At 38.8% G+C, this 99,167-nt stretch carries 90 protein-coding genes, 2 pseudogenes and 1 other annotated feature (1 of these 93 cut by a window edge); of the genes and pseudogenes, 68 read left to right on the top strand and 24 right to left on the bottom strand.

Annotation, left to right across the window (positions count from 1 at the left end):
- The 14 genes from ABH902_RS05855 to lepB form a co-directional block, all read left to right on the top strand.
- Positions 1-297, top strand: a 297-nt coding sequence (locus ABH902_RS05855; protein ID WP_404589613.1) for a KDGP aldolase, incomplete at its 5' end; no start/stop codon positions are given.
- A gap of 11 nt (positions 298-308) precedes the next feature.
- Positions 309-1,316, top strand: a complete 1,008-nt coding sequence (locus tag ABH902_RS05850; protein WP_404589612.1) for a sugar kinase — start codon at positions 309-311, stop codon at positions 1,314-1,316.
- A gap of 156 nt (positions 1,317-1,472) precedes the next feature.
- A complete protein-coding gene (locus ABH902_RS05845) occupies positions 1,473-2,483 on the top strand; it encodes a hypothetical protein (RefSeq protein WP_404589611.1) in 1,011 nt (336 codons plus the stop codon).
- 26 nt (positions 2,484-2,509) lie between these two features.
- Complete coding sequence (locus ABH902_RS05840; protein ID WP_404589610.1) at positions 2,510-2,962, top strand: YaiI/YqxD family protein; 453 nt, start codon at positions 2,510-2,512, stop codon at positions 2,960-2,962.
- 185 nt (positions 2,963-3,147) lie between these two features.
- Positions 3,148-4,224, top strand: a complete 1,077-nt coding sequence (locus tag ABH902_RS05835) for a D-alanine--D-alanine ligase (protein WP_404589609.1) — start codon at positions 3,148-3,150, stop codon at positions 4,222-4,224.
- Positions 4,225-4,338: 114 nt separating this feature from the next.
- Positions 4,339-5,703 carry a UDP-N-acetylmuramoyl-tripeptide--D-alanyl-D-alanine ligase gene (gene murF / locus ABH902_RS05830; protein WP_404589608.1) on the top strand — a complete coding sequence of 455 codons (1,365 nt, stop codon included), beginning with the start codon at positions 4,339-4,341 and terminating at the stop codon, positions 5,701-5,703.
- A gap of 336 nt (positions 5,704-6,039) precedes the next feature.
- Positions 6,040-7,548, top strand: a complete 1,509-nt coding sequence (cshA, locus tag ABH902_RS05825; RefSeq protein ID WP_404589607.1) for a degradosome RNA helicase CshA — start codon at positions 6,040-6,042, stop codon at positions 7,546-7,548.
- Between the two features lie 208 nt (positions 7,549-7,756).
- A complete protein-coding gene (gene acpS, locus ABH902_RS05820) occupies positions 7,757-8,110 on the top strand; it encodes a holo-ACP synthase (protein WP_404589606.1) in 354 nt (117 codons plus the stop codon).
- 146 nt (positions 8,111-8,256) lie between these two features.
- Positions 8,257-9,375, top strand: coding sequence for an alanine racemase (alr, locus tag ABH902_RS05815; protein WP_404589605.1), 1,119 nt, complete (start codon positions 8,257-8,259; stop codon positions 9,373-9,375).
- A 15-nt stretch (positions 9,376-9,390) separates the two neighbouring features.
- Positions 9,391-9,768, top strand: coding sequence for a type II toxin-antitoxin system PemK/MazF family toxin (locus ABH902_RS05810; protein ID WP_404589604.1), 378 nt, complete (start codon positions 9,391-9,393; stop codon positions 9,766-9,768).
- Between the two features lie 353 nt (positions 9,769-10,121).
- Entirely contained in the window at positions 10,122-10,823 is a 702-nt protein-coding gene (locus ABH902_RS05805) for a hypothetical protein (protein ID WP_404589603.1), read from the top strand.
- 27 nt (positions 10,824-10,850) lie between these two features.
- Positions 10,851-12,185 (top strand): hypothetical protein, encoded by a 1,335-nt coding sequence (locus ABH902_RS05800; protein ID WP_404589602.1) that lies wholly within the window; start codon positions 10,851-10,853, stop codon positions 12,183-12,185.
- 43 nt (positions 12,186-12,228) lie between these two features.
- A complete protein-coding gene (locus ABH902_RS05795) occupies positions 12,229-12,582 on the top strand; it encodes a LysM peptidoglycan-binding domain-containing protein (protein WP_404589601.1) in 354 nt (117 codons plus the stop codon).
- A gap of 209 nt (positions 12,583-12,791) precedes the next feature.
- The gene (gene lepB / locus ABH902_RS05790; protein ID WP_404589600.1) at positions 12,792-13,619 is read left to right on the top strand and encodes a signal peptidase I; all 828 of its coding nucleotides are present in this window, start codon (positions 12,792-12,794) and stop codon (positions 13,617-13,619) included.
- A 214-nt stretch (positions 13,620-13,833) separates the two neighbouring features.
- Here the strand turns inward: lepB and ABH902_RS05785 are convergent, their stop codons facing one another.
- On the bottom strand, positions 13,834-15,312 hold the full coding sequence (locus ABH902_RS05785; RefSeq protein WP_404589599.1) for a helix-turn-helix domain-containing protein: 1,479 nt from the start codon (positions 15,310-15,312) through the stop codon (positions 13,834-13,836).
- Positions 15,313-15,500: 188 nt separating this feature from the next.
- Between ABH902_RS05785 and ABH902_RS05780 the strand changes: the two genes are divergently transcribed.
- From ABH902_RS05780 to ABH902_RS05755, 6 genes are all read left to right on the top strand, one after another.
- Positions 15,501-16,844: an FAD-dependent oxidoreductase gene (locus ABH902_RS05780; protein WP_404589598.1), complete on the top strand. Its 1,344-nt coding sequence runs from the start codon at positions 15,501-15,503 to the stop codon at positions 16,842-16,844.
- A gap of 110 nt (positions 16,845-16,954) precedes the next feature.
- Complete coding sequence (locus tag ABH902_RS05775) at positions 16,955-17,182, top strand: hypothetical protein (RefSeq protein ID WP_404589597.1); 228 nt, start codon at positions 16,955-16,957, stop codon at positions 17,180-17,182.
- Positions 17,183-17,362: 180 nt separating this feature from the next.
- Positions 17,363-20,062 (top strand): YhgE/Pip family protein, encoded by a 2,700-nt coding sequence (locus ABH902_RS05770; protein ID WP_404589596.1) that lies wholly within the window; start codon positions 17,363-17,365, stop codon positions 20,060-20,062.
- Positions 20,063-20,269: 207 nt separating this feature from the next.
- Positions 20,270-21,436 carry a cation diffusion facilitator family transporter gene (locus ABH902_RS05765; protein WP_404589595.1) on the top strand — a complete coding sequence of 389 codons (1,167 nt, stop codon included), beginning with the start codon at positions 20,270-20,272 and terminating at the stop codon, positions 21,434-21,436.
- 118 nt (positions 21,437-21,554) lie between these two features.
- Positions 21,555-23,219, top strand: coding sequence for a DNA mismatch repair protein MutS (locus ABH902_RS05760; protein ID WP_404589594.1), 1,665 nt, complete (start codon positions 21,555-21,557; stop codon positions 23,217-23,219).
- Positions 23,220-23,527: 308 nt separating this feature from the next.
- Positions 23,528-25,351 carry an APC family permease gene (locus tag ABH902_RS05755; protein WP_404589593.1) on the top strand — a complete coding sequence of 608 codons (1,824 nt, stop codon included), beginning with the start codon at positions 23,528-23,530 and terminating at the stop codon, positions 25,349-25,351.
- Between the two features lie 120 nt (positions 25,352-25,471).
- Here ABH902_RS05755 and ABH902_RS05750 read toward each other — a convergent pair whose 3' ends face one another.
- From ABH902_RS05750 to ABH902_RS05735, 4 genes are read right to left on the bottom strand one after another with little or no spacing between them, the layout of a single operon-like run.
- Positions 25,472-26,143, bottom strand: coding sequence for an ABC transporter permease (locus ABH902_RS05750; RefSeq protein WP_404589592.1), 672 nt, complete (start codon positions 26,141-26,143; stop codon positions 25,472-25,474).
- On the bottom strand, positions 26,143-27,075 hold the full coding sequence (locus tag ABH902_RS05745; RefSeq protein WP_404589591.1) for an osmoprotectant ABC transporter substrate-binding protein: 933 nt from the start codon (positions 27,073-27,075) through the stop codon (positions 26,143-26,145). Before ABH902_RS05745 ends, ABH902_RS05750 begins: the two co-directional genes overlap by 1 nt.
- Positions 27,075-27,710, bottom strand: coding sequence for an ABC transporter permease (locus tag ABH902_RS05740; protein WP_404589590.1), 636 nt, complete (start codon positions 27,708-27,710; stop codon positions 27,075-27,077). The genes ABH902_RS05745 and ABH902_RS05740 overlap by 1 nt, the downstream gene beginning before the upstream one ends.
- Before the next feature lie 3 nt (positions 27,711-27,713).
- Positions 27,714-28,892 (bottom strand): betaine/proline/choline family ABC transporter ATP-binding protein, encoded by a 1,179-nt coding sequence (locus ABH902_RS05735; protein WP_404589589.1) that lies wholly within the window; start codon positions 28,890-28,892, stop codon positions 27,714-27,716.
- A 297-nt stretch (positions 28,893-29,189) separates the two neighbouring features.
- Here ABH902_RS05735 and queA point away from each other — a divergent pair, with 297 nt between their 5' ends.
- The 3 genes from queA to ABH902_RS05720 all read left to right on the top strand — a co-directional run bounded on the left by queA (position 29,190) and on the right by ABH902_RS05720 (position 31,113).
- Positions 29,190-30,221 carry a tRNA preQ1(34) S-adenosylmethionine ribosyltransferase-isomerase QueA gene (gene queA, locus ABH902_RS05730; RefSeq protein WP_404589588.1) on the top strand — a complete coding sequence of 344 codons (1,032 nt, stop codon included), beginning with the start codon at positions 29,190-29,192 and terminating at the stop codon, positions 30,219-30,221.
- 289 nt (positions 30,222-30,510) lie between these two features.
- Entirely contained in the window at positions 30,511-30,813 is a 303-nt protein-coding gene (locus tag ABH902_RS05725) for a hypothetical protein (protein WP_404589587.1), read from the top strand.
- A gap of 3 nt (positions 30,814-30,816) precedes the next feature.
- On the top strand, positions 30,817-31,113 hold the full coding sequence (locus ABH902_RS05720; RefSeq protein WP_404589586.1) for a lytic exoenzyme target recognition domain-containing protein: 297 nt from the start codon (positions 30,817-30,819) through the stop codon (positions 31,111-31,113).
- Positions 31,114-31,368: 255 nt separating this feature from the next.
- Here ABH902_RS05720 and ABH902_RS05715 read toward each other — a convergent pair whose 3' ends face one another.
- From ABH902_RS05715 to spxA, 3 genes are all read right to left on the bottom strand, one after another.
- On the bottom strand, positions 31,369-31,641 hold the full coding sequence (locus ABH902_RS05715; RefSeq protein ID WP_404589585.1) for a hypothetical protein: 273 nt from the start codon (positions 31,639-31,641) through the stop codon (positions 31,369-31,371).
- A 12-nt stretch (positions 31,642-31,653) separates the two neighbouring features.
- Complete coding sequence (locus tag ABH902_RS05710; RefSeq protein WP_404589584.1) at positions 31,654-32,493, bottom strand: hypothetical protein; 840 nt, start codon at positions 32,491-32,493, stop codon at positions 31,654-31,656.
- Between the two features lie 355 nt (positions 32,494-32,848).
- The gene (spxA, locus tag ABH902_RS05705) at positions 32,849-33,247 is read right to left on the bottom strand and encodes a transcriptional regulator SpxA (protein ID WP_404589583.1); all 399 of its coding nucleotides are present in this window, start codon (positions 33,245-33,247) and stop codon (positions 32,849-32,851) included.
- Positions 33,248-33,733: 486 nt separating this feature from the next.
- Between spxA and lanM the strand changes: the two genes are divergently transcribed.
- Entirely contained in the window at positions 33,734-36,616 is a 2,883-nt protein-coding gene (lanM, locus tag ABH902_RS05700; RefSeq protein ID WP_404589582.1) for a type 2 lanthipeptide synthetase LanM, read from the top strand.
- A gap of 81 nt (positions 36,617-36,697) precedes the next feature.
- Positions 36,698-36,871 (top strand): hypothetical protein, encoded by a 174-nt coding sequence (locus ABH902_RS05695; protein ID WP_404589581.1) that lies wholly within the window; start codon positions 36,698-36,700, stop codon positions 36,869-36,871.
- 58 nt (positions 36,872-36,929) lie between these two features.
- Here ABH902_RS05695 and ABH902_RS05690 read toward each other — a convergent pair whose 3' ends face one another.
- Together ABH902_RS05690 and ABH902_RS05685 are read right to left on the bottom strand one after the other, a co-directional pair.
- Positions 36,930-37,262, bottom strand: coding sequence for a hypothetical protein (locus ABH902_RS05690; protein WP_404589580.1), 333 nt, complete (start codon positions 37,260-37,262; stop codon positions 36,930-36,932).
- 19 nt (positions 37,263-37,281) lie between these two features.
- Positions 37,282-37,536: a helix-turn-helix transcriptional regulator gene (locus ABH902_RS05685; RefSeq protein ID WP_404589579.1), complete on the bottom strand. Its 255-nt coding sequence runs from the start codon at positions 37,534-37,536 to the stop codon at positions 37,282-37,284.
- A gap of 670 nt (positions 37,537-38,206) precedes the next feature.
- Here ABH902_RS05685 and ABH902_RS05680 point away from each other — a divergent pair.
- The 14 genes and pseudogenes from ABH902_RS05680 to ABH902_RS05615 all read left to right on the top strand — a co-directional run bounded on the left by ABH902_RS05680 (position 38,207) and on the right by ABH902_RS05615 (position 56,160).
- Positions 38,207-40,837 carry a cation-translocating P-type ATPase gene (locus ABH902_RS05680; RefSeq protein ID WP_404589578.1) on the top strand — a complete coding sequence of 877 codons (2,631 nt, stop codon included), beginning with the start codon at positions 38,207-38,209 and terminating at the stop codon, positions 40,835-40,837.
- Between the two features lie 1,299 nt (positions 40,838-42,136).
- Positions 42,137-44,086, top strand: a complete 1,950-nt coding sequence (locus tag ABH902_RS05675; RefSeq protein ID WP_404589623.1) for a KUP/HAK/KT family potassium transporter — start codon at positions 42,137-42,139, stop codon at positions 44,084-44,086.
- Between the two features lie 127 nt (positions 44,087-44,213).
- Positions 44,214-45,515, top strand: a complete 1,302-nt coding sequence (locus ABH902_RS05670; RefSeq protein ID WP_404589622.1) for a hemolysin family protein — start codon at positions 44,214-44,216, stop codon at positions 45,513-45,515.
- A gap of 111 nt (positions 45,516-45,626) precedes the next feature.
- On the top strand, positions 45,627-46,544 hold the full coding sequence (locus tag ABH902_RS05665) for an L-lactate dehydrogenase (RefSeq protein ID WP_404589577.1): 918 nt from the start codon (positions 45,627-45,629) through the stop codon (positions 46,542-46,544).
- A gap of 38 nt (positions 46,545-46,582) precedes the next feature.
- On the top strand, positions 46,583-47,314 hold the full coding sequence (locus tag ABH902_RS05660) for an epoxyqueuosine reductase QueH (RefSeq protein WP_404589576.1): 732 nt from the start codon (positions 46,583-46,585) through the stop codon (positions 47,312-47,314).
- 185 nt (positions 47,315-47,499) lie between these two features.
- Positions 47,500-47,746 (top strand): annotated as a pseudogene (locus ABH902_RS05655) (IS110 family transposase); the annotation flags it as partial.
- Between the two features lie 736 nt (positions 47,747-48,482).
- Positions 48,483-49,349, top strand: a complete 867-nt coding sequence (locus ABH902_RS05650) for a signal peptidase I (RefSeq protein WP_404589575.1) — start codon at positions 48,483-48,485, stop codon at positions 49,347-49,349.
- Between the two features lie 63 nt (positions 49,350-49,412).
- A complete protein-coding gene (locus ABH902_RS05645; RefSeq protein WP_404589574.1) occupies positions 49,413-50,657 on the top strand; it encodes a hypothetical protein in 1,245 nt (414 codons plus the stop codon).
- Positions 50,658-50,686: 29 nt separating this feature from the next.
- Positions 50,687-51,415, top strand: a complete 729-nt coding sequence (locus tag ABH902_RS05640; protein ID WP_404589573.1) for an LPXTG cell wall anchor domain-containing protein — start codon at positions 50,687-50,689, stop codon at positions 51,413-51,415.
- Between the two features lie 16 nt (positions 51,416-51,431).
- On the top strand, positions 51,432-52,274 hold the full coding sequence (locus tag ABH902_RS05635; protein ID WP_404589572.1) for a hypothetical protein: 843 nt from the start codon (positions 51,432-51,434) through the stop codon (positions 52,272-52,274).
- A 13-nt stretch (positions 52,275-52,287) separates the two neighbouring features.
- Entirely contained in the window at positions 52,288-52,911 is a 624-nt protein-coding gene (locus ABH902_RS05630; RefSeq protein ID WP_404589571.1) for a hypothetical protein, read from the top strand.
- A gap of 69 nt (positions 52,912-52,980) precedes the next feature.
- A complete protein-coding gene (locus ABH902_RS05625) occupies positions 52,981-55,176 on the top strand; it encodes a hypothetical protein (protein ID WP_404589570.1) in 2,196 nt (731 codons plus the stop codon).
- Between the two features lie 79 nt (positions 55,177-55,255).
- Positions 55,256-55,468 carry a hypothetical protein gene (locus ABH902_RS05620; RefSeq protein WP_404589569.1) on the top strand — a complete coding sequence of 71 codons (213 nt, stop codon included), beginning with the start codon at positions 55,256-55,258 and terminating at the stop codon, positions 55,466-55,468.
- Positions 55,465-56,160 (top strand): recombinase family protein, encoded by a 696-nt coding sequence (locus ABH902_RS05615; RefSeq protein ID WP_404589568.1) that lies wholly within the window; start codon positions 55,465-55,467, stop codon positions 56,158-56,160. Before ABH902_RS05620 ends, ABH902_RS05615 begins: the two co-directional genes overlap by 4 nt.
- A 72-nt stretch (positions 56,161-56,232) precedes the next feature.
- On the opposite strand, the gene ABH902_RS05610 is transcribed toward ABH902_RS05615, so the two are convergent.
- The 3 genes from ABH902_RS05610 to ABH902_RS05600 all read right to left on the bottom strand — a co-directional run bounded on the left by ABH902_RS05610 (position 56,233) and on the right by ABH902_RS05600 (position 59,701).
- Positions 56,233-57,384 (bottom strand): pyridoxal phosphate-dependent aminotransferase, encoded by a 1,152-nt coding sequence (locus ABH902_RS05610; RefSeq protein WP_404589567.1) that lies wholly within the window; start codon positions 57,382-57,384, stop codon positions 56,233-56,235.
- 138 nt (positions 57,385-57,522) lie between these two features.
- Positions 57,523-58,245 (bottom strand): amino acid ABC transporter ATP-binding protein, encoded by a 723-nt coding sequence (locus tag ABH902_RS05605; RefSeq protein ID WP_404589566.1) that lies wholly within the window; start codon positions 58,243-58,245, stop codon positions 57,523-57,525.
- A complete protein-coding gene (locus ABH902_RS05600; RefSeq protein ID WP_404589565.1) occupies positions 58,238-59,701 on the bottom strand; it encodes an ABC transporter substrate-binding protein/permease in 1,464 nt (487 codons plus the stop codon). The genes ABH902_RS05605 and ABH902_RS05600 overlap by 8 nt, the downstream gene beginning before the upstream one ends.
- A gap of 191 nt (positions 59,702-59,892) precedes the next feature.
- Here ABH902_RS05600 and ABH902_RS05595 point away from each other — a divergent pair, with 191 nt between their 5' ends.
- From ABH902_RS05595 to ABH902_RS05565, 7 genes are all read left to right on the top strand, one after another.
- Positions 59,893-60,978 carry an iron-containing alcohol dehydrogenase family protein gene (locus tag ABH902_RS05595; protein ID WP_404589564.1) on the top strand — a complete coding sequence of 362 codons (1,086 nt, stop codon included), beginning with the start codon at positions 59,893-59,895 and terminating at the stop codon, positions 60,976-60,978.
- 198 nt (positions 60,979-61,176) lie between these two features.
- Entirely contained in the window at positions 61,177-62,322 is a 1,146-nt protein-coding gene (tgt, locus tag ABH902_RS05590) for a tRNA guanosine(34) transglycosylase Tgt (RefSeq protein ID WP_404589563.1), read from the top strand.
- Between the two features lie 81 nt (positions 62,323-62,403).
- Positions 62,404-62,754 (top strand): preprotein translocase subunit YajC, encoded by a 351-nt coding sequence (gene yajC, locus ABH902_RS05585; protein WP_404589562.1) that lies wholly within the window; start codon positions 62,404-62,406, stop codon positions 62,752-62,754.
- Between the two features lie 102 nt (positions 62,755-62,856).
- A complete protein-coding gene (locus tag ABH902_RS05580; RefSeq protein WP_404589621.1) occupies positions 62,857-63,141 on the top strand; it encodes a post-transcriptional regulator in 285 nt (94 codons plus the stop codon).
- 149 nt (positions 63,142-63,290) lie between these two features.
- Positions 63,291-65,888, top strand: coding sequence for a bifunctional acetaldehyde-CoA/alcohol dehydrogenase (adhE, locus tag ABH902_RS05575; RefSeq protein ID WP_404589561.1), 2,598 nt, complete (start codon positions 63,291-63,293; stop codon positions 65,886-65,888).
- Between the two features lie 237 nt (positions 65,889-66,125).
- The gene (locus tag ABH902_RS05570) at positions 66,126-66,560 is read left to right on the top strand and encodes a GNAT family N-acetyltransferase (protein ID WP_404589560.1); all 435 of its coding nucleotides are present in this window, start codon (positions 66,126-66,128) and stop codon (positions 66,558-66,560) included.
- A 104-nt stretch (positions 66,561-66,664) separates the two neighbouring features.
- Entirely contained in the window at positions 66,665-67,534 is an 870-nt protein-coding gene (locus ABH902_RS05565) for a VOC family protein (protein WP_404589559.1), read from the top strand.
- A 49-nt stretch (positions 67,535-67,583) separates the two neighbouring features.
- On the opposite strand, the gene ABH902_RS05560 is transcribed toward ABH902_RS05565, so the two are convergent.
- Positions 67,584-68,144: a flavin reductase family protein gene (locus ABH902_RS05560; protein WP_404589558.1), complete on the bottom strand. Its 561-nt coding sequence runs from the start codon at positions 68,142-68,144 to the stop codon at positions 67,584-67,586.
- A 234-nt stretch (positions 68,145-68,378) separates the two neighbouring features.
- Here ABH902_RS05560 and ABH902_RS05555 point away from each other — a divergent pair, with 234 nt between their 5' ends.
- Genes ABH902_RS05555 through fucO form a run of 8 tightly spaced genes read left to right on the top strand, consistent with a single transcriptional unit; the run spans position 68,379 to position 76,385 of the window.
- The gene (locus ABH902_RS05555) at positions 68,379-68,870 is read left to right on the top strand and encodes a PTS sugar transporter subunit IIA (RefSeq protein WP_404589557.1); all 492 of its coding nucleotides are present in this window, start codon (positions 68,379-68,381) and stop codon (positions 68,868-68,870) included.
- Positions 68,867-69,703, top strand: a complete 837-nt coding sequence (gene rhaD / locus ABH902_RS05550; RefSeq protein WP_404589556.1) for a rhamnulose-1-phosphate aldolase — start codon at positions 68,867-68,869, stop codon at positions 69,701-69,703. The genes ABH902_RS05555 and rhaD overlap by 4 nt, the downstream gene beginning before the upstream one ends.
- 18 nt (positions 69,704-69,721) lie before the next feature.
- Complete coding sequence (locus tag ABH902_RS05545; protein WP_404589555.1) at positions 69,722-70,021, top strand: PTS sugar transporter subunit IIB; 300 nt, start codon at positions 69,722-69,724, stop codon at positions 70,019-70,021.
- A gap of 30 nt (positions 70,022-70,051) precedes the next feature.
- Positions 70,052-71,479, top strand: a complete 1,428-nt coding sequence (locus ABH902_RS05540) for a PTS galactitol transporter subunit IIC (protein WP_404589554.1) — start codon at positions 70,052-70,054, stop codon at positions 71,477-71,479.
- Entirely contained in the window at positions 71,472-72,518 is a 1,047-nt protein-coding gene (locus tag ABH902_RS05535; RefSeq protein WP_404589553.1) for a 2-hydroxyacid dehydrogenase, read from the top strand. Before ABH902_RS05540 ends, ABH902_RS05535 begins: the two co-directional genes overlap by 8 nt.
- 35 nt (positions 72,519-72,553) lie before the next feature.
- Positions 72,554-74,632 carry a BglG family transcription antiterminator gene (locus ABH902_RS05530; RefSeq protein WP_404589552.1) on the top strand — a complete coding sequence of 693 codons (2,079 nt, stop codon included), beginning with the start codon at positions 72,554-72,556 and terminating at the stop codon, positions 74,630-74,632.
- Position 74,633: 1 nt separating this feature from the next.
- The gene (locus tag ABH902_RS05525; protein ID WP_404589551.1) at positions 74,634-75,203 is read left to right on the top strand and encodes a hypothetical protein; all 570 of its coding nucleotides are present in this window, start codon (positions 74,634-74,636) and stop codon (positions 75,201-75,203) included.
- Between the two features lie 27 nt (positions 75,204-75,230).
- Entirely contained in the window at positions 75,231-76,385 is a 1,155-nt protein-coding gene (gene fucO / locus ABH902_RS05520; RefSeq protein ID WP_404589550.1) for a lactaldehyde reductase, read from the top strand.
- 139 nt (positions 76,386-76,524) lie between these two features.
- Here the strand turns inward: fucO and fni are convergent, their stop codons facing one another.
- The 8 genes from fni to ABH902_RS05480 all read right to left on the bottom strand — a co-directional run bounded on the left by fni (position 76,525) and on the right by ABH902_RS05480 (position 84,217).
- Entirely contained in the window at positions 76,525-77,574 is a 1,050-nt protein-coding gene (gene fni / locus ABH902_RS05515; protein ID WP_404589549.1) for a type 2 isopentenyl-diphosphate Delta-isomerase, read from the bottom strand.
- Positions 77,558-78,655: a phosphomevalonate kinase gene (locus ABH902_RS05510; protein WP_404589548.1), complete on the bottom strand. Its 1,098-nt coding sequence runs from the start codon at positions 78,653-78,655 to the stop codon at positions 77,558-77,560. Before ABH902_RS05510 ends, fni begins: the two co-directional genes overlap by 17 nt.
- Positions 78,652-79,650 carry a diphosphomevalonate decarboxylase gene (gene mvaD, locus ABH902_RS05505; protein WP_404589547.1) on the bottom strand — a complete coding sequence of 333 codons (999 nt, stop codon included), beginning with the start codon at positions 79,648-79,650 and terminating at the stop codon, positions 78,652-78,654. The genes ABH902_RS05510 and mvaD overlap by 4 nt, the downstream gene beginning before the upstream one ends.
- On the bottom strand, positions 79,650-80,594 hold the full coding sequence (mvk, locus tag ABH902_RS05500; RefSeq protein WP_404589546.1) for a mevalonate kinase: 945 nt from the start codon (positions 80,592-80,594) through the stop codon (positions 79,650-79,652). The genes mvaD and mvk overlap by 1 nt, the downstream gene beginning before the upstream one ends.
- 17 nt (positions 80,595-80,611) lie before the next feature.
- Complete coding sequence (locus tag ABH902_RS05495; protein WP_404589545.1) at positions 80,612-81,970, bottom strand: tripartite tricarboxylate transporter permease; 1,359 nt, start codon at positions 81,968-81,970, stop codon at positions 80,612-80,614.
- Positions 81,970-82,197 (bottom strand): hypothetical protein, encoded by a 228-nt coding sequence (locus ABH902_RS05490; RefSeq protein ID WP_404589544.1) that lies wholly within the window; start codon positions 82,195-82,197, stop codon positions 81,970-81,972. The genes ABH902_RS05495 and ABH902_RS05490 overlap by 1 nt, the downstream gene beginning before the upstream one ends.
- Before the next feature lie 284 nt (positions 82,198-82,481).
- Complete coding sequence (locus ABH902_RS05485; protein WP_404589543.1) at positions 82,482-83,114, bottom strand: pentapeptide repeat-containing protein; 633 nt, start codon at positions 83,112-83,114, stop codon at positions 82,482-82,484.
- A 38-nt stretch (positions 83,115-83,152) separates the two neighbouring features.
- A complete protein-coding gene (locus ABH902_RS05480; RefSeq protein ID WP_404589542.1) occupies positions 83,153-84,217 on the bottom strand; it encodes an FUSC family protein in 1,065 nt (354 codons plus the stop codon).
- A 332-nt stretch (positions 84,218-84,549) separates the two neighbouring features.
- Between ABH902_RS05480 and ABH902_RS05475 the strand changes: the two genes are divergently transcribed.
- Positions 84,550-86,223, top strand: a complete 1,674-nt coding sequence (locus ABH902_RS05475) for a peptide ABC transporter substrate-binding protein (RefSeq protein ID WP_404589541.1) — start codon at positions 84,550-84,552, stop codon at positions 86,221-86,223.
- Between the two features lie 288 nt (positions 86,224-86,511).
- Here ABH902_RS05475 and ABH902_RS05470 read toward each other — a convergent pair whose 3' ends face one another.
- A complete protein-coding gene (locus ABH902_RS05470; protein ID WP_404589540.1) occupies positions 86,512-86,859 on the bottom strand; it encodes a DUF3899 domain-containing protein in 348 nt (115 codons plus the stop codon).
- 83 nt (positions 86,860-86,942) lie between these two features.
- Here ABH902_RS05470 and opp1B point away from each other — a divergent pair, with 83 nt between their 5' ends.
- The 10 genes from opp1B to rplT all read left to right on the top strand — a co-directional run bounded on the left by opp1B (position 86,943) and on the right by rplT (position 96,320).
- Complete coding sequence (gene opp1B / locus ABH902_RS05465) at positions 86,943-87,884, top strand: oligopeptide ABC transporter permease Opp1B (RefSeq protein ID WP_404589539.1); 942 nt, start codon at positions 86,943-86,945, stop codon at positions 87,882-87,884.
- On the top strand, positions 87,884-88,936 hold the full coding sequence (opp3C, locus tag ABH902_RS05460) for an oligopeptide ABC transporter permease (protein WP_404589538.1): 1,053 nt from the start codon (positions 87,884-87,886) through the stop codon (positions 88,934-88,936). Before opp1B ends, opp3C begins: the two co-directional genes overlap by 1 nt.
- Positions 88,937-88,941: 5 nt before the next feature.
- Positions 88,942-90,009: an oligopeptide ABC transporter ATP-binding protein Opp1D gene (opp1D, locus tag ABH902_RS05455; protein WP_404589537.1), complete on the top strand. Its 1,068-nt coding sequence runs from the start codon at positions 88,942-88,944 to the stop codon at positions 90,007-90,009.
- Complete coding sequence (locus tag ABH902_RS05450; protein ID WP_404589536.1) at positions 90,006-90,959, top strand: ABC transporter ATP-binding protein; 954 nt, start codon at positions 90,006-90,008, stop codon at positions 90,957-90,959. Before opp1D ends, ABH902_RS05450 begins: the two co-directional genes overlap by 4 nt.
- 628 nt (positions 90,960-91,587) lie before the next feature.
- Positions 91,588-92,712, top strand: coding sequence for an RNA-guided endonuclease TnpB family protein (locus ABH902_RS05445; RefSeq protein ID WP_404589535.1), 1,125 nt, complete (start codon positions 91,588-91,590; stop codon positions 92,710-92,712).
- A gap of 265 nt (positions 92,713-92,977) precedes the next feature.
- The gene (locus ABH902_RS05440) at positions 92,978-93,787 is read left to right on the top strand and encodes a Cof-type HAD-IIB family hydrolase (RefSeq protein WP_404589534.1); all 810 of its coding nucleotides are present in this window, start codon (positions 92,978-92,980) and stop codon (positions 93,785-93,787) included.
- Positions 93,777-94,574, top strand: a complete 798-nt coding sequence (locus tag ABH902_RS05435; RefSeq protein WP_404589533.1) for a Cof-type HAD-IIB family hydrolase — start codon at positions 93,777-93,779, stop codon at positions 94,572-94,574. The genes ABH902_RS05440 and ABH902_RS05435 overlap by 11 nt, the downstream gene beginning before the upstream one ends.
- A gap of 123 nt (positions 94,575-94,697) precedes the next feature.
- Positions 94,698-94,825: a sequence feature (ribosomal protein L20 leader region), on the top strand.
- Positions 94,826-94,893: 68 nt separating this feature from the next.
- Positions 94,894-95,415, top strand: coding sequence for a translation initiation factor IF-3 (gene infC, locus ABH902_RS05430; RefSeq protein WP_154774318.1), 522 nt, complete (start codon positions 94,894-94,896; stop codon positions 95,413-95,415).
- 110 nt (positions 95,416-95,525) lie between these two features.
- The gene (rpmI, locus tag ABH902_RS05425) at positions 95,526-95,726 is read left to right on the top strand and encodes a 50S ribosomal protein L35 (RefSeq protein WP_154774319.1); all 201 of its coding nucleotides are present in this window, start codon (positions 95,526-95,528) and stop codon (positions 95,724-95,726) included.
- A 234-nt stretch (positions 95,727-95,960) separates the two neighbouring features.
- On the top strand, positions 95,961-96,320 hold the full coding sequence (gene rplT, locus ABH902_RS05420; protein ID WP_404589532.1) for a 50S ribosomal protein L20: 360 nt from the start codon (positions 95,961-95,963) through the stop codon (positions 96,318-96,320).
- A gap of 32 nt (positions 96,321-96,352) precedes the next feature.
- On the opposite strand, the pseudogene ABH902_RS05415 reads toward rplT, so the two are convergent.
- Positions 96,353-96,556, bottom strand: a pseudogene (locus ABH902_RS05415) (integrase); the annotation flags it as partial.
- Positions 96,557-96,579: 23 nt separating this feature from the next.
- Between ABH902_RS05415 and ABH902_RS05410 the strand changes: the two are divergent.
- The 3 genes from ABH902_RS05410 to ABH902_RS05400 form a co-directional block, all read left to right on the top strand.
- Positions 96,580-96,963 carry a hypothetical protein gene (locus ABH902_RS05410; RefSeq protein WP_404589531.1) on the top strand — a complete coding sequence of 128 codons (384 nt, stop codon included), beginning with the start codon at positions 96,580-96,582 and terminating at the stop codon, positions 96,961-96,963.
- 222 nt (positions 96,964-97,185) lie between these two features.
- Positions 97,186-98,028: an HAD-IIB family hydrolase gene (locus tag ABH902_RS05405; RefSeq protein WP_404589530.1), complete on the top strand. Its 843-nt coding sequence runs from the start codon at positions 97,186-97,188 to the stop codon at positions 98,026-98,028.
- On the top strand, positions 98,025-99,167 hold the 5' portion of the coding sequence (locus tag ABH902_RS05400) for a lanthionine synthetase LanC family protein (RefSeq protein ID WP_404589529.1). 72 nt of this gene lie beyond the right edge of the window; the window shows 1,143 of its 1,215 coding nt (coding positions 1-1,143); it begins with the start codon at positions 98,025-98,027; its stop codon lies off the right edge, out of view. Before ABH902_RS05405 ends, ABH902_RS05400 begins: the two co-directional genes overlap by 4 nt.

Below are 99,167 nucleotides of genomic sequence, written 5' to 3'. Positions count from 1 at the left end.
AAATTATTACAAGACATGGGCGGCAGCTCCATCAAGTATTTCCCAATGAAGGGCTTAGCTCACATTGAAGAATACAAGGCAGTAGCCGAAGCCTGCGCCAAGTATGATTTCTATTTGGAACCAACGGGCGGGATTGATTTAGACAATTTTGAAGAAATCGTGCAAATCGCAGTAGATGCCGGCGTGAAGAAAATTATTCCCCATGTCTACAGCTCAATCATCGACAAAGAAACTGGCGATACCAAACCAGAAGCAGTGAAAGCATTGCTTGAAATGATGAAAAATACGTTGAAATAGGCGGGATGATCATGAAAATTGCAGCATTTGGTGAGGTAATGATGCGTCTAACACCGCCAGAGTATTTACTACTGGAGCAAACGAAGGAATTACGCTTCACATTTACAGGCACTGGAGTCAATATTTTAAGCAATCTTGCACATTTCGGCTGTCAGACAAGCTTAATTACCAATTTGCCGGAAAATCGTTTAGGCGAAGCGGCCAAAGCCAACATTCGGCAGCTGGGTATTCAGGATCAATGGATAGGCACATTCGGCGGCCATATTGGCTCTTATTTTGCTGAAATGGGCTTTGGACCACGACCTACGCAGGTAACTTATCAAAATCGGCGCAATAGCTCCTTTGGTATGAGTGATGCTTCCTGCTACGACTTTGAGCGTTTGGTGGATGAGCTGGATTTAGTGCATATTTGTGGCATTTCTTTAAGCCTAACGGAGCAAACACGTGAGGCGGCGTTGACTTTGGCGAAATTAGCACATGAAAAAGGCAAAAAGGTCTGCTTTGATTTTAATTTTCGCCCAAGCTTAAATGAAACGAACGGCGTTGCGTTTATGCGAGAGCAATACGAAAAAATATTGCCGTATTGTGATTTAGTGTTTGGCAGTCAACGCGATTTAACAGAGCTTTTGGGTCTATCTCTTAATGAAACAAAAGAAGAGTCGCAATTTGAAGAGCTAGTTCGGCGTTTCATGCAAACTTATAGCATTTCCCATTTTGCTGGTACTTTTCGACAAGGCGAAGGAACCAAGCATTATCTTGCCGGCTTCTTATTTGATACAAAGAACTACGTTCAAGCGGCACCTAGAGAAATTGTGAACCTTGACCGCATTGGTGCAGGGGATGGGTTTGCTGCGGGAATTCTATTAGGAATCAGTGAAGCCTGGCCGTTAATAGATACAGTTGAATTTGCCACGGCGAACGGTGTATTAGCACATACAATTCAAGGCGACGTTCCGCTGACGACCAGAAAACAGGTCAAGCACGTCATGGAACAACCGACAGTGGATTTGATTCGTTAAAGAAAAGATTAGAATGAAATAGTGTAAATCCGTTTATACTACTTTCGTTCTGATCTTTTTTTCTTTATAATGAAGAAGAGAGTAAAACAGTTTAATGGATATTCAGCTGTTCAAGTAGGATTGAACAACAAGAATCTATTGCAGGAGGAGGTCAAGATGACCGTCGAAAATATTTGGAAAGCGCTAGATGATGATAGCTTAAAAGATAGTATTCGCAAACGACCAGGTATGTATATTGGCGGGATCGGTCCGACTGGTTTAGAGAGTATGGTCTTACAGGTTTTGGATAGTTTAATCAGCTTAGCGGTGGATTTAAAGCAAACAGAGCTTTCTATAGAGCTTTCAGACAACCAGCTGATTTTTTCTTTTTTCAGTGAAAAGGGCTTGTATTTAGATAAAGAGCCAAAAGATCAATATACATCACCGTATTTGTTTCTTTCTGTGGTGAATGCACTGTCCGAGCAATTAGGCTTCGGTGTTGAAAAAGCGGGCAGGAGAACGATTCAAATTTATCAAAATGGACAATTAAATAAAAAAGCATTGATTCCTTCCGATGATGAAGGGCAGCGGATTGAACTGGCATTTACACCTAATCAGCAATTATTTGGCGCGAAGCCGTTATCTTATTTTATTTTATTTAATCGTTGTCAGGAATTGGCTATGCTGAATAGTGGGTTGACTATTTCTTTAACAGACGGCAAGCAGCAAAAAAATCACTTGTGCTACCAACAGGGCTTAATTGAATATATTTTTCAAAAAGATGACAGCATCACTCGGGGCAGTCAGCCGTTAGTGATTAATACGGTGAATGAAGGTGTATTAATTCAGGCAGTGATTTCTAAAAATGGTTCAACAAGTATTAAAGACAGCTTTGTCAACGGACATTTGCCGGCTGATGGCGGTACTCATTTGGACGGCTTTGTTCAAGGTACCGTAGATGCGATCAATCAGTATTTAGAAGAAACCAATCGTTTGAAGTATTTAACGGTTGATAATTTTTCAGAACGCTTTGACTTTGTTTTGTCTATTAAGGTTAAACGGCCGCGCTATACAGGGGCAGTAAAAAAGAAAATCCGCAATCCTGAATTGCATAAGATTGTCAAGGAAGCTGTATCCGCAGAGGTTACCAGCTTTTTAAAAAGACATCCATCATGGTATGCCAACTAAATTCTAAACAAACAGGGGAAATGCGAATGAAGATTTTTATTGATGGTGACGGTTCGCCGGTAAAGGAGTCTGCGATGGACATTGCGGTAAACTTTGGCATTGCTGTTGTGATTGTCACGAGTATTGATCATTATTCCTTGAAAGAATATCCTGCCAATGTTTCTTTTGTCTATGTGGATAAAGGAGCGGATGCAGCAGATTATAAAATCGTCCAGCTAATAAAAAAAGAAGATATTCTTATCACTCAAGATTACGGACTGGCTTCGCTGGTTTTGCCAAAAGGAGTGACGGTTTTGCATCAACTTGGGTATCAATATACAGCCGAAAATATCGATAATCTTTTGGAACAGCGACATTTTGGGGCGAAGGTCAGAAAAAGCGGCGGGCGTACGAAAGGACCGAAAGCTTTTACTCAAGCTGATCGGGAAGCCTTCAAAGCGGCATTAACGACACTTCTTCAGAACGACAAAAGTCAATAGCCGCTCAATTCTAAGGAATAATGACGAACGTTTAAAAGGGATGGAAATGAAAAAGTGAATGAGTCATAAATTTTTTATTGGATTGTCACTTGTTTCTATTCTGACCAACGCTTTTATGCTAAAATATGAAAGAACTATTTCGTACTGAATCATGTCAGTAGAAGAAAATTTAGGGGGAAAAGCATTTGAAGATAACTTTGCTATATGGTGGGAGAAGTGAAGAACACGACGTTTCTATACTGTCTGCTTATTCCGTTTTAAATGCGATCTATTATAATTATTATCAAGTACAGCTAGTCTATATCAGCAAAGATGGCGAATGGGTAAAAGGTCCGCTTTTAACGGAAAAACCCGAAAGTAAAGATGTGCTTAAATTAAATTGGTCTGAAGACGGAACGATTGATAAATGGGGCGAATTTACCGGAAAAGTGATTATGCCGTGTGAAATTAAAGAAGAAGACACCATTGTATTTCCTGTGCTGCATGGGCCAAATGGAGAAGATGGTACGATCCAAGGCTTCTTAGAAACCATTGGGCTGCCTTATGTAGGTGCAGGCGTTTTAGCAAGTGCCAATGCAATGGACAAAATTATGACAAAATATTTGCTTCAAACAGCAGGGATTCCTCAAGTGCCTTATGTTCCTGTATTAAAAAGTAATTGGAAAGAAAATCCGAAAAAGGTTTTTGAGCAATGTGAAGGCTCTTTGATTTACCCAGTATTTGTTAAACCGGCAAATATGGGTTCAAGTGTCGGCATTAGTAAAGCGGAAAATCGCGCAGAGCTGCAAAACGCCTTGGAAGAAGCTTACCGCTACGATTCCAGAGCGATTGTCGAGCAAGGCATTGAAGCGCGTGAGATCGAAGTAGCTATTTTAGGAAATGAAGATGTGCGGACCACCTTGCCGGGTGAAATAGTGAAGGATGTCGATTTCTATGACTATAATTCAAAATATATCGATAACCAGATCACGATGCAGATCCCTGCCGAAGTACCGGAGGAAGTGTATCAAAAAGCACGTGAATATGCTAAAAAAGCCTACACGATCTTAGACGGCAGCGGCTTGAGCCGATGTGATTTCTTTTTAACCAGTAAAAATGAACTATTCTTAAATGAATTAAATACGATGCCGGGCTTCACTCAATTCAGCATGTATCCCCTATTATGGGAAAATATGGGCTTGAAGTATAGCGATTTAATTGAAGAATTGATTCAATTGGCGTTAAATCGTTTTAATCAGCGACAAAGCTTTTTTGAACGTTAAGCCGGTGTGTAAGTCTTGTTGACACAAAGGGAGGGGAGAAAAATCATGATTTTTCTTTCAGCCCTTTTCTTATGAATGGAGCTATTTTTATTTTGACACGAAGGAGTGAAATCGATGAAGTTAACATTTTGGGAAGCGGCTCAAGCGCTTCAAGCAGAGAATGATTGGCGAGCATGGCCGGATTTTGAGCTGACAGGAGTAGAATTTGATAGTCGTAAAATTGTGGAAGGCAACCTGTTCGTGCCTTTAAAGGGAGAAAATGACGGACATTCATTTATCCAAAGCGCGCTAAAAAATGGCGCCAAAGCTGCTTTGTGGAGTTCAGAAACGGAACTGACTGATTTTCCTACGCTGCAGGTTCCAGATACATTAAAAGCGCTGCAGACTTTAGCTAAATATTATTTACAGAAAATCCAGCCGTCGGTTATCGCAATTACAGGCAGCAACGGGAAAACGACGACTAAAGACATGACTGAAGCTGTGCTGGCACAGCAGTTCAAGACATACAAAACACAGGGGAATTACAATAACGATATCGGACTGCCATATACTATTTTACATATGCCTGCTGCAACAGAAAAATTGATTCTGGAAATGGGCATGGATCATGCAGGCGAAATTGAGCTGCTTAGTACCTTGGCTGAACCGGAAGTTGCAGCAATTACGATGATTGGCGAAGCGCATATTGAAAATCTTGGTTCAAGAGCAGGAATTGCCAAAGCGAAAATGGAAATTGCGACTGGACTTCGTAAAGACGGACTGCTTTTGATTCCCACAGCAGAGCCGCTGCTTACTCCTTTAGTGCAGAATCTGACGCAAACCTTCAAAACCTTTGGCTTCCAGTCGGCAGATTATTCCGCTGACATTCAAGAAGAGCAAAAGGAAAAGACGACCTTCACTGTAAATACGGACGGAACGCTACTGTCAATTCCAGTTCCCGGCAAATACAATGTTGGCAATGCCTTAATTGCCTTTGCCGTTGGTCAGTGGTTTGGACTTTCTGTAGAACAAATTCAACAAGGTTTGGCGGATTTTCAATTGACCAAAAACCGTACTGAATGGTTAAAAACTAAATCCGGGATTGAACTTTTAAGTGACGTTTACAATGCAAATCCGACTGCGATGAACTTAGTGCTGGACAGCTTCAGCCAAATGCCGACGCAAGGCAAACGTGTTGCTGTTTTGGGGGATATGCTGGAGTTAGGTCCTGATTCACCAACGATGCATCGTTCTGTCAGCCAGCATTTAAATGTTTCTGAAATTGCGGAGGTCTATCTTTACGGTAGTGAAATGGCTTCCTTATATGAAGAACTGCAGAAAAGCTATCCGCAAAGCCAAGTACAGCTTTTTGCTAAAAATGAAAAGAGCGCCCTAATCAACACTTTAAAAGAAACACTTCAGTCAGCAGATATGGTGGTTTTAAAAGCCAGTAATGGCATGGGCTTAAACGAAGTAGTTCAGGCGCTTATGGAAATTTAGCAAGCTTTCATAAAACTTGCTGAAAATTGAAAAATATGTTAGAATAACCTATTGCCGGAAGATCGAAATAGATATATCGAGAGTACCAAGTATAAGTTACTTTTCTATCATATAAAGATTAAAAAGCTGAACGACGTCGTTTGGCTTTTCTAGTGCCTGTAGGCTTTATAAGGTGGATTTTTCGGTAGCACTGACTAGAAAATAAAATAAACCTACGTAGAAGGTTTTTAACAATCGTTGAACATTTTCGACCTCAGTGAAAGTCAAATCACCTGTACCACAAGGTAAGAAGAAATTTCATTCTTCTGCAACAAACATTATTTAGGAGGATATCATTTGAAATTTAGAGAACTAGGCTTAGCAACAGAATTATTAACTGCAATTGAACGTTCAGGATTTGAGGAAGCAACCCCGATTCAAGAGGAAACGATTCCCTTGGCATTACAAGGAAAAGACGTTATCGGACAAGCACAGACCGGTACTGGTAAAACAGCTGCGTTTGGGCTACCGATGCTGCAAAAAATTGATACAGCCAATCGCGTATTACAAGGCTTGGTTATTGCACCAACGCGTGAATTAGCGATTCAAACACAAGAAGAATTATTCCGTTTAGGCCGTGACAAAAAGATTCGCGTACAAGCGGTTTACGGTGGAGCTGATATTGGTCGCCAAATTCGTGGCTTAAAGGAAAATCCACATATTGTTGTCGGAACTCCTGGACGTTTATTGGATCACATCAATCGTCGTACTTTAAAATTAGACACTGTAGAAACATTAGTGCTGGATGAAGCAGACGAAATGTTGAACATGGGCTTTTTAGAAGACATCGAAAAAATCATCTCGAAAGTACCAGACGTCCGTCAAACACTATTGTTCTCAGCAACCATGCCGACTGCAATTAAAAATATCGGTGTGAAGTTTATGAAAGAACCTGAACATGTAAAAATCAAAGCCAAAGAAATGACAGCTGATTTGATCGACCAATATTACGTTCGTTCAAAAGACTTTGAAAAATTTGATATTATGACGCGTCTATTAGATGTGCAAACACCAGATTTAACCATTGTCTTCGGTCGGACCAAACGTCGCGTAGATGAATTGGCACGTGGCTTAGAAGCACGCGGCTACAAAGCTGAAGGCATCCACGGTGACTTATCTCAACAAAAACGTATGAGCGTACTGCGTTCATTTAAAAACGGCAGCTTGGATATTTTAGTAGCGACAGACGTTGCGGCACGCGGTTTGGATATTTCCGGTGTCACTCACGTTTATAACTACGATATCCCACAAGATCCAGAAAGCTATGTTCACCGTATTGGTAGAACCGGCCGCGCTGGAAAAGGCGGGATGTCAGTTACCTTTGTTACGCCAAACGAAATGGGTTATTTGCACGTTATCGAAGAATTAACGAAAAAACGCATGACACCGCTACGTCCACCAAGTGAAAAAGAAGCTTTCAAAGGCCAGCTAGGAGCTGCAATTGAAACGGTTGAAGAAAAATTGGCAGAAAACGGTCTTGAAAAATACTTACCGTCTGCTGAAAACTTATTAGAAAAATATTCTGCGGAAGATTTAGCGGCATTACTACTAAAAACAATTTCCAAAGACCCGGCAGATGCCGTACCGGTTAAAATTACACCGGAACGCCCATTACCTTCTAATAAAAAAGGCTTTAACAAAAACCGCGGCGGCAGTAACAACCGCAACCGCAATAAAAATAACGGTGGCTATCGTGGCAATAAAAACAACAAAGGTGGCGGCTACAACAAGAGTAAAGAAAACCGCTCTGCCAAACGTCACAACGATAAAAAACGCAGCTTTGTAATCAGAGATAACTCAAAATAATTACTAAATATTAATTAAAAAGATCAATAAAATATAGAAATAGTAGTTGATATTTCTACTTATTTATTCTATTTTTAAAAGGTGTAATAAAGCTTTCAGCTTTGCTACACCTTCTTTTATTAATTTTTTGCATTATTTAAGTGGAAAATTTGGTAAAATTTGTTAGAATAAGAGTAATTTATAAAATAAAAAAAGAGGATTTACAAGGATGATAAAAGGAATTGGTATAGATATTGTGGATCTTTCAAGAATCGAAAAAATTATTGCGAGCAAGCCCTCTTTTGTTACCAGAGTATTAACGAAAGCTGAACATACGATCTTTCAAGCGCTGCCTCATAAACGGCAAGTAGAGTTTTTAGCAGGGCGTTTTGCCTGTAAAGAAGCTTTCTCAAAAGCTTGGGGCACGGGGATCGGTAGTGTAGGACTTCAGGACATAGAAGTGCTGAAAGAAGCAAACGGCGCTCCTAAGATAACAAAATCACCGTATGATGGTCATGTGTTTGTATCTATCTCACATACCGATACAATGGCTGTTGCTCAAATTGTTTTATCGACGGATTGATGGAATTCATACTTAATTAAAACCAGCCGTAGAGAAGAAGCGTAAGGAGACATATTCATGTCCTGATTCGTTAAACATGACTTTTTTTCGATCGTTATGGGTAACTATAGGACAGACGTGCTGTTTTAAAAGAAAGAAGGATACATATGACTGTAGGCTGGCATCGTCCCACCAAGCTGATAATTGACACACAGGCAATCACTGAAAATGTTTTAAATGAAGTAAAACGACTTCCCGAAGAAACGGAGCTTTTCGCTGTTGTGAAGGCAAACGGATATGGTCATGGGGCTGTACCCACGGCTAAAGCAGCCATTAAAGGCGGAGCTACTGGTTTTTGCGTCGCCCTATTGGATGAAGCGATTGAATTGCGAGAAGCAGGGATTAAAGGTCCAATCTTAATTCTAGGTGTTGTAGATGTTTCTTACATAGACCTTTTAGTAAAATATGATTTATCTGTAACAGTGACTAGTCAGGAGTGGCTGGAGCAAGCAGTGAATCAATTAGAACAGTTAGAAAACGTTCAACCGTTAAAAATACATATAAAAGTTGATACAGGCATGGGCAGAATTGGTTTTAAAACTGTTCATGAAACAAAAAAAGCTGTTGAATTGGTACAATTGTCAGAACAAATGATTTGGGAAGGAATTTTTACACATTTTTCGACAGCGGATAAAAAAGACCAGGCATACTTTAACAAACAAAATCAACGCTTTCAGAACGTGTTGACTGAATTGGCTGAGCTGCCGCGCTATGTTCATGTCAGCAACAGTGCGACTGCTTTGTGGCATCCGGAAAATGCCGGAAATATGATTCGTTTTGGGATTGCGATGTATGGCTTGAACCCATCAGGTCACGAATTAGAAGCAAGCTATCCTTTGAAACCGGCACTAAGCCTCGTTTCTGAATTAATTCACGTAAAAGAACTTTCTGCCAATGAAGGAATCGGCTATGGAAAAACCTATACAACTTCTAAAAATGAATGGATCGGTACCATACCAATCGGGTATGCGGATGGCTGGCTGCGACATTTACAAGGCTTTTCAGTACTGGTGGATGGAAAAGAATGTGAAATTGTCGGAAGAATTTGTATGGATCAATGTATGATCCGGCTGCCAGAGCAAAAAACAGCGGGCACGAAAGTAACCTTAATCGGGAAAAATGGCGATAAAGAAATCACTATGCAAGATGTAGCAGATAAGCTGGACACTATTCATTATGAAGTGGCTTGTACTTTTTCTGAACGGATACCAAGAGAATACAGATAGAATAGGAGGTTTCAAATGGTCAAAAGGGGTGACATATATTTTGCTGACTTATCCCCTGTTGTAGGCTCTGAACAAGGGGGAGTACGTCCAGTACTTGTCATACAAAATAATTTAGGTAATCATTTTAGTCCAACCATCATCGTAGCTGCGATTACTGCAAAGATGGCGAAACCAAAACTACCAACACATATTGGCATTAATTCCGAAGAAACTGGGATTGAAAGAGATTCGGTCATTTTATTGGAACAAATTAGAACAATCGATAAAGTCCGTTTAAAGGAGAAAGTCTGCCATTTGAGTGTCGAAATCATGGATTCTGTTGATCGAGCATTAGGAGTGAGTGTAGGAATTCATGAAGTAGAAGTAGAAGAAAATCTTGGTACATATCACTAAGAAGATAAAAATGAATGAGAAAATAGCTGATTTTTTGATAAATAAAACAAAATAAATTTTCGGTTGAAAAGACGGATAAAGCGGGGATTCCCGCTTTTTTTTTGTTTTCTCAAAGGTGAATTAACTTTTTTTCTATATTTTTAATAAAATAGAAATTTGTTTTGTCTTTTAAAAAAGATATTTTATATAAAGAGTTGTTTTTATTTATTTATGTCTGATTTTTCAAAAAAAAGTTGGCAATATTATTACGTAATGTTACAATAAAATGTGAATAATTGGGTGCGGAACGGAATAACTTTCGAAAAAAATCGAATCTTGGTTTTTTTATTAATAAATAAAGGAGTTTATATTTAATGATGCTTTTCATGTTTCTATTACTAGCTTTACTGTTTCTGTTTTTGAGCTATCAGCTGTACATCCGCTTTCAATTAGAGAGCTTAGATTCTGATAGTCCTAAAATGAAACGTAAAATCAATTTTTATAAATATCAGGAAAACAATCGTTCCTTGCTGTTTTTGATGATTGCAGCCATTATTTTTTGTTTGATTTTATTGGGAATGTTGTATGCACAGGATACATTGAGAAAAAACAATAAGGAGTTAGAAATAAGAATAAATGAATTAACTGAAAAAAGAGACAGTACTGCCGCTCTTAAAATAGAAAGCTATAAAGCGAATGCTTTAAAGCTTTCTGATTTTCCTTGGGAAAAGGTTGTAAAGAGCAGAGATGCGCAAGCCTTGGACAATTTTGAACTACAGCTTATAAGAGATTGGCAGCCTTTTTTTGGAGAATCCAATATAGCGATTGCAGTAGGACAAAAAAGCCAAACAATTACACTATCGGTTTTTCCCACAACATTAGCGTTTAAGGATTATCAAACAGCAGAAAAAAACGTTGAGAAATTTATTGAGGAACTGCAATCCGTAAAAGAGCTGACAATGATTGATTTTAATTTTACATATCGAACGAAAGCAAACAAGCTGTCCAAGCAATCGATTGTTTATTCGAAAAATTCTAAAGAAGAAGACCTAACCAAAGTAGCATTAGAAAACTAAGAAACAGACAGAATGAGGTGTAGACATATGGCAAAAAGACGATTGATTAAAAAAATTAATGAAGTTTCTGAAGAGGACTTACTTCAAGAGCTTGATCTTGCTCCTGACCATCCGCAAAATATCACTACAAATAACAGCAGATTGGTTGCTGAACAGGAACAGGAAATTAAACGACTAAGAGAATTACTTGAAGAATATCGAATGCAGGAAGCCGATTTTAAACAGCAGAAAGAAGAAAACTTCCGCTTAACGCAGCAAAATAAGCAGCTGCAGCTGAAAATAGAGAATTTTCAAGAAGAGCTTGCCGATTTTAAGGAAGAAAATAATCATCTATCCACTCAATTAACGCAGAAAGAAACAGAAATCCTTGCGTTGGAAACAACGACTGTTGACCGTGATGAAGTGGAACGATTAAAACAAGAAGTTGATAGTCTGAAAAATGCACAGGTGCTGTCAAATGAGCAAATAACGCATTTAGAAACAGCACTTAGAGAAAAAGAGCAAGCACTAGCAACAAAAATTGCAGACAAAGAAGCGGAAATTCAACAGTTACAGGAGCAATTAGTGGTTCAAGGAACAATCGGAGAAAAACAAGAAGCATTGGAGACGGTAAAAATGGAATTAAGATCATTAAATGAGGAACTTCAAAATACAGATAAAGAAAATCAAGAATTAACGGACAAACTTGCAGAACTACAAGCACAAATTCAACAGCTGCAGCAAGAAAACCAAGCATTAAAGGAAAAAGAATTAAATCTTACAGCGACTACAAATGCTTCTGTTGATAACAGTCGTGTAGATGAACTGAAGCAAGAGCTGCAAAATGTTTTAAAAGAAAAAAGTGAATTAGAAACAACTTTAGGACGGATTCAAGGCTTAAACGATAGATATTCCGTTCAAAAAGATGTCTTCGAATCTGAATTAGCCGCTTTAAGAGAAAGCTATAAAGAAAAAGAAGACGAATTAGCCAGCTTGAATGCGGAAATGGAAACGATGCGTAACATGTCGGCAAGCGGTGAAGTTAAAGGTGAACAATTAGCCGAATTACTGCAAGCCAAGCAGCAAATCAACGATTTATTATTGAAAAATCAATCACTGCAGGAAGAAGCTTTAAAATCACAGCAGGAAATCGGAGAAGTTATGGTTTCTGCGAAAAAAGAAGCGAATCGTATTGTTAGTGAGGCCCAAGTGGAAGCAAAACACATGATCAATTCCGCTGAACTTGAAATGCTGAATATCGGCAACCGCGCGAAAAATATCTCAAACGAAGTGGAAGAGTCTAAAAATGAAGTATTGTCTATTTATCGTGAATTAGAAGAACGTTTAAGTAAACTATCACGATTGGATAAAACGGGAAAATAAAGAGAGTAAGAAAGAATGAAATGAAAATGAAGGGAAACACAAGATGAAAAAGCAAGGAACATCGACTTATAACGTGTTGGTTTTGACATTGTTTTTATTGCTGGCTGCGGGGGGAGGCTTTTTATCAGCTTCTAAAGCGTTAAGCGCTTCTCTTGGCGAAAATATTTCTGCACCAACTTTTGACTCAGCAGCAGCTTCCGAACGATCAAACACCGCAGCTGCGGAACAAGTGCCTTCTACAGAAGAGCAAGTGGTTAAACAAACCTATATTGTGGAAGCCAGGCAAACCTTATGGGAAATTGCTCAAGAAAAAGGTGTAACCGTTCAAACCTTAATGAAGGTCAATGGATTAAGCAGTAGTCTAATTATTGAAGGCCAAGAACTTGTTATACAGTAAATAAAAGTGAGTTGGGATAAAACTAAAAATAGTTTTGTCCCGCTTTTTTTACAAATAAATGTTTGCTGGTCAAAAAAATGAAGACACGGTATTTTGTAAAATTCATTTGCTCTAGTCTTAAGGAAATGGATTATCAGAGTTTATGTGGAAAAATGATCGACAGTCTGTTATGCTTAATTAAGAGTGTTTTGGTATAATTGAGGTGGAACATGAATAAAATAAAAAGAGTTGAACAAAAAAAAAGAAAACCCCGACAAAAGAAACCGATCGAAAATAAACGCTACGAAGATGAATCGTTTGATCAAATAGAGATCGATAGAAAAAGAAATCGTCGAAAAAAACGTGTAAAAACAGCTGATGAACCGCTGAAGAAACGCCCAAAAGTGGCAGAGCAAGAGAGAAAGAATCAGCCTAGGCGTAAAAAGAATAAAAAAAGACGGCTGACTAAACAAGAGCTCCAGCAATTAAAAAAGAAAAAAAGAAAAGAAAATATTATCGAAATCATTAAATTCATACTGCCTATCATCGTATTTGCAGCTTTAGTCTTTGTCTTTATTTTGAATACTTCGCCTCACATGGTTGACGGTAACTCTATGAAGCCGACGTTACTGGACGGTGAGCGTGTCATTGTACGACGGACCAAACAGCCGCAGCGCTATGAGATTATTACGTTTCAGCCTCCTGTTGACAGTGAATTTCAATATGTAAAGCGTGTGATTGGTATGCCAGGAGATATGATCTGGACGGAAGGCAGCGATTTATTTATAAATCCACAGGCTAAGACCTTGCCGAAACTTTCCGAGAACTCGGCAGCCAAAGAACTGCCGGATGGTACGATTAAGATAAACCTGACCGAGGAAAGTCTAGAGCAGCTGTCACAATTTAAAAAAATACCTAAAGGTTATTACTTTGTGCTAGGAGATAACCGCGATAATTCCAGCGACAGCCGTAGCTTTGGTTTAGTTACAGGTAACGCCATAGAAGGGGTTGTGTCTTTCCGATATACACCATTTAGTCGAATAGGCTGGATAAAATAAAAAAAGATATGTCTCATATCTTTTTTTATTTTGCCTTTTTTTCTAAAAAACAAAAGAAGTTCGATTTTTTAATAGATAAAAAAATTATTGCTTAGGTAAATTTTTTATAAATAACCAAATATTCTCATTAAATTTCGCTGATAGAAAGAAAAAAGAGAAAATCAGGTCAAGTTCTCTGTTATAATCTCAATGTGTATACATGAATGCGCCAGCTTTATCTGGTACCGATCAATTGAATAATTAGTTTCTCGATTTCGGCCATGTCATAGCTATTGCCAATATCTGAAAAGATATAGATAAGATCTTGCTTTTCCCCTGTTTCGCGATAAATATTCGACAATACTATATCATAGTGACTATCTTCTTTATAGGCCTCTGCTTTAATCGGGTATTTGTGACCTAAAATATTGGTAAGGTGTTGGATAACCAAATCGCCAATAAAAGGATTAAGCGAGTGATAGACACCAATTGAAATCTTTTCTTCATTTAATTCAGCAATATGATTCAAAATAATTGTATAGTGTATCTCGGTAAATTTATTTTTAAAGTTGCCTTTTTCGCCATCTTGATCGAATTTTTTGGTCGCAATGTCCATCAGCTCAAAAACTTCATTACCGGAAAAAGGATGACGGTGAGCGTGGATAATTGATTTAATCGTCCAATTATCAAACGGTAAAATAAAGCCGTCAAAGTAATACAATTGTGAATGCAGCTGAAATAATAAGTTTTCAATATAAAGCAAACGAGTGGAAGAAGCATAGCTCGACAAATAGCCCTGCTGCTTTAGATATTTTAAAATCACCTTGTTCATATAGTTAAGATAAGAACTTTCTTGTCGCTGTTTTTCAGCCAAACGAAAAGCAAATGCAGAATTGGGTGAAAAATTATTCAATGAGCAAAAGAAATCGTAAAACATATAAGCTTCGTAAATAGTATATGGACGGTCAATTTTTTTCATATATGTATGTAAAGCTAAATTAATTTCTTCAAATAGCGGACGATCAGGATAATCATAATTTGGGCTGATGACAGGACTGTATTCAGTTGTCATGCGCCGAAACGATATTTTCATCCAAAGTTTGATTTGCAGAACTTCAGTGGGATCAAAGGTCAAATTAAGCGAATCTTTCAAAATATCTACAAAGCCAAGATACTGATTCGCCGTTTCTTTTTCCAAAGCAGATTTGTCTTCAAAAAGAAACCAAAAGAAACTAAAGAAAAAATAGCGGATTTGTTTTTCTTCACCTACTAATTTTCCTCGCTTAATTTGCAGTCGAAATTCTTTTAGTAATTCATTTAATTCTGTAATTTTACGATAATACGTAGCTGAACTAATTGCGTACGTCAGCTGAAAATAATCACAACTTAATTCTCCTTTAGAAAATAGTTTATTAACCATCTGAAATTTAATTGATTTATCTAAAAAAAGCACAACCACTTCCTTTAGCGGGAAAGTTGGCTTTTTTTTCAAGGAAATATTTTCACCCTGCATGGTGATTACTACTTGGTCATCTATTTTATTTTCTTCAAGAAAGGTTTGCAAGAAAGATAAATATTCATTTAAGGTCGGTAAGCTAATTTGAAATGCGCTGACCAACTCATTTTTTGTTGCCCTGCCTTGATTGTTGTATAAAAATAATAAAATATCATTCATATAATCGTAAGGCTTTTCTAAAAAATCTCGTTTTAGCATAATAGACACCTCACTTTAAGAATACTTTATTCGTCATGAAATGGCAATACGCAAGTTATAAAAAGAAATTTAGTAGCTATTATTATTTTAAAAAAAGTTAATTTTATATATAATGAAACGGAGCGCTATTAATTATTTTATATTTATACAACTTGATTATTTGATAGACCGAAGGGAGAATCACCTTAGTGAACGTAGTAATTATTGGCGCCTCGCATGGAGGATTGCAGGCAGCTTTAACCATAAAGAAGTTAGACCCAACGACAAAGGTCACCTTGATCGACAAACGAAGTGAGCTTAGCTTTGTATCAAGCGGTGTTATTTTGTATATGAATCAGCTTGTTGATGAATTAAATAACGTGAGATATCTTACGCTGGAAGAGTTATTAAAAGAAGGAATCGATGTTGTTTTACAAGCCAATGTAACAAAAGTGAATCCAGAAAATAAAACAATTACCTATGAAGATAATCAGCGCGCTCAATTTGAGGTAGGCTATGATAAATTAATTATAGCAACCGGCTCAAATCAATTTTCAACAAATATGTCTTTACCGGAAAAAGAGAAAGTTACTGTCTTTAAGAGTTATGCTAGTTCCATGGAAGTCTTAGCGCGTGTGGAGCATTCAGACATTATTTCTATTATTGGCGGCGGCTATATCGGTGTTGAGCTATGTGATGCATTAAAATTTCAAAATAAAGAAGTTCATTTAATCGAAAGTGCAGATGCTATTTTATTTCGCTATGTGGATAAAGAAATTTCTTCTATTATTGAACGGAAAATCAGAGAAGCCGGCGTAATTCTACATCTGAATGAAAATGTCATCGGTTTTACCGATACGGATAAAGACTTGTTCATAACGGAAACAAGCAACCAGAAGATTCCAAATCATTACGCCATCATTGCCGTGAATGCTCGTCCGGATACTACCTTGGTCAAAGACTTTTTAGATTTGCATCCTAACGGCACGATTCGTGTGAATGAACAGATGCAGACAAGCAATCCGGATATTTATGCGATTGGAGATGTGATTTCTTATCCAGTTTGCAATAGTCAGCACAAAGCCTTTATTCCATTAGTGAACAACGTTGTACGCAGTGCTACGGTAGCTGCGATGAATATTCTTGGCAATCAGATGAACTACCAAATGACGCAAAAAACAACAGCAACTAAAATTTTTGGTTACTATATCGCTAGTACAGGCTTGACGGAAGAAGGGGCCAAGTATGAAGGGCTGGACGCGGAAAGTATCTTTTTAACGCTGCCCTACAAACTGCCTTATCTCGAACAGCAAGAAGAAGTGCATATCAAACTGGTTATTGAAAAAGGCAGTCACAAATTAATCGGCGGGCAACTAATGTCGGAAAAAGATATAACTCAATCGGTTAATACGTTATCTTTGGCGATCGATAAAGCGGTGACGCTGGAAGAGTTAGTCACGATGGACTTTTATTTCAATCCGGCTATTAATCAGCCAATGGATATTATCAGTCGGGCTGCGTACGAATTTATGCTGAGAAAACACAAAAAATAAATAAAGTCACATTGCCTGAAAAAAGTTGCTTGAGCGCTCAAAAAAGCAAATTACTACTACTTCTTGTTATTTAAGCTTATAATAGAAGAAAATTCTTGGGAGGCAAGAGAATGAAAGCCGAAGAAAAACAATTTTATGATTTCATTATGGAACGTACAAAACCGGATCACAAAGAGGACATGAAACGTTTGGTCGCTGAACTATTGGAAAGAAGAGCGACTGGAAAGCTGGATAAGATGTACCTGATGGGCGTGGTGCCTAGAGCGCTTTCTTATTTGAATCCAGATTCTGTCAATGAAGTCAAAAAAGTAGTGACTGATTTTTCAGCAAAATTATAAAAAATCAAAGACAAGCTGATTCATTCGGATGAGTTTGTCTTTTTTTAGGTTGAGAGAAAAAAGCATACGACAATTTCAAAAACCTGTCGTAGAAATGGACAAAAATAGGCTTTTACACTTGGTATTGCCAAAAAAATTATGCTAAAGTAGATCAGTCATTAAAAAGAATGGGTGAGCAGGATGAAACATATAAAGAATACATTGAACTTATTTAAGTTAGATTGGCAACGCATTTTTAAAAACCCGATCGCCACATTATTGATTATTGCACTGATGGTTATTCCGTCACTTTATGCGTGGTTTAATATCAAAGCGTTGTGGGATCCTTACGCGAATACAGGCGAATTGCCGATCGCTGTTTACAGTGACGACAAAGCTGCTTCTTTTAAAGATGAAAAAGTCAATATTGGTGAAGAGGTACTGAAAAATCTTCATAAAAATAAACAGCTGGGCTGGAAATTTGTCGATTCAAAAGAGGAATTGGACAAAGGCGTTAAATCAGGAAAGTATTATGCCGGTATTTATTTGCCGCAGGATTTTTCCAAAGATTTACTGAGCTTTACGACAGGCGATATTACTAAACCCAAGATAGAGTACTCAATTAACGAGAAAATTAATGCAATTGCGCCTAAAATCACTTCTAAAGGGGCTTCTTCCTTACAGACACAAATCACTGAAGAGTTCATTAAAACAGCTAGCAGCACGCTGGTAGGGGTCTTTAATGAGATTGGCTATAATTTAGATTCTAATTTAGTCAGCATCACGAAAGTCAAAGAGATGATTTTAACGACGGATGAAAACATTGATGAAATTGATAAGTACACACAAGAGGTTGTCCAGCTGCATGAAAAAATGCCGGATTTAAAAAATAAGCTGGCAAAAGCTAATGAGTTTGCCGAATATTTGCCGCAAGTCGATGCCTTAGGTGCTAAGCTGGTAGAGCTAAACGGTAAAATGCCAACGGTGAAAGAACAAGCGAAGGTTATTTTAACGCTGCAGGAAAAAATTCCAGAAATTCAAAATGCCGGCAAGCAGCTGGCGATGATTGACGAGGACTTCGCTTCCGTGGAACAAACCATGTCAGAAGGAATTGAAGAAGCGAAGCAAGGCTTAACAATTATTCAAGGGGTCCAAACTGCACTGCCCGATATTCAAAAGCTGGGCGATCAGGCGGATCAGTTGGCGACAACTACAGCGCAGGGAGCACAAAAATTACAGGAGGCTTTACCGGGAATTACTTCCGGAGTCAAAGTCACACTGGAATCTATTCAAACGATTGGGTCCAATGTTTCTGCGATTGCCGGTCAAATCGAACAGCTCGTTGCAGATAACGAACTAACACCAGAAGAACGTGCTGCGCTGAAACAATTGCTGGCTCAATTTTCTGATAGTCTCGGTAAGCAGCAGGCGGCGATCACTCAATTAGTTGAGATGCTGACCAATATGCAAAATAGCGGGGAGGGTCAAGACCTGCAGCCACTTATTGATGAGCTGACGAATGTAAATACCCTAATCAGCAAGATCAAAGGACAAGTCGATAGTATTGATGTAGATACGATTTCTGTTGAACAATTAAAAGCATTATTGTTAGACATTCAAACAACTGCCAATACGATTTCCAAACTTGCCGGCAGTATTAACGTAGATCAGGTAGCAGCGAATATAAATGATATTTTAACCAAATTGCTTCAAACAATTTCGACGGCACAGGGCTTGCTTAGTCAAGCGAAAAAGGTGGATTTTGCTTCCTTACTGAACGCAACCGCTGGTACTGTATCAAATGCCATTGCGCTATTAGAAAAATATCAGGCGGAATTACCTGCTATCAAACAGGAAGTGCACGACGCCAATGTGCTATTAAATGGTCATATGGATACCATTGTGAACGGCATAAATAAAGGTGCCGATTTATACAACAATGAATTACCGGTTATAGAAGATAAGCTTGGTTTAGCAGCAGATTTTATTCAAAATGATTATCCCGGAATCCGCGACAATATTACCAATACATTGGATACGGTGAATGATAAGATGCCGACCCTTGAAGCAGCATTAGATAAAGCGAATGACCTTGTAAAAAATGACTGGCCCAATATCAAAACCGGCTTGCATAAAGCAGCGGACGCGATTCGTAAAGGGGAAAAGGACGTTGATTTAGGGGAGGTAATTAAACTCTTGAAGCTGGATGCGACAGCGGAAAGTGATTTCTTTACAAAACCGGTAGAAGTGTCTGAAAATCGGATTTATCCCATTGCCAATAATGGTTCAGCCAGTACACCGTTTTATACCGCTTTGTGTTTATGGGTAGGTGCGGTGTTGTTTTCAAGTATTGCCACGACTGATTATTATTTAGAAGCAAAAGATCGCGGCAAATTCTCAAAACGGGAACAATTCTCTGCCAGAATGTTGACATTCTTAGTCATGGGCTTGGCTCAAGCCTTGATTGTTACGCTGGGGAATTATTTCCTATTAGGTGTTGACGTGAGACAGCCCGTGTATAGTGTCTTATTTGCTCTATTGATTGCCCTTGCGTTTATGATGATGGTTTATGTGCTGGTCGCACTGTTTGGAAATGTCGGTAAAGGGATTGCGATTATTATCTTGGTGCTGTCTATTTCAGGCGGCGGCGGAAACTATCCAATTCAAGTCTCCGGCAAATTCTTCCAGTTCATCAATCCGTTTTTACCGTTTACGCATGCGGTGAACTTATTACGTGAGTCAGCGGGCGGCATTTATTGGCCAAATGCGTGGAAAGCCATAATTATTTTAGTGATTATAGCGATTGTTTTTGGTGTGTTAGGTGTAATTTTCTACCCAAGCATCGAAGAAAAAACGAAAAAGCTGGCGAAGGTTTCGCATGAAAGTCATATTTTCCATTAAAAAGCCTAAAAAAGACGACCGCTTGTTGGTCGCCTTTTTTTGTTTTTTTTCAAGGCACCCCTAATAAAATTTAAAGTAGCTGCTTGAAATGGCTTTGGGGTTTTCTAAAAAATAAGAAGTCACTAAAAATTAGTCACTTTTTACTATACAAATGAGCAAAAAAATTTTATAGTCTTAAGATATGCTGAAAACAAGGTAGGGATAAAGATGATAAATTTTTTGATTAATCAATTTGAAAAAAGAAAACGAAAAAGTTCGGATATACGTACAGCGTTTGGGGTATTTGCCGGAGTCATAGGTTTATTGTCGAATCTGCTGCTGTTTGTCGGTAAGCTGTTAATTGGGTTACTTTCAGGCAGTGTATCCATCATGGCAGAAGCGATGAATAATTTGTCGGATACGGTGTCTTCCGTTTTAACGCTGGTTGGTTTTTATATTTCCGGCAAGCCGGCGGATAAAGAACATCCTTACGGACACGAACGCTTTGAATATATTAGTGGGATGCTGGTTTCATTGATGATTACGTTTGTAGGCTTTCAGTTTTTAATGACCTCTATTGAGCGAATCAGAGAGCCGCAAACGATTAAGGTAACGCCGGTAGTTTTGATTGTGTTGCTGTTATCTGTTTTAATTAAAATTTGGCAGGGCTTTTTTTATCAGCGAGTGGCGAAAAAGATTAATTCTAATACGCTGTTTGCTGCTTCTAAAGATAGCTTGATTGATGTTTATACCACAATTACCGTGTTGATTTCATCAGCTATTGAAGGTTTTACCGGAGTGCAAATTGACGGTTTTGTTGGTTTGCTGATGGCCGGCTACATTATTTTCAGTGGATTACAGCTGATTCGGGGCTTTGTGGACGAGCTGATGGGGCTAAGACCGGATCAAAATGAAATTGATAAAATGAAAGCTTACTTGTCTGCTTTTCCTGAAATTGTTGGGTACCATGATCTCTTGATTCATCAATATGGCCCAAATAAGACCTTTGCTTCTGTTCATATTGAAATAGACGATCGCTGGGATTTAAATCGTGCGCACGAAATGATCGATCAGATTGAAAAAAAGTTTAAAGAACAATTATCGGTTGAACTAGTTTGCCACATTGATCCGGTCAATCTGCATGATCAGCTGCAGCAGTTTGTTCATTTAGAATTGAAAAAAATCATCAAGTCTATTGACGCTGATTTAAAGGCACATGATATACGTTTAGTTGAGCATGAGAAGCACTCGAGAATTCTTTTCGATTTGGTGGTGCCTAATAGCTTTAAAGGAACCGACCAAGAACTGAACTTCCGTATTCAAGAACAGGTTTACAGAAAAATTGGCGATTATCCAATTGAGGTGACCTTCGATCATACGTATCTCTTATCATAGAAAAGGCGCGGCTCACTGCTTGCGCCTTTTTTCTTTGCCCATTTGTTAAGAGAATAAAAGGCAGCTTGTAGCGCAGGGAGAAAAGTTCTATACTTGAATAAAAAAAGGAGCGAAGCAAATGGAATTACAGTTAGTGGTGATCGGTTTTATTCTTTTAATACTTCTTATTATTCTATTGATCGAAATCAAAACACGATTCGATATTAGAAAAAAAGTCAGACGACAATGGGGTTCTCTTCCGCACGGCCGTTTTGGTGATAAGGAAGAAAGCTTGAAGAATGCATGGCTGAAAGCCAAGGAATATCGTCATTATGACAGCGAAGTTGATGATATTACTTGGTATGATCTAGATCTTTTTGAAGTGTATCATTCATTAAATGCGACCTATTCCAGCGCTGGCTCTGAAGCGCTCTATCAACGTTTGCGGAATTATGATTTTTCTACTGAACAGCATCAACGTTTGGAAACCTTAATTGATTTTTATCAACAGAACCCTGAGCTTCGTGAAAAGCTGCAGTTTCAGTTTGCTTATTTAGGGAAGAAGGATAATAATCACGTAGAGAGCTATTTAACCGAAACCAGAAAACAAGAGTTGCCGCATATGAAATTGTACACGTTTCTTGGCAGCTTACCGTTAATAGCCTTAGGACTATTTTTAGTGTGGCCGACCTCGGCTTTTATAATACTATTGCTGGGTTCCGTTTTATTTAACGTTATTTATTATCTAATCAAAAAGGAAAAGCTGCAGCGTGAGTTAATCTGTATGGGCTATTTAGTTCAAACGGTTGCCTGTGCCAAAAAAATTGCAGCGATTCCGACGCCTTTTCAAGCAGAGCTTGTGGAAATTCTGAAGCCGTTAAAATCAATGCCGCGTTTTGGCGTTTCCTTTCGAATGAAAAGCAATACGGAAGCAGAGTTGCTATTTGACTATATTTCCATGGTGTTTATGCTGCCGTTTATTTCGTATAATTTTGTACTGGAAAAATTAGCAAAATATGAAACTCAAGCTAAAGCTCTGTGGCAGCTACTGGGTGAATTGGAAGTGGCGGCCGCTGTTCTGAATTTTCGACTGATTATGCCGGATACCAGTCAACCTGTTTTTTCTGAAGAGATTGCTGTAAAAGGCGAGGAGGTCTATCATCCTTTATTAACAACGCCGGTTCCTAATGAAGTAAACTGGCGACAAAACACCCTGGTAACAGGCTCGAATGCCTCCGGAAAATCTACTTACGTAAAAAGTGTCGCTATCAGCTGTATTCTTTCTGCCACTATTCATACCGCTTTGGCAACCGAGTTTCAGCTGCCCTATGGCCATATCTTAACCTCTATGGCGGTGGAGGATGACTTATTTGAAGGCGATAGCTATTTTGTGGCTGAAACCAAGTCAGTCAAGCGCGTGTTGGATTTAGCGCAAACTAATGTGCCATGTCTTTGCTTCATCGATGAGATTTTAAAAGGCACGAATACGATTGAGCGAATTGCAGCTTCCGCCAGTATTGTACACTGGTTGAATGATTATCCGTCGCTGGCATTTGTCGCCACCCATGACATTGAATTAACGGAAATTTTAAAAAACTCCTGTGCCAATGTGCACTTTGAAGAGCAAGTAACAGAGGAAAAAGGCGTGACGTTTGATTATTGTTTACGCCAAGGTCCTTCAACTACCCGCAACGCCATTCAACTGTTGAAGGTATTAAACTATCCGCAGCAAGTGGTGAACAATGCTCAAAACGAAGCGACGTATTTTGACCAGCATCGTACCTGGCAAATCTTCTCTGATTAACTAAAAAGCAGAAAGACAGTACTTCTTTTAACCGAGGAGGCTGTCTTTTTTTGTTATCTGACTATCAAAGTCGAATTATTTTTTTTGTAGGGAAAAGCTTGTTAGAATAAAGAAAATCAATTATCTAAAAATAAATTAAAGAAATAAAGTGAAGTAGCTAAATATTTAAAAAGTTTGATTGACAATTGCTGATTAAAAGCGTAGCATATGTGATTGTTTTAGAAAAAATTAAAGTAAAGGATCGTTAATTGTAAAATGTTTAGAAAAAGAAACGTTTATTCCGCGTTAAAAAAGGAGGAGACAGTGAAGTGGATTATCTAAAACGATTATTTATTGGGAAACCATTAAAATCCGCTGAAAACGATGAACAGAAATTGAGTCGCTTTCAAGCATTAGCATTATTATCATCGGATGCATTATCTTCAATTGCTTATGGAACTGAACAAATAGTTGTGGTATTGGTAACGTTATCCGCTGCAGCTATTTGGTATTCCTTGCCAATTGCCGCGTTTGTTATTATTTTACTTATTTCTTTAACGTTATCTTACCGGCAAATTATCCATGCCTATCCGCATGGCGGCGGGGCTTATGTGGTCAGCAGTGATAATTTAGGCAAAAATGCCGGCTTGATTGCCGGCGGCTCGTTGCTGGTGGATTACATGCTGACGGTTGCAGTCTCTGTTTCGGCTGGTGCTGAAGCGATTATTTCAGCGGTGCCGGCGCTTTATGGTCATCAGGTGGCTATTTCGATTACGATTGTTTTGTTGATCATGCTGATGAATTTACGTGGGTTAAGGGAGTCGGCCGGGTTTTTGATGTTCCCTGTGTACAGCTTTATTGCGGTTATTGCCTTATTAATTGTGACAGGGATGTTTAAAATTATTACAGGAGCCGTACCGATGCAGGCGACAGCCTTGCCGGGTGCTGTTGTACCGGGTATTTCAATTGCCTTGGTGCTGCGGGCTTTTTCTTCCGGCTCTTCCTCTTTAACCGGAGTGGAAGCGATCAGTAATGCAGTTCCTTTTTTCAAAAAACCTAGAGCAAAAAATGCGGCTGGTACGTTAGCGTTGATGGCATCAATTCTTGGTTTTTTCTTTGTGGGTATCACGTTTATCAATTACTGGTACGGGATCGTGCCGACAAAGGAGCTAACGGTTTTAGCTCAGATTGGGCAGGCTGTTTTTGGCCATAATATTTTGTATTATATTTTACAGTTTACTACAGCGTTAATTTTGGCAGTAGCGGCTAATACTGGCTTCTCTGCGTTTCCAGTGTTGGCCTATAGCTTAGCAAAAGATAAGTTTATGCCGCATATGTATATGGATCGCGGCGATCGCTTGGGTTATTCTAATGGGATTTTGACCTTGGCAGCGGGTTCGATTGTCTTGTTATTGATCTTTCAAGGCTCAACAGAACGCTTGATTCCCTTGTATTCGATCGGGGTATTTATACCATTTGCCTTATCTCAAACTGGGATGGTAATCAAATGGCGTAAGGAAACCCAAAAATGGTTGTCGAAATCGATCGCCAATATTGTTGGGGCCTTTATTTCTTACTCAATTATTGTCATTTTATTTGTTTATCGCTTAGGAGACATTTGGCCATTTTTCATCATTATGCCTGTGTTGATTTTTGTCTTTTACAGTATTCACGCGCATTATAAAAACGTTGCAGAAGAGCTGCGCTTAGAAAAAACTGCGGAAAAAGTCACATACGACGGCAATACAGTAATTGTTTTGGTGGGAAATGTTACCAGAGCTAACGTTGGCGCGATTAATTATGCGCGGTCTATCGGTGATTATGTGATTGCGATGCATGTATCGCTGGACGAAAATGTTGAAAAGGAACATGAAATTGAACAGGAATTCAAACAGCAGTTTCCTGATATTCGTTTTTCTATCGTACACTCATCTTATCGTTCTGTGACGAATCCGATTGTGCGCTATGTATCCTTGGTAAGTAAAAAATCTGCGGCACGCAATTACACCACGACAGTTCTAATTCCGCAGTTCGTTCCAAATCGTCGCTGGCAAAATATTTTGCATAACCAAACCAGCTTGCGTTTGCGTTTACGGCTATCCTGGCACGAAAATATCGTCGTTTCAACGTATAGCTATCATTTGAAGAAATAAGACAAGAGAGCGAGACAAAACTAAAACAGTTTTGTCTCGCTCTCGTTTTACGAATAAACGGCTGGTACAGAAGCAACTCCTTCGGAAATAAGAAGGAGTTGCTTCTGTACCAGCCTCTTGCTAATTCGCATGCTTGCGGGCGGGGTCGAGGCGACGTTCAATCATTCCTAAAACCCAGTCAGTAATAATCGCCATTAAAGCAGTTGGCAACGCACCTACTAAAATAATGGCCGTTCCATCTGTTGCATTGGTTCCGCGGATAATAATATCTCCTAAACCGCCGGCTCCGACAAAGGCACCGATGGCCGTAATTCCGATTGCAACCACAAGCGCATTTCTGATACCAGCCATAATGACTGAAACAGAAAGCGGTAGTTCCACCATGTAAAGCCGTTGCCAGTTGGTCATGCCCATACCTTTACCCACATCTAAAATGTTTTTATCCACTTGAATCATGCCGGTATACGAATTTTTAATAATCGGCAATAAGGAATAAAGAAAGACAGTCACAATGACGGTATTGACACCCAAGCCTAAGCCAAGCATTAAAATAGAAAGCATCGCTAAGGACGGAATCGTTTGAATTAAGTTGGCAATACTAATAATCCAGCCGGCCATTTTTCTTTTACGGGAAATTAAAATACCAATTGGAATACCGACAATAGCAGCAAAAAGTACGCCGTAAATCGAAATAAGAAAATGCTGAACGAACTGGCTTAAAACATAGCTGCCGTTTTGTTCAAAGTAATAGAAAAATTGTTGAATTAAATTCATTTCATGCAGATTTTGCATTATTGGTCGCCTCCTTTGTCTTCAAAGAAGTGATGCTCTTTTAAGAAATTTTGTGCGACCGTTTCCGGCTCCATTAAATCATTATCTGCTTGATAATTTAGCTTTTGCATTGTTTCAGTGGAAATTTTTCCGGAAAGCTTTTCCAACACGTCATTCAGCTCAGGATATTTCTTAAGAATAGCATCAGTAGCGACTGGACTGGCATCATATGGCGGGAAGAAGTGCAGATCATCTTCTAAAATAACTAAATTATAGCTGCCGATTCGCCCGTCTGTAGAATACCCTAAAACAACGTCCATTTTCTTGGCAGCAACAGCATCATACACAAGTCCGATCTGCATCGGGAAGACACGTTTAAAGTCAAAGCCATAGGTTTCAGTGAAACCTTTATAGCCGTCACCTTTACGATCGATCCATGAGGTGTCCACACCGGCGGTTAACTGATCAGCTACTTTTTTCAAATCACTGATTTTCTTTAAATTATATTTTTTAGCGGTTTCCTGCGTGACCATAAAGGCATAAGTATTAGCAAAGCCGTAAGATTTGAACCATTTTTGCTGGAATCTTTCTTCGAAACCATTTTGAACCGCAGCAAAGGCTTTTTTAGGATCTTTAATTGGCTCCATATTTAAGGTGGTTGTCAAATCCGTTCCTGTATAGCGAGCTGCTGAAATTTGTGCATCACCGTTCATCATTGCCTGATGATTGATGGTCGTTGTCGCTAAATTATTGATGATGGTCGTTTTTTCATCAGTATAATGCTCAATCATACCGGAAACTAGACTAGCTAAAATCTGCGCTTCAGACGTAATCCCGCCGGTAATCGCGATAGTGTTTTCATCAGCATTTGAAGCAAGACCAGGTAGGGAACAGCCAGCTAAAAGCACCATGCTGCTAAGCGCAACTAGCATTAGTTTTAATTTCTGTTTCATTATTCTGCCTCCTTTAGTGCTTTAGGAGTTAATTTTTTCTCTAGTAAGCCAAGTAATAAATCAGCCAACAGAGCTAACAGCGTGACAGGGATAGTACCTGCAAAAATCAAATCCGGCTGATAATTATTCAAGCCGCTGAAAATAAAATCACCTAATCCGCCTGCACCAATATAAGAGGCTAGGGTTGCCCAGGCAATCACATAGACTGCTGCTAAACGAATCCCGGCCATAATTGTTGGCATAGCAATCGGCAGCTCTACCATAAAAATTGATTCCATATTCGTCATGCCCATCCCTTTGGCTGCATCCTTGTAATTGCTGTCCACTCCTTTGATTCCGATATAAGTATTTCTTAATATTGGTAAAAGAGAATAGATAAATAAAGCAATAATTGCGGGAATTTTGCCGACACCAAAAATCGGAATCATCAACGCAAGTAAAGCAAGTGAAGGAACTGTTTGTAAGGCACTAGTAATCCCAATCACGATGGCTGCAGTTCTTTTCGTACGGGTTAATAAAACACCAATCGGTACCGCTAATAAAATCCCTAAAAGAAGAGCGACACCCGAAATAAAAATATGCTCGCCGATTTTGGTAATAAGCTCATTGCCTTTTTCCAATAGAAACTGATTCATTTTCTACACCTCCATTTGAGGCTGCTTGTTATCAACTGCTTCATTTTCCGTTGCTTCGACTTCTTCTTCGCCCCAGATAACGTCATAAACAATGTCTACCAGAGAAGCACGAGTTAAAATACCCACGACTTTTTGCTGATCATCTACGACAGGTACATATTTAAGGCCGCGTTTTAAAATCCGGCGCAGCGTATCTCTCAGTAGAGAAGATTTTTTTACGAAAAATACTTGCGGATTCATGATATCGCTGACACTTGTTGCAGATTTTCTGCGACGATCCAGTGTTTCAACGTCAATAAAGCCTTTTAATACACCCGTTCCATCGACTACCAACAATGTATCCACCCGTTTTTCTCTCATCAGCTTAATCGCTTCAGATAAAGATTTTTCAGGTGTGATGGTAATGGCATTATTCAGCATTACTTCGCCAACTGTGGTAATGTCCGGTTTTGTTTGAATCAAGCGATCCTCACCAATCAGTTCTTCTACAAATTCATTGGCCGGATGACGTAAAATATTATCCGGTGTGTCAAATTGAATCACTTTGCCTTCACTCATAATCGCAATCCGATTTGCCAGTTTTAAGGCTTCATCCATATCATGAGTTACAAAAACAATGGTTTTTCCAAGGCGTTCCTGTAAATCCTTTACCAGATCCTGTAAAGAATCTCTGGTAATCGGGTCCAAAGCGCCAAAAGGCTCATCCATCAAAATAATATCTTGATTTGCCGCTAAAGCTCTGACGACACCGATCCGCTGCTGCTGTCCACCAGAGAGCTCATTTGGGTAACGATCCAGCATTTCTCTGGGCAGCTCCACTAAATCAATCATGCGTTCCGCAATTTTGTCACGCTCCTGCGCATCCACCTTTAATAATTTCGGTACAAGAACAATGTTATCGCGGATAGTCATGTGCGGCATCAATCCGATATTTTGAATCACATAGCCGATTTTCCGGCGTAATTCTACCGGGTTAATGGTTTGGATATCCTCGCCGTTGATTAAGATTTTGCCTTTAGTCGGATCCGTCATGCGGTTAATCATCCGCATGGAAGTTGTTTTTCCACTGCCGCTGGTTCCGATAAAGCAAATAAATTCGCCTTCTTCAAAGGACAGATTCACGTCATCTACAGCAATTTTTCCGCCTTTGTAAATTTTTGAAACATGTTGAAATTCAATCAACTTTTTCACCCCAATTTCTTTTTTCTTCGTTTTTTTCCTAGAAAATTAGTAAAAACAAAATCTTAAATTTAATAAAATGATGGCTATTTTTCTTCTGCTTTTTTCTAACATCACTAGGTTTTATAAATAAATGTCTTACTACTAGTATGCCTCAAAACGTTGATTTGGACAAATTTGGTGTTTTTTAATCCATATAAGAGCGGGTTTTTATTGTTCTTAAAAGAGTTCTCTTCATAGCCAGATATAGGAAAAAATGGTAGAATAGCCAAGACAAATCAAGTAGAAAGAGTGACCAATATGCTTAGTACAGAAGATTTTGATTTTGATTTACCGGAAGAACTGATTGCGCAAACACCGTTGAAAGACCGTACAAGCTCACGCCTGCTGGTGCTAAATCGTGAAACGCAGGAAATTGCAGATAAACATTTTCATGATATTATTGATGAATTAAATCCCGGAGATGCGTTAGTAATGAACGATACACGTGTTCTGCCGGCTCGTTTATATGGGGAAAAACCGGAAACCGGCGGTCATTTAGAAGTATTACTTTTAACGAATATAGAAGGGGATACCTGGGAGACCTTAATTAAGCCTGCTAAAAGAGCGAAAGTAGGCACGAAAATCAGCTTCGGCGACGGACGCTTGACTGCAACAGTGACAAAAGAGCTGGAGCACGGCGGCCGGATTGTAGCGTTTGAATATGAAGGCATCTTTTTAGAAAATCTGGAAGCACTCGGTGAAATGCCACTGCCACCATACATTAAAGAACGCTTGGAAGACCCGGAACGCTATCAAACCGTATATGCCAAAGAAAACGGCTCGGCTGCAGCACCTACTGCCGGGTTGCATTTTACTACGGAATTACTTGATGAGATTCAGAAAAAGGGCGTCAAGCTAGTTTACCTAACGTTGCATGTAGGCTTAGGTACATTTAGACCTGTTAGCGTGGAAAATATTGCCGAACACGAAATGCATAGTGAATTTTACCGCTTAACAGAAGCAGCAGCGCAACAATTGAATGAAGTACGTCAGTCTGGCGGTAAAATTGTTGCAGTAGGAACGACCTCGATTCGTACGCTGGAAACGATCGGAACCAAATTTAATGGTGAAATCAAAGCTGACAGCGGCTGGACGGATATCTTTATTACGCCAGGCTATGAATTTAAAATCGTTCAAGCCTTTTCAACGAATTTTCATTTGCCGAAATCAACGCTAGTTATGCTGGTAAGTGCTTTTGCCGGCAGAGAATTAACCTTATCTGCGTACCAGCACGCCATTGAAGAACGCTACCGCTTCTTTAGCTTTGGCGATGCCATGTTTGTAAAATGAGGGAACGCTTTGTTTCTAATCTTTTTAGGCGGTCTTTAGTCGTTGATAGTATTGATTTTTAACAAAATTATGTTAAAAAAAAGACGAAAAACGATAGCCAGTCGGGAAGAAATCGGGATTTTTTAAAAGACTAGCGAAAATATCCCGACAGCAACGTATGATCTTTTTAAGAGACAGAAGCACCGACTTACTGGCTTTCACTCTGGTTGAAGTCTAAACGGTTTGCCACAAGATCAATCACGTTGTCAGACACTTCATTTTCGATATGAGTATATGACTGCATCTGTACTTGTATAGCACGGTTACACTCGAACCATATCTAAAAGCAAATGGCTACGAGCGAATCGCTGTTAATCAAGAATGGAATGCATTAAAGGGCGATATCATAATGATGAGTTGGGGTCTAAGTATGGCTGTTAGTTATGAGGTTGGTGGTCATGTTAGCGTTATGAAAAATACGCGAATCTTCATTAATGTTGACTACTATTTGAATGTTAATCGATCTAGTTATTTTGAAGTATGGAGATTGAAAAAGGACATAGGGAGCAATAAACATACACCTTCCACACCAAACAAACGACGTTACGGCTAAAAAGTGGCTGATATTAAATTTATCAATGGCTTATGGCAAACACGTTGTAACTCTTTAGCGCCTAAAGGTTTTGATTGGATCGACAAAGGCATCAATCCAGCAGATGTTGATATGATTGACTCGGTTACCGGAACAATGCTAGCAGATCAAGAAACGATTAGACCTGGCATGTATTTTGCCTTTAATGAATCAAGAGTTAATGATACAGGTGAAGTCGTAAAAGATCACGGTTATAACTATCGTAAGTTTAACTTTGCATCACCTACAGGCATTGTCTGGTTAGTTAGGGATAGTGAGTAGCAGTTGGTTTATGGATAAGCCCTCACTAATGTGGGGGCGTAAATAAAAGATAATCTCATTTAATTGTTTAGTTGCAAAAGATAGCATTTTATTGTAATGTGGCTGCAATGACATAAAGTTGTATATTTGAGCCTACCAACAACCGTAACTTAATAATTTTTTATTTCTCTTTGGGGAATAACACCTTTAGCTCCTATTTCTTATGAAACGGGAGCTTTTTTTGTTTGGTCATTTTTTGTATAAAAAAGCAGCCATTTAAGACTGCTTCTCCTTTTTGTATTTTGTTAATAGAAAAGAAACGACTGTGTAGATAGTTAAGGCTATAAAAGATGCCTCGCCTATTTTGATAAACAGATGGCCTAAATCGTAATTAATAGAGAATTGTTTCTGAAGATTAATCATCTCATCCATTGTTAAAGTATCTGGATCTTGCATAGGTAGAAAATTTAAAGTTAGGATAACTCCTATTAGCCAAATCAGAAAAAGAACAAAATACAAGTTTTGTATTATTTTTTTTCTATTAATCACAATAATAAACTCCTATCTTGACATAGTTCTCACAATTTCAATTTTATAAGGTTTGATAGCGCCTAACGTTTGGACAAATGCACAATAATTATTTCCGAAACCTACACCAAAATTATTGCTGTACCCATTAACTTCCCACTTGAAGTCAAATATATCAGTAACTTTCACTGTAGTAAAGTAGTTTCCATTTGCTTGTTTTTTATATGATACGGTATAAGAAACACCTCTCAATGCTGTCATAAGATGTCCACTATGGAAAGTATGTGTACCTGAAAACGAACCTGAAGCTCGTCCGCCTCTGAACGCTTCAGCTTTTAAACGACCGTAATATGCAGTCATAAGACTGTCACTGTCTACCATTCTTGCCCAAGTATCGTCTTTATTGTAATAAGTTGATGGAGTGTAATTAGTACCAATTTTGTTCAATGGTACAATCGCACGTCTCATATAGTTTGCAGTTTGCCAATGTCCCATACGATCAACAATAGCGATGCCTGCTTTATAAGCTGCAATTGCTGTTGGGTATGGTGTAATTACTCTTTTTTGCGGAAGGTTGGACGATTCAACTATATCTTCCAGTTTTTCATCTTGTGCGGAATCAAAATTATCTAACTCAGATAGCGCAGAATTCAAAAATGAATTAAAGTCTTCTGCAGAATCATTTTCAGAAGGCACAGCGTAGTACATATCAATTGTACTTTCAATGTAGTCCTTGTTTGCAGGTTCAGAAGCTGAAAGTTCTGCGATTAAGTTATTATTTTCTTCATTAATTTCAAATTTTTCTTGGGCTTCAACAGTTGTGCTAAAACCAAGGCCTAACAGTAATAAAGTAATCCCTAGTAATTTTTTCATAATGTTCCTCCTTTTTATCGCGATTAAAGTATACTATATTGTTCTTTAGGTTGCAAATTGTTTGTTAAGTGGCAGCTTTCATGTGATTTATAAAAAGACGGTTAAATTGCTCTTTTAACGTATTTATTTTGAATGATAATAAAAATCCCGACCGATTATATAGACAATAGATTATTCTAAAAAATAGGTCGGGGAGAAATCGGGATTTTTTATTTTCAAATCTTTTATGAATTGATGTATAGCGGTTTGTCACGTCATGCCATGTTTGTAAAATAAATAAAAACTCATTGAGCTTCCAAACGACGTCAAGTTGGTCGTAGGGAATTCAATGAGTTTTTATTTTTTTAATAGCTTGTTAAATACCGCTCATAAGCAGTGTTTGAGACAATTCTCTTTTTCTAACAGATCTTGGTAGGAAGCAACGAATTTCATCTTCGTTAAAACCAATTTGTAATCTTTTTTCATCAATCATTATAGGACGACGCAACAGGCCAGGATTGTCTTTGACTAACTCTAATAATTCATGCAATGGTAAATCGTTGATGTCCATATCCAATTTTTGGAACACCTTTGAACGAATAGAAATAATATCTTCTGTACCTTCTTCAGTAAGAATCAAAATATTTTTAAGTTCGTCCAAGGTTATTGGAGTATTGCCAAAATTCTTTTCCTCAAAGGGAATATCATGTTCCAGTAACCATTTTTTTGCTTTTCTACAGGATGTACAGCTATTTGTCGTATATAATTTTAACATTGATTTTATAACCTCCTAAAATATTGGTACGTACCTCTCATCAACTATAATATACGAAAAGTAAGCAATTCACAAAATAAACGACTCGAAAAAAAGCGCTTTTCTTCGCATTTAAGCTAATAAATAACGATTGTCTAAACCATAGCTGTTATTTTTTGTTGGATATATTACTTTGACAATTAAGACGAATGTGTATACTTTCTGTTTTTTATAAGACAAGAAAAATACTAAAAAAATTTTTGAAAACATAAAAAAATCCTTTAGTTTTTGCTGATTTTAGTCGTTTAAACAGGAAAAAATTGAAAAAGTTGAGTAAAAAGGAAGAGCGCATAGAAAAAACACAGATTTTTTGTGTAACGAAGAGCCTACTTTTACGTTCTACCTTTTTGCTGTCATTTTCCTATAAAATTGTCTGAATAAAATTAAGATAGTATTTTGGGTATTTTTCTATTATTATTAGAGGTAGAAAGAAGAGGAGTGAAAGGTATGAGTGAAAATTTGACGTATAGTTATGCGGCAACACTGCAGGAAAGAAGACAGGGCTGGCAAAAACTTAGTGTTGATAAAGCAAAATCTGACTATTTGCAGCAGTGGCAAAACCGTAAAAGCTTACTAAAGCCTGATGATTATTCTAAAATATTTGCTTACCATCAATGTACTCCAGCCGAGTTTGCAAAAGGGTTATTACCGTTTACTGAGGAAAGAGCCCGTCTGCTGCTGCCTGCAATTGAAAAGAGTGATTGGTATCAATTGCATTGCAGTCTTTTTGTTGAAGAGGTGCCACTTCAGAAAAAGGATTTGACAGAAGCTTTACGTTTTCACTTAGCTTATTATGAGGCACATATTCGAGCGTATTTGCAACAGCAACCCATTTTTCAGCTACCCGAAGCAGAAATAAACTCATTGGTCGCACAACTTTCGGATGAACTTTTTTTCATTGCCCAAAAAGCTTTAGTGTGGGATGTTCATCAAATGGTTGCAGAATACCAGCTGCAGGCTGAAACAAAAGAAGCAGAATTTGATAACTACATCACAGAATGTCTTGGAGATAAGCTGCGTACCTATCTTTTTTATGGAGCCTATCCAACATTAGCTCGGATTCTTGCTGTCCGCTTGCAGTTCGCCTGCGAAAATATCGGCTGTTTTTTTGATGCTCTAGTTCAAAGCCAAAAAGAGTTGACAGCGACTTTTGCTCTTACCAACTCGACAATTGCGCCTAGGCAGATAAAGGTAGGCCAAGGGGACAGCCACGATCAAGGGAAAACTGTTATTCAGTTTCAGCTGGAAGGTAAAGACCTCATTTTTAAAAATAAAAACTTGACTATTGGCGAACGCTTCAACAGTTTTTTAGCATTTTTAGAAGAGAGGATCGCTGATTTTTCGGCTTATAAAATAAAACGAGTGCTTGGTTCAACTTTTACTTTTGAAGAAAAAGTGCCGCAAATTGACTGTCAAAATGAACAAGAAATTAAGTCCTTTTATACCCACTACGGCCAGCTGCTGGCAATTGTTTATTGGCTTGGTTCCACTGATTTACATATGGAAAATGTGATTGCTTCCGGGGGCTATCCGGTCTTAATTGATGTGGAAACCTTAATTCGACCAGAAATATTTACGGATCAGCATTTTTCACGGCAAACACGAATTGAAAAAGAATCCGTCATCGTTTCAGGCTTGCTGCCGCAAAAAAGACAGCAGCACGTGGTGGAACTGGATGCCTTGTCCGGCAAGAAGCAAAAGCTGTCGCAAAAGGTCCGAAGATTAAAACATCAGCGTTCCAGCGATATTCAATTTCAACTGGAAGAAGCGTATATGGAAGGGGCTCAAAATATTCCGCGATTAAACGGACAAGAAATTGATTATCGGCTTTATGTTAAGCAGATTGAAGCTGCTTTTAAAACGATGAATGATCAATTACTGCAAAATAAAGCTGCTGTAATTGAAAAAGTAAAGACGCTTTTTGCTGATGTGACTGTGCGTTTAATTTATCGGGATACCCAAGATTATGTAAAATTTTTGAGTTATACGTTGCATACCGACTGCATGTCTGATTTTAGTGAAAGAGAAAAGATTCTGGAAAATCTTTGGGGCAGTCAACAGGTTCCGCCACAGCTGGTTCCCTTGGAAATTGAAGCGATGGCGGTAATGGATATTCCGCTTTTTACTGCTAATACATCGTCAAAAGATGTCTATGCGAATCAAAAAGCTGTCCCTCAGCTTTTGAAGAAATCACCGCTGGAAAATACGCTTGAACATATGGAACGCATCACAGAAACAACAAGTCAGCTCTCTTATCTTTTGGTAAAAGAAAGTTTAGGCACACTAACCTATCAGCTGACAACCATTCATTTGCCGGAGAAAAATCAGTCTCTTGCTTCACCATTGCTGCAAAAAGCCGCAGATATTGGGGATGAAATAGTTAAGAATCTTCTAATAGATGAGGTTCACGATACTGTTGACTGGGTATCCATTATGCCCAATGAGCAAAAGGAACAGTCGGTGAGTTATCCTAGTTTGGATTTATACGAAGGCGTAGCAGGGGTTTATTTGTTTTTAACCTTTTTACAGCATTACGTCCCAAAAGAAGCTTACCGGAAAGTAACCGCTAAACTAGAGCAGGAAATTTTTCAGGCTCCTTTAAAAAATAGGTATGAGAGTGCGTATTTTGATGAGGGCATGCGTTTGACTACAGCTTTTTTAATTGCGGAAGTGCTGCAGGATGCGAAGCATTATTCGTATATGCTGGCTAGTTTGACTCAGCTGCAAAGTGTAGAAATTAAGCAAGAGCAGCAAATGAATGAATGGCTCTATGGAAAAGCGAGTCTACTCACGCTCTTAAGCGCTGTTTATGAACGGCATCAGGAAAACATAGTCTATGAGTTGCTTGTATATTATGCTGAAGCGATAGCTTGTGTTGAAATGGAGGATGCCAGTTTTGCTCATGGCTACGCAGGAGTGGTTTATAGTTTGCAGCGGGCGAATGAAATACTGAAGGATAAAAAAATCTCACAAAAACTTGATTGGTACCAAGCCCGCTTAGAAGAACAATTATCGCATGAAGAGCAGCCCAATGCTTCTTGGTGTCGCGGGTTAACAGGGATTAACAAAGCTTGTGCCGCTATGAATTCATCGTTTGCAAAGAACATATCCATTGATGAATTGCAGGATGCTTGTTTATGTCATGGCAGCTATGGAGCAGCGGATGATAATTTAAATAATATTTCAGTATTAATTGAAAATGATTTGAAATTGAAGAGTGATTCCGCTTATTTACCATTAGGTTTATTTTGCGGATTGTCAGGCATAGGTTATCAAATTTTAAGAGCATACAGCGAATCAACTATCCGTTCTTTATTATTTTTTACGTAAAACAATGTGAAAAAAAAACTTTACTTATATGTAGAGACGGATTATAATTTAATTATTAATACGAGGGGAGGAAAAAATATCATGAGAAAATTATCAATTGAAAACATGGAAGCTGCAAAAGATGTGAAAAAAGTGGATGCAATTGTTGGTGCTTCTTTTGAAAGAAGCAAAAATTCTGAGGATACCCTTGATAGATCAGAAACGATCGTTGCGAATACAGTTGCTGGATGGTCCAGATTTATCTGTTGGCCATAGAAAATAAAAAACTGGAAGAAATTGTTGCATGCGCTGCAAAATTTCTTCCAGTTTTTGATTAATTTATTTTTTTCAAAATAAGAATTGAAATAGCTTCTGTGCCGGAAATTAGCATAACCATCAAATTCAATATCCATGAATAAGCAGTAGTGCTATAAACAGCAACATCATAGAAAAAGTTGTTCATAATACCTAATAGTAAGATAGCCAGAATGAAAGCTATAAAACTCGCAGTTGAAATAATTTTCTTGCCGCGCTCATCTTTGCCCTCTTTACTAAAGAAAAAGTAAACAGAGTATATAATGAAAATAATAGACAAGATAACAATAATTATGCTGCTCCAGTGATTTACAGGCATGGTATCAAAAAAAGATTTAAGTGATTCGATCATAATTTATCCTTTCCTTCCGTTAGTCGGTTTTTTCGTTTGGTTGATCTTCGTCGGTCAATTTTTTGAAAGTGAAGATTTGTTCAATCGGCACTTCGAAAACATCTGCTATGTCGTGAGCCAGTAAAAGGGAAGGATTGTACCTATTTCTTTCTAATTGAATAATAGTCTGTCTAGATACTCCTACTTTATCAGCAAGTTCCTGTTGGGTCATGCGTTTCATGGCTCTGTAGACGTGAATGGAACTCTCAAAGGATGAGTTCTTCTTTTTTGGCAATGCAAATCCCTCCAATAGTCTAAGTTATGTATCAATTTTAAAAAGCGCATAGTCAATATACCATATCTTACTTTCACTTACAAATATCTTGCAAAGAAAAAAACCGAGCTTCTCGACTAGCTCGGTTCTTATTTCCGGAAGGAATCAGTGTATCGTTTGATATTTTTTTTACTTTAAGTCATACATGCAAAGTAATTCGTTGAATTTCTTTTTCATAAACCAAATCTTGTCTTCATTACATTTTCTACATTTCTTTTTTTAAATTTTTTTTTAGATAAACATTCTTTTATGTGTTTTTTCTTTCACAATGATCATTTTTGCGTTTTTTACACATATTCACTATTTGTAAAAATGTTTTTCTCGTAGTCGCTTTACATATATAGACTGTATTGAAAGGTGAATCGTGCACTGCTAACAATTTTGTGTTTATTTTCTTCTTCTTCGAGAAATTCTACGATACAGCTGATGTTTCCTCCTTCCTTCTGACTATATAATAGCATAAATGGAAAGCGTTTTCAAATGATGTGTATTATTTTTAATGGCAGTGAAATAAATAATCAGCGTGAAATTAAAATTCAGCCATAATTATTGAAATTAAAAAAAAAAACATGTTATAGTGAATATAGACACTATATTAATAGAAGAAAAAAATTAGGAATGGGGGGATAGGATGGACGCATACAAACAGCCTATCGAAACAATTATTAAAGAAGTGAAGACAAATCAGGAACACGGTTTAACCGAACAGGAAGTCCAGAAAAGACTTAATGAACAAGGGTTAAACAAATTTCAGGAAGCAAAAAAAGAGTCGGTTTTTAAAAAGTTTATTCATAGTTTATCGGATTTTACAACAATCATTTTATTAGTGGCGGCTGCTATTTCTTTTTATACGGCAATCGCAACAGACCATGGCGATTATTTTGAAGGCGTTTTGATTATTGCTATTGTTATTATTAACGCTGTATTGGCGATTGTTCAAGAAGGAAATGCTGAAAAATCATTGGCAGCACTGCAGGATATGAATAAGCAAAGTAGTTCTGTTTTACGTGATGGAAAAATTGAAACAATTGATGCCGAAAATGTTGTTGTAGGAGACATATTAATTTTAGAAGCAGGAACCATGATTACGGCAGATGCCCGCTTGATTCAAACTGCGCAATTAAGAGTAGAAGAATCCGCCTTGACTGGTGAAAGTGAGCCGGTAGAAAAGGATTCAGATTACATAGGCGACAAAGAAGCAGCTCTTGGCGATCAATTGAATATGATCTTTAAAGGCTGTACGGTAGTCAACGGCCGAGCAAGAGCTGTAGTTACAGCTACCGGAATGCAAACAGAAATGGGAAAAATTGCGGGTTTACTGAATGCTGATACTGCTCAGCAAACGCCGCTGCAAAAACGGTTAAATCAGCTGGGAAAACGCATTAGTTTAATTGCCTTGGCGGCTGCGGCATTAGTTTTTGCAATCGGCAGCATTCAGGGAGAACCTGTATTAGAAATGTTCATGACCGCTGTATCTCTAGCAGTTGCCGCTGTACCGGAAACCTTAATGGTTATTGTTACCTTGACTCTGGCTTACGGCGTACAAAAGATGGCTAAAAAGCATGCGATTATCCGTCGTTTGCCGGCAGTAGAAACTTTGGGGACCGCTAATGTTATTTGTTCGGATAAAACGGGAACATTGACGCAAAATAAAATGCGGGTCAGAAGAGTTTGGTCGCGCGGCGATGAAGTGACCGATACAGAAGATGCGATGACAGATGAAGCAATGGAAGTTTTGAAGATGGCTTCACTTTGTGCGGACGTAATTGTAACGCATGAAGGAGACGAGCTGGTTATCAAAGGAAACCCGACGGAAGCTGCCATTGTTCGAGCCGTAGAAGAAAACTACCACACCAAAGAAGAGCTGGAAGAAAAATATCCGCGTATTGGTGAAATTCCTTTTGATTCAGAACGTAAGATGATGACGACTGTTCATAAGATGGGGAAAAAGTATATTTCGATCACTAAAGGAGCCTTTGATGTTTTACTGCCGCGTTTTCGCTTTGGTGATTTAGATCAGGCGGCGGTTGTAAACGATCGCTTCGGGAAACGGGCTTTAAGGGTGATTGCAGTAGGTTACGCAATTTATGATGAGGAACCCGCAGAAATCACTTCAGAGGCCTTAGAAAGGAATTTAAGGCTGTTAGGATTGATTGGGATGATTGATCCGCCAAGACCGGAGAGTAAAGGTGCCATTGCCAAAGCGAAGAAAGCGGGAATTAAAACAGTGATGATCACTGGTGATCATGTGGTAACCGCTAGTGCTATTGCAAAAGAACTAGGAATTTTAACAGATAAAAGTGAGGCTTTGACTGGATCAGAATTACAAAAATTGTCTGATGAGGAATTGGATCAGCGCGTAAAATCCTTGTCAGTCTATGCTCGAGTGACACCGGAAGACAAGATTCGCATTGTCAAATCATGGCAGCGGACAGGGGCTGTTGTTGCAATGACAGGTGATGGCGTGAACGATGCGCCGGCTTTAAAAGCGAGCGATGTCGGCTGTGCTATGGGAATTACCGGTACGGATGTAGCCCAAGGTGCGGCGGATATGATTTTAACGGATGACAATTTTGCTACGATTGTAGATGCTGTGGCGCAAGGTCGTGCAGTTTATCGTAACATTCGTAAAGCAGTAAATTTCCTGCTAAGTTGTAATATTTCAGAGATTTTTATCGTTTTAATTGCTATGCTTTTAGGCTGGGGCGCACCGTTTACAGCAGTTCAGTTATTGTTTGTGAACGTGGTAGCTGATGGCTTGCCGGGCTTTGCATTAGGAAAAGAGCCGGCTGAAAAGGGCATTATGGATGAAGCACCGATTCCGCACAATGAAGGGATTTTTGCACGTGGCTTGTGGCAAAAGATTGCTATTAATGCCTTTGCTTTTACTGTGATTACCTTGTTTGGTTTTTATTTAGGCGCGAATGTTGATGCTGTTTCTTACTTCTTTGATGCAAGCCATGAAGTGGGGCAAACAGTCGCATTCTTGATTTTAGCTTATTCCTCAATTTTGCATGTGTTTAATGTGCGCAGCGCGCAATCGATTTTCAGAGTGAAATTATCATCGAATAAATCATTGTTTGAAATGGCTGTTTTAGCAGTGATTATTACGACGGTGATTGCATTACTGCCGTTCACGCAAGAATTGTTTGGTTTAGTGCCGATTGGCATAAATCATTGGCTGTTGGTTATGGGTCTGTCTATTGTACCGATTTTTGTCAATGAAATGATCAAATTCCATTATTTACCTGAAGAAGATTAAAATGAATAAATGCTCAAAGCACTGTTTTGATTGTAAAAACAGCGCGTTTGAGCGTTTTTTTTATGCAATTCGTTAGAATGAAACACAAGAGTTGAAAATAGTTATGAATTTAATTACATAAAATGCTTGCTAAAAAAGACAAGGAGTATTATAGTTGTTATCAAAATTGATTATTACAACAGTATTAGATTTTAATAAACTTAATAGACAAATATTATTTCTGTTTGCCAGTCAAACGGAAATCTTAGGGGAGTAGCAGCATAGTTTACTATGTCCTTAGATCAACAGCAAGTGTGAAAAGCACTGGTCTAAAGATGAAATTGCGAGACCTAAGTGTAAGGGCCGAGTGTCGTTTCACTTAGGTCTCTTATTTTGCTGAAAAGCATAGTGGGATGAAAAGAGCTGATGAATAGTGTAGGACTTGTTGAGAATTATAGTGAGAGAGCTGAGTTGGTGATGAACAGTACAAGACTTTCGCAGAAAGTGTTGAACCTTGTCATTAGTTATCCAGCTGCACAGGCTAGTCTCTCGGAAAAAAGATAAAAATGGAGTGAGACAAAAAGCGTCTCAATCAATTTTTCCTATTTTTCAGTCGAGACTGAACGAGCCTGTTTCGCTTTTGCTGAGAATCACAACGAAAGAAATGAGTTGATGATGAACAGTACAAGACTTTCGTAGAAAGTGTTGATCATTATTGTTATCCAGCTGCACAAATCAATCCTTAGGAAAATAGATAAATTGCCAGTGAGACAAGGAGCGTCTTAATGTCAATTTCCTAATTTTCTACAGGATTAAGCGATTTGTTCCGCTTTTAAGTTATCCAGCTGCATGAGCCAGCCTTTCGGGAAAAAGATAAAAATAGTTTGTGGCAGAAAGCACCACAATCGATTTTTCCTATTTGCTGAGAATCACAGTGAAAGAAATTGAACTGATGATGAACAGTACAAGACTTTCATAGAAAGTGTTGAACCTTGTCATTAGTTATCCAGCTGCATGAACCAGCCTTTCGGGAAAAAGATAAAAATAGTTTGTGGCAAAAAGCGCCACAATCGATTTTTCCTATTTTCCGTCAAGGCTAAGCGGCTCATTCCGCTTTTAAGTTATCCAGCTGCACAAATCAATCCTTAGGAAAATAGATAAATTGCCAGTGAGACAAGGAGCGTCTCAATGTCAATTTCCTAATTTTCTACAGGATTAAGCGATTTGTTCCGCTTTTAAAATTAGGAGGAGAGTTTTGTGGGAGAGAAGTCTAAGGTTTCGCATCATCAAAAATTAACTGCTGCTGGTTTGCTGGTGGCTATGGGTGTAGTTTATGGTGATATCGGAACGAGTCCGCTGTATGTAATGAAAGCCATCGTAGGTGATAATGGTGGGCTGCAGCATGTTTCTGAGAATTTTATTATTGGCGCGGTATCATTAATTTTTTGGACGTTGACGATTTTAACAACGGTCAAATATGTGGTGATTGCGTTAAATGCGGATAATCATGGCGAGGGCGGTATTTTTTCTTTGTATACGCTAGTGCGCAAAAAAGGGAAGTATTTGATTATTCCGGCGATGATCGGCGGTGCGGCGTTATTGGCTGATGGGGTACTGACTCCAGCAGTGACAGTGACGACAGCGATTGAAGGGCTGCGGGGCATTCCTGTCTTTTTTGAGCGTTTTGGCAATGATCAAAACATTATTGTTATTATAACGCTTGCGATCATTCTTATTTTATTTTCTGTTCAGCGTTTTGGGACGGATGCGGTTGGAAAAGCGTTCGGACCGATTATGTTTTTATGGTTTACTTTTTTAGGCATCATGGGACTGATTAATTTCAGTCAGGATTGGACGGTTCTGCGGGCGCTGAATCCTTATTACGCTGTTAAGCTCTTGGTTAGTCCGGAAAACAAATTAGGACTTTTCGTTTTAGGGAATATCTTTTTAGCGACAACCGGTGCTGAAGCTTTGTATTCAGATCTAGGTCACGTAGGTAAATACAATATTCGTGCAAGCTGGCCGTATATTAAAATCTGTCTCGTTCTTAATTATCTGGGACAAGCAGCTTGGATTTTATCTGTAAAGGATGATCCATCCGCTGCAAAAATTGTCAATCTTAATCCATTTTTCCAAATGATGCCGAATAATGTGACACTTGTCGGCGTTGTTTTTGCAACGATTGCGGCAGTAATTGCGTCTCAGGCATTGATTTCCGGCTCCTTTACATTAGTTTCTGAAGCGATTAAATTAAAATTATTGCCAAGATTAAAAATTATTTATCCAGGAGCCAATATTGGTCAGATGTATATTCCAGCGGTCAATTTATTGCTTTGGCTTATCTGCTCATTGATTGTAGTGACGTTTAGAACCTCTACACATATGGAAGCAGCGTATGGCTTGTCTATTACGATTACCATGCTGATGACAACGATTTTACTAATGTTCTATTTGTTGCAAAAAGGTGCGCCGCGCGGACTTGCTTATTTAATTACTTTATTTTTCGGTAGTATTGAATCGATTTTCTTTGTTTCAAGTATTGCTAAATTCTTCCATGGTGGGTACGTAGCAGTAGGTATTGCATTGCTGATTTTAACTGTAATGACTATTTGGGAATGGGGCAATATTATTAAAGAAAAGACCTCAGATACAGTTCCTTTGAGAGATTATATTGAACAGCTGCGTATGCTTAAAGAGGATACGACAGTGCCGAAATATCAGACCAATGTTGTATTTATGACGCCGGATTTGATTGGCGAGGAAATTGGCCGCCAAATTATTTACTCTATTTTAGATAAGCAGCCTAAACGGGCAAATGTGTATTGGTTTGTCAATGTGGAAGTAACGGATGAGCCTTTTACCAAGGAATATTCAGTAGACATGCTGGGTACCGATTTTATCGTACAGGTACAGCTTTATTTAGGCTTCCATGTGGCTCAAGAAGTGAATATTTACTTGCGTCAAATTGTCCATGACTTGATGAAAGAAGGTCGTCTGCCAAAACAGCCGCAAAAATATTCTTTGACGCCGGGACGTCAGGTAGGCGATTTCCAATTTATTATTATTCGTGAAGAATTATCGAAAGTAACGGAATTAAAAAAATGGGATCGTCAGATTATGCAGTTAAAGCTGGCATTAAAAAAACGAACCACCAGCCCGGAAAACTGGTTTGGCTTGGAATACAGTGAAGTAAAATATGAATCTGTGCCGTTAATTATCGGCAACACCAAGAAAACCAGATTGATTGAACGAAAACCAGCCTATAAATAATCCTTTTAGAGTGTAGAGCAAAAGCGTTCTTTCCTTTTGCTCTAGGCTCTTTTTAATGGCTTGTATTCGCGCATTTGTCAGCGGACGAGTATAATAAAAGAAAAGATATTGAGGTGAACAAGGAATGCTGGCACTAAATTTTTTGATATTAATTTTAATGATCGCTATTACGGCCTTTTTCGTAGCAAGCGAATTTGCATTAGTAAAAATACGTACCACGCGATTGGAGCAGTTAAAAAATGAAGGCGTAAAAAACGCTGAGCTGGCTCTTCAAGTGACGCATCATTTAGATGCTTATTTATCAGCCAGTCAGCTGGGAATTACCTTGACCGGGTTAATTATTGGTTGGGTCGGCGAAGGCTCGGTTGCAGCTTTACTGCATCCTTTAATTGGCAGCTTGCCGATCAGTACGGCTTTAACCCGGACGATTTCGATTATTTTAGGCTTTGCGATTGTCACGTATGTAGATGTAGTCGTAGGGGAATTGCTACCTAAAAGCTTTAGTATTGCGCAAACGGAAAAGGTAGTTTTAACGATTGTTCAGCCACTGCATTATTTTTATAAGATCATGTACCCTTTTATTTGGCTTTTGAATCATTCTGCTGCTTTTTTAGGTAAGCTGCTAGGGATTAAGCTTGTCACGGAAGGTGAAGAAACCTTGACGCAAGAAGAGTTATTATTCGTTGCGGTTGATTCCTATAAAAAAGGTGAATTGACAAAAGAAGAATATCATTATATGGAAAATGTGTTTGAATTTGATGATACTTTAGCCAAAGAAATTCAGGTGGATCGGACATCGATGGAAGTATTTGAAGCGGATGATACGGTGGAGAAAGCTATTCGTCAGTCGTTGAATCGAGGCCACACGCGCTATCCAGTTATTGAAGATTCGAAAGATAATGTATTGGGCTATGTGACCTTAACCGCGTTGATAAAAGAGTCATTTATCGATAGCCAAAGAAAAGTTAGTGAATTAGTAGAAGATCCTATCGTAGCTATTGCAACCGTTCCGATAAAGCGGTTGTTGACGATGATGCGCAAAGCCGGCAAACATATTGCCATTTTGAAGGATGAATATGGCGGAACGACGGGGATGGTAACCATCGAGGATATTTTAGAGGAATTAGTCGGCGATATTCGTGATGAAACGGATTTGGAAAAAGCGTTGATTGCAAAACAATCCGATAACACGTATATTATTTCAGGAAAACTTACTTTAGATGATTTTGAACGCTATTTTAATGTTAAAATCCCCTTATTCGAAGCTTCTGAAATGACGACATTAGCGGGTTTTATCGTGGAACAAAAGGAAAACCAGATTGCGGTCGGCGATCAACTGACTATTGAAGGCTTCACCTTTGAAGTAATGGACTATAAGCATGCTCATATTGATTATTTTAAGGTTACAAAAGAACCGGAAAAAAATTAAAAAGCAGCGCTCACTTTGATTTCGCTTAGTGAGCGCTGCTTTTTGTAAATCAGGAGTTGACGGGACAGCGTTGTTTCGTTAGGCTTAAAGAAAATGAATGGGAGGCATTGTATGAGAAAAGTAGGGATTATCGGTTTGGGACATGTGGGCGCGACACTTGCCTATACGCTGGTAAGAGAAGGACTGGTTGACGAACTTGTTCTAATTGATAAAAATGAAAAATTGGCTCTTTCAGAAGAATATGATTTGCTAGATGCACAAATTTTTTTAACAAGTAAAACTAAAATCATTATTCAAGACTATTCCGCGCTGCAGGATGCTGATATAGTGGTTTTATGCGCTGGCCAAATTAGTGCGCTTGGCGAAGACGGCGATCGTTTTAAGGAGTTAGCAATTACTAGTAAAATTGTCGAAGAAACGGCACCGAAAATTGTTGCATCTGGCTTTAAAGGTATTCTGATTAGTATTACTAATCCTTGCGATGTGATTGCCACTTATCTGCAAAAATTGACAGGTTTTCCAGTCAACAAGGTAATTGGCACAGGAACGATGCTGGATACAGCACGCATGAAACAAGCAGTAGGACGAACACTGGGGATTGATGGACGAAACGTTGGCGGATTCGTGTATGGTGAGCACGGCGATTCCCAGTTTACTGCATGGTCAACTGTGACAATCGGGGATCAATCCTTGGCGAAGTGGGATGAGTCAGTAGATATACAAGAGCTGGAGCAAAAGGTTCGTGACGGCGGCTGGAAGGCATACGCCGGTAAAGGATACACCAGTTACGGTATTGCTTCCTGTGCTGCGAATTTAATCCGAATGATTTTAAATGATACGAAAACGATTGTGCCAGTATCTGCTTATAGTAAGCAGCACAATCTTTATTTTGGGCAGCCGGTCATAGTGGGGCAGTCAGGAATCATCACTTATATAGACTATACGTTAACAAAAACAGAAGTCAGCGCTTTGAAAGCATCCATTCAAATTATCAAAGCTGGCTTGGAGGGATTGCCGTACCAGCAGTAAAATAAATGGAAACTAGGGAAAATGACGGAGTGTTTGCAATGATTAACTTAACCGAAATAACAGAAAAAATGAATGCAAATCAAAAAATCAATTATGACCGCGTGCTGCAAAAAGTAATCGCTGAATGGGATAAAGCAAGTGTGCGACCAACTATTTTACTGCATAGCTGTTGTGCTCCCTGTAGTACCTATACGTTGGAATATTTGACTCAATATGCAGAAGTAACGATCTATTTCGCTAATTCAAATATTCATCCGCAAGAGGAGTACCAGCGTAGAAAAAAAGTACAGCAAAAATTTGTAGCAGATTTTAATGAGCGGACGGATAATCACGTGCAGTTTTTAGCAGCACCCTATGAACCTAGTCAGTTTGTACAGATGGTTCAGAAAAAAAGCTTGGCCCAAGAACCAGAAGGCGGTCTAAGATGTGCCGCTTGCTTTCAGATGCGTTTAGATATTGTTGCTGAAAAAGCACAAGAGCTGGGGTTTGATTATTTTGGTAGTGCACTCACGCTTTCACCGAAGAAAAATAGTCAGCTGATTAATGAAATTGGGATAGAAATTCAAAAATTTTATGCAACCAATTATTTACCCAGTGATTTTAAGAAGAACAATGGTTATAAACGATCGATTGAGCTGTGTAGGGAATATGATGTTTATCGGCAATGCTATTGCGGCTGTTTGTACGCGGCGAGTCAGCAAGGAATTGCTCTAAAAAGTATCAAAGAGGAAGCCAAGGAATTTCTAAAGGGAACAATTAAAATAAATTAATTTAGCATAAACATACTAGGATTAGAGTGGGCGGAACAAAACTAAAAAACAGTTTTGTCCCGCCCATTACTTACGAATAAACGGTGGCCGAAAGTCAGGTTCTTCGGCAATTTCATAAAGGACGATCAATATAAAAAACATATTGGTCGTCTTTTATTCTAATTGCTCAAACCTAAACGACTTTTGGCTCAACCTCCTTCCTTAAACGCGGAAATCCTAAAGCTCGGAAAATTCTTTATTTTACCGTAAAAATTAGGCTCCGCCAACAAGCTGCCGTCTCGAATCACAAGGCGGCTTATTATTACAAATTAAAAACGCAACCTCTACCAAAAAAGGATAAAGCTGCGACAGTAGCCTGTAGCAACAAACTACTAAAGTGTCGAAAACAAGTCAAAGTACGACTATGCGTACACGGTCTCTAAGGACCAATAAGGCAACGCCTTATAAATAAAGTAATAGCATCCTGATAAAAAAATTAAAACGAGTATCAGGGGTATTTGATCTGGAATTCAATAATTAATTTTTATTCTTTTTCGCTTGTTTCAGGCTCTTTTTTTTGTTTTTATTTTGTCCTAAAAAATAGAAAGCAAAAAAGAAGTCTGTTGGAAATTGCCAAATAAGAAAAGTAGCCGAGAACATATGTTAGTTACCTATTGATTTTCGCAAATATCAAAGGAAATTATAGTCCAAATATTTTCTAGCTTTTCGATTTTTAATAGATAAAACACTTTTTGAAAAAATATAACGTTGGATTTCTAAGCCTTTTCTATGGAAAGCGAATAGGGAAAATGTATATTTAGAAAATAATAAAATAACTAATCGGTTATTTAGTTTTTAGTAACATCAAAAAAATGAAAAAAATATTTTATATATATATATATTCTGTGGATTTATATATTTTGTTTTAGTTTGATTTGGATGCCGTTATTTAAGTATTTAAGTAACTTTAATCAATAATATAATATTAAAATAAATATTACTTTAAGTAAAGTTTGTGTTTTTATGAAATATTCGGTTGTCATGATAAGTTGACAAAAAATAACATTGAGTTATAGTTTTGTTATGCGTATTTAATAAATATGTGATTTTTGTTTTATTTATTTTTTTGTTTCTAGAAATGATTTGTAAATTATTACGATATAAAGAGAAGAGCAAAGGAGAAGCAGGGATGTCGCAAGGGAATTCTGTTCGAAAGAAGAATAACTATAGAAAAAGAAGCAACAAGAGAACTTCCGAACGGCCTTTGAGAGAAAATGTCGCAAGAAGAAGGCGGTTTGATGAAGAAATAGCAGAGTATCGCAGACCAAAAAAAAGCAGAAATAAACCAAATAAACGTGATGAGCGTAAAGAAAAGCCGGCACGTTCGACTAATCAACGAATCCATTCTTCAAAAAGGCGCTCTGCTCCGCCAATGTATACGCGAGAACGATCTAAAAAGAAGATTCCCCCACAAAAAAAAGTTGGCACACAGCTATTTTCATTTATATGGAATCTAGTATTTTACGGAATGACTGTTGGGATTATCGTAATGGCGTTAATGTTTTCGTTTAGCTCTAAATCTACAGCTTCTATTTTTGGCTATCGTTTTTATACCGTATTGACAAATTCTATGGTTCCGCAAAAGGAAGGACCAAAAGATGGTTTTTACGCTGGCGACATTGTTATTGTGAAGCTGATGGACAGTGAAAAGGTTAAGAAAAATGACATTGTAACCTTTTCGGTTGGAGACGGTACACGGTATTTAACACACCGGGTAATGGAAAAAAGAACGGAATTGAATGGTGAAGAAGGCGAGTTCATTGTGACTAAAGGAGATGCTAATGAAAGTAATGATCCGCCAGTTTCTGCTGATAGAATTTTAGGAAAAGTAATAGTTGCAATACCAAAAGCGGGGAGTATTTTGGATTTCGTTCGACAGGAATTTTGGGCTTGTTTGGTTTTTATTTTGTCTATTTACGGCTTTTTTCTAGTTTTGAAATCCTATCTGTTTTCACCAGAAGAAGATCGGCAGAAAAGAAGAGTAGTTTATAGCTAGTTATATCCTGTTCATTCTTTGAATGGACAGTAATATATTATTTTATTTTAGGAGGAATACATAATGAAAAAGAACAAGAAAAAAAAGTTGGTGGTTGCTGCTTGTCTAGCACTGTTAACGATCGGGGCAGGCACATTTGCCTGGATTAGCTCCCAAGATCAGAGAATTAACCGTGTGAAATCTGCTGCAATCAAAGACGGTAGTGTGACAGTATCGGAAAAATGGGTACCACAGCCAATTATTCCGGGAACTGAAGCAACTAAAGAGGTAGCGATTCAAAATTCCGGCAGTGCTTCTGTATATGTCAGAGTATCATATGAAGAAGTATTGAAACATTTAACAGAAAAAGGGGCAATAACAGAACGAGCAAAAGGTTGGACAGCTAGTACGACACCAAAATTAACAGATGATATTCCTGTTGAATATGACGGCGGCAAATATATTGATGCTGGCAGCGGCTACACTGAAGTGACAAGTAAAGTAAAAGACAGTGCAAATGCAGCTTTACCGGCTGGCGTAAAAGTCTATGCTAAAGGTTCAGTAACGAAAAACCCGGTGAATGGGGAAGAAACAACAACGATTGATACAACTGCTTTCTTTGAATATCAGTCCGGCAAGTACCAGTCAATGAATACAACGATTGCTGTCGCAGGTGGAAATACTGTAGGTTCATCTGTCGCAGACTGGAATTTTGTTTGTTCAAGTGCCACTTATGAAGTTTATAAAAGCGGTTATAGCAATAAAGTAGTCAACTGGGCAAATTCTTCCTTGGAAGGAAAATCAGCGGAAGCAACAGCAGCCAAAGCGGCTCTTTTAGGAAGTGCTGGCAAAAAAGATGTGGATTACGATTATACAGCAGCGACTTTAGGGCTAGCTTCTATTCCGGCAGCAACTCCTGCAACTGCTGCAGATCAAATGCCTGTAGCAAATAATGATAAAAAAGAAGTGCAAACCGATAAAGCAGCTCTAGGTGTCAGCGGCATCAAAATTGGCTATGGTTCTGACATCGCGACAACAGGCGCTTTAGCAAATAATAAATGGGTTTATAACAAGGATGACGGCTACTTCTACTTTACAAGTCCGTTAGCATCAGGTGCAACTACCCCTCAGTTATTGAAAAAATTGATTTTCACTAATGAAGCAGGCGTAGAATTTACAAATGCAACCTATGATTTGATCGTTAAAATGGAAGCTATCCAAGCAACCAAAGAAGCCTTAAGCGACTCTACAGGCTGGAATCTGAATGGAGCAGACGGCTCAGAAACGAAAAAAATTACGACTTATTTAGTTGGTCAAGCAGCCAGCTAAAAATGTAAAGAGAAAAGGGAGGGGAAAAAATGCAGCGACACTTAATAATACAAAGGCGGACAACGTTAATTATCTATAGTTTGCTTAGTCTGTTGCTTGTTTTTACAGGTAATACATTATTTGCTGTTGCCGAAAAAACCCTTCCTCCGGGGGTGGTCATTGGCGATGAAGCAGGAGTGCATGCTACTTCAGAAGGGGAATACTTTGTGGATTTGCCAAATGTCCTTCCAGGAGAAAAATACGAAAAAACTATTACGATTCGCAGTATGGATGTAAAAGAACCCTTTGAGCTGGGGATGATTGCGGTGCCGAAAGCTTCTAAAGGAATTATTGATTTTGACAAGCAGATTACTTTAACACTTGTCGTAGATGGTAAAACAATCTATCAGGGACCTTTATTAGGAGACGGTAAAACGGATTGGACAGTTCAACCATTAAAAATAGGAATATGCGAGTATGGAAAAGACCAGATATTAACGGCTACTTTTGAAGTGAACAGTGAATTATCGGCACAAGATTATACAGAAGAAAGTCAATTACTTTATCATTGGAAATTTGTTGGTACCAAAAATCAACCAAAGCTTCCGAATACCAAATCAGATGCATCCTCATCTAATACGAAGCCAAAAGAACTGTTTCCAATGACAGGTGAGGAAATTAAGCAATGGATTTATAAGCTTTTAACGGGGTTGCTCTTAGTGTTAATCGCCGTTTTGTTATGGAAAAAAAGAAAAGAACAACAAAAAAATATAGAGTAGTGAAAGGAGACAGCTGATGAGAAAAGGGAAAAGATTACTTAAGACAATCAATCAAAATAAGTTTTTCTTAGCACTGTTTTCTATTTTTTTAAGTCTACTGCTTATTGTAGGAAGCACTTACTCATGGATTACGTATAGTGATGAATATGTGAATCAAAGTAAGACAAGTAAACGAGAGCTTTCTGCTGTGCTTGAAGGAAATTTCACGTCAGAGCTGCAATGGAAATCAGGTGAAGCGGTTGAGAATCATTTAGCAGTGAAAAATAATGGACAGATGCCTGCTGTTGTTCGAATCGCTTTATATGAATTTCTTGCTCATTTTGCTGTAGATTTGACAGACGGCAGCGGCAACGGTAATTTGAAAACGGTAAAAAAAGCGAGTCCTACAAACTTTTTGCCGCAGGATCTTTCCACTTGGACAAAAAATAATACGTATAAAATAGCTTCTGATCGTTATTTCGTCGTAGAGGAAGTTTATAAAAGTAATAAAAATGATTCTAGCACAGCATACATATACGAAGGCAACCGTCCTTTTGAAAGCTTAAATTACTTGACGATTCATTTCAATGAAAGTGTTATTTACACCGACAGCCGCAAACCGCCTGCGGCAACCAAAGATTATTGGTATTACAAGGATGGATATTTCTATTATTCAGAAATACTTCAGCCAAAACAGAAAACCAAACAACTAATCACAAGTATTTCATTAGCCGCAAACCTGCCTAATAAATATAAGGGATCACTGTATCAATTAACTCCGATTATGGATGCACATGATATTACCAAGTCTTTAATGACAGATTGGCAAATTGCCTCCAATTCATATGTTGAAACAATTTACAGAGAAAAAGTACACTAGGAGGAAGTTAAAGGTGAAACAGAACAAACGTAAAACATTACCTTTTGCAGGGCTGCTTCTTTTAGTAATCAGTTGTTTAATTTTAGGAGGAATGACCGCATATGCGGCATTTACAAGTAAAGAAGAAAAAACAACTCTTTTTCAGGTTGGCAATCTCCAAACAAAAATCAGTGAAGTTTTTAGCGAACCAGCCACTATTATGCCAGATGAGCTGATCGAAAAAAGAGTCAAAATAACGAATACTGGAACGCTTAATCAATTCGTACGTGTGATGCTACATCCGGAAATAAGATTAGAGAAAGAGGGCACCACACGATTATTATCTGCAAAAATTGGTGATGAAGTTTTGTTGGATATCAACGAGGATAAGTGGAAATTAGGCGAAGATGGTTATTATTATTATTTAAATGTGGTAGAGCCAGGTACGGCGAAGACGACAGATGCACTGTTTACACAAGTCAAGCTAAAGAGAGAATTGGGATTAGAATATCATATGGCGACTTTTAATTTGTTAATTAAAATAGAAGCAGTCAATTGTGCAAAGGATAATTATCGTAAAGCCTGGTGGCAGGGGAGCACCCCTAACAGTGGCGCGTTACAAAAAGTTGATCAGCAATTAGCCCAAAAAGTAGAATGATTCATTTGATGAAAGACAGGAAGGGAAAAAATGAGAAGTAGAAGGTATAAAATAAAGAGTAGAGTATCGTTGGGGTTGATAATACTGTTTTTTTTAATTGCAAGTGGTTATTTGTTTAATCATCAAGATAAACTGCAAGCATCTACTGTTGTTAGTGCCGGAGCCTTTCGTTTAAAAGCCGAAAATCGTTGGAATGGAGACGATCAAAAGAATTATGCTTATTTAGAATGGGACACGGTGAGCGGATTAAGTCAGGCAGGTTATCAATTATATCAATCGGAGGACGGCAAAACATGGAATAACCGTTCTTTAAACTATGGAAAAGCGATTAAAGTTTTAAATATTTATCCGAATATAGCAGGATCCAATACTCTTAAAAGCTGGATGGATGGTTTAAATTTAAAAGCTGTGGATGGTTCTAATCTGATTCAAGTTACTTCAATAAGTCTAAATCAATATAATGCTAATCCAAATGCCTATTTGAAAAATAGTAAAAGCGAATATCAATATGATGTACTAATGTTTGGCTCTTGGGATGCTAACAATAATGTAGATATTAGTCAAACAGCAGCGAATGCAACCAAAGCCTTTTTAGAAACCGGTAGAGGTGCATTATTCGGTCATGATACTATTTATTTGGGACGAAAGACTTTTTACGATACTTTTAAAGACCTTTTAGGTGTTAGATCTCAAGCCTCTACTGGAACGGCTGCCAGTTATTGGACAGGATCCACTCAGGTGCAGTTGATCAACAATGGTTATCTCATGAAATATCCTTTTGAAATGAAAAATAATGTAGTTTTAACCATTCCCTATGCACACAGTATTGAGCCACAGATTAAGAATGTCGGTACGACCTGGCTAGAGTTTATTAAACCTTCCGGGAGCTGGCCTTATGCTATTTACGATAACGGTTCTATACGCGGTGGCTGGTATTTGAAAACGAACAACAACATAGGCATGATTCAAACCGGTCACAGTAATGGTACTTCTACAATGGATGAACGTAAAATTATTGCGAATACATTATACAATTTAGCACAAGTGTCTTTTGAAACAAATGCTCAAGATCAAACTGTTAAAGATAATCAGACGCCTGACTTGGCTAGTGTTAAACAAAAGGCTGGTGGTACAGTCAATAATTTTGAAATTATAGTTGACAGTATAGATCGTGGAAAAGATTATCAGTGGTATATCGAAGCAAATACTAAGCTGTCAGGTATAAAAAAATCAGATGTCGTAAAAGAAACGATTACAAGCAACATTGCTGGTTATTTTTACAAGATGGATAATTCGGCCGCTTCTGATTTAAATACGGTTGTTGAAGGCTACAAAGATGAATATGGTCGTATTCCCTCTGACCGTTATGATATCTATGTTGCTCCGAAAGGCACCACAGATAAAAGCGACCCAAGCTATGATCCTGCTAAAGATGCCAATCTGCTTACTTATAATACCGAAGGAACGATTACTGGAATTAACGGGATGACGGATTTAAACAAATATCTTCATGTTGTTTCTGTTGATCGAGCGAATAATGTAAGTGGAGTCAAAACGATTCAAATTAAGGATCTAATGACTACATTTAGAGTGACTGAACAATATCTGGATACAGATGGCAAAAAAATACAAGCCGACAGTTATAAAGATATTGCCAAGGGAGGGGATTATATTGAACACTTCCGATCAATTACCGGTTATGTTGAAAATAGTTACAGTGTCGATGGCAATAGCAGCATTGAAAGTGATTTTGAAACGATCGTTTCCCTTGTTAACATTAATAACCACAGGACAATTACTTATTATTACGACAAACTTATTCAATTAAATCTAAGACAAGTTATTTTAAAGCCTTCTCAGGAGCTGGTGATACCAAAATCAGGTTATTTTCAATTAGATAATGTCAAATTGAATCAAAGGAGCAATCTTTTTCATGCAACTGTTCAGTCGGGTCAAGAAAAAGATGCTATTCCTTATACTCAATTCTTAATTGCGAAAAGCGGCAATCACCATCAATTATCGATTGCCCCGATGATTCCAGAATATTATTTATATAGCGGGTATGTAGCGACAACAAGTGATAGCTTGCATGATGGCAACTCGAAAATAAAAAGTGATATTGCATTAGATATTAAAGATAATAACAGCTATTGGGTAACGATTTATCTCGAACCGGCACTTGCTGCAGGAGACTCACCTGTGCCTTACAGTTGGGAATACCAAAATAATGACTTGGGAGAAATTATCAGGAAAATTCCTAATTAATTATAGTGATTGAACCAGTTGTTTAGGAATAAAATCAAAATTGCACTTTAAATCAACTAGATAGACGAGGATGAATTCTATGTATTTACTCTTACTCATGTTAACGCTTGTACTTTTTATTCACAGCTTACTACTTGCGTTTATTATTCGAAAAAATAGTCAGCTGACAAATGAAGTTGGACACTTAAGAAAAGACATTAAGCGTTTAACTGCACAGAAACGCCTATCTGTAGAGCAGCGATCAGCTAAAAAAAGGAAAAATAAAGCAACAAGAGGGAGTAAAAATACATGAATTTAGGGTATGCTCACGGCAACAGGTTAAATCAACAGCTAGATTTTCTCGAAAGTTATGGAGTCAATGAAATTTTCTCAGATCAAGCTCAAAATTATGGAGCGTTGAAAAAGCCAAAAAGCGCTTTTCAGGCAATGTTGGATTATTCAGAATCAAGCGATTGTATTGTTATTGCTTTTTTAGAAGCTATTTCGAGAGATTACCGGGAACTGCTTGAATTTTTTTCCGAACTTTATGAATTAGAGCTCGAACTGATTGTGTTGACGGCGCCGGAATTAAGCTTAATGGAATGGTGGGATATAATTTCATGGGTAGAGCAAAATGACCGCTTGCAACATCCGCGACTTATTCAATTAAAAAAAGAAAAAGAACGTAATAAAACTAGCTATTCTGTTTTTAGCCGGGATGTAGAGGCCAAGAAGCTTTATCGGGGAATTATTCGTCAGCTGTTTCAAAAACAAAAATTAAGACGTATCGCTCAGCAAAATGGTGTCCCTGTGGAAACCGTCTATCGAATTCAACAAGAGATGAAGCGAATAAAAACCGCGGGGATTTTAGCTCTCTGCTTCTTTCTGGCGATTGCGACCATTAAAATCGCAGAGAATTTTACAGATAACGTACTGGTTCAGGTAAGTGTTTGTGTGGTAGCAACTCTGGTAATTCTTTACAATACTTTGGTGGACAGTGAATAAATAAAAAGGGATTTTTAATAAAAAAGCGGGTGCTTTCATTCAGCACTCGCTTTTTAGTGTGGGAAAGCGCTATTAAAAGCTTAATTTTTCGATTCGATCAAAGGCTTCTTTCAACACATCAAGATTTTGAGTAGCAGCTAGTCGAACATAATTATCGCCGGTGGTTTCGCCAAAAGCTTTACCTGGAATCATTAAGACATTCGTTTCTTTTAAAACTTTTTCCACAAAAGGCACAGAGGTAAGACCTGTTTTAGAAATATTAATGAAGGCATACATACTGCCCTTAACCGGATGCAGGGATAAGAACGGAATATCAGCAACACGCTGATCAACATATTCTAACCGTTGCTTGAATACTGAAACAACCTCCGGCACTAATAAGTCCGCATGATTCAATGCATAGATCCCTGCTTGCTGAGAAGGGCTTGGCGCAGAATAAGTAATACTTTCATTGATTAATTTAGCGGCATCGTTAATATAAGCAGGAGCAATCATATACCCAATACGCCAGCCTGTCATGGCAAATGCTTTTGAAAAGCTGCTGAAGGTAATCGTGTTTTCAGGTGCAAATGTAGCCATCGGGACAAAATCATCGTAGAAGCAAAAGGCTTCATAGACTTCATCTGAAAGAATATAAAAGTCATGTTCAATCGCAAGCTCGGCAATTGCTTTAAATGTTTCAGGTGAAAAAACAGCACCCGTTGGATTATTCGGCGAGTTAATAATGATTGCTTTGGTTTTATCTGTAATCGCAGCTTTTAAAACATCGATATTAATTTGAAAGCCGTCTTCTTCATAGGTTGGGATAAAAACAGGTTTGCCGCCAGCGAAGAGAACTTGATCTTTGTAAGGCGAAAAATAAGGCTCATGGATAATCACTTCATCTCCCGGATTTAATAAAACCTGCAAGGTCAAATACATGCCGTGTAAAGCGCCAACCGTTGCTCGTACCTGATCAGCAGCAAAGGTCAGTCCGTATTGCTTTTGATAAAAGTCGATGACCGTATCGAGAAATTCCTGACTGCCGCCTGAGGCTGTGTATTTTGTATGGCCGTTTTTGACATCTGTAAAGGCTGCATTAATAATGCGTTCATCGGTAATCAAATCGGGATCTCCGATTGATAGATCCAGTAAATCCGGTACTTGTTTTGCCAGTGTCGCTATATCCATAAGAATATTTTCAGCTGGCTGTTGGTATTGCGATGCGATGTTTGTGATATCCATTTTTTTATCCTCCAGTGACTAGTTTATATCAGTATACTACTTTTTTAGGTGAAAATGATCTGCAAATTTTCCGAGAAATTAAATAAAGAGGATGAACCAACACATAGTAAGTGTTTTGGTCATCCTCTAAAAGGAAGCTTACAGTACTTTTCTCAAGAAATCCTGGGTTCGCGGATTTTTGGGTTGGCCAAATATTTCTTCTGGTGTTCCTTCTTCTTGAATAATTCCGGCATCCATAAAGATAACACGATCACTTACTTCACGTGCAAAGCCCATTTCGTGTGTGACAACGACCATTGTCATTCCTTCAACGGCTAAAGCTTTCATTACAGCTAATACCTCTCCGACCATTTCCGGGTCAAGTGCTGAGGTTGGTTCATCAAACAGCATAACATCAGGGTTCATCGCTAAAGCTCGTGCAATTGCGACCCGTTGCTGTTGACCGCCGGATAAGCTGGAAGGGTAGCTGGCGCTTTTATCTTTTAAGCCAACTTGATCCAATAACGCTAAGGCCTTTTCTTTGGCTTGGTCAGGATTTTCTTTTTTGACTTTTATCGGACTGATCGTTAAATTTTCTAAAACAGTTTTATGTGGGAAGAGATTGAAATTTTGGAAAACCATGCCCATTTTTTGGCGCAGCTCATCAATATTTGTATCTCCATCCAGCAGATTCTTTCCTTCAAATTCAATGGTGCCTTCTGTTGGCTGCTCCAATAAATTTAAACAACGTAAAAACGTACTTTTCCCACTACCGGAAGGACCGATGATGACGACCACTTCACCGGCTTTGACGTCTAAATCGATGCCCTTTAAGACTTCGTTGGTTCCAAATGTTTTATGCAGATTCTTAATATTAATCACTAGTGCTCATTCTCCTTTCAGCAACACCTAACAGACGAGAAATAGTAAAGGTTAAAACAAAGTAAATCAAGGATACGACTAAATACGGTAAGAATGGTTTAAAGCTGGCTCCTTGAACATTGCCGGCTTGGAAAATCAATTCAGATACGCCGATAACAGAAACAACAGAGGATTCTTTGATAACGGTCACGAACTCGTTTCCTAGAGCAGGTAATATATTTTTGATCGCCTGCGGTAAAATGATATAACGCATTGCAAGTGTCTGATTCATTCCTAGAGAACGCGCGGCTTCAAGCTGTCCTTTATTAACGGCGTTAATGCCGGCACGAACGATTTCAGCTACATAAGCACCACTGTTTAAGGCAAGCGCAATACAGCCGGCCGCAATTTTAGAAAGATCCAGACCTAAAACGCCTGTACCGAAATATACAATGAAAATTTGTACCAAGAGCGGTGTGCCACGCACATATTCAATATAAGCAATGGCAAGAGCACGTAGAATTTTAGATTTAGACAATTTCATTAAAGCTAGTAAACCACCTAAAATAGCACCGAATAAAACGCCCATGAAGGCTAGAAAAATCGTATAACCGGCACCATTGATATAAAATTTACCGTATTTTCCTAAAAAGCTTTCATCATCTGTAAACATCAGTTTGCTGGCTTCTTTTTTGTAGCCGTCCAACAAGTTATTGTCATTAATTTCTTTAATGGATTCGTTGACTTTTTCAGTCAGAACCGGTGCTTCTTTTGAGATAGCAACGGCTGCTTCTTTTTCGCCTTGTTCAAAAGTTACATCGGCAAAGGTTAGATTTTTATCACGATCAACATAGGCTTCTGCTACCGGACCTTCTAAAACGGCTGCATCTACTTTTTTGTTTTTTAAGTTCATGATGATATCCGGTACTTTTTGTAAAGAGGTTGGGATAGAGCCGGTTAATTCATTTTTGGCCAGCTCTTCTTGAGTCGTTTGCTTTTGGACACCGACTTTAATTCCGGAAAAATCTTTGGTTGATTTGAAGTTGTCTTTTTCAGCTTCTCTTACGATTACCTTTTGCTGTACTTGCATATAAGGAGTAGAAAAGTTCACTTCCTGAAGACGTTCGGGTGTTGGTGCCATACCAGAAATAATTAAGTCAATTTTGCCTGTTTTTAAGGCACCCAGCAATGCATCAAAACCCAGCTCTTCAATTTTTAATTTTACGCCTAAATCGTCTGCGATTTTTTGCGCAATAGAAATGTCAAAACCGACAATTTGGTCTTTTCCGTCTACATCCGCATGGAATTCATAGGGTGCATAATCAGCGGATAAACCAACGATTAGCTCGCCACGTTTTTGGATATTGTCGTAAATGGGATCTTTTTCTTCCGCCAAAGCGCTTTGCAGCAGGAGTAGTGTGAGTAAAACAAGGAAAATGGATGTGATAAGTGCAGCTGTTTTTTTACCTAATTTCATGTGTGCCTCTCCTTTGTAGGTTGATTTTTGATAAATATTCTAAAAAAATCGAATAAATGTATAAAAATTTATTGTTTTCGGATGTGAATTATCATATCATAGATTAGAAGAAAGGAAAAGTTTATTTTCCTAAAGAATTCTCAAAAATTATTTTTGCATAAAAATTAATAAAGAATGGATGGTCAACAATCATGGAACAAGCATTAATCGTTAGAGGCGCACCACAGGAATATGAATGTCGCGTAGGGGCATGGAATGAACTCGAAGAGCATTTAAATAGAAGAAAGCTGCAGCGGGTGCTTGTTTTGCATGGAACAGCTTCATGGGAGGCGGCTAAGCCTTATTATCCGGAGATGCCGGCGATTGAGCAGCATTTTGTTTATTATGGCGGGGAATGTACAGATGAAAAGACTGCGGAATTAACGGACTTTTTTCAAGAGCATTCTTTAGAGGCGATTATTGCTGTAGGCGGCGGCAAGGTTGCAGATTTAGGTAAAGCCGTGGCGCATCAATGTCAAAAGCCGGTTTTAATTTTACCGACCTTGGCTGCAACGTGTGCCGCTTATACACCGTTGAGCGTGATTTACAATCCGGATGGGTCAATGGTTCGTTACGATGTGTTTCCGGTAAGTAATGCGCTGGTTTTGATTGAACCGCAAGTGATTTTAGATTCGCCGTTGGATTTAATGGTGGCTGGTATTGGCGATACGATTGCTAAATGGTATGAAGCAGATGCGATGATTTCTCAACTGGCTGTTCAATCAATCGAAATTCAAGTAGCGGCTTTTGCGGCTAAAAAATGTCGCGATGTTTTATTAGCTGACAGTCTGGAAGCCTTAAAGGCAATGGAACAAAAAACAATCAACCAACCATTTTTAAATGTCATTGAAACGAATATTTTATTGGGCGGTATGGTCGGTGGCTTTGGTGATGATTATGGTCGGACATCCGGTGCGCATTCCATTCATGATGCGTTAACGCTTTTACCGGAAAGTCACCAGCAGCTGCACGGCAACAAAGTAGCCTACGGCGTATTCGTTCAATTAGTTATTGAAAATAAATGGCAGGAAATCGACCGTCTAGTGCCATTTTATCGCAGCTTGAATTTACCGACTTCTTTAAAAGATATGGGAATGACCTTATCCGAGGAAGAATACACGCGAGTGGCGCAGCGGGCGGCAGAAGCGCACGAAACGATTCATTATATGAAAGAAACAATTACGCCGGAAGTCGTAAAAGCTGCGATGGTTGCTCTGGAAGCACATGATTTTCAATAAAAAATAAAATACAAGAGCATAAAGCAGGCTGCGTTTTCGCTTGTTTTGTGCTTTTTTTGTTATTCCAGAATTATTCCCAAAAAAAAGATTAAAATAGCGTTCAGATATTGTCGGAAAACCGCTTCCCCTCTTGCAAATACAAGCAAAAACACGTATGATGGTTGAAGTGTAAATTTTCAAATGAAAGTAGGGAAATGAATGTCTCAATCAGCCATTCGTTATCGTTTAATAAAAAAAGAAAAGCATACCGGTGCTCGTTTGGGTGAATTAATTACACCGCATGGTACATTCCCAACACCAATGTTTATGCCGGTAGGAACGTTAGCGACAGTCAAAACAATTGCGCCAGAAGAATTAAAAGCAATGGGCGCAGGCGTGATTTTAAGTAATACGTATCATTTATGGCTTCGTCCGGGAGAAGATTTAATTGCAGAAGCCGGCGGACTACACAAGTTTATGAATTGGGATCAGCCGATTCTAACCGATTCAGGCGGTTTCCAAGTATTTTCTTTAAGTGACATGCGGGATATTAAAGAAGAAGGCGTCCATTTTAGAAATCATCTGAATGGCTCTAAGCTGTTTCTTTCACCAGAGAAAGCCATCGATATTCAAAATAAATTAGGCTCGGATATTATGATGAGCTTTGATGAATGTCCGCCGTTTGATGAAAGCTATGATTATGTGAAAAAATCAATCGAGCGGACTTCTCGTTGGGCAGAGCGGGGCTTAAAAGCACATGCTAATCCGGATCGTCAGGGCTTATTTGGGATTATCCAAGGTGCCGGTTTTGAAGATTTAAGACGTCAAAGTGCCAAGGACTTAGTCAGTATGGATTTTCCGGGCTATTCGATTGGCGGGTTATCTGTGGGTGAGCCGAAAGAAGAAATGAATCGAGTGCTGGACTTTACCACTCCGCTGATTCCTGAAAACAAACCGCGATACTTGATGGGTGTTGGTACGGCTGATTCTTTAATTGACGGCGTCATACGTGGCATCGATATGTTTGACTGTGTCTTGCCGACCAGAATTGCCCGTAATGGTACCTGTATGACCTCTAAAGGCCGTTTGGTAGTTAAAAACGCGCAGTACGCAAGAGATTTTAGACCGCTTGATGAAAAATGTGATTGCTATACATGCAAAAATTATTCACGCGCCTACATTCGTCACTTGATTAAATGTGATGAAACCTTTGGGATTCGATTGACTTCTTACCATAATCTCTACTTCTTACTAAATGTGATGAAACAAGTCCGTCAGGCCATTATGGATGATAATTTATTAGAGTTTAGAGAAGCATTTTTTGAAGAATACGGCTATAATGAAGCTAATGCGAAAAGTTTCTAAAAAAGCAATCAAAAGACTAGTGTTGCACACGAAATTTTGTTACAGTAAACTAGTGATTATACAATAAAGAGGTGAAGAAAAATGGGCGGAGGACTTTCGTTAATTTTACCATTAATTCTTTTGGGCGGTATGATGTTTTTCATGACGCGCTCACAAAAGAAACAACAAAATGAACGGCAAACTCTTTTAGACTCTATGAAAATCGGCGATGAAGTTGTCACTATCGGCGGCTTACACGGAGTGATCTCTGAAATCGATAATGAGAAAAGAACCATCTTTATTGATTGTGAAGGAATTGTCCTTGAATTTGACCGCGGTGCAATTAAGAGCGTCAAACCTAGCGCAGGGACAACTGTAGTAACTGAAACAGAAGTAACTGTTGAGGAGCCGGCTCCAGAAGAAACTTCTGAGCATGGCGAAACGAAAGAATAAATTCCAGCTTGCTGGAATTTTTTCTTTCTGTGATTGATTGATTCACATACATAGATAATTATTCGGCCTGGTGTAGCAGCACTTTTTAGTTGGGGGGAAAGGATCATCGAAACGTTATCTTGGCACCAGAAAGTGTTATTGAAAAAAGAGATAAAGCTGAAATGTCTGTCTTTTCAGCAGCTAGGTTATTCATCCGTCAACGAAACTGAATTGATGAACTACCTTGTTGCTTATCGCTGGAAAAAGAAACAGCCGAAGTCCATAAAAGATTGTCGCAGAGACATTTCGACCATAAAGCCAAATGAATTTTTTGATTATCAGCAGCTGGTCGCTCAAACCAGCAGTCTACAGCTTAAAGACTGGCATGACTTAGAAGACTTATTCTAATGAAGAATGGGTCTTTTTTTTGTGGAAAAAAATAAATGTGAAAAAAATCACAAAAAACTATTTACAACGATAAAAAAATATTGTATGATGTGTATGTGAAAAAGTTAACAAATAAAAAAACGAATAAATTATCTTTCAGGAGGATCACAATGGCTAAAACGATGAAAAAAGAAGAAGCTAAAACCCTTGACGTACAAGCAATGATCGATGAACTAGCACAAAAAGCAAATGTTGCTTTGAAAGAAATGGAAGATTTTGATCAAGCAAAGGTTGACCATATTGTTCACCAAATGGCAATGGCCGCATTAGATCAACATATGCCTTTAGCAAAAATGGCTGTAGAAGAAACCGGCCGTGGTATTTACGAAGACAAAGCAATTAAAAATATGTATGCATCTGAATATATCTGGAACAGCATTAAACATGATAAAACAGTAGGCGTGATTAATCAGGACGACCAAACAGGCTTGATCGAAATCGCTGAACCAGTTGGAGTTGTTTGCGGGGTAACACCAACAACCAACCCAACCTCAACAACTATTTTCAAATCATTAATCGCACTTAAAACACGGAACCCAATCGTCTTTGCTTTCCATCCAAGTGCGCAAAAATGTTCTGCTGAAGCAGCTCGCATCGTACGTGATGCCGCAATCAAAGCAGGCGCTCCGGAAAATTGTATCCAATGGATTGAGCATCCATCACTGGAAGCAACTTCAGGCTTAATGAACCATCCTGGAATTGCGATTGTACTAGCAACAGGTGGTGCCGGCATGGTGAAATCAGCCTACTCAACCGGTAAACCAGCTTTAGGTGTTGGACCAGGAAACGTGCCAGCCTACATTGAAAAATCTGCAAAAATCAAACGCGCAGTTAATGACCTAATTGTTTCAAAATCATTCGATAATGGTATGATCTGTGCCTCTGAACAAGCAGTGATCGTGGACAAAGAAGTTTATGCAGCTGTAAAAGCTGAATTTGAAGCGCATCAAGTTTACTTTGTAAAACCAAATGAATTACAAAAACTAGAAGATGCGGTAATGAACGAAGGAAAATATGCAGTTAATCCTGCCATCGTTGGTTACTCTGCAGAACATATTGCAGAGCTTGCAGGAATCAAAGTACCAAAAGGCACTAAAATCCTAGTTGCAGAAATCGAAGGAGCAGGTGCTGAATACCCGCTTTCACGTGAAAAATTATCACCAGTTTTAGCAATGATGAAAGCTGAAAATACAGCGCATGCCTTAGATTTATGTGAAGCAATGCTTGAATTGGGCGGCTTGGGACATACGGCTGTGATTCACACAGAAGACGAAGACTTACAAGTGAAATTCGGTTTACGCATGAAAGCTTGTCGTATCTTGGTAAACTCACCATCTGCTGAAGGCGGAATCGGAAATATCTACAACGAAATGATTCCTTCATTGACATTAGGTTGCGGATCATATGGTAAAAACTCTGTCTCTAAAAACGTATCTGCTGTTAACTTGATCAACGTCAAAACTGTAGCGAAACGGAGAAATAATATGCAATGGTTTAAATTACCGCCAAAAATTTTCTTTGAAAAAAATTCATTACAATACCTACAAAAAATGGAAAATATTGAACGTGTTATGATCGTTTGTGACCCAGGTATGGTTCAATTCGGTTATGCTGATACAGTCCGTAAAGAATTACAAAAACGCAAAAACGATGTGAAGATCGAAATCTTCTCAAACGTTGAACCAAACCCATCAACAAATACTGTTTATGCTGGAACAAAAGTGATGGTTGATTTCGAACCGGATACAATTATTGCTCTTGGCGGCGGTTCTGCGATGGATGCGGCTAAAGGCATGTGGATGTTCTATGAGCACCCAGATACAGAATTCTTTGGCGCAAAACAAAAATTCTTGGATATCCGTAAACGTACGTACAAAATTGACAAACCAGTTAAAACACAATTTGTATGTATTCCAACAACTTCAGGTACTGGTTCAGAAGTAACGCCATTTGCGGTTATCACAGATAGCGATACACATGTAAAATACCCATTAGCTGATTACGCATTGACACCAGATGTAGCGATCGTTGATCCACAGTTTGTTATGTCAGTACCAGCTTCTGTCACAGCAGATACTGGAATGGATGTATTAACACATGCGATCGAGTCTTATGTTTCAGTTATGGCTTCTGATTATACACGCGGCTTGAGCTTACAAGCGATCAAACTTGTTTTCGATCATTTGGAAAACTCTGTAAAACGCCCAGATGCTGAATCACGTGAAAAAATGCATAATGCTTCTACAATGGCTGGTATGGCATTTGCCAATGCCTTCTTGGGAATTTGTCACTCTGTTGCACACAAAATTGGAGGAGAATATGGTATTCCTCACGGACGTACAAATGCGATTCTTTTACCGCATATTATCCGTTACAATGCCAAAGATCCTTCAAAACATGCAATGTTCCCTAAATATGACTACTTCCGTGCCGACACAGATTACGCAGATATTGCGAAATTCTTGGGTCTTAAAGGTAAAAACACTGCTGAATTAGTCGATGCACTAGCAAAAGCAGTGTACGACTTAGGTGTAGCTGTCGGTATTGACATGAACTTGAAAGCACAAGGCGTTACACAAGAAGTTCTTGACTCTACTGTTGACCGCATGGCAGAACTTGCTTATGAAGATCAATGTACAACAGCAAATCCAAAAGAACCATTGATTAGTGAATTGAAACAAATTATTATTGATGCTTATAATGGGTAATTGATTTAGGAAAGAGGTTGAGCCAAAAGTCGTTTAGGTTCGAGCAATTGGAGTAAAAGACGAACAATATGCTTTTTATATTGATCGGATTTTATGAAATTGCCGAAGAACCTGACTTTTGGCCACCGTTTATTCGTAAGCAGTGGGCGGGACAAAACTGTTTTTTAGTTTTGTACCGACCACTTTTTTTAAATTCTCCTATATAATTTTAGTATCAAGTATACGGAGGGAAAGCAGATGACGATTAAAGAGGCACAGTTGGAAGACGTAGCAGCGATTAATCAAATAAATACACATGATTTACAACATGAATATTCTCTGGAAAAAGCCAAGGAACAATTCACTTATCTATTAAACTCGCCAGTCAATCAGGTTTTTGTAAAGGAAATAGCTGGTCAAGTGGTCGGCTATATTCAGCTGAGCGAATATGTTTGTCTTTATGGACCGCGCTTAATGAATGTGCTGGGTTTGGCAGTAAAGAAAGCCTATCAAGGGCAAGGCATTGGCAAAGAACTACTAAAAAAAGGAGAGCAATGGGCGTTGGAGTCGGGAGCAGAAGGGATTCGTCTGAATTCTGGTGTGGAGCGAACCGAAGCACATAAGTTTTATGAGCATCTGGGCTATAAAAAAGTAAAGAGCCAGATTAATTTTAGAAAGTTATTTACTGAATAAAAATGAGTAGCGAGAGTAATTAAAGCAATTCCTTTCTCTAAACTTACACGACTGATTATAATGGAGAAAACAAGTCGTTTGTGGCAAAGGAAAGGATGAATGAGATGTCTAAATTTTCACCGTGTTTATGGTTTGATGGTCAGGTAGAGGAAGCGGCAGCTTTTTATGTAGAGGCTTTTGAAGAGGGAAAAATCAATCAAGTCGATCATTATGTGAACTGTGATCATCAACCGGCTGGTTCGGTTTTGACAGTGTCGTTGACACTTTGCGGACTGGATTTTCTGTTGTTGAACGGCGGACCGGAATTTTCTTTGACACCGGCGATTTCCTTTTACGTGGAGTGCGAAACACAAGCGCAGATTGATCGGTTGTGGGCGAAATTAAGTCAAGGCGGTACGGTACTAATGGACTATGGCGAGTACCCGTTTAGTCCAAAATTTGGTTGGGTGAACGACAGATATGGTGTTTCCTGGCAGTTGGTTTTAGCCCAGAAACAGCAATCCATCGCACCAGCGTTTCTATTTACGCAGCAGCATTCCGGACAAGCAGAGGCTGCCATGCTGAAGTGGATTGAACTATTTGGTGAAGGTCAGGTTGAATTTATCGAAAAGAATCCGGATGGAACGGTTGCACAAGCGCTATTTACGCTGCATGGTCAGCCTTTTCGAGTGATGGACGGCGGAGCAATCGACCATGCTTTTACCTTTACCATGGGCACTTCTTTGTACATCGACTGCAAAGATCAGGCAGAGATTGACCGTTTATGGGAGGCTGTGACGGCTAAGGGAAAAGAGTGGCCTTGCGGCTGGATGGAGGATGAATACGGTGTTTCTTGGCAAACAGGTTCGAAGGAGCTGGAGCGGTTGATTGACGGAGCCGATCCAGAATGTGCCAGTCGCGTAATGCGTGCCATGGATCAAATGAAAAAAATTGATTTGGCTGCTTTAAAAAAAGTATACGAAGAAAACAGTTAAAAAATAACAGACACCAAACGTCCGCTCAGACATTTGGTGTCTGTTATTTTTATTTTTTGAAAAAGCTGCCACCTTTGTCAAGTGTGTCTGAGTCTAAATAACGATAGAAGCGTTGTGTTGCATCGCCCATATATAAAACTGGATCGAACTTTCCATAATGTAAGTGATCATCCTCATCAAAAAGCGTTTCTTCAATGAGTCGCCGCTCAATTGTCGCAAAGATATGATAGATCCCCTGAAATTCTTGAATTTTTTCCACACGGCATTCTAAGGTGCAAATACATTCATCAATTATCGGTGCTTGGTTCCTTTCAGAAATCGTATAATGAAAGGAATCGGGTAAATTAAATTTATCTTTGCGGCTGTTGAAGCCGCCTAATTCGATTTGCTTCATTACGTTTTTGGTTGGAATATTTATGGTGAATGCGCCATATTTTTTTATTTGCTTTAGGGCATTGCCGTTGCCAACACCGATCACCACGCTGTTGCCTAAGGAATAAGAAGAGCTACAGGTGGAAAAATTATAGCCCCATTGCTCATCTTGATAGCCTAGTAAAAAAATCGGGAAGCCGTAATATAGCTTATTTGTCTTAAATTCTTTTTTTGTCATTATTGATTTCCTCCTTTACTCATAGTATAACGGATGAATCATTTAAGCGTCATCGATATATGGAATATAGAACAATTTTTTTGCACTCAATGTTGTCGGGAACTGTAGATGTTGATCACACTTTTTTCCAAAGTAAAAAAGTAGATTGTGATGAAAGCGCAAACAAAATGATCGACCGATTTGTTATACTCTGTTTGTAAACAAAACAAACAACGAAAGAAAGGGAGTCGATGAATGCTTGTTGCAGATAAGTTTCTCAAAAAAGAGCTAGTGGCTATATATGAGCAGGAAGATGATCAAGCGGTCTTTTTTTCTTATCTATCTGCGCGCTTAACAGAATTAGGCTATGTAGAGAACAGTTATTTAGAAGCGATACTTGAACGAGAAGCCGCTTATCCCACCGGACTGAAAACGCCAAGCATTAATGTAGCCATTCCCCACACGGATCCGCAGCATATCCTTCAGCCGTTTATTTACATTGTTAAATTGGTTTCACCGGTCACTTTTGGTGAAATGGGCACCGATAATCAGTTTATTTCAGCGAAGTATGCTTTTTGTCTGGGTTTTAATAAGGGAGAGGATCAGCTGGTTTTGCTGCAAAATTTAATGGCGATGTTTATGGATCAAGCTTTTATGGAACAACTGGAGACAGAAACACAAGAGGAAAAAATTTTTGATTTGGTCATCAATTATTTTAATAAAGAAGAGGAGTGTCAACGAATATGAAAATTCACAATATTTATGAAGCACCATTTATCAAGGAAATGTGTGAGGCGACTAGAAATCTTTGGAAGAACGGCTGGGCAGAACGAAATGGCGGTAATATTAGTTATCGTTTGGATGAAGAGGAGGTACGTTTTTATTTAGATACGAACCGGGTGATTGATGAAGTGGATTTAGGCTTTGAAATTCGAGAATTGGCGGGTATGATTTTTCTGGTTTCCGGCTCCGGCAAGTATTTTAAAAATGTGTGGCAAAACCCGGCTGACAATTTAGTGATTTTAAAGATTTCAGAGGATGGGAAAAAATATCAGGTGCTTTGGGGCTTGGAAACTGGCGGTGTGCCAACAAGTGAACTGGCGTCCCATTTGAAATGTCATGCGGTTCGTCTGCAGCAGGATCCTGAGCATCGCGTGATTTTGCATACCCATTCGATTGCGATTTCGGCGATGACCTTTGTGCATGATTTAGATGAAGATAAATTCACAAAAACCTTATGGGAAATGATTACGGAGTGTTTGGTCGTATTTCCGGATGGCGTGGCGGTTCTACCGTGGATGGTCGCCGGAACAGTTGAGCTGGGTGAAGCATCTGCCGCTAAAATGTACGATTCAAGAATTGTGATTTGGCCGCATCACGGCATTATGGGTGCGGGGCAATCAATGGACGATGCTTTTGGGTTAGTGGAAACAGCAGAAAAAGCGGCCGATATTTATATTAAAGCCCAAGCGGTTTCGCCAGAATTTAAACAAAAAATCACCGATCAACAGCTTTGGGATTTAGCGGATCGATTTGGTGTTGTGCCTAAAGTGGGGATTTTAAAAGAACGCGTAATGTAATAAGAGGAGGAGCATAAAATGAAAAAAATTAATGTAATTTCAGTCTGTGGATCAGGAACCGTGACAAGTACGATGGTCGCCAATAAGGTTAAAGATTTTTTAGAGGAAAATGGCTTTAAAGCTCAGACCGTAGAAGTAAATCCGGGCGGGGTTGAAGGTCAGCTAGCTTCTGGCAACTGGGATATTATTGTGCATACCAGTCCCTTAAAAGGCAGCTATGATGTGCCAACGATTAATTCGGTCGGCTTATTAACCGGAATGGGCGAAGAGGAATTTTTTGAAGAGCTTTTAGAAACAGCTAAACAACTTAGCAGCTGATGGTTAAGGTAAAACAAAGGAGGGAAAGCAATGCTGGATTTACTTTCGCAAATTATGGATGCATTTGGTGCAGCAATTGTAGTGCCGGTCATCATTTTTTTTATCGCATTAATTATGAAGGTCAAACCGAAAAAAGCTTTTAGCGCTGCGTTGAATGCCGGAATTGGTCTGACCGGCTTTAATATGATTATTGGTGCCTATTCACCAATTGTCACGCCAGTGGTTAACCGCATGGTGAAAGAAACGGGTGTGAATTTAAGGATTTTAGATACAGGCTGGCAGGCAACGAGCGTAGTAGCGTATTCTACTCAGGTTGGGATGATCTTTTTAGGCTTGGGTCTGATTTTACAAACGGTCCTTTTTTTAATTAAATATACGAATATTTTTATGCCTTCTGATTTATGGAATAATTATTCCTTTATGCTATGGGGGTCAATGCTTTATATTTCTACTAAAAATCTGGCTTTATCCATTGGCTTAATGGTACTTTCAAATTTGTATTGCCTAGTCTTTTCAGAGATCATCGCCAAACGCTGGTCAAATTATTATGGCTACCCAAGCTGTACCATGACAGCACCACACCATATTTGCTCGGTACCTTTAGCTATCGGTATGGATTGGCTACTGACGAAGCTAGGGGCAAATAAGGTGAAATGGAATCCGGAAACACTGCAGGCAAAGCTGGGCTTTTTAGGAGAACCGACGTCGTTAGGGTTTATTTTAGGGCTAGCGTTGGGCTTTGCCGGTAATTATATGCGTTTGAATACATTGGAGGCTTGGGGAGAAGTGGCGATTGTCGGAATTTCGACTTCTGCGATCATGGCGATTTTCCCAAAAATTGCCGGAATCTTTGCTTCAGCCTTCACCACCATTACGGATGCGTCAAAGAAAACAGCCAAGTCAAGCAGTTCAGACCGCGTGTGGTTTTTGGCGATCAATGACGCTGCGGGCTACGGCGAAACAGCTACCTTATTGACAGGAATGCTGTTGATTCCGATTGTTTTAATTCTAGCTATTGTATTGCCGGGGAATCAAACCTTGCCAATGGTAGATTTAATTGCAATTCCATATATGATCGAGTTAATTATTTGTGTATCAAACGGTAATATCTTCAAGTCGCTGATTAGCGGAACAGTATGGTGTGTGGGCGGCTTGTATATGATTACCGCGGTAGCACCAATTTTTACGGATGTAGCGGTTGAAGTTGGCGTTAATTTGCCAAAAGGTGCGTTGATGATTTGTAGCTTTGCGGTAATGACCAATCATATTATGGGCTTGCTATTCTTAATTTTCATGACGCAAAATCCGTTGTGGATCGGGTTGTCAGTCGTGGTTTATATTATCCTGTATGTTTTTGTTCGTGTGAAAAAAGAAGCAATTCATGCTTACCTTGAAAATCAGGCAGAACGTGAAGCAAATGCTGGCATTGTAAAAGAAGGAGTGGTTTTGAATGAGTAAAGTAGTCGTGGTGGGAGATGCGTTAGTTTCAGCAGAAACGTTAAAGGAGGCCGCTCAGCAGCTGAAAATTCCTCAGCCAATTGAAATTACTAGCTTTAACTGGCATGCGGAGTTGACGAAAGAGGAATTTCAAGCACAAATTAAAATTATTGAACAGGGCGGACCTACAGCGGTAACCATTCCGGAAGGTATTTTAGAAGCAATGGCTGATGCAGAGTATTTATTAGTGCATATTGCACCGGTTTCAAAGGAGATGTTGGCAGCGGCTCCACATCTAAAAATGATCGGTACCTGTCGCGGCGGTTTGGAGCATATTGATTTGGAAACAGTGAGCCAACGACGCATTCAGCTGATTCATGTAATTCGAAATGCAGAGCCGGTAGCCGATTTTACTGTGGGACTGATGTATGCCGCTACCAGAAATATTGCACTGGCTCACCGTCAAGTCATGAGTGGACAATGGCCCAAGCAGTTTCCTAATGATTTGTACAAAACGACCTTGGCGAATTTGAAAGTCGGCTTAATTGGCCTAGGCTATATTGGCAAATTAGTTGTGAAACGGTTGAATGGCTTGGGAGTGGAAGTAGTTGCGTATGATCCTTACGTTGATCCGGAAAAAATAAAAAACGAGGGCTTAAAGGTTACGTTTGTTGAGCTGGAGGAAGCGTTCAAAGAAGCGGATATTATTTCACTGCACATGCGGGTGACACCGGATACAACGAACATGATCAACGAGTCACTGATTTCCCTGATGAAGCCAAGCAGCTATTTAATTAATACTGCTCGACCAGATATATTGTATAAACCAGCGTTTGTAGCGGCTTTAAAAGCCGGAAAAATTGCCGGCGCTGCGCTTGATGTTGTTTGGGAAGAGCCGATAAAAGCGGATGATCCGCTGCTGACATTAGATAATGTGACCATTACCTCGCATATTGCCGGAGATACGATTGATGCAATTCCACGTTCGCCGTATCTTTTGCGGGATGTTATGAATGACTATTTCGATAAAGGCACCAGCGATATGCTGATTCGTTTATAAAAGCTACTATTTTAACATAAAAGGCAGTGAAAACAATGGATTCAATGGCGATACAAATACTACAGTTGATTGTTTCTAATAGAAGTATTTCTTTAAAGCATTTAGCAGAGGAAGTCAATGCTACCAGAGGACAAATCGAGTACCGAATCAAAAAGATTAATGACTTTTTGCAGCTGCACGGAAAAAAGGCGATTCAAAAAAATGGTCATTTTTATTCAAGCGATTTAAAGATGCAAAAGCTTCATCCGCTGCTGGCAGAGCTATCGCCGTTGTTTCATTTAACCGATAAGGAACGGCTGCATTATCTGTTGCTTATCTTGTTATTTACGGACGCTAAATCGTTAAGCTCTTTGGCTGAGCGGCTGGCTGTTAGTAAAAATACAATTTTAGCTGACAATAAAAAGCTGGTACCTTACTTAAAGGAACACGAAGTAACCCTTCTATACAGCCGTAAACATGGGTACTATTTAAAAGGGCAAGAGCTGACGATTCGTAAAATAGGTATTCAAGTGATTAGAGAAATTGTCGCTGAAGAGCAGGGGGCTGGTTTGTTTGAAACGATTTTTGCGGCTGATTTACAGATAATTAAAGAAATTCGTGCCAAACTGGAGCTGTTAGAAAAGCATTTGGATTTAACCTTTACAGAAGCGAAGCTGATTGATTTATCCTTTGTCATTTATTTATGCACGAAGCGTATTGAGCATGGTAATTGTTTAAACGAAACGGATTTGGGCAGTGTCATTCCTATGGCAGATGATACCTTTTACGAAGAGGTTTCTTCAACGTTAACTTACTTTTTTGAAGGATTCGATCATCAAGTGGAGGCGCAGTTTGTCAGCATCCAAATTTTAAGCACCAGCTTGATTTTAAATCGAACACAGCAAAAGGACCAAGCGCTTCTAGCTGCGATTGAACAAACGATCGGGCAATTTGAAATATTGAGTATTACCACTATTAATGAAAAGGCGGAGCTGGCGGCAGCGTTGTATCAGCACATTATTCCAGCCAGCTATCGTATTAAATTTGGTGTACCGGATAATAATCCCAATACTGAAAAAATCATTAAAGAATATGATTATGTGCATCAATTAGTAAAATCAGCGATTGCTCCGATTGAAAAGGTTTTAGCAGTGACCTTTCCGCCAGATGAGCTGACCTATATTACGGTGCTGTTCCTAAGCTTTTTAAAAAGTGATTTAATCAAGCAAAAGCAGAAAAAACAAGCGGTGGTTGTGTGTCTGCAGGGCATATCCATTTCGCGGCTGCTGTTGGAAAATCTAAAGGAGCTGTTTCCAGATATTCATTTTATCCGCTACATGTCTTTGCGGGAGTTTTATGAAATGGATGATCGTGCGTTTGATTATGTTTTTTCAACCGTCCATTTAGACACTGAAAAAACGGTCTTCTTTATTCGTCCGTTTTTGAATGAGCAGGAAAAATCATTATTGATCTATGAAGTGGAAAAGGCAGTCGGAACAGTTGCTAAAAAGCCTTTTCCGATTGTCGAAACAGAAAAGGTACTGGAAATAGTGACGCAATATGCCAGTGTTACTGAAAAATTATTACTGGCGCAAAACCTGGATGCTTATTTTTCCTCATTGCGTTATCAGGGCGCTGAACAAAGTCCACAGCTGGCCGGAAATCATCAATTGTTGACCTTGCTGCCGCTTGAGCATATTCAAATCTATCAAGAAAAGCTGTCCTTTTCCGAAGCGATTAAGCTGGCCTCCAAGCCTTTGGTGGACGGTCATTTTGTTGAGGCGGATTATGCCGAAACGGTTATTAAAAACTATGATCCGAACTACCCTTATTTCGTAATCGCTCCGCAAACTGCGATTCCGCATGCAGGACCAGAGGACGGAGTGCATAAGCTGGGCATGTCCTTATTAATGCTGAAACGACCGGTCTATTTTACAGATGAATTACCGGTGCGGTTGATTATCATGATTGCGCCAAAGGATAAGAAAAGTCATATTCATGCGGTCAGCAGCTTGTATAGCTTTGTGAAGGAACAAAAGCATGTAGAACGTTTACTGTCTCAAAATTATGAACGTGAGCTGAGAGCTTATTTGGAAACAAATTTATGTCCTGTTTTGACAGAAGGAAGGAAATAGAATGGGCGGACAAGGAATTTTAATGCGTAAAGTAACGTTTGATAAAACACTGAATCAGCTGGCGATTTTTTTGAAAGGTTCGTTTGTAATTTGTTTGCTGTATATTATCAACGGCTCGTTCATTCAAAAGAATCTAACTCTCAAAGAAATTATGGCGCTTTTTCCCATGTATGTATTGTTAGTCGGTGGCTTTTTATTATTGTTGTTTTTAAAGAAAAGAAGTCAGAATGAACCGCTGCTGCAGGATATTTACGAAAATTTTCAGTTAACGAATTTTACCGAGGTGAAAAAGTTAGATCAGCGTTTAGTACAACAAATGAAAAAAGAGCGAAAATTTGTTTCTCATGAAGGACAAATCGTGGGGACAACGGATTTTTTATTGGCAGATTTTCGGGATGGGCAATTTCAATTGCTGCCGATTCATGAGGTGAAGACTGTTCATCTAATAAATAAAGACCGACAAGCAACAGTGGTTTTTGAGCTGGGCTATCGTGAGACTGTGATTTTCTTTAAAAAGGCAAAAGAAGCGAAGACGTTGCTCGAACAATTAAAAGAAAATTATGGATTATAGAATTGAAGTGAAAAGGAGTGTGAATAAATGGTTCAACGAATGATATTAAACGAAACGGCCTATTTCGGAAAAGGCGCTATTACAGAAATTGTAAACGAAGTTCAGAAGCGGCAGTTTACCAAGGCTTTAATTGTAACCGATAAAGGTTTGATGCAAAATGGTGTAGCAAAAAAGGTGATTGATTTATTAGCTGAAGCGGAACTTGCCTATGATATTTATGATGGTATCGTGCCGAATCCAACGATTGCTGATGTTCAAAATGGTGTAGCAAGTTGCCAACAGGCACAAGCAGATTATATAATTGCGATTGGCGGCGGCTCACCGATCGATACGGCCAAAGCGATTGGGATTATTGTCCAAAATCCGGAATTTGCAGATGTGTTAAGTTTGGAAGGAACAGCGGCGACCAAAAAGCCTAGTTTGCCAATACTAGCAGTACCGACTACTTCGGGAACGGCAGCTGAGGTGACGATCAACTATGTAATTACAGATGAAAAGAACCACCGGAAATTTGTCTGTGTTGATCCCCATGACATTCCAGTCATAGCGTTTGTAGACAGCGAGATGATGCTGGGAATGCCTAAAGGATTATGTGCGGCAACTGGTATGGATGCGTTGACGCATGCTATTGAAGGCTATATTACCAAAGGTGCTTGGGCAATGACGGACATGCTGCATTTAAAAGCGATTGAGATTATTGCACAGTCCTTGCGTGATTCCGTTGCGGGCAAGCTAGAAGCGAGAGAAGCGATGGCTTTGGGACAATATATTGCAGGGATGGGTTTTTCTAATGTAGGCTTAGGCTTGGTACATGGGATGGCACATCCGCTGAGCGCTTGGTACGATGTACCTCATGGCGTTGCTTGTGCTTCGCTATTACCAACGGTGATGGACTATAATAAAGAATACACGGGAGAAAAATACCGTCAGATTGCCATAAGTATGGGCATCGAAAACGCGGCTGAAATGTCATTGGAACAAGTACGAACAGCAGCGGTAGAGGCCGTAAGAAGATTGGGAATTGATGTAGGAATTCCGCAAAATATCAGCAGCCTAGGCGTTCAGGAAAAAGATATCGCAGCGATTGCCGAAGATGCTTTCAAAGATGTCTGTACACCGGGAAATCCACGCGCTGCAACGGTAGCGGAAATTACCGAGCTGTACCGCAGTTTAATGGTATAAGAGCCAGATGTGAAGGGACTTCCCATTTTTTTAGTTATTAGTGAATAGAAAAAAAGACGATGACATTTTTTGAGCGGATCGAGGAACATAAACGCCTCTGTCCCAACCTCGGTACAACAATTTTTGTCATCGTCTTTTTTTATTGTCGATTTCTTTTGGCAAACGGTTGATACGCAATGCCGCGACTTTCGCACCAATGACTGATCTCACTGGAAAAAACCAGATCTGTCGTCAGCAGCTCGGGAGTATTTTTTTTCCCTAGCAGCGTATAAAGCATTTTTAGTTCTGCTTCCCATTGTTGAATAAGCTCAATTGTTGCCTCAACACCATTACTCATAAGTTCATTCAAAATAGTTCCAGCAACACCCACGCTTTTAGCGCCTAAGCTTAGAGCTTTAACGATATCAAAGGATTGACGCACACCTCCGGAAGCGAGAACGGTGATATCCCGCTGCCAGTTTGACGCTTCCAATAAGGAAAGCACCGTTGACTGGCCCCAATCCGTTAAAAAGCCCAATTCTCGATGAGGGCGACGAGCATTTTCAATTTGGGTAAAGCTAGTGCCGCCCTGCCCGCTGACATCAACAGCCTTTACTCCGCGCCAAACCAGCTGTTCAATCGTTTCACTGCTCATACCATTGCCGACTTCCTTGACAATTACCGGTACCTCCAGCTGTGAAACGATTGCTTCAATATTGTCCAGCCAGCCGGTAAAATCCCGATCTCCTTCCGGCATTACAAGCTCTTGCGCTAAATTAACGTGAATCTGTAAGCCGTCTGCGTGAAACAAATCAACGGCTCTTTTGGCATCTTCCAAAGAAAGACCTGCCCCAATATTGGCCAAGATTACGCCATTGGGATTTTCGTGCCGCATTATTTGGTATGTATCGGCCAAAGCTGGATCTTTTAAGGCCGCATTGACGGAGCCAGTGGCAATCATCACACCGGTTTCTCTAGCAATAACACCTAGCTGCTGGTTGATTGTTTTGGCACGCTCACTGCCGCCGGTCATCGCATTAATATAAAACGGCTGCTTAAAAGAAAAGCCCAGAAAATCCGCCGCAATGTCGACTTCATCCATGGCAATTTCCGCAAAAGAATGATGGACAAAGCGAAGCTGATCAAAGTCATTTTCATTCTTTTTATGGAAGGCTTTGGCTAAAGACATATGTTCATCCTTTCGATTCATCGTTCTCCTGCTTTCTGTAAAAATAAACGTGTAACGGCAACGGCGTAATGCCGACTTTTTCCCAAGAACTCATCAATGGAAGAATCCCTGATTTCTGTTTGAATAAAACAATTCCGCAGTCGCCGCCACCAGCACCGGATGATTTTGCGGCCCCGTTAAAGGTTTCCGCCAAGTCGCAAAGCTCTTTAAGGGCAGGTGTTTCAATAGTGACGCCTGTAATCATCGTTAGCTGCTGCAGCAGTTGCCGGTTTTTTCTGATCTGATGTTGAATCTGTAGAATGTCCTCCGTTTGAAAACCTGTAATCATTGCTTCTACACAGCGCTGACTTTCAGCTAAAAACTGTTGATAATTTTGTTCTTGGGTTTCTTTGGACAAGTGAACCTGATCTACTAAATCAGAGGTAGAAGCCGGACTGCCTGTCCAGCCGATCAAAAGACGCAAACCTTTTGGTACCGTAAGCGGCTGAATCATTAATTTCGGCCAATTTTCTTGAAGCAGCTGACTAAGCGTTGTTTTCTCTTGTTGCTGTCTGACCCATTGATGATCAAAGGTTGAAAAAGCTATCCAGCCGCCGAAACAGCTGGCTGCAATATCCCCACAGGAGCCGTTTCCCTGTACTTCCAAATGAGCGAGAGCGGCTAATTTAAAGATAGCCATTTCGCTCAACTGCAGCTCATAGAACTGACTTAACGCTTTAACTGTTGCGACTGTAACCGCTCCGCTGGAACCTAAACCATATTTACGTCCGCTAGAATTATCCAGCTCGCTGGTTACCTTTAGATGGTAAAACGAGAGCCTTTTATGCTGCTCCTGTGCGTACTTTTCCGTTAAGCGAATTGCCGCAAGAATATAATGAAACGGATTTTCCCGTATATCAAGGACTAGCTCGTTGTTTTTTCTTGTCCAGCGTACCGGCAGGGAACTATATTGTGCCGATTGAATACTGCCGATTTTTTCCGCTTTTTCAAGTGTTACTGTAATAAATTGATCAATCGCTACGATGATTGCCGGATGTCCAGGCTCTACCACCGCATATTCACCAGCAATAAATAACTTACCGGGTGTAGCAACTTCTATCATGATTTGTCAGACCTTTCTGCCGGTAGTAACGTGATTCCCGGACCGGCATTTGCAGTAATTAATTGTTCTTTTGAAAAATGAGCCGCAAAAAATGTCGTTAAAGCAGCTATATTTTTCTTTTCTACCAGCACTTTTACATTAGGGCCGGCATCCATTGTAAAGTAGCAGGGCAAGCCTTGTTCACGGGCAAGACGGACCAGCTGCATTGCTTTAAGGCTTTCCGGTGACCAATACGTAAAGGGTGGTTGCGCGCCGAGAGTAGTCCCGTGCATTTTAAGACCGTTCGCTTCAGTAATTTCTCCAATTTTTGTGAAATCTTTAGCGGCAATCGCCTGTTTAGCAGCCAGTAAATCTGCTTCTACTGTAGCCAGCCAGCCTGAATAAAAGCTGGAGGTTTCGACTGTTCGTTTCATGCCGTCACGGCTGGAAATATCTTTCATGCCATCATCTACTAAAACAAAAAGCATAGCCAGCTCTTTTTCCCAGTCATCTGCTGCAATGTTTACAGCATAGGAAGAGGAATCATCGGTTCCTTTTTGCCATTCAGCAAAACCGCCGAAAATACTGCGGCAGGCAGAGCCCGAACCACGTCGCGCTAAACGAGAAAGTTCTTCTGGCGTGTAGTTTAAGCTCAAGGCTTGAGCACAAGCTCCGGCCAAAGCCGCTAAGCCGCTGGCAGAAGAGGCCAGACCTGCTGCTGTCGGTACAAAATTATGACTGTCTACACGAGCGAATAAAGAAAGCTGCTGCTGTTGACGAACCAAGTCCAAAAAGGCGGAAACCTTAGCTGTTTGTTTTGGGGACTGACATTTGTCATCTAAAAAAAACTGATCTTCCGTTAATCCTTCGTCAAAACAAACCTGCGTTTCTGTATAAAAAGCGTCCAAGGTTAAAGAAAGACTGCTGTTCATTGGCAGAATCAATGTTTCATCCTTTTTGCCCCAATATTTGATTAATGCAATATTTGTATATGCACGTGCTTTTCCCATGTACATTAATTATTCACCTCTAACGATTGAATCCAGCAAGCGTTGGCGCCGGCATCTTTTATTGCAGCTGCAATAGTTTGAGCAGCGGCTTTGGAATCAGCTAACGCAATCATACAGCCGCCGCGGCCGCCGCCAGTTAGCTTGGCACCCAATGCGTTGGCAGAAAGAGCAGCCTGAATCAGCTGATCCAATTTATCATTACTAACCGTTAAGGCAGTAAGATGAGCTTGCGCTTCAGTCATAATTTGACCTAGGCGGTATGCATCATCTGCTAAAATCGCCGTTTTAGCTTGAACAGTCAATTGGCCTAAAGTGCTGATATGCAGAGCAGCCGTTTTTTTATCCTGTTCAAAAAGCCGAGCAACATCACTGACGGCTGCTCTCGTTTGCCCTTTAATGCCTGTATCTGCAACGATCAAATAGCTATTGGTTAAATTCATCGGGAAGACTTCAAGCGCCTGTCCTTTGATAAAATAAATGGGCTGATCGCCGCTGGTTGCAGCGGCATCAATACCGCTGGGATTGCCGTGTGCAATCTTTTCAGCCAGATTAACTAGGGGCAGTAAATTTTCTGAAGGACAGGGAACTCCAAAATAATCATGAAGCGCCCGGACAACGGCTACAGCTGTTGCCGCACTTGAACCCATCCCGCGTTCAGCCGGAATCGTGCTGTTGATAACAATGTGTAATAGTGCTTCTGAGTGATTCAATTCCTTTAATGTCTGGTAAATAACAGAGCGAATACTCTCTAAATGTTTCGGTGCTTTGATTAATTTACCTGAAAAATAAAGACAGTCCAAATACATGTCCGTGTCAGGTGTGACGTTTACTGTAATGGCCGTTTCTCGAAAAGGAAAGGCAATGGCCGGCTCGCCGTAAACGACCGAATGCTCGCCCATCAGAATAATCTTTCCTGTTGCAGATCCTTGCCCAGTGTTTTCTTTGTTCATTATTGTCAACAGTCCTTTTATTTAAATATCAAATGTGTTGTAATCCAAGGTGCTGCATATAAAATCATAAATTGCACGCCATAATTGACGCCCATCTTATTAAGAGTACCACAAACGATACCGACCAGCAAAACGCCAAACACATTGACTAAGCCGGCATCCATATAAGCTAACAATAAAATAAAGCCGATAAACAAGCCTAAAATGGCTTCATGAGGAATTTTCTTTAAAACAAAAGCAGTCATTTGTCGCGCATATTTCATCGCAATAAAATACGTAATAATAGACGCAATAACCGCAGCGAATAAAATACCAAAAACAAATTCGCCTCTGCTTAAAAGATGATGCAGATTATGCTTAAGGGTGAATACCGGTGGCGCATTAAACAATGCATTAGCCGGACCCACTGCAACAGGCGACAAGGGAATGCCCAATGCAATCAACGGAATAATCACACCGGAAAGATATGTCGCATGTGATAACGCGCTCATGGAAGTAATCGCCATGCCGGCTTTTTTTACCGGATCTTTTTCACGATTGGACACAGCTTCACCAAATAAAATCGTTAAACCTACTGGACTTAAAAAGAATAAAAAGTTAGAGAACAAAGAAACAATCGCACTAACGCCTGCTTCCTTCTTACTAATCGTTTGAAACGGATGAAGCAGTGCGCCTTTTTCATTCAGCTTACCTAAAGTAATTTCCTTAATCTCATGACGCGGCATGGCATCTCGCGCTTGTTTGTTTAATAAGCCTAATAAGGAAACCAATAATGGACCGATGGTAATCCCTAAAAAGAAGGAAACTGTGACCGTTTTTTCTTGTGGAACAACACCAATGCCCCAATATAAATAACGAAGCCCTTGAAATAAAAGCCCCAAAGGAATAATACTAATTAAAGCTAATAACTTATTTTTACCAATCAAAGAGAGGAAAATAGCGCCAAAAACGAACAGCAGCGGCGCATATTGATTAACCGAGTCAGAGAATGGCGCCAAAATATTGGCTAAAAGAATGCTGATTGGCACAGCGACAAGCGTACCAATAATAGAACCCGTCGCCATTTTTTTTATACTATACGCAGCCAACCCGCGATCTTTTAAATACAATGCATGCTCAATCATCGGCGTTGACATCACACCACCGGGCAGTCCAACCAGTGCGGTAGGAATAGCATTCATTAAATTCAACGTAATAACGGCTGCAATGAAAAATGTTAAGACCACAATCGGCTTAACACCAGCTAAAACAACAGCCAAAGTAACCGGCATTAAGACGGATGTTTCATCTGTTCCCGGAATAAAACCAATAAACGTATATAAAACAATAGCCCCTAAGACGGCTAATAGCATTTGCACTAATAATCCAGTATCCATTAATCCTGCTCCTTTTCAACCACGATTCGTTTAGGCTTAATGATGATCGTACTAATAATGAACCCAAGCACTGCTCCGCCTAAACCAAAAAATAATTGCTTTGTTGTATCTGCAGCTGGCGCTAAAAAGAAACCGCCCATCGTTGTGACGCTGCAAATAACGATTGCCAGGATCATATCTTTTAAAGCAACAAGATCTCCCCACAATTCAATCAAATCTTTCTTCACCGAACTATTCCTCCTTATATAATCAAATGCTCCCGACAAGGCAGGGCATTAAATCAAAAAATGTAATTGAGAATCATTCTCAACTTTTCCTATTTTACCAAAAAAGCGTATGAAGTAAAATTTTTCACGTCTTCTAAAGGAAAAAATAAAAATAACAATTTTTATTCTATTAGATCCTCCGATCTATTTTACATCGTGTCCGTTTATTTTGGAATAATAAGGCTTCACTACTTAAAAAACAGGATAGCTTAAGAGTCACCAATCCTCCTAAACTATCCCGTTAATCATTCAATAATTAGCCCCAAGCCTGCGGCAATTATTACCGCCTGCTCAGCAGTCACTTTTAACCCGTTTAGCCATTCCTGCGATAAACCGATCTTATCAAACCTGTTCGTTCGCAAATCAAAGTCCTTCAACTTTGTATGGAACCAATTGCTGCCGGTCAATGCGCATTCAGACAGCTGAAATTTATTCCATTTCACATCCACAAACTCAGTATCGTTTAAACTTGTTTGTTTGAAGTGAACCATTTTCAGATTGGTGTTGCTAAAAGAACTATAATCAGCTAAACAATCCTCAAACAAGCAGTCACGCAAATAGCTTTCAGCAAAATTAGTACCGGTTAATTTACATTGTTGAAAATGCACCTGCTGAAAACTAGCGCCGAACCATTCCGTATTGGAAAAATCACAATTTTTAAACCGAACATTGCTGCATTCGAAACGCTCCAAATGATTGCGGTTCATCACAAGTTTTTCAAATTGGCTTTCTCTAAAAACTAAATTACGAAAATCCTGATAACTTAACTCCTGCTCCTGTAACGAAATGCCCTCAATAACCAGCTCATCATCTAATGAAAGAAAATCAGTCGTAGTCAGAGATGGCAGAATCGGGGCAATCGGCTGCAGTTGCTTCATGAACATCGCTCCTTTTTTTATCTATGCTTCATCATACCTTATTCTGTTTCTTTGTCCAAATTCTCATGTAGTTGATAAGCACGATTATAGAATTTTAAGCCGGTAGTAAGAACGTAAGCGCCCAATAATCCCAGCAGACTGCCTAATACGATGCCGGCCAATCGATAATTTAGCAAGCTCACTAAATATTGATGGCGAGCTAGATTTGCAAGCAATAAGGACATCGGCGTTGTAAAAAAATTGGCAATGGCATAGTTTCTTTTAATGAAAAATTCGACTGTAACAAAGAAAAAGCAGATTAAGAAGATCGTTTGCAAAGAAGTAAACGAAATACTCAAGAGGAACGCCGCAATCATCAAGCCAACCATTGTACCGAAAATCCGTTGAATGTTGCGATGCATAATAGCTCGTAAATTGTCACCCTGCAAAACAGCCGCACACGAAACGACCATCCAGTAGGCGTTGGTTAAATGTAAGGATTGACTAATATAGGCGGCTAAAAATAAAATTGCCGCATAATGTAGACCATCTAAAAGAGCAGCCGGATCTGTATATAGTCGCTCCTGCAATGAAATCTTTTTTTGATTAGGAAATGTTTCAGGTACTTTTTGGATAAAATGCAGCACGATGGCTACAATTATAGCTGTAACAATCCCGAGTGCCATATAGCTCATCATTACTGGGACCTTCGCTAAAGGAATTGCAGTTCCCGTACCCATAGCTGTCACCATGACCACAAAAAAAGCCCCTGGCTTGGCAATATCGTAAAGTCTAAAAATAATTCTGGCGATCAATGCCATCAAAGAAACAGCAAAAGGAATTAGCCAAGCAGCACTTGTACTGAGCATACCAACCAGATTACCGAACAATAAAAAAGCACCGACAGAAAGCAGTCGAGTTAGTAGTTTTTTAAGCGGGAGCGGCTGATAATATAAAAAAGTAAAAATGCCGAGAGAACCAAAACTGCCAATCGTTAAATTATTTAAAAAATACCCGATAAATAATGGAACAGCCATACAAATTCCGGCACATAGAAGCTGATAGGGTGCTTTTTGCGGTTTATGTATGACGATTAATTCTTTGAAAAAGGATGAACGAGGCATCCAATCACTCCTTTATATAATATGTATAGTAAAAAGACAAAAAAGAATACGGGCAAAACACGCATACGCAGTTTCTTCCGTTTCGTCTATCAACTATTTCCTTCTATACTAATCTAACACACTTTTTTATAGGAAGACAAATGCTTTTCGGCTATATTCTAAGAAACTTCTTCTAATGAGCGTATAATTTAATGATGGAAGTATTAAGAAAAAATAAGATTATTCTTGATTTTTTCATTTAAAGATTGTAAACTATACCACAGACGCAATAAATAATTATTAAATTCTGATTTTTCAGAAAATACTGAGGGTCATTTAGGGAGGAAAAAAGAATGAAGTTAAAGAAGTCATTTGCTTTTGGGTTCATCACTTTGTTTAGTTTAACATTAGCCGCGTGCGGCAACGGCGGAAGTACTGCTGATTCAGACAGCTCTAAAGCAGCAGATGGAAAGCCAAGCGGAGAACAAATTTTCCGTGTAAACGAATTACAGGAAATGCCAAGTGCTGATTTGTCCTTAGCGACAGATACAATCAGTTTCACAGCTTTAAACAATGTTTATGAAGGAATTTATCGTTTAAACTTAGATAATAAGCCAGAACCTGCCGGCGCTGCCGAAAAAGCAGAAGTCAGCTCAGATGGTATTACGTATAAAGTTAAATTAAACGAAAAATCTAAATGGTCAGACGGCAAACCTGTAAAAGCAGAAGACTACGTTTATGGCTGGCAACGGACGGTTGACCCGGCAACGGCTTCAGAATATGCTTACCTATATGAATCTGTTAAAAACGCTGCAGATATTACAGCAGGCAAAAAAGACAAATCAGAACTAGGAATCAAAGCTGTCGGTGATTATGAATTAGAAATCACTTTAGAAAAAGCAACGCCATACTTTGATTACCTATTAGCTTTCCCATCATTCTTCCCGCAAAGAAAAGATATCGTGGAAAAATATGGCAAAGAATACTCTACATCAAGCGACAAATCAGTCTATAACGGTCCATTCGTTTTAGACGGCTTTGACGGACCGGGTACAGATACCAAATGGTCTTACAAGAAAAACAAAGATTACTGGGATGCAGATACTGTAAAACTTGATGAAGTCCAAGTAAACGTTGTAAAAGAAGCACCAACTTCTTACAACCTGTTTCAAGACGGTCAAGCGGATGACGTTCAGTTAACTGGTGAACTAGCACAGCAAGCAGCCAATGACCCACAGCTTGTTATTCAAAAAGAAGCATCAACTCAATATATTGAATTAAATCAAATGGATGAAAATTCTCCATATAGAAATGCAAATCTAAGAAAAGCGATTTCTTATTCAATCGATCGTAAATCTTTAGTAGAAAATATTTTAGGTGATGGCTCTGTTGAACCGAAAGGCTTAGTACCGGCAGATATGTCTAAAGATCCTTCTGGTAAAGAAGATTTCACCGAAGCTGCGGGCGACAAGATCGTTTACGATAAAGAAAAAGCTAAAGAATATTGGGAAAAAGCGAAGAAGGAATTGAATATCAAATCATTAGATATCGATATCTTGTCTTCTGATGCGGATTCTTCTAAGAAAACTGTAGAATATATCCAAAGCGCGATTCAAGATACCTTGGATGGAACAAAAGTAACTGTTAGTCCGGTACCTTTCTCTGTTCGTTTGGATCGTTCAAATAAAGGTGACTTTAATCTAGTTATCGGTGGTTGGGGTGCTGACTATGTAGACCCAAGTAGCTTCTTGGATTTATTCCAAACAGGCGTTTCTTATAACCGTGGCCGTTACAGCAATGCTGAATATGACAAATTAGTCAAAGCAGCTGCAACAACGAATGCCAATGACCCAGAAAAACGTTGGGAAAATATGGTTGATGCAGAAAAAGTCATCATGGGCGATATGGGTGTCATTCCAATTTACCAAAAAGCAGAAGCGCACTTACGTGCTGAAAAAGTCAAAGACGTTGGCTTCCACCCAGCTGGCGCGCAATATGATTATAAATGGACTTACATTTCAGAGTAAAAGGAATGAAAGTTTGGTGTTAAACAACTAAAAAATGAGTAGAAGAATCAATCTTCTACTCATGAAATAAAAGAGATTCACGAAAATTGACAAGAAAAACTGATGACCGTAAGCAGCGATTCTATTGCCTGGGCGAATCCTTTTCGCCTAAGCAGTACCGCTTACTCAGTTCTCTTTTCCTTTTCGTGAATCTCCAGTTGTTTATTTTGGGTAAGGCGTTTTCTTAGTTTCTAAGCAAAAGATGAGAAATTCTCAGAAATTTGTTAGCCTCACTCTTGCTATCTTGGCTTATAAAAAGTAAAATAATAAAGAAACAAAAGAGACAATCAGTAAAATACCCCCAGTTTCAAGCCAGTAAAGCTGATGCGCTTTACCGATTTCTGAAAAAGGGACGAATTCTTTCGGTTCATTCTTCTTTCTAAAGCGAAAATAATTTTTCATAAAACGTTGGAAATTATCAAAAAATCCTGAGGACATAATCCACATGGCGATACCAATAATCAGAAAGAATAAAGAAACAATAAAGAAGGTATCAGACAAAGAACGGATAGTTAGTGATTGCTTGGATAATAGGTAGATGAAAATACCAATACTTGCGGCCGCAGATGTTAGTAAAGGCCATTTTATTTTTTTCATGTGCTCATCCTTATCTAAAATTTTCTATCCTTACTTTATCGAAAATAACTGATGAAGTCAAAATAATCTCGGAGGTGTCATTCTTGAACAGTTTTGGAAAATATTTTCTTAAACGAGTCTTCTTTATGATCATCACATTGTGGCTGATCGCTACGATTACGTTTTTCTTAATGCAATTATTACCAGGTACTCCTTATACCAACCAAGAAAAACTTAGTCCGGAAACAATCGCTATGTTGAATAAACAATCTGGTTTAGATAAACCTGTGATTGTTCAATATGGTATCTATTTAAAAAATCTGCTGGTCGGCGATTTCGGAATTTCATTCCAATTTAAAAATCAGCCAGTTGCAAAACTTTTGGCCGGTCGTATTGGGCCATCCGTTCAACTCGGCGGACAAGCCATTATCTTTGGTACGCTGGTAGGAATTTTACTCGGTATTATCGCTGCAATGCGTCAAAATACTTGGGTAGATACACTGGCAACTTTAATGGCGATCTTAGGGCGTTCCATTCCTAACTTTGTCTTTGCCGTATTGTTACAATATGTTTTCGCTATGAAGCTAAAAGTCTTACCGATTGCGATGTGGAACGGTTTTGCTTATACGATTTTACCGACTATCGCTCTGGCAATGAGTCCGATGGCCGATTCCGCCAGGTTTATTCGAACGGAAATGGTCGAGGTTTTACATAGTGATTATGTAGAATTAGCTCGTGCAAAAGGATTGAGCCGCTGGCAAGTTGCGTTTAGACACGGACTTAGAAACAGCTTGATTCCATTGATTACCTTATTAGGTCCTTTAGCAGTCGGCCTAATGACAGGTTCACTCGTTGTTGAAAATATTTTTGCGATCCCTGGTATCGGGGAACAGTTTGTAAAGTCTATTATGACTAATGATTACCCAACCATTATGGCAGTAACCATTCTTTATTCCGCTTTATTGGTTTTTGTTATTTTGATTGTTGACTTACTTTATGGATTAATTGATCCAAGAATTCGTGTTTCAGGAGGTGCCAGAGGTTAATGGAAAGCGTTAATTTAACGAATGTACCAGACAAAATTAAAGAAATTCCAGCAGGTGAATTTCAGCCTTTGGATACGTCAACCACAAAGGAAAGAGAGCGGATTGCCACACCATCTTTGAGTTTCTTGCAAGATTCTTGGCGCCGTTTGAAAAAGAATAAAGCTGCGGTTATCTCTCTAATCTTTTTAGGGATTATCATCTTTATTTCAATTATCACAATCTGGGTTTCACCACATGACCCGACCCAACAAAACGTTGCCTACATTAACTTGCCGCCGCGGATTCCGCTTTTAGACAGTATTAACGGTTTTAACGGAAAAGCGACGGTTGCAGGAAGAGTAGTAGACAAATATGCGCAAGCCAATGTTCCGGACAATGTCAACTTTTATCTTGGAACAGACGGTTTAGGACGTGATGTATTAAGTCGTTTGTTTATGGGAACACGGATCTCGTTACTCATTGCTTTTATCGCCGCTTTACTGGATATTACAATCGGTGTGACTTACGGATTGATTTCAGGATTGCTTGGCGGACGTGTCGATACAGTAATGCAACGTATTTTAGAAGTTCTTTCCGGAATTCCTAACTTGGTTGTCATGATCTTGATGCTGACTGTTTTTGATCCGGGGATTTTATCAATCGTCTTGGCGATGGTTATTACCAACTGGATTTCAATGGCCAGAATCGTGCGGGCACAGACCTTGAAGCTGAAAGATCAGGAATTTGTTTTAGCTGCACAAACCTTAGGCGAATCTCGTTTGAAGATCGCTGTCAAACATATTTTACCGAATATCTCAAGCGTTATTATCGTTCAAATGATGTTCAGTATTCCATCGGCAATTTTCTTCGAAGCGTTTTTAAGTTTCATCGGTTTAGGATTAAGACCGCCAACCGCTTCTCTTGGAACCCTATTAAATGAAGGATACAAAACCTTCCGTTTCCTTCCATATTTAATGTGGATTCCTGCCGTAACTCTGTCAATTGTAATGATTTGTTTCAACTTATTAGCTGACGGACTACGTGATGCCTTCGATCCTAAGATGAAAGAGTAGAGTGAATGACTATGGAAAAAGTATTAGAAGTAAAAGACCTACAGATTTCTTTTGATACGTTTGCTGGAAAAGTGAATGCGATTCGCGGAGTCAGTTTTGAATTGTTCAAAGGCGAAACCTTAGCGATCGTAGGAGAATCTGGTAGTGGTAAATCAGTAACGACTAGAAGTATCATGCGCTTATTGAGTAGTAATGCAAACATTGATAATGGAGAAATCCTGTTCAAAGGTCAAGATATCGTTAAGAAAACTGAAAAACAAATGCAGACGATTCGCGGAAAAGAAATCGCGATGATCTTTCAAGATCCAATGACTTCATTGGACCCGACGATGCCGATCGGTAAACAAGTGGCAGAATCATTAATCAAACATAATAAAGTATCTAAAAAAGAAGGCTTGGCACAGGCGCTTGAGCTGCTGAAATTAGTCGGAATTCCCAATGCTGAAAAACGCTTGAAGAATTATCCGCACCAATTTTCAGGAGGACAACGCCAACGGATCGTTATTGCAATCGCGTTGATTTGTTATCCGGAAGTTCTGATTGCCGATGAGCCAACCACTGCTTTGGACGTAACAATTCAAGCGCAAATTTTAGAATTACTAAAAGATTTACAACAAAAAATCAGTACGTCTATCATTTTCATTACGCATGACCTTGGTGTAGTGGCAAACGTGGCTGACCGTGTAGCGGTTATGTACGGCGGTCGCTTGGTTGAAGTGGGGACTTCAGAAGAAATCTTCTATAACCCGCAACATCCGTATACTTGGGGTTTACTTGGCTCAATGCCGACAATGGAAGGGACGGAAGATAAGCTTTATGCAATTCCTGGTTCACCACCTGATCTGTTGGATCCGCCAAAAGGGGATGCCTTCTATCCACGGAATGAATTTGCAATGAAAATTGATGCAGAGCAAGCGCCGCCTTATTTTGAAGTGTCACCGACACATAAAGCTGCGACTTGGTTATTAGCGCCGCAAGCGCCAAAAGTAACTCCTCCGGCAGAAATTGCCAGACGTTGGGCAATTTACGCTGAGCGCCACAATACAACAGCAACAGGAGGCGTTAACGAATGAGTAAGAAAGTACTTTTAGATGTTAAAGGACTAAAACAATATTTTAACGTTGGTCGTCCTGACGAAGTGAAAGCGGTCGATGATATCAGCTTCCACATTTATGAAGGAGAAACATTCGGTTTAGTTGGAGAATCCGGTAGTGGAAAATCAACAACTGGCCGCAGTGTGATCCGTTTATATGACCCGACAGGCGGAGAAATCATTTTTAATGGTGAAGATATCAGTAAGATCCGTTCAAAATCAGCTATGCAGGAGTTTCGTCGGGAAGTACAGATGATTTTCCAGGATCCTTATGCTTCATTGAATCCAAGAATGAAGGTTAATGATATTATCGCAGAAGGAATTGATATTAACCACTTAGCGAAAACTTCTGCTGAACGCGAAGAAAAGGTCAACGAGCTTTTAAAAGTTGTTGGACTTGACCCAAGTCACGGCACACGTTATCCTCATGAATTTTCAGGCGGTCAGCGTCAACGGATCGGGATTGCCAGAGCATTGGCTGTAAATCCGCGTTTTATCATTTGTGATGAACCGATTTCTGCCTTGGATGTTTCTATCCAAGCGCAGGTGGTCAACTTACTACAGGATTTACAAAAGGATGCCGGTTTAACTTATTTGTTTATCGCTCATGACTTATCTATGGTGAAGCATATTAGTGATCGTATCGGTGTTATGCACAGCGGTCGTCTGTTGGAAATGGGTTCAAGTGATGATGTTTACAATTTCGGCGTTCACCCATATACAGAAAGTCTATTATCCGCTATTCCATTACCGGATCCAGACTATGAACGCACACGTAAACGAATTGTCTACAAACCACAGCCGGAAGACAATAAGGAACGCAAATTAAGAGAAATCACGACAGAACACTATGTTTACTGTTCTGAAGATGAAGTCGAACTATATCGCAAAAAAATTGAAGAGAAAAAAGCTAGAGCGATGAACGCATAATTGCTTGGCGAAAAAGAGCCTAGCTAAGAAAAGAGTCTTTTCTTAGCTAGGATTTTTTCACAACAGAACCTGAAATGAGAACAGAATCGGGAGAAGGAATACTTACTGTTTTTATTTTTGGCACATCGCTTAGCATTCAGAGGCAGCTTCTTGGAAAAAAGATAAAAATGGAACTGCGGCGAAGAGCGCCACAGTCAATTTTTCCTATTTTTCGTCGAAGCCGAACGCCTCTTAATAGCTTTTTATGTAATCCAGCATTCAGAGGCAGCTTCTCGGGAAAAAGATAAAAATGGAGCTGTGGCCAAGAGCGCCACAGTCAATTTTTCCTATTTTTCGTCGAAGCCAAACGCCTCTTAATAGCTTTTTATGTAATCTAGCATTCAGAGGCAGCTTCTCGGAAAAAAGATAAAAATGGAGCTGTGGCGAAGAGCGCCACAGTCAATTTTTCCTATTTTTCGTCGAAGCAAAGCGCCTCTTAATAGCTTTTTATGTAATCCAGCATTCAGAGGCAGCTTCTGGGAAAAAAGATAAAAATGGAGCTGCGTCCAAGAGCGCCACAGTCAATTTTTCCTATTTTTCGTCGAAGCAAAGCGCCTCTTAATAGCTTTTTATGGTAGGGTGGTATGTTATGAAGGTTTTAAAGGCTTATAAGTACAGGCTTTATCCTACTTCTTTACAAGAGGAGTTCATTAAAAAGACTTTTTCTTGTGTCAGGCTTGTGCATAATCTTTTATTGCAGGAGCGGATTCAGTTGTATAGGTATTTAAAAGAAAATCCCAAGGCAAAGGTCAAAATGCCCACGCCTGCGCAATATAAAGAAGAGTACCCTTGCTTGAAGGAAGTAGATAGTTTAGCCTTAGCAAATGCCCAAGTTTATCTGGATCGAGCATTTAAAAAATTTCGCAGTGAAAAAGGAGTCGGCTTTCCAAAGTTAAAACAAAAGAAAGACGCCGTGACTTCCTATACAACCAATAATCAAAATGGTACAATTAAACTTATTGATAACAAATATTTAAAAGTGCCTAAGCTAAAATCTTTAATTAGAACAAAAGTGCATCGTCCGATTCGCGGGAAAATCAAATCCGCTACAATTTCATTAACACCTAGTCAAAAGTATTTCGTTTCGATTTTGTGTGAAGAAGAAGTGTCAGAAGTACAAAAAACACATTCTGCGATTGGCATTACTTTAGGCACTTGTGAATTCGCTGTATTGTCGAACGGTCGACGGATCGATAATGACAAGTATACCAAGGAATTCGAACAGCGGATTACCAGAGAAGAACGAAAGCTTGCAAGGCGTAAAGAAATTGCCAAAGCCAAAGGATTAGATTTAGCACAGCAAAAGAATTACCAAAAGCAAAAAGTTAAAGTCGCTAAAATGCGTGAAAAACTAATGAATCAGCGGATCGATTTTTTAAATAAAATCACTACTGAAATCGTTAGAAATTATGATTTAATTTGTATCGAAGCTATCAATCAAAAAGAGGTCTTCAGAAACAATAAATTGCATCGTGGTATTTCCGATGTCTCTTGGGCCTTATTCGTTTCAAAGCTGGAATACAAAGCAGCCTGGTATAATAAACGCTTAGTGAAGGTATCAGCTTGCGGAGAATGTTCTGAACATTCAGAAAATAATGTGCAAAGTCGTATCTTTACCAAGGACATTAATGAACATCAAGGGGCAAAGGATCCCGAAACAGCAGCAAGCATCCAAATTCTGGTACAGGGGTTGCAAACGATCGTGGCAGATTAAATTGTAAAAAAAGAACTGTAGGGACTACAGGGATAGCCTAGGTTATACAAGATAGATATACCGATAATTCGAGAATTTATCTTTTTCTAGGAAATTTTCAGTTTACTGAAAATAGTTCACTAATTATTAGTTGATGAAAAATGAAAAGTTAAACTTTGTCATAGTTATTCAAGCCTTTTTTGAATAATCGCGGCAAAGTTTTTTTATTGATTATACGAAAATATAGTATAATAGAACTTAAAGAAATCGATAGGGGAGTTAAGACATGAAAAGATGGAAAGCACTGGTGTTTTTTGATTTGGATGGAACCTTGCTGGACACGCAGTCGAAGATTTCCAAAGAAAACCAACAAGCTATTCAGGCATTACGTCAAAATAATATTTTACCGCTGATTGCTAGCGGTCGTTCACCACAGGAAATTAAGCAAATTACTGCAAAAACGTCTATTCATTCTTATGTGAGCTTAAACGGTCAGTATAATGTTGTTGAAAATCAAGTGGTGTCTAAGTATGCTTTTCCAATCAATATCTTGCTTAAACTAATGGACGTTGCGCGTTTATTTAATCATTCCTTTGCTTGTTATTCAGATAAGGAATATGCAGCTTGTTATAGGGATGAAATCATGGAAAAGCTGTATCGTTTAGACAATGCGCCCTTGCCACGACTTTCTACGGATTTTCATTTGAAAAATGAAATCTATATGGGTTATCTGTTTTCAGAAGAGGAAGTGAAGGATGCCTTATATCAAGAAATATTTGCTGATACGCTGACCTTTTATCGAGACAGTCCCTATTCATTAGCGGTTGTTTTGAAAGGGCAATCAAAAAAAGCTGGCATTCAGCAAATCATTCATCATTTAGGACTTGCTCATTTACCAACCTATGCATTTGGCGACGGAAACAATGATTTAGGGATGTTTGAAGCAGTTCGGACTTCGATTGCCATGGGGAACGCGTCTGAAAATGTTAAAAAGTATGCCGATTTCGTTACTAAATCTCATGTGGAAGATGGCATCCGCTTTGGTTTAAATCACTTTAAATTATTGACGAGAAAGGAAGAAAACAATGACTATTAAAATGATTGCAGTAGACATGGACGGCACTTTTTTAAATAGCCGACAAGAGTATGACCGGAAAAAATTTAATGAATTGTACCAAAAAATGAAAGAACAAAACATACGCTTTGTGGTTGCCAGTGGCAATCAATATTATCAGCTTAAATCATTTTTTCCCGAAATAGCACATGAAATTGCCTTTGTAGCCGAAAATGGCGCGTATGTCGTTAATGAAGAAAAGGAATTATTCTGCGGTCAAATCGAACTGAAAACGATCCACGAAATTTTAGCAATTTTGGCAGAATTTAAGGATGGCCACATTATCCTTTGTGGAAAGGACAGTGCGTATGTTTCTGAGCATGAATCCGAGGAATTCGTGTCTTACGGACGTAAATATTATCATCGTTTGAAAAGAGTGCCGGATTTGACTAAGGTGGTTAATGATACGCTGTTCAAATTTGCTTTAACTTTTCCGGAAGAACAAGCGGCATTCGTTTTGGAGAAGCTAACGGAAGCATTGGGGGATAAAATCGTTCCTGTATCAAGCGGGCACGGTGATATTGATTTGATTATTCCGGGGATTCATAAAGCTCATGGACTGGTGAAGCTACAGGAGCAATGGGGGATTTCCAACAATGAACTGGCAGCTTTTGGCGACAGTGGGAATGATATTGAAATGCTGAAGCATGCCGGATACAGTTATGTAATGAGTAACGGACAGCCGCAAGTAAAAGTAGCTGCTAAAGAAATCATTTTATCCAATGATGAAAATGGAGTATTACTAAAAATCGAAGAGCTACTGCGTTAAATAAATGAGGAATAGTTAAGCTGTTTTATCTTGAGTAACAACAAGACAAAGCAGCTTTTTTGAGTAAAGCATAAAAAGTTATTTGACAAATATAGCTAGCTGTTATATACTGTTAAAGTTGAGAAATGAAAGCAGAAGCACCCGCTTCTCGCCTTAGCTGATGCAGTCACTGGGCTAGATATAGATTTTATCCTTGGGATTAAGTCTGAATGTTTGCGGGGTCTATCTATAGAGCCTGTTTTTTTTGCTGTTAAGCAGCGGCTTTTTAGAGAATACAAGAGTTTCAGCCTTTATTTTCTCTTAAAAAACTTGGAGGTGAATGACCATAGCAAAGGATATGATGGTGAACGACGGCATTCGTGCACGCGAGTTACGTTTGATCGGACAAGATGGAGAACAATTAGGTGTTAAAACAAAAGTGGAAGCATTAAAAATTGCTGAAGCTGCTAATCTGGATTTAGTTCTAGTTGCACCTAGTGCGAAACCACCTGTTGCGCGAATTATGGATTATGGAAAATTCCGTTTTGAAACGCAAAAGAAAGAGCGTGAAGCTCGCAAGAAACAAAAAGTGATCAACGTAAAAGAAGTTCGTTTAAGTCCTACAATTGATGTAAATGACTTTAACACAAAGCTTCGTAATGCACGCAAGTTCTTGGAAAAAGGAGACAAAGTGAAAGCTTCGATCCGTTTCAAAGGCCGTGCCATTACCCATAAAGAGATTGGTCAGAAAGTTCTTGATCGCTTGGCGGAAGAAACTGCAGATATCGCTACAGTTGAACAAAAAGCGAAAATGGATGGACGCAGCATGTTCCTAACGCTGGCACCGAAAAACGACAAGTAAGCCAATAGGCTGTTAACTAGTTAACGTAAGATTTTGAGGATGCTAGTTCAACTTATACAGCGAGTTAGTTGAACTGTATACGAAATGAAAATGTAGGAGGAAAATTAGTCATGCCAAAACAAAAAACACACCGCGGATCAGCAAAACGTTTCAAACGTACTGGTAAAGGCGGTTTGAAGAGATTCCGTGCGTTTACAAGTCACCGTTTCCACGGCAAAACCAAAAAACAACGCCGTCAATTGCGTAAAGCAGGAATGGTATCATCAGGCGATTTCAAACGTATTCGCCAACAATTAGCAAGAATGAAATAAGAAGCTGAATGAGCTCGATTAGCATTGACAGAAAAATAGGAAAATATGAGAGTGGTGCTTTTTACCACAAACAGATTTTATCTTTTTTCCGAAAGGCTAGCGCATGAAGCTGGATTAAAAAAAGCTGAATAAGCTTAATTGAAAAAGCTTGCTGAATGTAGTCTATAGCACTTCTTGCAGCAACTAAGTAATGAAAAACTCATTGAGATAAGAGATATTTAGGAGGAATTAACCATGGCACGTGTTAAAGGTGGCGTAGTAAGCCGTAAACGTCGTAAAAAGATCCTGAAGTTAGCGAAAGGCTATTACGGATCAAAACATACTTTATTTAGAACAGCAAAAGAACAAGTAATGAAATCTTATAGTTATGCATACAGAGATCGTCGTCAGAAAAAACGTGATTTCCGTAAATTATGGATTGCTCGTATCAACGCAGCAGCTCGTATGAATGGCTTAAGCTATTCTAAATTAATGCACGGTTTGAAAGTGGCAGAGATTGATATCAACCGCAAAATGTTAGCTGACTTGGCTGTTAACGATGCAGCAGCATTTACAGCATTGGCTGACCAAGCTAAAACAGCGTTAAATAAATAGTTTTAAAAACATTGATATAACAACGTTTATCCCTACTCATTTGAGTGGGGATTTTTTTGACCCAGATTTTGACCCAGAGTTTTCCCCTGCTCAATAAAAGTGGCAAAAATTTCAGCGGTTTCCTCTTCATCTGACTTTGTAACATGAGTATAGACATTCATGGTAGTTTCTATAGTTGAATGCCCTAAACGTGCCTGAACTTGTTTCATTGTAGCGCCACCGGCAAATAATGTAGAAATAGTGAAAGGAATGACTGAACATGGCGAAGATGTTAAATATGAGGGATTTTGATTTTACAGCAATTGGCACAACGTTTGAATTAGATGAAGTAACGCCAAAGTTTGCGACAGAAGAACGAATAAATGAGCTAGGAAAACCAATTCTAGGACAAGATGGAAAACCAAGAAAATTCAATACGGATGAAATCGTTGGATACAAATATTCTGTGACAATAACAGAAGGGAATTACAGGAAGAAAGCCACCCAAGTTACGGTGAACAGTTTGGATAATCCAATTACCAGTCAGGAAATTATGAAACAAGAGAGTGTGAAATGCCAATTTGTAAATTTAGAGCCTTCTATGATTGGCAACCCAATGTACTATAAAGCGGACAAGATTCATTTGATGGATATAAAAAAATAACAATAGGCAGATGATTGTAGAACAGTCATCTGTCATTTCTCTAAATTCAGTTTGCTGCATGATTTTAAAAAAGAAAATATGGACAAAATATTTTAATTAATGATTAAATAATTATGAGAAGCATCCTGTACAATTAATAATTGAAAGTATACAATATGAGTAACAAGCAATTCGAAGTTAGTATTTTAGATTTTGATGTAAGACCTAATGGGGGAAGGTAGAATGATAGATGTACCTAATATTATAGTAGCATCGGATTTAGACGGTACCATTTATAAAGATTCTGAAAAGCAAATAGACCCAAAAGTTATTGGTTTAATAGATTGTGTTTCTACGGCTGGAGGCTTGTTTTGCGTATGTTCAGGTAGGACTGTAAATGAAATTAATAATATTTTTTCAAAATATTTGTTTAAGAAAGAAATTGCTATGATTGGCAGCGGTGGAGTAGAATTATCATATGGAGGTCATAACTATCAATTATCTCAATATTCTTTAAATGAAATGAATAAGGTGATCGAAGAACTAGGTCATATTTTTTTAATTAATGTCTACACATCTGACAACAAGTATACTTGTCTTTTAAGAGATTCCCAATCTGTTTTGAAGGATATAGTTGAATCTATCATCCCGTCCTATTCGTCTCATAGTGTCAACTCTTTAATGTATAATTTTGTATCGAGATACTGTTATCAGCCATTTGTGAATTCCATAGAAAAGCCAATACTAAAATTAGAAATAGTTGGTAATGAACTAAACGTTACTGAAGAAATTGAAAAATTTTTTAAGGACAATAATTTTTATTTTATCAAAACAAGTAAGTATACTTTTGATTTAATAAATAATAATGTGAATAAGTTAACAGCTTTAAATTTATTAAAAAAAATTTGTAACTGTGAAAAGTTTTGGGTAATGGGAGATTACTATAATGATGTTTGTCTCTTCCAAAACGCAGACAAGGCTTTTATAGAATCCAATGCGCCTCTAGAAATAAAAAAGTATGCAAATAAAATTTTCGATTTCGGTTCATGGGCTGAGATTATCGATGATTTGGGGGAACTAAGATGATAAAATTGTATGAAAGGATAATTGAGATTGAAAAAAAAATGTATCGTATTTCTCAGAAAGAGAAATCTATTCTATTTTTACGGGATTATTCATTTTTCTTGATCGCTCTTATGGATACTGGAATAATTTCTAATAATGAAATATTAGAGAAAGCGATGATGAACCTTAAGAAAATAAATAGTAATATTAATATCATCTCAAATGATATTAGCTTGTGGTATGGATTATCAGGAATAGGAATGTTAACTAGAGAATTAAATAAATTTGGTCTAGCTGTAAATTTGCATAATCAAATTGTTGAAAGAGTTGAGGAGCTAAGCAGTGGTTACTATCTATCTAATTCGAATTATTTAAATAAAATACGAAATCATAGGTGGTTTGATTTATTTTATGGTATTACTGGAACAACAAAATTTTTATATGAATCGGGTAAAACTGAGACAGCTGATAAATTAGTTTTATTATTATCAGATTTTGTTTTAGAATCAAAATTTCTACACAAGTTAGATAGCCCTTTCTTGGAATATTCGGATTGTTACGATTTTGATAAATTTAATAGAGCGCATGAGAAAATGATAAACTTAGATATTTCTCATGGATTAGCAGCAGTTTTGTATATATTAAAGGAATCGAAAAAGAAAAACTTGAGTGTTCATTCTCAATCTATCAATAATGCCATTGAAAAACTTGAGATGGTCTATTTCTCTAAATTCAATTATGAAAATACTTACTTCATTAAAGAAATTTTTGAGAATTCGAAGATAGATTCAGATCGGCTAAAATTAACTTGGTCTAGAGGGGACATCCCTATATTGATATGTCTTCTAAAAAATAAGGATAGAAATGTAAGAGATTGGTTAAATAAGGAATTGTTGATTGATAATCTTATGAAGGGATTGGACACTGAAAACATAACGAAAACACTTAATTTTTGCTACGGAAGTTCGGGGATTTATTTTCAATTAAAAATTCTAAATGAATATTTTATAAAGGCATATAATCAGGTGTGTGTTCCTGAATTTATTTTAGAAGATATTCAAGAAAAGATAATTTTAAATTTAGATATGAATTGTTTTTTTAAGGAAAAGAATGCAAGCGCTTTAAATGTCGTGGATGGACTGTTATCAGTTTTAGTACCA

Origin of the sequence: Enterococcus sp. UD-01, from assembly GCF_044909655.1 — a bacterium.
GTDB lineage: Bacteria > Bacillota > Bacilli > Lactobacillales > Enterococcaceae > Enterococcus_L.
This window is presented reverse-complemented; position numbering and strand designations above follow the sequence as displayed.

Bases quoted from the DNA above. Each gene is read 5' to 3' on its own strand.
- ABH902_RS05850 (WP_404589612.1), top strand. From the start codon at position 309: ATGAAAATTGCAGCATTTGGTGAGGTAATGATGCGTCTAACACCGCCA.
- ABH902_RS05845 (WP_404589611.1), top strand. From the start codon at position 1,473: ATGACCGTCGAAAATATTTGGAAAGCGCTAGATGATGATAGCTTAAAA.
- ABH902_RS05840 (WP_404589610.1), top strand. From the start codon at position 2,510: ATGAAGATTTTTATTGATGGTGACGGTTCGCCGGTAAAGGAGTCTGCG.
- murF (WP_404589608.1), top strand. From the start codon at position 4,339: ATGAAGTTAACATTTTGGGAAGCGGCTCAAGCGCTTCAAGCAGAGAAT.
- acpS (WP_404589606.1), top strand. From the start codon at position 7,757: ATGATAAAAGGAATTGGTATAGATATTGTGGATCTTTCAAGAATCGAA.
- alr (WP_404589605.1), top strand. From the start codon at position 8,257: ATGACTGTAGGCTGGCATCGTCCCACCAAGCTGATAATTGACACACAG.
- ABH902_RS05810 (WP_404589604.1), top strand. From the start codon at position 9,391: ATGGTCAAAAGGGGTGACATATATTTTGCTGACTTATCCCCTGTTGTA.
- ABH902_RS05805 (WP_404589603.1), top strand. From the start codon at position 10,122: ATGATGCTTTTCATGTTTCTATTACTAGCTTTACTGTTTCTGTTTTTG.
- ABH902_RS05800 (WP_404589602.1), top strand. From the start codon at position 10,851: ATGGCAAAAAGACGATTGATTAAAAAAATTAATGAAGTTTCTGAAGAG.
- ABH902_RS05795 (WP_404589601.1), top strand. From the start codon at position 12,229: ATGAAAAAGCAAGGAACATCGACTTATAACGTGTTGGTTTTGACATTG.
- lepB (WP_404589600.1), top strand. From the start codon at position 12,792: ATGAATAAAATAAAAAGAGTTGAACAAAAAAAAAGAAAACCCCGACAA.
- ABH902_RS05785 (WP_404589599.1), bottom strand. From the start codon at position 15,312: ATGCTAAAACGAGATTTTTTAGAAAAGCCTTACGATTATATGAATGAT.
- ABH902_RS05775 (WP_404589597.1), top strand. From the start codon at position 16,955: ATGAAAGCCGAAGAAAAACAATTTTATGATTTCATTATGGAACGTACA.
- ABH902_RS05770 (WP_404589596.1), top strand. From the start codon at position 17,363: ATGAAACATATAAAGAATACATTGAACTTATTTAAGTTAGATTGGCAA.
- ABH902_RS05765 (WP_404589595.1), top strand. From the start codon at position 20,270: ATGATAAATTTTTTGATTAATCAATTTGAAAAAAGAAAACGAAAAAGT.
- ABH902_RS05760 (WP_404589594.1), top strand. From the start codon at position 21,555: ATGGAATTACAGTTAGTGGTGATCGGTTTTATTCTTTTAATACTTCTT.
- ABH902_RS05750 (WP_404589592.1), bottom strand. From the start codon at position 26,143: ATGCAAAATCTGCATGAAATGAATTTAATTCAACAATTTTTCTATTAC.
- ABH902_RS05745 (WP_404589591.1), bottom strand. From the start codon at position 27,075: ATGAAACAGAAATTAAAACTAATGCTAGTTGCGCTTAGCAGCATGGTG.
- ABH902_RS05740 (WP_404589590.1), bottom strand. From the start codon at position 27,710: ATGAATCAGTTTCTATTGGAAAAAGGCAATGAGCTTATTACCAAAATC.
- queA (WP_404589588.1), top strand. From the start codon at position 29,190: ATGCTTAGTACAGAAGATTTTGATTTTGATTTACCGGAAGAACTGATT.
- ABH902_RS05710 (WP_404589584.1), bottom strand. From the start codon at position 32,493: ATGAAAAAATTACTAGGGATTACTTTATTACTGTTAGGCCTTGGTTTT.
- spxA (WP_404589583.1), bottom strand. From the start codon at position 33,247: ATGTTAAAATTATATACGACAAATAGCTGTACATCCTGTAGAAAAGCA.
- lanM (WP_404589582.1), top strand. From the start codon at position 33,734: ATGAGTGAAAATTTGACGTATAGTTATGCGGCAACACTGCAGGAAAGA.
- ABH902_RS05695 (WP_404589581.1), top strand. From the start codon at position 36,698: ATGAGAAAATTATCAATTGAAAACATGGAAGCTGCAAAAGATGTGAAA.
- ABH902_RS05690 (WP_404589580.1), bottom strand. From the start codon at position 37,262: ATGATCGAATCACTTAAATCTTTTTTTGATACCATGCCTGTAAATCAC.
- ABH902_RS05680 (WP_404589578.1), top strand. From the start codon at position 38,207: ATGGACGCATACAAACAGCCTATCGAAACAATTATTAAAGAAGTGAAG.
- ABH902_RS05675 (WP_404589623.1), top strand. From the start codon at position 42,137: ATGGGTGTAGTTTATGGTGATATCGGAACGAGTCCGCTGTATGTAATG.
- ABH902_RS05665 (WP_404589577.1), top strand. From the start codon at position 45,627: ATGAGAAAAGTAGGGATTATCGGTTTGGGACATGTGGGCGCGACACTT.
- ABH902_RS05660 (WP_404589576.1), top strand. From the start codon at position 46,583: ATGATTAACTTAACCGAAATAACAGAAAAAATGAATGCAAATCAAAAA.
- ABH902_RS05650 (WP_404589575.1), top strand. From the start codon at position 48,483: ATGTCGCAAGGGAATTCTGTTCGAAAGAAGAATAACTATAGAAAAAGA.
- ABH902_RS05645 (WP_404589574.1), top strand. From the start codon at position 49,413: ATGAAAAAGAACAAGAAAAAAAAGTTGGTGGTTGCTGCTTGTCTAGCA.
- ABH902_RS05640 (WP_404589573.1), top strand. From the start codon at position 50,687: ATGCAGCGACACTTAATAATACAAAGGCGGACAACGTTAATTATCTAT.
- ABH902_RS05635 (WP_404589572.1), top strand. From the start codon at position 51,432: ATGAGAAAAGGGAAAAGATTACTTAAGACAATCAATCAAAATAAGTTT.
- ABH902_RS05620 (WP_404589569.1), top strand. From the start codon at position 55,256: ATGTATTTACTCTTACTCATGTTAACGCTTGTACTTTTTATTCACAGC.
- ABH902_RS05615 (WP_404589568.1), top strand. From the start codon at position 55,465: ATGAATTTAGGGTATGCTCACGGCAACAGGTTAAATCAACAGCTAGAT.
- ABH902_RS05610 (WP_404589567.1), bottom strand. From the start codon at position 57,384: ATGGATATCACAAACATCGCATCGCAATACCAACAGCCAGCTGAAAAT.
- ABH902_RS05600 (WP_404589565.1), bottom strand. From the start codon at position 59,701: ATGAAATTAGGTAAAAAAACAGCTGCACTTATCACATCCATTTTCCTT.
- ABH902_RS05595 (WP_404589564.1), top strand. From the start codon at position 59,893: ATGGAACAAGCATTAATCGTTAGAGGCGCACCACAGGAATATGAATGT.
- tgt (WP_404589563.1), top strand. From the start codon at position 61,177: ATGTCTCAATCAGCCATTCGTTATCGTTTAATAAAAAAAGAAAAGCAT.
- yajC (WP_404589562.1), top strand. From the start codon at position 62,404: ATGGGCGGAGGACTTTCGTTAATTTTACCATTAATTCTTTTGGGCGGT.
- adhE (WP_404589561.1), top strand. From the start codon at position 63,291: ATGGCTAAAACGATGAAAAAAGAAGAAGCTAAAACCCTTGACGTACAA.
- ABH902_RS05570 (WP_404589560.1), top strand. From the start codon at position 66,126: ATGACGATTAAAGAGGCACAGTTGGAAGACGTAGCAGCGATTAATCAA.
- ABH902_RS05565 (WP_404589559.1), top strand. From the start codon at position 66,665: ATGTCTAAATTTTCACCGTGTTTATGGTTTGATGGTCAGGTAGAGGAA.
- ABH902_RS05560 (WP_404589558.1), bottom strand. From the start codon at position 68,144: ATGACAAAAAAAGAATTTAAGACAAATAAGCTATATTACGGCTTCCCG.
- ABH902_RS05555 (WP_404589557.1), top strand. From the start codon at position 68,379: ATGCTTGTTGCAGATAAGTTTCTCAAAAAAGAGCTAGTGGCTATATAT.
- rhaD (WP_404589556.1), top strand. From the start codon at position 68,867: ATGAAAATTCACAATATTTATGAAGCACCATTTATCAAGGAAATGTGT.
- ABH902_RS05545 (WP_404589555.1), top strand. From the start codon at position 69,722: ATGAAAAAAATTAATGTAATTTCAGTCTGTGGATCAGGAACCGTGACA.
- ABH902_RS05540 (WP_404589554.1), top strand. From the start codon at position 70,052: ATGCTGGATTTACTTTCGCAAATTATGGATGCATTTGGTGCAGCAATT.
- ABH902_RS05535 (WP_404589553.1), top strand. From the start codon at position 71,472: ATGAGTAAAGTAGTCGTGGTGGGAGATGCGTTAGTTTCAGCAGAAACG.
- ABH902_RS05530 (WP_404589552.1), top strand. From the start codon at position 72,554: ATGGATTCAATGGCGATACAAATACTACAGTTGATTGTTTCTAATAGA.
- ABH902_RS05525 (WP_404589551.1), top strand. From the start codon at position 74,634: ATGGGCGGACAAGGAATTTTAATGCGTAAAGTAACGTTTGATAAAACA.
- fucO (WP_404589550.1), top strand. From the start codon at position 75,231: ATGGTTCAACGAATGATATTAAACGAAACGGCCTATTTCGGAAAAGGC.
- fni (WP_404589549.1), bottom strand. From the start codon at position 77,574: ATGAATCGAAAGGATGAACATATGTCTTTAGCCAAAGCCTTCCATAAA.
- ABH902_RS05510 (WP_404589548.1), bottom strand. From the start codon at position 78,655: ATGATAGAAGTTGCTACACCCGGTAAGTTATTTATTGCTGGTGAATAT.
- mvaD (WP_404589547.1), bottom strand. From the start codon at position 79,650: ATGTACATGGGAAAAGCACGTGCATATACAAATATTGCATTAATCAAA.
- mvk (WP_404589546.1), bottom strand. From the start codon at position 80,594: ATGAACAAAGAAAACACTGGGCAAGGATCTGCAACAGGAAAGATTATT.
- ABH902_RS05495 (WP_404589545.1), bottom strand. From the start codon at position 81,970: ATGGATACTGGATTATTAGTGCAAATGCTATTAGCCGTCTTAGGGGCT.
- ABH902_RS05485 (WP_404589543.1), bottom strand. From the start codon at position 83,114: ATGAAGCAACTGCAGCCGATTGCCCCGATTCTGCCATCTCTGACTACG.
- ABH902_RS05480 (WP_404589542.1), bottom strand. From the start codon at position 84,217: ATGCCTCGTTCATCCTTTTTCAAAGAATTAATCGTCATACATAAACCG.
- ABH902_RS05475 (WP_404589541.1), top strand. From the start codon at position 84,550: ATGAAGTTAAAGAAGTCATTTGCTTTTGGGTTCATCACTTTGTTTAGT.
- ABH902_RS05470 (WP_404589540.1), bottom strand. From the start codon at position 86,859: ATGAAAAAAATAAAATGGCCTTTACTAACATCTGCGGCCGCAAGTATT.
- opp3C (WP_404589538.1), top strand. From the start codon at position 87,884: ATGGAAAGCGTTAATTTAACGAATGTACCAGACAAAATTAAAGAAATT.
- opp1D (WP_404589537.1), top strand. From the start codon at position 88,942: ATGACTATGGAAAAAGTATTAGAAGTAAAAGACCTACAGATTTCTTTT.
- ABH902_RS05450 (WP_404589536.1), top strand. From the start codon at position 90,006: ATGAGTAAGAAAGTACTTTTAGATGTTAAAGGACTAAAACAATATTTT.
- ABH902_RS05445 (WP_404589535.1), top strand. From the start codon at position 91,588: ATGAAGGTTTTAAAGGCTTATAAGTACAGGCTTTATCCTACTTCTTTA.
- ABH902_RS05440 (WP_404589534.1), top strand. From the start codon at position 92,978: ATGAAAAGATGGAAAGCACTGGTGTTTTTTGATTTGGATGGAACCTTG.
- ABH902_RS05435 (WP_404589533.1), top strand. From the start codon at position 93,777: ATGACTATTAAAATGATTGCAGTAGACATGGACGGCACTTTTTTAAAT.
- infC (WP_154774318.1), top strand. From the start codon at position 94,894: ATGACCATAGCAAAGGATATGATGGTGAACGACGGCATTCGTGCACGC.
- rpmI (WP_154774319.1), top strand. From the start codon at position 95,526: ATGCCAAAACAAAAAACACACCGCGGATCAGCAAAACGTTTCAAACGT.
- rplT (WP_404589532.1), top strand. From the start codon at position 95,961: ATGGCACGTGTTAAAGGTGGCGTAGTAAGCCGTAAACGTCGTAAAAAG.
- ABH902_RS05410 (WP_404589531.1), top strand. From the start codon at position 96,580: ATGGCGAAGATGTTAAATATGAGGGATTTTGATTTTACAGCAATTGGC.
- ABH902_RS05405 (WP_404589530.1), top strand. From the start codon at position 97,186: ATGATAGATGTACCTAATATTATAGTAGCATCGGATTTAGACGGTACC.